Genomic DNA, 115,343 nt, shown 5'->3' on the forward strand with positions numbered 1-115,343 from the left:
CCAAATGACAACTGGCACACTCACCACAGAAGAGATTGAAAACCGTAGTGATGTGAAAGTCAGCTCGCTCTCAGTGAGTATGAGTTCGGAGATGTCGAAAATAGCCACGTCTGCAATCGGGGCCACATTAAGTGCGTTGGGGAATATGCGTGAAAGCGAACGCAGCCAAACCAAGGCAGCGATAAGCGATAACATCAATCTCACGATTACCGACAGCGAAGCCCAAAAACAGAAAACAGGCAAAACCGCAGAAGAGACACTCCAAAGCCTAAATCGAGACACCACAAACGCCAATCAAGCGGTCAAAAAAGTGGATTTAGTTGCAATTCAGGAGAAACAGGAAACGGTACAAGTTATCGGAGAACTCTCTCAATCTTGGACAAACCGCTTAGTGCAACCGCATTTGGAGGAAGCGAATAAAAAACGGCAAGAGGCAGAGCAACTTGAAAAATCCAATCCCGAAAAATCCGCTCAACTTAAAGCAGAAGCCCAAGCGATTGAAACAAAATACGGATTAGGTAGTTATTTACAAATGGGCATTCGTGCAGCAACCGCAGCATTGCAAGGCTTGGCAACAGGCAATACAAATCAAGCCGCTGTCGGACTGCTCTCCCCTTATGCGAATAAGCTGATAAAAGAGCAAACTACGAACGCAGACGGCTCAATCAACAAAGAAGCTAACCTAATGGCACACGCTGTTTTAGGTGCTGTGGAATCCCACATCACCGGCAACAATGTCGCAGCTGGTGCGTTAGGGGCGTTTACGGCGGAGGCTGCAGCTCCTTACTTGATGCAAGCGATGTACGGCACAGATAAACCTACTGAACTTACGGAGAGCCAAAAACAAAACATTGCTAATCTAAGTCAAATTGCGGCTGGGTTGGCTAGTGGCGTGACTGGGGACAGCACGGCAGACTTTATCTCAGGGGCGGAGATTGGGAAACGGGCGGTGGAGAATAACTATCTTACCAAGCAAGAGGCAGAAAGGAAACGTGTTTTAGATGAGAAAGCAAAAGCAGGCACTATCACTACTGAAGAAGAGTTAGAACGTAACGCAATTGCCAAAAAAGACATAGAAACGGATTTAGCTCTTATTTCAGTTTGTGAGGAAAATCGGCTTTCAACTCAATGTCAGTCTGAAAGACAAAAATTGGAACAAGCTAAATTTAGCTATTCAGGTGCGGAATATACTCCGACAGGCTATAACTACCCGACTTATACTCGTTATTCGGATATGTATTCGGATGATTATGGAAAAGTCGCAACTTTTTCAGATAGATATGATGTATTGAAAAATGCAAAAGCGAAAGCTGATAGTGATTTTCACAATGCAACAGGGATTGATCCAAGTTGGTTTGGTCGGGTTGATGTGGCGAATAATGTTGTTGCAAGTATTGCAGGAACAAGGCTTTCGACAACAGAGCCAAGTAAGGCGACTCAGATTGTGCCTAAGTCGGCTAGTGCAAATGAGAAGTTGCCTGTTGTAGGTAAATCCATAGGATATGAAAATCAAACTGTTTACCTAACTGGTGGAGAATATAGATCTAATTTATATTCTAAAAATTGGGAAACTGCGGATTTGTCTAAGGCGATAGACAAATTTGCAGGAAATAATCCTCGTATAACAGTTACAGAAAAAGGAAAACGGATATATGAAAATCCTATAACAAAAGTGCAAGTAGTTGAGGATCTGAACGGAAAATATTTTAGAATATTTAACCCCAATATACAGGGACGAAGAGCTTACCTAGATTTAAATGGTAATATCCCATCTAATAAAGTGTCAGATAATGGCAAGAGCATGGGAAGAACTCAAGGTGAATATAATCAGGTAACTCATTTTAATATAGGAGAATAGTATGAAATTGATATGTTCTCCTATTTCCAAGAGTGCTATGGATAGATTGAACTATGGAGCAGAAACTAAACATGATTTACTAGAAGTGGTGGTTGATATTGAGTTATACGACAAGATGTGGAGGTTAGGTTTTTTTAATGAAGTTAATAAAACCTTAAATAAGCATATTGATGACTATGAAGATGAGAATATTACAAGCTTTTTAGATTTAATAAGATTAAAAAGTATAAATGCTAAATATAAAGAATATGACGGTATTTTTTTTGAATTAGAAAAATTAATATTTAATGCCATAAAAAATAATACTGGAGTGTTTTTTTTCTTTTAGATTTTATTGAGGTGTATTAAATCTGAATGGTATGAGATTAAACTTCAATGCTGTTATGAAGAATTAATTTGATGAATACAGAAATTGTAAGATTAAGAATTTCTGCTCAGAATGCTTTAATAGGGAGAATAACAAGTAATGTAAGAGGAATTTACATTAGAATGGATGTAAGAAATATACATTTATGTGTTGTTGATGGTGAAGATAATTATTGGGATGAGGTAATATATGAAGTTGGTACAGAGATTATCGCTGATTTTGATGATAGATATGATATTAAAGAGGAAATAATAAGAATTACATATAAAAGGTTATATAATGGAAATCCAAGTGATAATGCACTATTTAACAGAAAAAAGCTCGTGGGTTGGGTTGAGCTTGCGAAAACCCAACGTAATGAATAAATACTTGTTGGGTTACGCTTTGCTAACCCCCCGATAGTGCTAGAATCCACACTAGTACCATTTAATATAAATTACAAGCGGTGAATTATGTCAAGTATTTTGCAAATTTTAGCGGCAAATCAACCGCTTGTTTGGTACGAGCGAGGATGCTCGCACCATCGGAGCAGTGGTGCTTTCGGCAGCTCGAAGAAAACCTCGCTAGACACAGACCAACAAACCTTAAAAGTGGGGACTAAATTAGGGGGCGGAGAAATTATTCTTTCCGCAGGTAATAATGTAGAAGCCCACAATCTACAAGCAATAGCCGATAACGACCTGATTATTCAAGGCGGCAATAATGTGACGATAGGTAGTGACATCAATCGCTTTAAAACAACACATTTTGAAGAAAAATCAAAATCGGGCGTATTCTCCAGCAGCGGCATTGGTATTACTTTTGGCAAGAAATCAGAAACACATGAGCAGGAAACGGAAGGCTGGCAAGGCAGTGCAGCCCGTAGCACCTTGGGGAGTTTAAATGGCAATATTACGGTATCTGCCGGTAATCACGCACAGCTTGCTGGTGTAGATGCGATTGTTTCTAAAGAGCTAGGCAAACAGATTTTAGTGGAAGGCAAATCGACCTATATTGGTGCGAGCAAAGATACGCTTTCTTCAAAAGAACGCCACGAACAGAAACAATCGGGCTTAAGCATTACCTTTAGTTCAGCCGTAACCGATGGCGTGATGGCTGTAAGACAAGCACTTAACCGTGCTGAAAAAGTACAAGATGAACGTTTAAGTAACGTGTTAAAAGTAAAAGCCGCGAATGAAGCCTATGAGACGTTACAGCACGCGACAAAAGTAATTGACGCACTGAAATCAAATGGTGATAGCGTAGAAAAACAGGCAAATAGCGAGGCTAAAATCTCAGTCAGCATTGGCTCAAATCAATCGGTTTCCACCAGCCACACACAACAAACCACGCACAAAGGCAGTGAGTTGAATGCAGGAAAAGCCATTGTGCGAACAACAGAGGGCGATAACATCATTGTAGGTTCAATAATCAATGCCACTCGTACCGAGCTGGAGGGCAACAATGTCAATCTGCTTGGCACAACAAACAGCCAAACCAACCGAAGCGATAACAAAAGCAACCGTTGGAATGTTGGGTTTTTTGTGGGTAAATCGCAAGGCGCCACTGGCTTTGGTGTGGAAGGTGCGGTGAATGTGGGCAAAGGGCATTCCAACAGTGATTCCACCGTTCAAAACTTGACGGAGATTAACAGCGACAGCCTAAAAATCAAAGCTAAAGAGACGACTACGCTTAAAGGGGCGGTCGCAAATGTTAAGCATTTATCACTTGATACGAAAAATCTGCATATTGAAAGTGTGCAAGACACAGAAAAATATGACAGCAAACAGACCCAAGGGGGCGTAAGTGGCTCGGTGGCCATTTATGGCAGTGGATGGGGGCTATCTTCACAGGCAAGCCAAAACAAAGCCAAGGTCAACTATGCCCAAGTCAATCAACAATCTGGCTTTAACATTCAAGAAAACGCCAACATTAATGTGCAAGAAAACACGCATATCAAAGGTGGAATGATTAATGCTCAAGGCGACAAAGCAAACCACCAAATGACAACTGGCACACTCACCACGGAAGAGATTGAGAACCGCAGTGATGTGAAAGTCAGCTCGGTCTCAGTGAGTATGAGTTCGGATATGTCGAAAATAGCCACTTCTGCAATGGGGGCCGCATTAAGTGCATTGGGGAATATGCGTGAAAGCGAACGCAGCCAAACCAAGGCAGCGATAAGCAGTAATATCCATCTCAGTATTACCGATAGCGAAGCCCAAAAACAGAAAACAGGCAAAACCGCAGAAGAAACACTGTCAAGCCTAAACCGAGACACCGAAAACGCCAATCAAGCGGTCAAAAAAGCGGATTTAGTTGCAATTCAGGAGAAACAGGAAACGGTACAAGTTATTGGAGAGCTCTCTCAATCTTGGACAAACCGCTTGGTGCAACCGCATTTAGAAGAAGCGAATAAAAAATGGCAAGAGGCAGAAAAGATTGAAAAATCCGACCCACTGAAATCGGCCCAACTGAAAGCAGAAGCCCAAGCGATTGAGGCGGAATACGGCTTAGGCAGCAATCTACAAATGGGCATTCGTGCAGCGACAGCAGCACTGCAACGCTTAGCAACAGGCAATGCCAACCAAGCGGCAGTTGGGTTACTTTCACCTTATGCGAATAAGTTGATTAAAGAACAAACCACCAACGCAGACGGCTCAATCAACAAAGAAGCTAACCTAATGGCACACGCTGTTTTAGGAGCATTGGAAGCCCATATCACGGGCAACAATGCCGCAGCAGGTGCAATAGGTGCATTTACGGCGGAAGCAGCTGCACCTTACTTAATGCAAGCCCTTTATAATACGGACAACGCTGAAAATCTGACGGACGGCCAAAAACAAAACATCGCAAACCTAAGTCAGATTTCGGCTGGGTTGGCAGGTGGCTTGGTTGGCGACAGTACAGATAGTTTTGTCGCGGGAGCAGAGATTGGGAAACGGGCGGTGGAGAATAATGGTCTATTGGATTCTCAAGTATCGGATCTATTTAGAAAATTAGAAAACGCCGAAAAAGAAGGGAAATCTCTAGAAGAGATTTTTACTGAATATAAACAACTCAGTGATAATCAGTTTAAAGATATTCAAGAAAATTGCGACTCCGTAGTATGTCGATATGGCGTTGAGAAACTTAATGAGGAAGCAAACAAAAAAGCATTAGAGTTAGTAGGATTCTTTAACTCTCGTTTATCTACACTATCAGGCACTACTCAGGAAAGATTTATTGAATTTGTCATTGAAGAAAATGCTAAAGAGATAGATTTTATCAATGGGGCAAGAACACCGATGGAAAAAGCGATTGTTTCATTGGTAGATACTTTTGTTGAAGGGCGGGAAAATCAGGGAGTTAAAGTTTCTCCTAAGATTGCTTCTTTTGCTAAAAAGAATAAATATACTTTAGATGAAAAACCTAAAAATTTATCTCCAGAAGGGGCAAAAAGGCAAGGGGCCTTTAATGAGGCTAAACGTCAATCAGGAATACCAACAAGCCAGCAGCCTAGTAAAGTTTATCCTAATATAGACAGGAGAGGCACTCAGCAGCCTGGTAAAGTGTATGAATTTGAACTCCCTAAAGAAGGAGGCGGAGTCCGAAAAGTTATAATTAGAGATGATACTAAAGGTCATTTTTTTGGCGACAGTGATCCTCAAAATAGAGGTCCTCACTTTAATGATCCCAAGGGAGGACACTATGATTACTAAAAAATTGATTATTCGAAAGGCTAGTGATATTTCATCTAATAATGAGATAGCCGATTTCAGTTCTATATACTTTTCTCCTTCTAATGGAGTGTCTGCCATTAGTGTTGAAAATGATGAATATACGAAATTATCAGAAGATAGATATGAATTATTATCTTATTTGTGTCATAAAATAAATAATCAGGCAATCTCTATAAGGGTTATGATGTATTTATGTGATCAGCCCAATACTAGAGTTATCAAATATAAAGGAGGGTGGGGGCTATTAAAGCATCATATTGATATCAATAAAATAAATGATAAAAAAGAAATTATGTTTGAAAAAAAAGAAAAGCTGGATTTTTTTTTAGAAGGAAGAATTAGCATTCAGGACTATTATATTATAAAAAAAATACTAGATACCATAGACGTTGTTTATTTTTCTATAGGAGGGGGAGATAATTACAAGATAGAAACATATGATGATTGGATTAATTATATATTGGATAGTGGGGGAGTGGTTTTATTTTTTTTAGGATTAGGAATTGAACCCGCTTGTGAACTAGTGATTATGAAAAAATCAGAAGATATTTTGCAAATTTTAGAGGATTAAAGGGAATGGTAACATGCTACTTTCAGCTAAAAATTTTTGCCCCCCAGATGGCGCTCGTCTCTGACGAGTGTCAATGCTTATCTGCTTCAAGTGGTTAATTACATTGAGTATTTTGCAAATTTCAGTGATAAATCAACCGCTTGTTTGGTACGAGCGAGGACGCTCGCACCATCGGGGATAAAAAATGATAAAGTTATTTTTTATTGTGTTTTTTCGTTGTTATATAATTTTCTTACTATTTATGTTTTTTGGGGTTTTTCTTATAAGAAATATTCTAAATGTTATATATGCAGGCGAATTAATTATATTTAAAAAACTTTCAATTATTGAAGTGGCATTAATAACTTTGCCTACACTTTTTGGAAGTATTGTCTTAGCTATATCAGCAGTGGTAAGTTATAGGAATAGTTTATCAAGAGGAAAAATAATAGAGTGTTATGAGAACACACCCAAAAACAGAAAGTCATCTTTAAAAGAATGGTTAGTCATTATAGTAGGGCTAACATTATATTATGTTTATCATAAATAATGGGACTGTAGTAGATTAGCCCTCGATAGTACTAGCGTTCACGCTAGTGATATTTAATATAAGTTACAAGCGGTTAATTATGCTAAATATTTTGCAAATTTTAGAAACGTAAATATGAATAACATCCATCAAGTTATTTTTAGCAAATCCACACAACAGTTTGTTGTGGTATCTGAACTTGCCAAATCAGCCGGAAAGCCCAAAGCTGTTTCAGCCAGTTCAGAGGATATTATTTCTATTTTGCAAAATTTTTCTGAAAAACGACCGCTTGGTACAACAGATACCCAAACCAACCGAAGCGATAACAAAAGCAACCGTTGGAATGTTGGGGTTTTTGTGGGTAAATCACAAGGCGCCACTGGCTTTGGTGTGGAGGGTGCAGTGAATGTCGGCAAAGGGCATTCCAACAGTGATTCCACCGTTCAAAACTTGACGGAGATTAACAGCGACAGCCTAAAAATCAAAGCTAAAGAGACGACTACGCTTAAAGGGGCGGTCGCAAATGTTAAGCATTTATCACTTGATACGAAAAATCTGCATATTGAAAGTGTGCAAGACACAGAAAAATATGACAGCAAACAGACCCAAGGGGGCGTAAGTGGCTCGGTGGCCATTTATGGCAGTGGATGGGGGCTATCTTCACAGGCAAGCCAAAACAAAGCCAAGGTCAACTATGCCCAAGTCAATCAACAATCTGGCTTTAACATTCAAGAAAACGCCAACATTAATGTGCAAGAAAACACGCATATCAAAGGTGGAATGATTAATGCTCAAGGCGACAAAGCAAACCACCAAATGACAACTGGCACACTCACCACGGAAGAGATTGAGAACCGCAGTGATGTGAAAGTCAGCTCGGTCTCAGTGAGTATGAGTTCGGATATGTCGAAAATAGCCACTTCTGCAATGGGGGCCGCATTAAGTGCATTGGGGAATATGCGTGAAAGCGAACGCAGCCAAACCAAGGCAGCGATAAGCAGTAATATCCATCTCAGTATTACCGATAGCGAAGCCCAAAAACAGAAAACAGGCAAAACCGCAGAAGAGACACTCCAAAGCCTCAACCGAGACACCGCAAACGCCAATCAAGCGGTCAAAAAAGCGGATTTAGTTGCAATTCAGGAGAAACAGGAAACGGTACAAGTTATTGGAGAGCTCTCTCAATCTTGGACAAACCGCTTAGTGCAACCGCATTTAGAAGAAGCGAATAAAAAACGCCAACAGGCAGAGCAACTTGAAAAATCCAATCCCGAAAAATCCGCTCAACTTAAAGCAGAAGCCCAAGCAATTGAGGCGGAATACGGCTTAGGCAGCAATCTACAAATGGGCATTCGTGCAGCGACAGCAGCACTGCAACGCTTAGCAACAGGCAATGCCAACCAAGCGGCAGTTGGGTTACTTTCACCTTATGCGAATAAGCTGATAAAAGAGCAAACAGGTGATAACACCGAAGCCAATTTAATAGCCCACACCGTATTAGGTGCAGTGGAAGCCCATATCACGGGCAACAATGCAACAGCTGGTGCGTTGGGTGCATTTACGGCAGAGGCAGCTGCCCCTTACTTAATGCAAGCGCTCTACAATACGGACAACGCTGAAAATCTGACGGATAGCCAAAAACAAAACATTGCAAATCTAAGCCAAATTGCGGCGGGGTTAGCTAGTGGCGTGACTGGGGACAGCACGGCAGACTTTATCTCAGGGGCGGAGATTGGGAAACGGGCAGTGGAGAATAACTATTTATCTCATCGTGATGTTTATGCTTATCAACGCGCACTCAAAAAAGCGATTGAGAAAGGTGAAAGCGTTGAAGAGGTGCATAAGTATTTTAAAGAGTTAAGCGAAAAACAACGTGCGGAATTATTGGCTGATTGTGAGATAGATTGTCGAGTTACCGTGCCACAAACCTTATTAGGTGCAGTAAGTCTTGCCGATGATTTATCAGGCGCATTGAATAGCTGGGTTCAAGGTTTGCCGTTTGAAGAACAAGGCAAATTCTATCAATTGGTTGAAGCAGAAAATCTGAAAACTATTGAAGCGATAAAAGAAAAACAGACTGGGATAGAGAAAGGTATTGAATTGGCGATGGATACTTCTCGATTGTTTACCAAAGAGAATAATCTTAGTAACTCTAATATCCACAGTAATTTTGCGAAGAAAAATACTAAGCCAGATAGAAAGGCTGTTGATATAACGGAGAGAATTAGCGCTCATAAAACCAATAATTTCGTTTTTGATAAAGCTCCTTATCATTCAAAGGTTGGAAATTCTATCAAATCAGCTAATCCAACTTTTGGACAGGAGGTTTTAAATGAATCAATTCAGGTGAAAGCTACTTCAACTAGAAGAGTTGGAGTTGATAAATTAACGGGAGAATATGTAGTTTTTGATCAAACAGAGAAAAATATTTATCACGGTCATGTAAGAAATTGGAATGAATTAACAACAGAGATGAAGAATGCATTGAAAGAAGCAGGTTTAGTTAATGATAAAGGAAAAATAAAATGAGTAAATTAATATATAAAAATTTAGATAAGATTAGTTTTAAAGATGGAATGGTAATATTAACTTCTCCTGAAGTTGAGAATTATATAAAGCATAAAGTAATCTTGTCGTTAGGTATGTACACCGATGAACCTTCTAAAACAAAAGATATATTGTTTTCTTTTTTATCATCTGGAGATGTTGAACTTGAACGCATCTCTCTGTTATCTATATCTCATATGGCTAGAGTTTTTCGTAATATTGATAAAGGAGAACTAATTGAAAAAATCAAAAATATGAAACATAAAGATATTCTTAATGGAACTATAGAAGACGTTTTAGATGATATTTCTATTTTTAATCCTGAAAAATAGAAATTTTGCTATATAAACAGTTTTTGCTACGATTCTTTTCCTGATGGCACTCGTCTCCTGACGGAGTGTTAATTCTTATTGGTTACAAGCAGTTAATATGTTGAGAATTTTGTGAGTTTTAGCTGTAAGTCCACCGCTTGTTTTGGCGAAGACAAGGGAAAAATTAGAGAAGGAATTCGGTAAGGAAAATGTAAAATCTACAACAATTGCTCCAACTGGAACAAGAAATTTAGATTTAGCAAATAAGAGACACCCTAAGACAGGTGTGCCATTTGATAGTAAAGGTTATCCGATTTTTGATGATATAGCTAAATACGATACAAGATTGGAAATTAAATCTTTTAGAGAAGCAAGCTATGTAGAGCAGATGAGAATAGCAACTAAACAATTATACAAGGATTTAGGAGAACAAGGACTGGAAAAGCATTTTAATAAAGAACAGATTAATGCTATTAAAAGTGGTAATAGCAAAATTCCTGGATTTACATAGCATCATCATCAAGATACGGGGCGAATGCAGTTAGTTCCTGAATGGCAACATTCTAAAACAGGCCATATCGGCGGAGATTATATTCAGAAAGGAAAATAATATGTGGAGTATTTATAAAGATGATCACTCAGATCTCAATTTTGCTATTGGATGTTTATTTTGTGATGCGATAAATATAGATGAATTTAAATATTGGATAGAGCTAGTTATATCTAGCTCAAAATTAGAAGATATACCAGCGTATATATATGACATGCTTGATTTTGATGGAGATTTGTATCATATATCAAAGGTCATTGGTTTTGATATTATTAATGATTTATCTAAATCGGAAGAATATAGTATATATGGGATTGCATATTTAAGAAACAATCCTATTTATGAATGCCCAATTGGCAAAGATAGGGCTGTTATTTTACTAAATTCAAATAGATATATTTTAGAAAGATTTGAAAGGTTTTTTCCATTTATAAAAATATAATCTATTTCTGTATTTCTGTATTTCTGGAATTATTAACAATACCCCAGCTAGCACTAGCTTCCACTCTAGTGCCATCTAACACAAATTACAAGCGGTTAATTATATTAGGTATTTTACAAATTTTAGAAACGTAGGTATGAACAACATCCATCAAGTTATTTTCAACAAATCCACTCAACAATTTGTTGTAGTTTCGGAACTAGCTAAATCAGCTGGAAAGCCAAAAGCGGTTTCTGCCGGTTCGGTAGATATTGTTTCCATTTTGCAAAATTTTTCTGAAAAAAGACCGCTTGTTGATTTTTCACTTTCAACAATCGATCAAAAATACCGCCACTTAATTGATGCAGGCGTTACTTTCGCCCAAAAATTCAACTTACGCCCAGGCATTACCCTTTCGCCAAGCCAAGTTGCAAAACTCACCACCGATATTGTCTGGTTTGAAAATCAGTCTGTTCGACTACCAAACGGTAAGGTTGAAACAGTGCTTGTACCGAAAGTGTATGCTATGGCGAAAAAAGGCGATATTACTGGTAATGCTACTCTACTTGTAATAGTTCAATTCCTTGCAACATTCCAAAGACACAACCACATTTAAATCCTTAAACAATCCATTTCAAACTGCATTGGGGAGCGATTTCCTAATGCAGAATGCAGTCGTCTCGGATTGTAAAAATCTTCAATGTATTCCGCCACACAAAGCAATGCTTGCTCGCGTGTCTTAAATCGGTAGCGGTTGAGTTTCTCCACCTTTAAACTGCGGAAAAAACGCTCTGTTACCGCATTGTCCGTACATTTCCCCGCCCTACTTTGGCTATACACCATTTTCGCTTCTGTTAGCACATTCCGAAAGGCTTGGCTGGCTGTATTGGGAGCCGCGGTCTGAGTGGAAAATAACGTCCGCAGGGGGCTTGCGGCGGTGAATGGCAAGTCGCAAGGCTTGAACGCATAAGCGGCTATCTGGCGTATCCGATACCGACCAGCCGACAATTAACCGTGAAAACCAATCAATGACAATCGCCAAGTAGAGCCAGCCCTCATCAGTGGGAATGTAGGTAATGTCGCCTGCCCAAATGGTGTCGGGCATCATTGCACACTGCCCATTTGCACTATTTTCCGCAAAATCGACCGCTTGTTTTCGCCAAACTTTAGCTTTCGGGCACTTGGCTTTTATCTCAAGCTCCCGCATTAAACGGCGAGCTTTAAACCGCCCGATTTTTATCCCTAAATCCGTCACCGCCTGTGATAAACGCCTTGAGCCATAGGTTTCACCGCTTGCCTCAAGGACAGATAACAACGTTTCCTGGCAAGCTCATCAACGTTTGATTAGGTGACGATTTTTCCCAACGATGGCTGGTGGAGCGATTCAACGAAAAACAACGGGACAGTTGTGCGGGGGAAATGCCTTCTCTCCGTAAATCCACCACACAGGATTTCAAGACTTCTCGAGCAAGAAGGCGGACACCTTTTTTAGTAAGGCATTGTCGCTACGCAACGGCTCATTCTCCGCCCGTAAACGCTGAATTTCCCGCTGCTCGGCGAGAAATTGCCGCTTCCAACGATTCAAGGCAGATTGGCTGACTCGCATCATTTTGTACACTTGACTGACGCTATGTTTGCCGTCTAACACCATTTCAACACATTGCTTTTTATACTCAGGGGTAAAAAGTTTAACCATTTTGCTGTTCTCCATTTTGAGAGAATTTATCAAAAATAGTCTTTGGTTTGTTGCAGTGGGTTAGACCATTACAATCTGAGAAAAATCCAGAAAACACAAATTTTTCCTTTCAATCTTGTACCTTTAGCTATATTATAATCAATTGATTTTTTGGGGGCAGAATGCCTGATTTTTTAGTCCTTTTCTTTTTAATTTAAGGGAAAATAATAGTAGATGGAAAAATTAGAAAAAAAAGCTATCATTGAGCTTAAAAATGTAACAAAAAGCTACGGTAGTAAAACGATTCTTAAAAATTTAAATTTAACTATTAATGATGGTGAATTCTTAACAATTTTAGGTCCATCAGGTTGTGGAAAAACAACTGCGTTACGTTTAATTGCTGGATTTGAAGATTTAACAGAGGGTTCAATTATTCTTGATGGGCAAGATGTCTCTAACCTTCCAGCAGAACAACGTCCTGTGAATACAGTATTCCAAAGCTATGCTCTTTTCCCACATATGACTATTTTCGAAAACGTGGCGTTCGGCTTGCGTATGCAGAAAGTATCAAATTCAGAGATTGAGCCTCGTGTAATGGAAGCATTACGTATGGTTCGCTTAGATGATAGAGCACAACAAAAGCCAGCACAGCTTTCTGGTGGTCAGCAACAACGTATTGCCATTGCACGTGCAGTGGTTAATAAACCTAAAGTGTTGTTATTAGACGAATCACTTTCTGCATTAGACTATAAATTACGTAAAGAGATGCAAAATGAGTTAAAAGCATTGCAACGCCAATTAGGCATTACCTTTATTTTCGTTACCCATGATCAAGAAGAAGCATTAACAATGTCTGATCGTATTATCGTAATGAATGCGGGTAAGATAGCACAAGACGGCACACCTCGTGAAATTTATGAGGAACCAAGCAACTTATTCGTCGCTCGCTTCATCGGTGAAATTAACGTATTTGATGCAACAGTAATTGAACGAGTTGATGCAAAAAATGTAAAAGCAAATGTAGAAGGTAGAATTTGCAACATTAAAGTTGAAGATTTGGAAGTTCATCCGAACCAAAAATTAAAAGTATTATTACGCCCTGAAGATATCTTAATTGAAGAGTTAGATGAAAACGAAAGCTCTAAAGCGATTATCGGCCATATTATCGATCGTAACTATAAAGGTATGACGTTAGAGTCTAGCGTGAGGTTAGATCATAACGGTATGAATGTATTAGTCAGTGAGTTCTTCAATGAAGATGACCCCAATATTGACCACGAGGTTGGTCAAAAAGTGGCTCTAACTTGGTATGAAGGCTGGGAGGTTGTGTTAAACGATGAAGGCGAATAACAAATTCCAAAATGGTGCGGTCGCAACTATTTTCGGTTGGTTATTACTTTTCGTATTAGTACCGAACGTACTCGTTTTAATTATCAGTTTCTTAACAGAAAATCGTCAAAGCCAATACTTTGTTGATTTTGCGTTTAGTTTAGATGCGTATAAATCATTATTTAATGATACTTACGCAACCGTATTGTGGAACTCGCTTTATATGGCAGGTACTGCAACGTTTTTCTGTTTAATTATTGGTTATCCTTTTGCGTTGATCATCGCAAAAATGCCTGCAAAATTGCGTCCGTTTTTACTTTTCTTAGTAGTGTTACCTTTCTGGACTAACTCACTCATTCGTATTTACGGTATTAAAATTTTCTTAGGTGTGAAAGGGGTTTTAAATGAAACCTTGCTAGCAATTGGGCTAATCAATGAACCTCTGCGTTTATTAAACTCAGAAATTGCCATTATTATTGGTTTAGTTTATATCCTATTACCATTTATGATTTTGCCACTTTATTCATCAATTGAGAAAATTGATCATCGCTTATTAGAAGCTGCAAAAGACTTAGGAGCAAATGCATTCCAACGTTTTGTTCGAATTACTATTCCACTTACAATGCCAGGAATTGTAGCTGGTTGCTTATTAGTCTTACTCCCGGCAATGGGAATGTTCTACGTAGCAGACTTATTAGGCGGTGGTAAAACTCCATTGGTAGGGAATATTATTAAGAGCTTGTTCTTAAATACTAATCAGTTTGCTTTAGGCTCTGCAGTCAGTATTGCCTTAACTCTTTTAATGGCATTAATGCTTTATGTTTACTACCGTGCGAATAAATTGTTAAATAAAAAGGTGGAGCTTGAATAATGAAAAAGATGTTTAAAAACCTTTTTATGTTAGCGGTGTTTGCGTATCTATATATTCCAATTATTATTTTAGTGCTAAATTCCTTTAATGCAGACCGCTTTGGTTTGAACTGGAAAGGCTTTACTTGGAATTGGTATGAGCGTTTATTCAACAACGACACCCTGGTACAAGCGACAATGAACTCATTAACGATTGCGTTCTTTGCCGCAACACTCTCTACAATTTTAGGTGCACTAACCTCAATTGCACTTTATCGTTACCGTTTCCGTGGTAAAAAATTAGTAGGCGGTATGTTGTTTGTGGTAATGATGTCGCCTGATATCGTAATGGCAGTAGCTATGCTTGTATTATTTATGATCTTAGGTATTAAACTAGGTTTTATTTCGCTCTTAATTGCTCATATTACGTTCTGTTTACCTTATGTCGTAATTGCAATTTCATCACGTTTAAGCGACTTTGATGGAAAAATGTTAGAAGCAGCGAAAGATTTAGGTGCAAGCGAAGTAACGATTTTACGCAAAATTATTTTACCACTGGCATTACCTTCAATTATTTCAGGCTGGTTACTGAGTTTTACGATTTCATTAGATGACGTTATCGTATCCTCATTTGTAACAAGCCCAAGTTACGAAGTCTTACCATTGAAGATTTTCTCATTGGTTAAAACAGGAGTAACCCCAGAGGTAAATGCATTAGCAACAATTATGATTATATTCTCATTAACGCTTGTATTATTAAGCCAGTTAGTAGTAAGAAAAAAAGCATAAACTCATTTGACTAAAATAAAAACCTGACTAGCTATCTTAGCAAATCAGGTTTTTTTATTATTTGTCTTTACATAATTTGCAAATTAATTAGAAAATATGACCGCTTTAGCCATTCACATTTTATACTTAAATTCACGGTTCATTACTATTCATTAATATATAATAAACACTCACAAATCTTTGTGCCTTGCCCTAAAAGAGGGGTTCCACTAATAACGGTTAATTTATGACAACCTACAGGTAAACAGTTAAATTGAATACGATTACGCTTTACCTTACCTGCATCACGCTCACCATTTTCAAGTTCTAACTCCCAAACCGATTGCACTTTTATGGTTTTATCTGAGAAAAAAAGAGGAATATAGACTGGCGAATTTTTAGAAAAAGTTACTTGTTCTGGAACAATTTTACGAGGTGTATTTTGTATTTTGATTGACATAATCTATCTCCTTTAAAGAGAATATCATTATATTGTAATGGCTAGAAATAAAAAAGTGTTGGCATAATATTTAAAACCAACACTTTATAACCTAAATCAAATTTTATTTTATCTCTCTTAGGCATTCTCATTTTTATCATTATAAAATGCACAATAAACTTCTCGCAATACTCACGCACTTATACTTCCATCGCCGAATTACAGGCAGAAATTGAAGAATATGTGGTTTAACAAGCAAAAACGCATTAAATGCGATTTAAAAGGATTGAGCCCAGTACAATACCGAGCTCAATATTTAGTTAATAAACTGTCTAACTTTGTGGTAAATCATACGCAAGCGGTATGAATTTGTTCATTTTTTACCAATTATAATACGTTCACACAGTTTAAGTCTTCAAAAGATTGCTCTAAGCGTTTAGACATAGATTCTTCCATTTTGCGTAACCAAACACGTGGATCGTAGTATTTTTTGTTTGGTGCATCTGGGCCTGATGGATTTCCTAATTGACCTTGTAAGTATGCTTCATTTGCTTTGTAAAATTGAAGAATACCGTCCCAAGCTGCCCATTGGGTGTCTGTGTCAATATTCATTTTGATTGCACCGTAGCTGATTGCTTCACGTATTTCTTCACGGCTTGAACCTGAGCCACCGTGGAACACGAAGTCCAATGATTTCGCTGGAAGATTACGCTCAGCAGATACAAACTCTTGTGATGCGCCTAAAATTGATGGCTTTAATTTTACATTACCTGGTTTATAAACACCGTGTACGTTACCAAATGCTGCTGCAATCGTGAAACGATTACTGATTGGGCTTAATTGGTCGTAAACATATAATACTTCAGACGGTTGGGTATAAAGTTTGGATTCATCTACATCTGAGTTATCAACGCCATCTTCTTCACCACCAGTTACACCGATTTCAATTTCAAGGGTCATACCGATTTTATCCATACGCGCTAAGTATTCACGGCAGATTTCCATATTTTCTTCGATTGGTTCTTCTGATAAATCGATCATATGCGATGAAAATAACGGACGGCCCGTTTCCGCAAAGTGTTTTTCGCCCGCTTCGAGTAAGCCATCAATCCACGGAAGTAAATTTTTTGCTGCGTGGTCAGTATGAAGGATAACAGGCACACCGTATTCTTCAGCTAATTGATGAACGTGTTTTGCACCTGCAATTGCCCCTAATACGTCAGGTCGAGCACCTGAAGTGGGTTTAATGCCTTTACCTGCATAAAATTGTGCACCACCATTTGAGAATTGGACAATCACTGGCGATTTCACTCGAGCGGCTGTTTCTAATACAGCATTTACCGAGTCTGAACCTACGCAGTTTACCGCAGGGATTGCGAAATTGTGCTCTTTAGCATAAGCGAAAACTTTTTGTACATCGTCGCCTGTAACAACACCTGGTTTTACGATATTTAATAATGACATTTTTTGCTTCCTTATATAAAGTGTGAAACACACTGTTAAAATAAATAATAAATAGCGGTCAAATTTGCAAAATTTTTTGCAATTTCAACCGCTTGTAACTCATTAGCCGTTTGCGCGTTTCTCTAAAATTTCGACCGCTGGTAATACCTTACCTTCAACGAATTCTAGGAATGCTCCACCGCCAGTTGAAATATAAGAAATTTTATCTTTAATGCCGAATAAATCAATTGCTGCTAAGGTATCGCCACCGCCTGCAATAGAGAATGCACCGTTTGCGGTTGCTTCAGCAATCGCATTTGAAATCACTTCAGTTCCTTTACGGAAGTTAGGGAATTCAAACACGCCTACCGGGCCATTCCAAAGAATTGTTTTTGAATTGCGGATAATGTCTGCTAATTGTTCTGCCGATTTTTCACCAATATCGAAAATAGATTCTTCTGCTTGCACTTCACTTACCACTTTTTCTGTTGCTGGTGCAGTTTCAGAGAATTCGGTACCGACACGCACATCAACTGGAACAGGAATATTAGTTGCTTGTGCTAAACGTTTTGCTTCAGGGATTAAATCTTCTTCGTATAATGATTTACCAACCGCGTGCCCTTCTGCTGCGATAAAGGTATTTGCAATGCCGCCACCAACGATTAATTGGTCGGCAATTTTTGAGAGAGAGTCAAGAACAGTTAATTTAGTGGATACTTTTGAACCACCTACAATTGCTAACATTGGGCGTTGTGGCTCTTTTAATGCTTTACCTAAAGCCTCTAATTCAGCGGCTAATAATGGACCTGCACAGGCAACAGGGGCATACTCTGCCACACCGTAAGTTGAGCCTTCTGCACGGTGAGCGGTACCAAATGCATCCATTACGAATACATCGCATAATGCTGCGTATTTTTTCGCAAGTTCAGGATCATTTTTCTTCTCACCTTTATTGATACGCACATTTTCAAGTACAACAACTTCATTTTCGTTTACCTCAACGCCGTCTAAATAATCACGGACTAAACGCACAGGAACACCTAAATCTGATGCGTTCAAATAATCTACTACAGGTTGTAATGAGTTAGACTCCTCGAAAACGCCCTCTGTCGGACGACCTAAGTGTGAAGTCACCATTACTTTTGCTCCTTTTTGAAGCGCTAATTTTAACGTTGGAATGGTTGCTACAATGCGAGCATCGGATGTTACTTTGCCATCTTTTACGGGTACATTAAGATCAGCTCTAATAAATAAGCGTTTACCTGCTAAATCAAGATCAGTCATTTTAATAACAGACATAGTTTGTTCCTCTTTTGATTAGAATTTAAAACGTGATAACGCTTGGATTATATCAGCTTCTAATCATTTTGGTCTAACCTAGATCAAATAAATTGATTATTTTTATTCTAAGGAAAATAGCCGCTAGAGAACACGACGCCTTTCTAGGTTATGTCTCAATTTGAAAAATTAGGTACCTAGGTTTTGGGGCAGATCATACAAGCGGTCTTTTTTTATTTATTTTTTACGGTACACTATGACTTTATTTCTCTCTATTAAATATTATGGCATTACTTGAAGTTCAGAATCTGAGCAAGCGTTTTGTTGAACGAACCAGCCTGTTTCATAAACAAGATTTCTATGCGGTAAAAAAAGTTTACTTTACCCTCAACCAGAAAGAAACATTAGCCATTATCGGCGAAAATGGGGCAGGTAAATCCACGCTGGCAAAAATGATTGCGGGTATGGTTGAACCAACTTCAGGAGAAATGATTTTTAGAGGCACTCCACTCCGCTTTGGCGATTACAAATATCGGGCGAAGCATATCCGAATGATGTTTCAAGACCCAAATGATGCCTTTGATCCAAGCTATAATATTGGACAAATTTTAGATGCCCCGTTGCGATTAGCCACGGATTTAAACGAGCAGGAAAGAAATGAGCGTATTTTTAATACGCTAAAATTGGTTGGGATGTACCCCGAGCACGCACTTATTCCAATTTCTGACACCTCGAGCGGGCAAAAACAGCGTATTGCATTTGCCAGAGCGTTAATTTTAGAACCAGAAATTATTATTGCTGATGATACAATTAACTCATTCGATTTCTCAGTAAAAACTCAGCTGCTTAATTTAATGCTCAATGTACAGCAAAAGCAACGAGTCGCTTACATCTATGTTGGGCAAAATATTGGGCTGATTAAGCATATTGCAGATAAAATTATGGTTATGCAAAATGGAGAAGTAGTAGAATATGGTAAAACAAAAGAGGTGCTACTCAATCCTGAGCATCAAATTACAAAAAGGCTGATTGAAAGCCACTTTGGTAAACCACTCACCCAATCGGCGTGGCTTGGTTAAACGTTAAATTAAAAGAGAAGCGTTAAATAACGCTCTCTGATAAAAATAATACCGCTTGTAATTTGTCTACAAGCGGTCAAAAAAGTGATTTATTTTGCAAATTAGTTGATTTCTACCTGCTCTTTTTCTGCACCTAATTCTTCAATTTTGCCAATAATCCAAGCATTCTCGCCAGCCTCTCCGAGAATCTTTAAGGCTTTTTCTGCATCAGTATCAGATAAGGCAATCACCATTCCAACACCACAGTTAAAGGTACGATACATTTCATAACGGCTGATATTACCTTTTTCTTGTAACCATTTAAACACCGCAGGCCATTGCCAACTTGATTCATCAATGACTGCTTTGGCCGATTCTGGCAATACGCGTGGAATATTTTCCCAAAAACCACCACCAGTTAAGTGAGCAATAGCGTGGACATCCACTTCTTCTACTAATTTTAAAACCGATTTTACATAGATTTTGGTTGGTGCAAGTAAATGTTCGCTAAGTCGTTTACCGTCTAATAATTCAGTTGCGGCATCGGTTTTGCTTACTTCTAGCACTTTACGAATCAATGAATATCCATTTGAGTGTGGGCCGCTTGAAGCTAATGCGATTAACACATCACCTGCTTTTACTGCAGAACCATCAATAATATCTGATTTTTCAACTACGCCAACGCAAAAACCCGCTAAATCGTAATCGCCTTCGTGATACATTCCTGGCATTTCTGCAGTTTCGCCACCCACTAATGCACAACCTGATATTTCACAACCATCAGCAATGCCTTTTACAACGCTTGCAGCAACATCAACATCTAACTTGCCTGTTGCGTAATAGTCTAGAAAGAAAAGGGGTTCGGCACCTTGTACTACTAAATCATTTACACACATAGCAACTAAATCTTGACCGATAGTATTATGTTTGTTCAAATCAATCGCTAAACGCAGTTTTGTGCCAACACCATCTGTGCCTGAAACTAAAATTGGCTCTTTGTATTTGGTTGGTAAAGCACATAATGCACCAAACCCACCTAATCCTCCCATTACTTCAGGGCGACGAGTTCGTTTAACATCAGCTTTAATTCGCTCTACTAATTCGTTTCCTGCGTGGATATCAACGCCGGCATCTTTGTAACTAAGTTGTGTGTTGTTCACTTTAACCTCAACAGTAAATGAATAAAAAACGAGTGTATTATAGCATAAGCAAACGTTTGCGAAACGCGGATTTTAAAAGAAATGTCATTATTGATAATATGAATTTAGGGGCAAATTATCATTTACCCCGTCTGATAAAGGATTTTAAACTAATTTCTTCGCAAGCATTGTTGTGAAACGAAGCTGAATACGATTGCCGTGCTCATCAGTTTTGTGCAAATGTCCTAAATCTTCATTGTATTTTACCAATTCCCAACCTTTGTAATAATTTGCTAACTCGCCTTCGGCAAGAGTAAAAGAGAACGGCAATGGACAAGGATAATCCTCAGTGCTCATCGCACAAACAATGAGATTATAACCACCTACTTTAGTATTTTTCTGCATATTTTCGATAATCGCGGGAATACGATCACGATTTAAAAACATCATTACCACAGTTGAAATAACAAGATCATATTCGCCATTTTGATTGCCAATCGTCGCCTCATTAATATCATAAATATCTGCCGTAATGTGCTGAGCGTGCTCTTTTTCTATCATATAATTGAGAAAATCAATGCTTTCCTGATTTTGATCAACTGCCCTAACATCAAAGCCTAATAAATTTAGGTAAAGAGAGTTACGCCCTCGTCCGCAACCTAAATCTAGGGCTTTTCCACCTTTCACATAATTGACGGCATTTAATACTTCAGAGTGGGTGGCGGTGAGATTGTATTTTTTGGCAAAATAATCTTCAGGCTTACAATAAAAAGCGAGCTGGCATTCTAGATCATCAGATAGAGCTTCCACTTTATGCCATAATTGTGGCTCAACCATTGGACGTTGGTGATTGACATCAAAAATATCTTCTTTAATTACCTCACCCTCTTCAGTTAATTCATAGTATTTAAGTGAGCCTTTTAAAATGGTAAGCTTTGCCCAAGTACCTACTTTAGTGTTGTGTTTTTCTTGAAACATTTGTGGTAAGGTCTCTTTTGTCCACACTGGCATTTGTTTATAGCAAATTAAGTTTTCCATTGCGTTTTCCTTTCTCGTTAAAATATAAACGGTCGAAATTTTACCACTTTTAAATAACAGACAATAAAAAATCCGACTAAAAAAGTCGGATTTGATCAAATTTATATGAAATATATTTTATTAATCAATATTCACACATCTAAACTGACGAGCGAAATAAATGAGACTATGGTTTGGTTTTACATCAATATGGCTTATCTCAACGACAAAAATAGTGTGCGTTCCAACTGCATGAGCATCAATAATATTACCTTGCAAAGCAGAAATCGCACTGCGTAAAACAGGCTGATCATCAGAGCCATTATCCCAAATATCCCAGCTAAAACGTTCTTCCATCGTGCTTTCAAGAATTGACGCAAAATGCTTAGCAATATCGGCTTGTTCGTGGCTTAATACATTAATGCAAACCTTCCCATTTTGTTTGATAATATCGTGTACGTGGCTATTTTTATTAATGCAAAACAAAATTGTTGGCGGAGCATCCGTTACTGAGCTAACAGACGACACCGTAAGCCCTGCTTTGCCTGCCACGCCATTAGTCGTCACAATACTGACCGCTGATGATAAATGAGCCATTGCTTCACGAAATTGTAATGAAGCTTCTATTGGTTGAGAAATATCAATGTTCGACATATTTTTCCTTATTATTTATTCTTTCCAAACAACGTGATATTCACGATTTTCTTCATCGTGAGAAATTAAAAAACGGGCAAACACATCGTCCATTTCATCTTGCTCATTAACTAAACCAACCCAGACTTCAGCAAAAGCATCTGGGTCAATTAATGTACCGATTTCCTGATCCCAATCTTCCGAGGTTTCGACCATTTCAACTGCACCTCTCTCTTCAAACTGGAGGTTGAACAGCAAAATATCAGCAGGATCTAAATTTTCGCCCGCCATTTCTAAGAAGATATCGTAAGCAATATCAATTGCTTCATCAGGTGTTAATTTTTTCATATTAATTCTTTGTATTGTTACAAAAATGTTATATAGACAGCCTTTATTCTATATCTTTTAGTTATAAAAAACAAAAAGATTATGTTTGAATTAGGCGACTTACGACCATTCCAGATACTTTCTCTTTTAAAATCTGCCAATCTTCAGGCAAATCTAACGGGCTATGGTTTTTCTCGGTTTCCACATACAAAATCGCATTTTCTGCCAACCAATTGTTTTCTTTTAATAAATTTAATACTTGTGGCACTAAATTTTGATGAAAAGGCGGATCGATAAATACAATATCAAACAACTTGCCACTATTTTTATTTGCGAGATATTGCAAGGTATCGGTCTGAATAACTGTGCTGTTTTCTGTTTTTAGCGTTTGCAGATTTTTTTTTAATTGATTAGCCGCATTTGCAAATTTTTCCAAAAAAATAACCGCTTGTGCTTGACGAGAGAGTGCCTCAAAACCTAGAGAGCCGCTACCTGCAAAACAATCCAAACAGCGAGAATAGGGAATGTCGTGCATTAACCAGTTAAATAGGGTTTCTTTCACACGATCTGTCGTTGGACGCAGCCCCTGTGCATTTAATACAGGCAATTTTCTACCCCGCCACAGACCCGCAATAATACGCACCTCACCCATTTGATGCACCGATTGCGGAGAATTTCGATTTTTTTTCATACTCACTAAAGGAAAATAAAGGATTTTTTTGATAGACTATATAAGTTTAGTCTATTTTCATTATAAATGAGAGAAAAATATGTCAGAGAATAAAAAAGGGTTTTGGTCTTGGCTTGGATTCGGTAAGAAAGAAGAAGCAAAACAGGAAGAGGTTCCACATACACAAGAAATTATTCAACCAGAAGAGCCCGAAGCTGTCGAACGGGAAGCTGAGAAATCATTTTCTGAAAAGTTAGATGATCTTGAACATAACATTGAGCAAAAAGCTGAAGATTTCAAAGAATTTGTTGAAGATAAAGTTGAAGATATAAAATCATTCTTTGATGATGTGGAAGACAAAATTGAACAAACATTTGAAGAAGATAAAGCTGAACAAGCGGTCGAAAATCTACAAAATATTGCCACTGAGCAATTAGATCTCAACGAACAAGAACAAGTCATCTACCAAGTAGAAGAAGTTGCTATTGAGGAAATGCCTACCGATGTGCAAATTCAACAAATGCCAACCATTCAAACCAAATACCAAGAAAAACCAAGTCAGGGCGGTTTTTTTAGCCGTTTAATTCAAGGCTTAATTAAAACCAAGCAAAATATTGGTTCAGGTTTTCGTCATTTCTTTAGCGGAAAAAAAATTGATGATGCGTTGTTTGAAGAGCTAGAGGAGCAGTTGCTGGTGGCAGATTTAGGTATGCCAACAACGCAAAAAATCATCCATAATTTAACCCAACACGCCACGAAAAAGCAGTTAAACGATGCTGATTTGCTCTATCAACAGTTAAAAGTGGAGTTAAGTGACGTTTTAAAACCCGTGGCTCAGCCTTTAGTACTTGAAGAGAAAAAACCGTATGTGATTTTAATGGTTGGGGTAAATGGTGTAGGCAAAACGACAACAATTGGTAAGCTCGCCCGCAAATTCCAAGATGAAGGTAAGTCAGTTATGTTAGCTGCTGGCGATACTTTCCGTGCTGCTGCTGTGGAGCAATTACAAGTATGGGGCGAGAGAAATAATATTCCAGTGGTAGCACAAAATACAGGTTCAGATTCAGCCTCTGTGATTTTTGATGCGATGCAATCTGCAGCAGCAAAAGGGATTGAGATATTAATTGCGGATACGGCAGGTAGGTTACAAAACAAAAATAACTTAATGGATGAATTAAAGAAAATCGTGCGTGTGATGAAAAAATATGATGAAACCGCACCGCACGAAATTATGCTTACCCTTGATGCAGGCACAGGTCAAAATGCCATTAGCCAAGCAAAATTATTTAACGAAGCAGTCGGTTTAACTGGTATTACTTTAACTAAATTAGATGGTACTGCCAAAGGAGGAGTCATTTTTGCTATTGCGGATCAGTTCAATATTCCTATCCGCTTTATTGGCGTAGGCGAGAAAATCGAAGATTTACGTCCATTCAATGCCGAAGAATTTATCGAAGCCTTATTTAGTCACGAGGACGAATACAATGATTAAATTCACCAACGTGAACAAGGTTTACAAAGGTGGTAAACCGGCTTTACAGGGCATTGATTTCCACCTACCCGCTGGAAAAATGGCTTATATTACAGGGCACTCTGGTGCGGGTAAAAGTACGCTACTGAAATTAATTATGGGCATTGAGCGAGCTAATGGCGGACAAATTCTGTTTAACGGTTATGATATTACACGGCTTTCTCATCACGAATTGCCGTTTTTACGCCGTCAAATCGGTATGGTGCATCAAGATTATCGCCTATTAACAGATAGAACTATTTTAGATAACGTTGCACTACCCTTGATTATTTTAGGTATGAATAAAGCAATTGTAGAACGTGAAGCTCGAATCGCACTAGAGCGTGTAGGCTTGGCAGATAAAGCAAATTATCGTCCATTACATCTCTCTGGTGGCGAACAGCAACGTGTAGATATTGCCAGAGCAATTGTACATCGTCCAACGCTTTTACTAGCAGATGAACCAACAGGGAATTTAGACGAAAAGCTCTCGTTTGAAATTTTTCGTTTATTCGAGGAGTTTAATCAAACAGGCACAACAATACTGATTGCGACTCACGATACGAATATTATCTCAAAACGCCCACAGCCCTGTTTAGTGTTGGAACAAGGACATCTTAAATTTTAAGGAAAGATTATGATTCGTTCATTTACTAAATTAAGTGCTCAAACTAGCTACTCGTTAAGAGCAGCTTGGCAAGATTTAATGAAACGTAAGCTAGGTACTTTTTTGACGGTATTAGTGATTGCCGTCTCTCTTACCATTCCAACGATAAGCTATTTACTCTGGAAAAACACTCACATTGCTGCAACGCAATTTTATCCTGAACCACAATTAACGGTTTATTTACATAAAAACTTGACAGAGCATAGTGTAAATACGGTTGTCGATCGAATTCGTGCTTATGAATCAGATAAAATTGCTTCGTTTCATTATATTTCTCGCCAACAAAGCTTAGAAGAATTTCGTTCTTGGTCGGGTTTTCAAGAAGCGTTAGATATTTTAGATGAAAATCCACTGCCTGCAGTAGTAACGCTAAAACCGAAAGCGAATTTTAATCATAATGAGGCGATGATTGAATTACGCAACGGTTTACAACAGATCAAAGGTGTTCAGGAAGTCCGTTTAGATAACAGCTGGTTAGAGAAATTAACAGCCTTAACCTGGCTAATCGCAAGAGTGGCCATTGTTTGTGGATTATTAATGCTGTTAGCTGTCTTTTTAGTGATTGGCAATAGTGTAAGAACCGATGTCGCAACCAGCAAAGCAATGATTGAAGTTCAACAAATTCTAGGAGCAACTGATCACTTTATTGCCCGACCATTTCTTTATACAGGAATGATTTACGGGTTCTTCGGCAGTCTATTAGCAGTATTATTTAGTGCCGTAACGATTAGCTATTTTACAGGTGTGGTTAAATATGTTACGGATATCTTTGTAGTTCAATTTGAATTGAGTAATTTAAATTTTAGCGAAGCGTTTTTCTTAATCGTACTTTGCATATTTATTGGTTGGTTATCTGCCAAAATTGCAACTATGCGAAATATTTTAAGAATCGGTAGTCGATAATCTTTTTAAAATCAAAGCGGCCTATTTTCTCAAATAGCAAAATAATAGATAAAATAGACCGCTTGTTATTTATTCCAATACCATTAAGCCTGGCAGAGTCGCGAAACTTTGCGTTTTTATGGTTTCATTAAAATCATCTAGATAAGCAAGAGCGGCATCTGTTTCACGAATTGCACCATAGAGTTTGCTATATAAACCCTTTTGAGTAATCTTTCTTGCCACTACATAACCTCTATCCAAATAAGGTTTCACTGCCCAATAAGGCAAAGCAGCAATGCCACGACGGCTTGCTACAAGCTGAATAATCGCAATCGTTAATTCACTATTACGGCGAGTAACTTTAATTCCAGCAGGATTTAACACTTTACGCAATAAATCCAGCATATCATCAGGTACAGGGTAAGTAATGAGAGTTTCGTCTTTAAAATCTTCTGCTTCCCAAACTTCTTTTGCTGCAAGTCGATGATCTTTCGAACAAATCGCCACCATTTCATAAGAGAACAGCGGTTTATAGATAATGCCTGCATTATCTTCTTCTTCCGCTACAATTGCGAGATCAGCCCGATGGCTCATCAATAACCCCACTGTATCGGTATGAAAGCCCGATACAATATCCAACTCTACCAAAGGCCAGTGCTGGCGGAAAGTGTCCATTGCAGGCATTAACCAGTCAAAACAGGTATGGCATTCCACTGCAACACGCACTTCCCCAACCTCACCTTGTTTCACACGAGCCAGATCTAAATCCGCCTCAATAACCTGTGGCAAAATATCATAGGCAAGTTTAATTAAGCGTTCTCCCGCTTGAGTGAAACGAATAGGTGAGCTTTTACGTTCAAACAAGGTAAGATCGTACTGATCTTCTAATAATTTAATTTGATGTGAAAGTGCCGATTGGGTTAAATGCACACGCTTTGCCGCAAGGGATACGCTACCGCTTTCTTTTAAAGCAACTAATGTTCGTAAATGGCGGATTTCGAGGAAAATGGGTTTCATAATTTATTCATCTAAAAGTCAAATAAGATGAAAATAATTATAACAAACAAGCGGTCAAATTCTGCAAAAAAATGACAAAATCAGACCGCTTGTATAAATTCTTAAAATAAACTATTGAGTTAATTGCACTAAAATACGGCGTACAGGCTCAGCGGCCCCCCATAATAATTGGTCACCTACTGTGAATGCCGCCAAGTACTCATCTCCCATCGCTAATTTGCGTAAACGCCCTACTGGCACATTTAATGTCCCCGTTACTTTAGCTGGTGTTAATTCACGTAATGTAGCTTCTTTATCGTTTGAAATAACTTTAACCCACTCATTATGCGCAGCAATAATTTGCTCAATTTCCGCTAGTGGCAGATTTTTTTTCAGCTTAATCGTGAAGGCTTGACTGTGGCAACGCAATGCACCAATACGCACGCACAAACCATCAACTGGAATAGGGTTATCGCTTAAACCTAAAATTTTGTTGGTTTCGGCATAGCCTTTCCATTCTTCTTTTGTTTGCCCTGTTTCAGGTAATAATTTGTCAATCCAAGGAATTAAGCTACCGCCTAATGCTGCACCAAAATTTTCTGTTGGGAAATCGCAAGAGCGCATTTTTTCCGTGACTTTACGTTCAATCTCCAAAATTGAAGAAGCAGGATTTGCTAATTCAGTCTCAACAGAATCACGCAATTCACCCATTTGTGAAAGTAATTCACGCATATTTTTCGCACCAGCACCAGAAGCAGCTTGATAGGTTGCAACAGAAACCCACTCCACTAGATCTTTTTCAAATAAGCCACCAATTGCCATAAGCATTAAACTGACAGTACAGTTACCCCCTACAAACGTTTTAATTCCGTTTTTTAAGCCTTCAGCGATAACGTGCTGGTTTACCGGATCTAATACGATAATTGCATCATCTTTCATTCGTAAAGTGGAGGCTGCATCAATCCAATATCCATTCCAGCCACTTTCTTTTAACTTTGGATACACTTCGGTTGTATAATCACCACCTTGGCAGGTTACAATGATGTCTAATTTTTTGAGTTCTTCAATATCAAAGGCGTTTTTTAATTCACCTGCCTCTTTACCACCAAATACAGGGGCTTTTTGACCTGCTTGCGATGTTGTAAAAAAAATTGGATTGATATTGGCAAAATTATTTTCTTCTACCATACGATCCATTAATACTGAACCGACCATTCCACGCCAGCCGATAAAACCTACGTTTTGCATTGTGTTTGCTCCTAAAAAGTTATTGTTATTAAAACTCGAATAGATACAGGATTTTAACTTAAAAATCAATATTTTTATTGACCACGTTTTATATCGCTGTACAAGCGGTCATATTTTTAAAAAAATTTGCAATCACTTAATTAAACAACGCAAATAATTCACCGACTTTAATCCTAGAATCTACTTTCTGCCCAATTGAGCGTTGAACTTGTACTTCCGTAATTTTCGCCGATTGATAGAGCAAGCGAGTAAAATCAGTATCGTGATTTGAAATCAATACAGGAATTCCCTGATCTTTCATTTCTTGAGCTAAATTTGCCAAACGAGTTTGCTGTAATAAGCTAAATCCCCCGCCTGCATATTGGGTAAAATTGCTCTCTTGCAATAAAGGAGCATAAGGAGGATCACAATAGATAGCACAATCTATTAAGCTATTTTTTACCATCTCAAAAACCTGTTCAAAATCTGCACAAATAAAAGTTGCTTTCTGTGCTTTTTCTGCAAAAAAATGTAATTCTTTTTCTGGGAAATAATGTGTTTTATAACGCCCGAATGGCACATTATACCTTTTCTTTTGGTTATAACGACAAAGCCCATTATAACCAAAACGATTTAAGTAGAGAAAAATCACCGAGCGGCGAAAAATATCTTTAGAACGATTAAACTCGGCACGACGTGCTTTATAAAAGGCTTCTGTATTTGCTTGAGGGTGTAGAAAAAGTAATTTTGCTTGAGCGATATAATGCTCAATATCTGCTTTTACTACATTGAATAGATTGATTAAGTCAGGATTAATATCAGCTAAAATATAGTGTTCAAAGTCAGTATTAAGAAACACCGAGCCAGCACCAACAAAGGGCTCTACCAAGTAAGCCTTTTGGGGCAAATGTGTCTGAATATCTGGAATTAGGCGATATTTACCGCCAGCCCATTTTAAAAAGGCTCGGTGTTTAGAATGGCTCATTTAATTTCGCTGAGTAAAACGCTCAATAGCTGCTAATACTTGCTCTTCCGTTGCTTTTGCAAAAACATACGCTTGCCCTAGCGATTTCAGTAAAACTAAACGCAATTGACCACATTGCACTTTCTTATCCCGCCACATATAAGGCAAGTACTCCATAGGCTCCATACCATCTGGCGAAATGGTGGGTAAATTTGATCTCGCCAGTAATTTTTCTAAACGAGCGACATCTACCTCTGTTAAATCACCAAGAATATGCGATAAAGCAGCAGCTTCAAGCATTCCAACAGCGACGGCCTCACCATGTAGCCATACACCATAGCCCATTCGAGCTTCAATAGCATGACCGAAAGTATGCCCAAGATTAAGTAAAGCACGCTCACCTTTTTCTGTTTCATCACGAGCAACAACATCTGCTTTTAATTGACAACAACGTTGAATACAATATTCAAGCTCATCTTGTTTTAATCTAACTAAACCATCAATATGGCTTTCTAGCCATTCAAAAAAAGCAATATCAAAAATGGCACCATATTTAATAACTTCTGCTAAACCTGCACTCACTTCTCTTTTTGGTAAGGTGTGAAGTGTGTTGGTATCAATAATCACCGAAACAGGCTGATAGAAAGCACCAATCATATTTTTGCCAAGAGGATGATTAACGGCTGTTTTACCGCCAACCGAGGAATCAACTTGTGCTAATAAAGTAGTAGGGATTTGAATAAAACGAATGCCACGCTGATAAGAAGCCGCCGCATAGCCCGCCACATCGCCAATGACTCCGCCACCTAAAGCAATTAAAGTGCTATCACGGTTGTGATTTTTTTCTAACAATGCAGTAAAAATTAGGTTCAATGAATCAAGCGTTTTATGTTCTTCACCATCCGGAATTAATACAGAATCTACTTTGCAGCCTAATTTAGTTAAAGCTTCAGTAACAAGACTAAGATAATACTCAGCAACCGTTGGATTGGAGACAATCATCACTTTATCGCCTGCTTTTAAAGGGCTATAGCTATTAGGATTCTTGAGTAACCCTTCACCAATAGTAATTGGATAACCTCGTTCTTTCAGTTCAACATTAACTTGTAACATAACTTAGCTCCTGCTTTTCAAGCCTTATTTACTGTAAATTATCCATCATATCAATAATTTGGTTTGCGACTACTTTTGCACTTTGTTCATCCGTGTGGATAGTAATATCTGCAATTTCTTCATAAAGAGGGTTACGAATCGCTGCCAGATCTTCAAGGGTTTTACGTGGATCTTCGGTTTGCAATAACGGGCGTTTTTTATCACGCTGAGTACGCTCGAATTGTTTATCTACTGTTGTTTCTAGATAGATTACAATCCCACGAGCTGATAACACATTGCGGTTATCTTTTGATAAAATAGAACCACCGCCCGTTGAAAGCACAATACCATAATTTTGCGTTAATTCATTTAGAATACGCTCTTCACGTTTTCGAAAACCAGCTTCTCCCTCAACATCAAAAATCCAATCAATATCTGCACCAGCTCTTTCTTCGATAATACTGTCAGAATCTAAAAATTCCATACCCAATGTTTGAGCAAGCTGACGACCAATTGTGCTTTTTCCAGCACCCATCGGCCCAATTAAAAAAATATTACGTTTTTCAGCCATTATTTCTTCTTCTATTATTAAAATTTATAAACATCTGATTTGTGAAATTAAAAGAAAAAATGACCGCTTGTTATACAAGCGGTCTGATTTCTTATAAAAATTGCAATAAAATTGATTTATTGACTAAAGAATATACAAATAAACTCACAAATCGCCCAAAGTAAAATTGGTCGTTATTATCGCAAAAAACACCCCTATTTTTCAACTTTTAAGAGCATATTCCTTGTAATTTTTAGAATAACTCACCACTTTGTGCTCCACCCGACGGCGGAAGCCCTAATTGATCTGGAGAAGTTTGCATTGGAGGTTTTTCCGTATAACCTCTTTCAATCACATAGCGTTTTGTGGGCTCAGTTCCTTTAATAAAGAACTCTTTACGACCATCGCCTAAAAAACCACTGCTAGGATCAATTTTCACCTCAACAATATTTTTTGGCACAATCTCTTTTTCAACCTTTTTATCCGCTAATGCAACTTTCATATAGTTCGTCCAAGCTGGCAATGCTGTGGCTGAGCCTGAAGCGCCTTTACCTAAACGTTTATTATTATCAAAGCCAACATAAACTACGGTTGAAATATCTGCACCAAAGCCAGCATACCAGGTTGCTTTTGCATTATTAGTTGTACCTGTTTTACCACCTACATCAGCACGCTTAATTGTGTTTAACATTTTATAACTCGTCCCTCTCCAACCATATTCAGGCTCGCCAGTAACAGCGGTAGCTAAAGCACTACGCATTAAAAATGCTAATTCATTACTAATAACATGCGGTGCATAGCGTAATCCTTTAATGTGGTGAGAAGACTCTGCCATTAAACTAGGTGCACTTTTTTCAGCGTTATCGGCTTGTAATTCAGGTTCTATATCAGTGATATCTTCAACAACCTCTTCATTGTTATTAGATGTTGTTGTAGGCATAGTGCCAACCTGTGTTTCATCGTGAATTTTTACGGAATCGAAATATTGCGGTTCAGAATAAATAACAGGATGATTACAAAGTAAACAAGCGACAACAGGATTCGCTTGATAAAGCTCATAGCCTTGAGCATCAATAATGCGATCAATAATATATGGTTCAATTAAATAACCACCATTATTAAATACGGCATAAGCTCGGGCCATTTCTAATGGCGTGAAAGAAGCGGCACCTAATGCCAGAGATTCTGTCGCTACATATTGATTAGGGTTAAAGCCAAAACGTTGTAAATAGTCGGCGACATAATCAATTCCAGCCATTTGTAACACGCGAATTGCCACCATATTTCTAGACTTACCTAACGCAACTCTTACCCTTACTGGTCCACCATAAACTCCATCGGCATTTTTAGGTCTCCATTCTTTCTGTCCTTTCTTTTTAATGACAATCTGACCATCGCTGATTGTAGTAGAAAGACTTAAACCTTTATTCATTGCTGCTGTATAAATAAATGGCTTAATCGCAGATCCCACTTGCACTACAGATTGAGTTGCACGATTAAAACGGCTCTGCTCAAAACTAAAACCACCAACAATAGCTTCAATGGCTCCATTTTCACTATTAATTGAAACTAAAGCAGAGTTTACTTCTGGAATTTGACCTAAAGCCCACTCTTTGTTTTTATTTTGTCTCACCCAAATTTGTTCACCCACTTTTAGCCCTTTAGGAGCAAAAGAAGCATTAGTACGTTTTAAAGTGGACGTATCTCCATTTGCTAATAAAATAGCATACTTCGATTTATCTGCTTGCATTACTACCGCTGGCGTAAAAGGCTCTGATTTTGGCAATTTACTTAAATACTCGATAATTTTCTCATCATCCCAAGCTTCACTTCCTGTCCATAATTTTTCAGCACCACGCCAGCCATGTTTACGATCATAATCAATCAAGTTATCACGTAATGCATCTTGTGCCGCTTTTTGATCAGCTGAAAGCACCGTTGCATAAACTTTTAAGCCTTTATTGTAAGCAATATTTTCACCATAACGTTTTACAATTTCTTGACGAACCATCTCTGTAACATAATCAGCACGAAACTCTAACGCTGCACCATAATAATTAGCAACAATCGGCTCTGCTTTCGCTTTTTCGTATTCATCTCTGGTAATATCTCTGGTTTCAAGCATTCGTCCTAAAACGATATTACGACGCTCTTCAGCACGTTTTACGGAATAAAGCGGGTTCATCGTTGATGGTGCTTTTGGCAAACCTGCAATAATTGCAATTTCAGAAAGTGTTAAATCTTTCAACGCTTTATTGAAATAGGTTTTTGCTGCTGCAACAACACCATATGAGCGATATCCCAAATAAATCTTATTTAAGTAAAGCTCTAAAATTTCGTCTTTCGTTAGCACTTGCTCAATTTCTAATGCAAGAATAGCCTCTTTCACTTTACGCTCAAGGCTACGCTCAGGTGTTAAGAAAAAGTTTTTCGCTAACTGCTGAGTAATAGTACTCGCACCTTGTCTGTCACCCTGACTGATACGCCAAACTGCACGCATAATACCTTTAGGATCTATCCCTTTATGTTCATAAAAACGCGCATCCTCTGTAGCTAAAATCGCTTTTATCAGCATTGGAGGCACCTCTTCAAGATTGACAGGAATACGGCGTTCTTCCCCTACTTCACCAATTAATTTACCATCTAAGGTAAAAATCTGCATTGGTTGCTGCAACTGAACATTCTTAAGTGTTGCCACATCAGGCAAATCAGACTTGATGTGCATATAAAGTAAACCGCCAATTACCCCACCTAAAATTAGCAGTGAAAGTAAAGCACTAAATATTATTTTTGCGATCCGCATCGAAAAAATCTCTTTTGGTTAATGACTAAATATAAATTTAAAGCGAATATTAAGTTACTAAGTATAAGCGAAAACGCTGATTTAGCCTAACTAAATTACCATAAATTTTACTTAACTGTAGCGATTATGAAATTACTTAAATCATCAAAAAAGCCTTTACAGCCTACTATTATTGGCTTAAGCGAAAATGAACAATATTATTGTTTAGTCAAAAATGAGGAAAATACATTCAATGTATTTTGGCAGAAAAAGAGAGAAGGACTTGAATCTGCTATTCAAACAATAATGCAAAAAGATATGGCAAAATCCGGTAAAAATTTTAGCCTCGTACGTGCTATTCCCTACCAATACATTTGGAGAAAAACTGTTTTTATGTCGAAAAATCTTGATGAGATCCAATTACACCGACAAATTATTCTGATTTTAAAAAATGAACAGCCGCTTGCTATTGAATTACTTAATTTTGATTATCAGCGATTTCCGAGTAGTAATAACAATCTTGATAGAATTATCATCTATGCAATAAATAAAAAGTATGCCGAAAGTTTAAACCAATTTAGCAGTATATTAGATTGCGAGCTTCATTGTTATATGAGAGGTCTTTTTTATTTAATGAGTGAATATGATACTAAAAAATCTTTTAGTTTCTCTTTTAAGGAAAAAATATGCCAATTTACTGAAACAGAGCTCTATTTTTATGAAATAGCACCTGAAGATTGTATTCATTTATCTAACATTTCCATTACTGATATTGATATACAATCTGATGATGATAAACAACTTTATTGTCTCGCACTTGGAGCAAGTTTATGGAATGGCAAGGTATTGATTTAAGCGATAATAAAAAACGCAAATGGATACACATTGCTTATAGCAGTATCAAAAATATCACTTACATTGTGTTATTCACGGGCATTATCAGCTTATACCTTATATTTTATGGTTCAAACCAAAATACAAATATAAATATTCTCACACAACAGTTAGAGCAGAAAAAGAATGAGGCATTAGAATTTAAAAATAAAATCTTACTTCTGCAAAGTGGAGAAAATAATATTTTATCTTTTGCTGAAAATAATCAACTAGCAAAATTACTAACACTTATTAATAAATTACCATTAAAAAGAGGGGGGATAGAAGTAATACAAATCCATCAAGAAAACGAGCTACATTTAAAAATAAGTGGCAATTTAAGTGAGGAAGATGATTTTAAAAAGTTAGAACAATATCTATATAACCAAGATTTTGTTGAAACAAAAACAGAATCAGTGAGTGTAAATCATAAAAATGAAATCACCTTTGTTTTTAATATAAAGTATAAAGCGAGCTAATATGATCTTAATTAAAAATAAAATTAACGATATTTACTCCAACCCAAGCAGTAATCTTTTTAAAGCTATATATCTCATTAAGAAATATCAGAAAATCATACAATTATCTATATTTATTACATTTATAGTACTACCAATCACTTACATAATAAAAAATCACTTAGAAATTAATAATTTATTAGAAAAAATAGAAATCCAAAATAAAGAACTTGAGTATCAGAAGACCTCATACAAGAGTTTATTTAATAAAGGCAAAAGTGAAAAAACAGACTATAACTTAACCACCATTAATAATACAATAAAGAAAATTGCTCAAAAATATCACCTAAATATTAATAGTCTAAATTGGAATTTAGAACAAGGGAAAAGCATTGAGTTAAAAATAGTTGGCAATAGTCATTTACTGTTTAGCTTTATTAATGAAATAAATAAAACCAACTATTTAAAATATAACTTACTCACTTTAACCAAATCTACTCAAAACAAAAAAATTGAATTAAATGCCATATTAGTGGTTATAACAAATAAGGAATAATATGCGTAACTATTTACTCTCTTTTTTATTTATTAGTTCGAGTGTATTAGCTATAGATCCATTTTTTGGTGAACAATCTCATATAAAAAATGAATCCGATACAATTAACACGACGTTGGAAATTACAAAAAATTTGGAAAAATTAACCGCTTGTCAGCCTATAGAAAGAAAATCTCACTTAAATTTAGAGGCAGATTTTGAGAAGCTGAAACTTATTGGAATAATTAAGATTAATCAAAATTTTAGTGCCTTATTTATTGATGAAAAAGAGCAGTTATTTGAATTTAAAGAAACGGATTTAGTTAATAAAGAAATTGAAATAAAAAACATTAATCTTAAATCAATAACTTATATTAATTGGAAATTAACTCAAGATTGTAATATGCCTTACGAAATCACCTTAAAATTATAGAGGTTAGTATGTTTAGAATTTTTCTTTTTTTATTTATTAGCTCCTCATTAGCATTTGCTAACACAATTTCTCTTGCTGTGAAAAATGCACCCACTGCAACCATTTTGACTTATTTATCCGAAGAAATAGGAAAAAATATTGTTTTAGATGATAATATTCAAACAAAATCAACATTAAGATTAGAAAATAAATCCATTGACGATATATTCAAAGTAATAAGCACAATGAATAAATTATCGCTACATCAAGAAGGTGATGTTATTTATATCAGTAAAAAAGAAGAAAAATTGACCGATTTAAAAACAATTCCAATCGCTCATTTGCAAAATAATATAGAAAATACACCGCTTGTTACCACACCCAAACTCATTACTAAAACAATAAAACTACATTATGCTAAAGCCTCAGAAGTGATTGAATCTTTAACAAAAGGCAGCGGTACTTTTTTATCTGAAAATGGCTATATCCATTTTGATGAGCGAAGTAATAGTTTAATTATCAAAGACAGTACAAAATCACTTCAACACATAGAAAAGTTAGTTAAACAGCTTGACCAACCAACTGAGCAAATTGCAATTGAAGCACGCATTGTCACAATCAGCAGTGAACATTTACAAGAATTGGGGGTGCGTTGGGGAATGTTCTCAAAAGGGGCTGATCACTATAAATTTGGTGGGCGACTTGAAAGTAACGGATTAAGCAATGTTGCTAATAATCTCAATGTGAGTTTTCCTGTTACGAATGGTGCTTCAGCAGTTTTACAAGTCGCTTCTATTAATAGCCGAGTACTGGATCTGGAATTGAGTGCCTTAGAGCAAGAAAATAGTGTAGAAATTATCGCCAGCCCTCGCCTTTTGACTACGAATAAAAAACCAGCGAGTATCAAACAAGGGACAGAAATTCCTTATGTGATGTACAATAAAAAATCGGAAGCTACTAATGTGGAATTTAAAGAAGCCGTGCTGGGCTTAGAAGTTATTCCTCATCTTTCGACTGAAAATCAAATATTACTCGATCTGATTGTTACTCAAAATTCTCCTAATTCGCAATCAGGCAGTAGTGGCTTAGTGACTATTGATAAACAAGAATTGAATACACAAGTTTTTGCGAAACACGGCGAAACGATCGTTTTAGGCGGAGTTTTCCAACATTTAACGCAAAAAGGAGAAGATAAAGTACCTATTTTAGGTTCAATTCCCTTTATCAAACGCTTATTTAGCCAAACTCGAGATAAAATTAGCAAAAGAGAACTTGTGATTTTTGTTACCCCTTACATTATTCAATCAAATGAAAAATTAGGTGGTGTGAAAAAATCAAAATAGCCAAGATAAACGTGAGCAAAAATAGGGGAACTGTGATAAAATCAGCCGTCATTTTTTGTGTTACAGATTTAGAGGTTTTATGAAAGTTTCCCCACGTCGTCGTGCAAGAGAGTGTGCAATACAAGCCATTTATTCTTGGTATATTTCTAAAAATACAGTTGAAGAAGTGGAATTAGCGTTTATTGCCGATCAGGATATGAAAGGTGTGGATATGCCTTATTTCCGTAAACTTTTTCGTGGTGTTGTAAATAATGTTGAGGCAATTGATGAGGCATTGCGTCCTTTTTTAGATCGTCACGAGAACGACATTGATCCTATCGAGCGTTCCATTCTTCGCCTATCTGGCTATGAACTGAAATTTGAAGAGGATGTGCCTTTCCGTGTGGCAATCAATGAAGGTATTGAGGTGGCAAAAGTATTCGGTTCCGATGACAGCCACAAATATATCAACGGTATTTTAGATAAATTAGCACCCGCACTCGGTAGGAAATAAAATATTCCCCAATTTTTAGCTAAAATTGGGGATTTTGTTGAGCATAAAATTTAAGGATATTTTATGGGTGAATTTGATATTATCGAACGTTATTTCAATGCGTCTCAACGCCCAGCCCGTAGAGATGTGGTGCTGGCTATTGGCGATGACTGTGCTGTTACTTCACTTAAACTAAATCAACAACTTGCAATCACAACAGATACTTTAGTTTGTGGCACTCATTTTCTCCCTACAATTTCAGCAGCCGATCTTGCTTATAAATGTGTAGCGGTAAATTTAAGCGATCTTGCTTCAATGGGTGCAGAACCTGCTTGGATCTCTTTAGCCTTAACCTTACCTGAAATTAATCATAACTGGCTTGCTGAATTTAGTAAACATCTCTTTAATATTTTAGATCATTATAATGTTGACTTGATTGGTGGCGACACCACTAAAGGGCATTTATCCTTAACTCTTACCGCACAAGGGATTGTGCCACAAGATAAAGCGTTATTTCGCCATAATGCCAAAATTGGCGATTGGATCTATGTCTCAGGAACACTTGGTGACAGTGCAGGTGGTTTACAATTATTACTCAATCAAAAAACAGACAACGTAAATTGGAATAAAGATGAAAGCTACCTTATTCAACGTCATTTACGTCCAACACCTAGAGTATTGCTTGGTCTGACTATTGCCTCTATTGCTAATGCAGCAATTGATATTTCAGATGGCTTACTCTCTGATTTAGGCCATATTCTAAAACGCAGTCGCTGTGGTGCCATCATAAACCTCGATGATTTGCCACTTTCTGAATCGCTATTAAATTGCTACTCAAAAGAAAAAGCCGAACAGTTTGCATTAAGTGGTGGAGAAGATTACGAGCTTTGCTTTACTGTTCATAACGATAACAAACAAAAATTAGAAAAAGCCTTAACTAACATCGGTGTAAATTATACTTGCATCGGGCAAATTCGCTCAGCCAAAGAAGGATTAACCTTATTACGTCATAATGAAGCAGTAAGATTGCCCGCTAAAAGTGGATTTGACCATTTCAAAAAATAAATACAATGAAACCAATTGATCTTAAAAATCCCATTCATTTTATTGCCTTTGGATTTGGCTCAGGCTTGCTAACGCCTGCTCCAGGAACTTGGGGAAGCCTTGTCGGCATAATACTTTCCATTATCTTATGGACAATCGCTCAATCTAGCTTATTTTTTATTTTTCTAACGCTGGTTAGTTTTATTGCGGGTTGCTATATTTGTACAACAGCCAGCCAAGACCTCAATATTCACGATGATGGGCGAATTGTTTGGGACGAAATTACGGCTATCTTTCTAATGTTCGCTTATTTACCTGAATATAATCTATTAAGCTATGTACTGGCTTTTATCAGTTTCCGAATATTTGATATTATCAAACCGTTCCCAATCCGCTATTTCGACGAAAAATTAAAAGGCGGCTTAGGCATTATGTTAGATGATATTCTCGCCGCTATTTTCGCACTCGCTTCACTGTATATTTTGTACTATTTTATCTCACTATGCTGACGATTTTATTTATTCACTTAGCAGGGCTAGTAAGCCCTGGCCCTGATTTCTTTTATGTTGTAAGGCAATCTGCAAGCCATTCAATTAAAAAAGGCTTTTTAGCCGCAATCGGCATTTCTCTTGGCATTATTTTCTGGGCAAGTTTCGCCATTTTCGGATTAAGTTGGTTAAGCAAAAATATCGGCGAAATTTTCCAATATAGCATTATGCTGATAGGTGGCTGCTACCTTATTTATATAGGCTCAAAAATGGTAAGAGTAACTGCAAGCATTACTTTTACAGAACATAAAACCACACTCACACCGCTAAAGAACTGTGAAGAAATCCGAAAAGGCTTATTCATCAACATTTTCAATGCTAAAGCAGGAATTTACTTTACCAGCGTTATTTCTGCTTATTTAGGCAATTTTACAAAAACATCACAAATGTTTGAGTTACTCTTTTTATTTGTTATCAGCACATTGGCTTATTTTTGTGTGGTTGCACTGCTCTTTTCTCGCCGCCCAATAAGACAATTCTATGCCAAATATAGCCGCTATATTGATAACATCTCAGGCATAATTTTTATGCTGTTTGGGCTGATGTTGATTTATGAAGGATTTACCCATCTCATTAAATAACAAGCGGTCGTTTTTGACAAAAAATTTGCAAAATCCGCACAGAAAAAACAGTGTTATTTTATACAGTTTCTGCTATGCTACTGCCAACTCTAACTTTCGGATAAAACAATGATAGGACGATTACAGGGCAAAATTATTGAAAAACAGCCACCAGAAATTTTACTCGATGTGCAGGGTGTAGGCTACGAGCTACTGCTCCCAATGACGAGTTTTTACAACCTGCCACAAATAGGTGATGAAACCGCTATTTTTACTCATTTAGTAGTGCGTGAAGATGCTCACTTGCTCTTTGGTTTTTCGCAAAAACAAGATAGATCGTTATTTCGTGAACTGATTAAAACTAATGGAGTCGGTCCAAAACTTGCACTCGCTATTCTTTCAGCAATGTCAGTTTCACAATTTGTGACCGCCATTGAACAGGAAGAGTTAACAAAATTAACTAAAATTCCAGGAATTGGACGAAAAACCGCCGAGCGTTTACTTGTTGAGCTAAAAGGAAAATTTAAAGGCATTGAGCAAACTGACTTCTTTGTTGAAGCTTCAGATCACACTATAGTAAATCATACGCCAGATCCAGCGAATGAAGCCCTTGATGCTCTCATTTCGTTAGGTTATAAACCATCCGATGCAGAAAAAATGATTAAGAAAGTCAATAAATCTAACGCAACAAGTGAACAGCTCATTCGTGAGGCATTAAAAAATTCGTTATAAACATTAAATTATGATTGAAGCAGATAGAATCATCAGTGCCTCACCAAAACGTGAGGAAGAAGTCATCGACCGTGCAATTCGCCCTAAATTGCTCGCTAATTATGTTGGGCAGCCTTCTGTCCGTGATCAGATGGAAATCTTTATTAAAGCCGCTAAATTGCGTGATGAAGCTCTCGATCATTTACTTATTTTCGGGCCACCTGGTTTAGGTAAAACAACCCTTGCCAATATTGTGGCAAATGAAATGGGCGTGAATATCCGAACCACTTCTGGTCCAGTGTTAGAGAAAGCTGGCGACTTAGCTGCAATGCTGACTAATCTTGAGCCCTACGATGTTCTTTTCATTGATGAAATCCACCGCCTCTCGCCCGCTATTGAGGAAGTGCTTTACCCCGCAATGGAAGATTATCAACTTGATATTATGATTGGCGAAGGCCCCGCCGCACGCTCAATTAAGCTCGACTTACCCCCTTTTACCTTAGTGGGGGCAACTACGCGTGCTGGATCACTCACCTCACCATTACGAGATCGTTTTGGTATTGTACAACGATTGGAGTTTTATTCAGTCGACGATCTCACGTTAATTGTTAAACGCAGTGCCGACTGCCTCAATCTAAATTTATCAGCAGATGGCGCTTATGAAGTCGCTCGCCGCTCTCGTGGCACACCTCGTATTGCCAACCGCCTACTCCGCCGTGTACGAGATTATGCCGATGTTCGCAATAACGGTATTATTACGTCTGATATTGCAAAGCAAGCCTTAGCAATGCTTGATGTAGATTCTGAAGGATTTGATTTTATGGACATTAAATTACTACAAGCCATTGTAGAACGCTTTGATGGAGGGCCAGTGGGTTTAGATAACCTTGCGGCGGCTATCGGAGAAGAGCGAGATACAATTGAAGATGTGCTAGAGCCTTATCTCATTCAACAAGGCTTTCTACAACGCACACCAAGAGGCAGAATTGCGACGAATAGAACTTATGCACACCTTGGTATGACTAAAATTGATTAACTCACAAGCGGTTATTTTTGTGTAAAAATTTGCAAAATTTTAGGCAAAAACGACCGCTTGTAAATTGTTCTCTATGTCCAATAATACCTCACAATATGGAAGAACACAGGAGCAGAGAAACAAATTGAATCTACTCTATCTAACATTCCGCCGTGTCCTTTAATCATTCTGCCCCAATCTTTTACGCCATAATCTCGTTTAATTGCAGACATCACCAATCCGCCAAAAAAGCCCATTAAACAAATCACAAAACCAATAACACCTGCTTGTAACGTTGAGAATGGTGTAATAGGAGCAAGCAAGATTGCAATAGCAGTTGCACTTAAAATACCCCCTACTGTGCCGGCAACTGTTTTAGATGGCGATAGACTTGGCATAATTTTACGTTTACCGACTAATTTGCCCCAAATGTACTGCAATACATCACTTAATTGAACAATTGCAATTAAGAAAATCAGCAGTTGGATATTTTGATTTTTATCTAATCCTTGAACATTTAAGGTAAGCAATGCTGGAACGTGCGAAAGACAGAAAATACTAATCATCGCCGCCCATTGAATTTTGGCTGAACGCCCTAAAAAATGCTCGGTTTTGCCTGTTAAGCTCCCTACAATCGGCAATAATAAAAAGCCATAAACAGGAATAAAAATAGAGAACATTCCATACCATTCTGTCCACACAAAATAGTATTGTATCGGTAGTAGTAAATAGAAACAGACTACTAAGGCGTAATAGTCGTGCCTGTCTTGATAGACCAGCGTCATAAACTCTCGCAATGCAGCAAAAGAGATAAGGAAAAAGAGCAAAATTGAGCCGTTTTGCCCGAATGCAAAAGCAAATAACAACACAAAAAGCATTACCCACCAGGCATAGATACGAGCATTTAAATTCTCAATGGTATTCGTATTGCCTTTACGTTTTTTAAGCACAAAGCCAATTGCCGAAGCTAGCACTAAAATCCCGAAAAAAGAGAGAAAAATTGTACTCATTGTCATTATTTACTCCTTATGCGTTGGGGAAAGAGCAAGCAACGCTTGACGTGTGCGTTCGATAAAATCGGCTTTTTCTTCGCCTTCTTGCAATGAAATTGCTTCACCAAAACGAACCTGGCACATTAGCGGAATAGGCAAAATTGTTCCTTTTGGTAAAACTTGTTTCATATTATCAATCCAGACCGGTACAAATTGAATATTAGCTTGTTGTTTGGCGAGATGATAAATCCCACTTTTAAAAGGTTGTAGTACTTCTTCACTTAAATTACGTGTACCTTCCGGGAAAATAATCAGATTTTCGCCTGTTGAAAGCCGGTTAGCCATATTTTCAATCGCAAGTTGCGGATTATCACTGTTACGTTCTACCAACAATACATTAAAAACAGCATTCGCAATAAAACAGCGAATAGCTCCTTTCTGCCAATAATCCGCCCCAGCAACAGGGCGGGTTTTTAGGCGTAAATGTTGCGGTAATGAAATCCAAACTAAGATAAAATCACCGTGGCTATGATGATTTGCGTAATAAACCGTCGGTACGCTATTTTTAGTTAATTGTTGAGGACGAACACCCGTAATAAAAGAGGCAAAAAAGCAAATAATATGGTCAATAAATTTAGCGAGTAACCTTTTCATTCTGTTTCTCCAAAGAATTAAGTTCGGCTGAAATCGCCATTGTACGAACATAGCAAGTATAAGCGGTGCCAAGTGTGATAATAATTAAGGTTGCAGAAAGTGTATAAGCGGTTAAATTAAAATAGATTTCTACCGCAGCAAGCAAACAACCCACCGTGATTGCTGCCATTCTTTGTTGTTTTGCCATCGGACCTTGAAAACGTTGCGGTAATCCTAAACTTCCGCCAAAGATACGAATATAGGCAGTTAAAGCCGCCAACAATGCTGCCAGCCAGCCTAACCAGAAAAATGGTGTAGCATAGCCTAATGCAATTAAGAATAGACTGTCTGCCACCCTGTCTGGAAATTCATTAAAAATTGCTCCATTTGCGGTTTTCTTTCCGCCTTCTACTGCTACCATTCCATCAAACAGGTTACATAGCAGACGCATTTGCACCATCAAAGCACAGAAAATCAGAGCCGAAATAGATTGACTAAAAAATAAAGTTGCTGCACCTAATAAGGCAAACAACATACTTAAACACGAAATTTGATTAGGTGTTGGGAAGCTTTTACGGGCAAGCCAAGCCGCAAACCCTGCAAGCCATTTATTGTTGCGAGAACTTAACGGGCGGCGATTTTCTACCCTATTTTCAAAATACTCTGACATCATTTTTCCTTTTTAACATAAAACGATTTCAAGCTTAACCTCTATTTACAAAGCGGTTGATTTTAACCTCTAATTTGTAAAATATATAACAAGAAACTGCATTTCTAGCCTCTTTTATTCTTGGCTAATGATCGGACAATTACTCCTCGGCATAACCTGTTGAAGAGAGCTCTTTCCCATCTAAATAAGCTTTTCCGTTTTCAGCAAGTAAACGTCCCGAACAAAACCACTCAACTACCAACGGATAATATTGATGCTCCTGCTCAACCACACGAGCTACCACATCTTCAACTTCATCATTAGGGTAAATAGGTACTTTAGCTTGCAACACAATCGCTCCAGCATCAACTTCCTCATTAACAAAATGAATAGTTGTACCGTGTTCAGAATCACCAGCCTCGATCGCTCTTTGATATGTATTTAATCCTGGATATTTTGGCAATAATGAAGGGTGAATATTCAGAATTCTCCCCTCAAAACGCTGGGTAAACTCAGGTGTTAAAATTTTCATATAGCCTGCCAGAACAATTAACTCCGCCCCTAGCTTCTCAATTTGTTCTGCAATAGCGAAATCCATTGCTAAATTACTTTCATAATCTTTACGAGAAAATACAAAGGTTGGAATACCTGCCTTTTTAGCTCGCACTAAACCATACGCATCTGCCTTATTGCAAATTACACCGCAAATTTGACCGCTTGCATTAGCTGATTTCTGACTATCAATAATTGCCTGTAAATTAGAACCATTACCTGAAATTAATACCACAAATTTTTTCATTTTCATTACTTATTCAAAATTAATTATGGCTATATTATGCCTTGAATTAAATTTTCAGTACAGAAATTAAAAATAAAGAAGGAAAATAAGATGGCTGGGGTACTAGGATTCGAACCTAGGGATGCCGAGATCAAAACCCGGTGCCTTACCGCTTGGCGATACCCCAAATGAAAAAAACTAACTTACGTTAGCCTAACTATTAGATTGGAAAAATTGAAATTAGATGGCTGGGGTACTAGGATTCGAACCTAGGGATGCCGAGATCAAAACCCGGTGCCTTACCGCTTGGCGATACCCCAACACTAATTTTTGTTAATCGATAAATGGTGCGGGACGAGGGACTTGAACCCACACACCTCTCGGCGCCAGAACCTAAATCTGGTGCGTCTACCAATTTCGCCAGTCCCGCAATGGTGGCTACAGCGAGATTCGAACTTGCGACCCCAACATTATGAGTGTTGTGCTCTAACCAGCTGAGCTATGTAGCCATTTGCGTTCACCATTCGGTTAACGGAGTGCATTATGCTAATTTTAGTGCTTTCCGTCAAATACTTTTTCTTAAAAAATTTGATTTTTTAGCTCGCTTGTATACATATTCATCATTTTAATTAGAATCAAACAATTTTTGTTTATAAAATAATAGCTTATCTACTATTTAGCAGATTGCATCTCTTGTTTTAATTGCATTAGCACTGGTTCAATATCTGGGAATTCATCTTCCCACAACGCAAACGCAAAAGCCGCCTGCCCAACAAGCATACCTAATCCATCTTGATATTCTGTGGAACCACAATTTCTCGCATAATTGAGAAAAGGGGTTTTCATACCAACAGCATATTGCATATCGTAAATTTTTGCTGACGCCATTAGACTTTTCGGCAACTCTACATATTTACCTTGCAAACCTAACGAAGTGGCATTAATAATCAAATCAAACTGCTGCTCTGCTATCTCTTCTAAACAAGCGGTCTGAATTCTGCCAAATTTTGTAAATTTTTCAGCTAAAATCACCGCTTTATCTTCTGTACGATTATAAATACTAATTTCTAATCCAGCTTGAAGGAGTGGAAGAAGCACGCCTTTGGTTGCACCACCAGCTCCTAAAATTAAGGTTTTTTGCCCTACTTTTAACCAACCTAAACGCTTCAAATCAGCAACCAAACCTTTTCCATCCGTATTATCTGCATATAAACGGCCATCTTCCAAGCGTTTAAGTGTATTACACGACTCAGCTAATAAACAGCTATCGCTATATTCATCCGCCATTGCAAATGCTCGCTCCTTAAACGGAGACGTGATATTACAGCCTTTTGCCCCTAATTGAAAAAACTCCGCTAATTGTTTCTCAAAGGTAATTTCGTCTCCCAACTTAGCTACATATTCAATATTGCGTTGCATTTGTAAGCCGAAAAGCTGATGGATTCGAGGCGATTTACTTTGAGCAATTGGGTTACCCCAAACGGCATATTGATTCATCTTAGATTATCCTTGTCTAAAAATCTGTTGGGTGAAAATATCTCTAATTTCAGAGGTATTTTCTCTGCCTAACGTGTCTGCTCTCAATATAGGAAAATCTTCTCCAAACTGCGCTTTCACTTCTTGAACGGTTCGACAAGATGGTTGACCAGTCAAATTAGCACTAGTGGAAGTCAAGGCAAACCCCGTAGCTTCGCACAATTCCATTACTGCGGGTACATAACATAAACGTACTGCAATAGAATCAAATTTACCGGTGAGATAACTCGGCACACTATTTTTCACTGGCACAATCCAAGTAATAGCTTGCTTGCTTATTTGCTTTAGCTGTTGCCAAGAATGTTCTGTCATTCGTGTTTCATCAATATAAGGCAGTAGATATTTTAAATCTGAGGCTAATAAGATTAAGCCTTTTTCTTCGGATCGTTGTTTCAAATCAAGTAATTTTCTCACCGCTTTTTCACTTTGTGGATTACAGCCTAAGCCAAAAACAGCTTCAGTAGGATAAGCAACAACTTCTTCTTGCCTTAATTGATTAACTATCTCTAAAAAATTATTCATCTAAAATTCTGCTTCTTTTTGTGTTCGTGCTTCGCAATTTTTATTAGCACAAATATAATATTGCTTACCTTTAATTTTTTTGATAATTGCTAACTCATAACCGCATTTTTCACATTCATATTTAATCGGCTTTGTATTTAAGGTAAATTTGCAATTTGGAAAACCAGCACAGCCATAAAAAGTTCTACCTGAACGTCCTTTTCTGACCAGTAATTTGTGTTGTTTGCATTCAGGGCAACTAAATTCTTCTGCCACATCTGCTTCTTCCTGAACGATAAAATTACATTCAGGATAATTGCTGCAACCAATAAAAATACCATAGATACCTTGCTTTAATTGGAGATGATGTCCACATTCAGAACAACATTCATCTAGCTCTTTAATAATATGATTAGCTTGGTGTAATGGCTTAATATAATCGCACTCTGGGTAAATAGAACACCCAAGAAACAAGCCCTTCTTACCCTGCTTAAGTTGTAGAGGAGAATTACACTGTGGACATAGCTCAACTTGCTTGGTGGATTTAAAAAGTGTCATAGTTTTAAGCTAAATCAATTCAAAGTGGATCACAAAAAATGCATTATCATTCGGGTAAATCTCTCGAATAACCGTTTTCAACTCCGCTAAGCTCATATTCTCTTGCTGAGCATACTGTTCGTTTAACTCATCATATTGAATAGGTGTCACAGAAAGTATCTTGATATTAGCAAAAAATCTATCCGTTTCGTTAGTAAAGACCGCTAATTCTTGATTCGAACGAAAGTAGGATTCCGATTTATCTCGAATTGTAATGTTTTTTTTACCGCTTAAAATATCCGCTTCAAATCGACTAAAAAAGGTAATTTTATCTCTACTCATATTCACTATTCTCATAGTCCAAATGCATCAAATGGCTGAAATGGTCATTATAAAAACCACGACTTAACATAAAACGCCACATTTTCTGTTTTGCTTTCAAATTCCATACTAGCGGTCGTTTTTTCTCAAAAATTTGCTCAGCTAACTCAAACCAATCTACTTCTGCCTTTTCAAGTTCTTGGCTAATTAACCAATCTTTAACGCCTTTGAGCTTTAATTCTTGTTTCAACCGACGGGGACCAATCCCTTGCATTGAGCGGTATCGAATAAAAGCCGCACAAAAACGTTCATCACTTTGCCAATTATTAGCTTGTGCTTTTTTAATCGCATTCTCAACCTCATCAAGATCATACTCTTTTTGCTTAAGTTTTTGGCGAAGCTCTTGCTCACTATAATCACGTTTTGACAGTAAATATAATAAATAGTTAGCCGCTGTGTATTTATTTGTTTTAGTTGTAGAAATTGTTTCCATAAATTGAAATAAAAATGCGATTTTCTCTGAATGTGAAAACCGCATAAATCTGATTAATTATAGTTCTTCTTCGTTAAATTCTTCACTATCATCTGAGTTTTCAGATTCTTGAGTAGAAACCAAATTTGGATTAGCAATCAATAAATCTCTAACATCTTTTTCTATTTTTTCTGCTATTTCAGGGTGTTCTTTCAACCATTTGATTGCATTGTTTTTACCCTGACCAATTTTCTCGCCCTCATAAGAGAACCAAGCGCCAGCTTTTTTGATAAAGCCATTTGCTTCTGCAAGAATCAATAATTCATTGGTTCGTGCAATCCCTTCACCATACATAATATCAAAATGAACCTCACGGAATGGTGGTGCAACTTTGTTTTTCACTACTTTCACTTTGGTTTCACTACCAATAACTTCATCGCCATCTTTTACTGCACCAGAGCGGCGAATATCTAAACGTACAGAAGCATAGAATTTTAACGCGTTACCACCTGTTGTGGTTTCTGGGTTACCAAACATCACACCAATTTTCATACGAATTTGGTTAATAAAGATAACTAAACAATTTGTAGCCTTAATATTTGCCGTTAATTTACGTAATGCTTGTGACATTAAACGTGCTTGCAATCCCATATGTGAATCGCCCATATCACCTTCAATTTCTGCTTTAGGCGTAAGGGCTGCAACAGAATCGACAATAATTACATCCACCGCACCAGACCTAACTAATGCATCACAGATTTCTAATGCTTGCTCACCGTTATCTGGTTGTGAAATTAATAACCCATCTGTATCTACTCCTAATTTACGAGCATAAACAGGATCAAGTGCGTGTTCCGCATCAATAAAAGCACAAGTTTTACCATTTTTCTGTGCTTGAGCCACAACAGATAAAGTCAAAGTTGTTTTACCTGAAGATTCTGGACCGTAAATCTCAACAATACGCCCCATTGGCAAACCACCGATACCTAATGCGGAGTCTAAACCTAAAGAACCTGTTGAAACAGCCTCAATATCTAATGTTTGAGTATCACCTAGCTTCATAATTGAGCCTTTGCCGAACTGTTTCTCAATTTGAGCTAATGCAGCAGCAAGTGCCTTTTCTTTTTGTTCTGGTTCAACCTGTTTTACAGGTGTACTTTTTTGACTTTTCTTCTCTGCCATATTTTGTCCTTTGAAATGATAAACGTTTATGCGTAAAACAACTGTATATTATTATAGTATATGCTTATCCAGTTGCAAGTCTTTTTTTAAGATTTTCGATCGAGATCACAAAAATAAATTTGTGAACAGAGTAATGCTCTTGATTCATCAAATGGATTAAGAGCATTGATGAGCATAATTTTTTCATATTCTCCCAAATCAGCTTTGATTATTTTAATTAAATGCACCTTTTGTTGCTCTAGCAATCGGGTTAATTGAGTGCCTTTTAACAGATAATCTTGTGAACTATACCAAATACCTGCTTTCAGAAAGAGCAAATTACCCATTGAGCAATCACTTACATTGCCGTTATTGATAATAATCACTTCCTCATTTTGCAAAATATTGAGAAAATCAAACTGCTTACGATCACTAAATTTTAAGTGATAATCCCAATTTTCTACCTCTACACAGCGAAAACGCTGTACCTGTTTTGGTGAATAATCAAAAAATTTTATCTCAAATTCTGTGGCATTATAATCAATTCGACACCGCACTTTACCTTTCTGATAAGTGTTTGGTACAAGCAAAATCTGTAAAAGGGTAAATGTAGGCTCGCAACCAAAGTACTCTCGAACAGCCTGTTGAAAACGTTGTTGGTGATAAGGCAGATTCTGTATTTGCCCATCAATAATCGAAACGGTTTCAAAAAGTGGAAATTGGCACATACACTTTCTCTAAAATCTCATTATATTCCTCTTCTAGCACGCTTTGTGAGGTAATGCCGCCACCACTATGGAATACCAGTCCGTTTGGCGTTTTGGCTATGTAGCGAATTGCTACCGCACTTTCTAAACTTTCGCCATCGAAATAGCCAAAAATGCCCGTGTAATAACCACGTTTGCCTCGTTCTGCCAGCTGAATAATAGAAACGGTTTTCTCTTTTGGCGCGCCACTAATTGAGCCTGCAGGTAGTAACATAGCTAAAATAGATCCGATATTTTCTTGCCAATTTTCGGCAAGTTCGCCACAGATTTCTGAACTTGTCTGCAAAATGGCGCCACGATGAGTTTGAATTTTCTCTACATAACGATATTTCGTTACTTCAATGTTTTTTGCAACTAAGGCCAGATCGTTTCGGATCAAATCCACAATGGTGTTATGTTCCGTAAACTCTTTTTCTGATGCCATTAATTTCTGTTCCGCATTTTCTTCATCTGCATTCATTGTGCCTTTCATTGGGTAAGAAAAAATGCGGTTCTGTTCAATCCGTACAAAGCATTCTGGCGAAAAACAAACAAACTCATTTTGCAAATAACATTTATATTTTGCCTGGCTATTCGCAAAAATCTCAGACAACGAATAATTAGTTTCAATCGCTGTTGGATAGCTTAAATTCAGCAAATAGCTATTGCCAGCCTGAATCTCCTTTTTGACTCGCTCAAATCCTTTTTGGTATTCGCTAAAAGTAATTGGATTTGTTGAGAATTCGAAAAGTTGAGAGGCTTTTTCAAAACGCTTTTGTATATTAGATTTACAAAAAAAGTCAAAAAAAAGACCGCTTGCCTGTGCTTCTTCAAGCGGAAAAAGGAGAGGCTTTTCCTGCTCAAAATCAATAACGAAGAAAAAGGGGCGTTTAACTTTGCCATATTGATTAGCTTTGTTTATAAAATCTTGCATAAGGTGAAATGCTTAATATGTAAAAGCTCTGTTATAATGCAAAGCAATCATTTTGAAAAGCATTTTTTAAAAAAGGTTTTACCTATGAATACACCAATTAATTTTCAAGACATTTGGAGCTATATTGCCCTCGCTATCTGTATGCTGATTAGCATTTATCTTTTTTTCTTAAAATCTCGTTATCAGCGAGATGCTTATGAGTTAAACCAAGATCTTAACAGAACCAACACAGATTTCACTCAAATTCAACAAAAATATGAGGTTTTAGTTCAAGAGAAAAATCAGCTTGAGCAATGGGCAGTACAGCAACAAACAAAATATGAAGCTATAAGCGAAAATTTAAGTGAACGAAATGAACAATTACAACGTTTTCAACAAAAAATTGAGATCGCCGAACAGCAACACAGTGAGTTGGAACGCTATATCAATGAACTCAAAGAACGTATGGGGTCTTCACAAACTAAAGTAGAAAATTTGGAAGAACAGCTACAATTTAGTCAGAGTTCACTTTCTCAAAAAGAGAAGGAAAATCAATCAATTTCTAGTCGTTTAAATGAAATGCAAAACGAGCTGACCGCAGTACGTACTATGCTTTCGGAAAAGCAAGCAAATTTTGAACAGCAACAACGTAATTTTATTGAAGTAAAACAACAACTTAATGTGGAGTTTCAACATCTGGCACAGCAAATTCTAGATGAAAAAAGCAAGCGATTTAGCGAAACGAATCAAAGTTCGCTTGAAGCTTTGCTCAAACCATTCAAAGAGCAAATTGAGGGGTTTCAAAAACGTGTGAATGAAGTGCATAGTGAATCGCTCAAAGGCTCAGCAAATTTGGAGGCGGAAATTAAGCGAGTGTTACAAATTGGGGTGTCGATGTCAGAAGAGGCACAAAACCTCACAAATGCCCTGAAAGGGAATAACAAAGTTGCAGGCAACTGGGGCGAAGTACAGCTTGAAACGGCGTTACAATCAGCAGGTTTGCTAGCGGGTGAACACTACCAATCTCAAGAAAGTTTTCGTGATGAAGAAGGCAGACGCTTTGCGCCTGATTTCGTGGTACATCTGCCCGATCAAAAACATCTGATTCTTGACAGTAAAGTGTCGCTATTGGCGTACGATCAAGCGGTCAGATCTAAGGAAAATTTTGCAATTTCACAAGCATTGGACGAGCATTGCCGCTCTTTGAGAAATCATATTGAGGGCTTATCAAAGAAAAATTACAGTGCCTTGCTTGGCATTAAAAGCCCCGATTTTGTGCTGATGTTTGTCTCAATTGAGGCTGCGTATATTGAAGCGATGAAGCACGATCCGCAACTATTTAACTTCGGTTATGAACGCAACGTGATTTTAGTTTCTCACACGACGTTAATGCCGATTTTACGTACAGTGGCAAACTTATGGCGTATTGAACGAGGTAATAATGAAGCCCGAGAAATCAGCGAAAAAGCGGGTGAAATTTATAATCAAGTGTGTGTTATAGCGGATCGTTTAGCCAAATTAGGGAACACGCTAAACACAGCAAATAATCAATATAATCAAGCCGTTACATCGCTTGTTGGGCGAAGGGGATTACTTGGCAAAGTGGAGCGTTTTCAGCATCTTTCCAGTAAAGCAAGCCAACTTGTCCCACAGGTAGAATTGATTGAAAACGAAGTAGATACTATCAAACTGGAAATGGTATCAAAGGAATTATTGGAAGAATAGATCAAATCTCCCCTTCTTTAAAAAAGAAGGGGAGATTTGAAATAACAAAGAACTAACCAAATGCAAAAAAAACTATTAATCATCGATAACCACGACTCTTTTACCTTCAATTTGGTAGATTTACTTCGCAAAATCAATATATCTGCGAAAGTGGTTTTAGTCGAAGAACTAAACTTAGATGAAGTAGAAAGCTTCAGCCATATTCTGATTTCTCCTGGCCCTGATGTGCCTAAGGCTTATCCGCAGACTTTTGTGATGCTCGAACGCTATCATCAAACTAAATCAATTTTGGGCGTTTGCCTTGGGCATCAAACCCTTTGCGAATTTTTCGGTGGTACGCTATACAATTTGGAGAATGTCCGCCACGGGCAACAACGCACACTTACCCAAATTGAGCCCAACCCGATGTTTAACGGCTTGCCGAAGCAGTTTCAAATCGGGCTATATCACTCTTGGGGCATTTTGCAAAATTCTCTCGAAAATACACCGCTTGTGGCAACAGCAATCTGCGAACAAAATGTGCTAGTGGCTTTTAAGCACAAGGATTTACCGATTTTCGGCGTGCAATTCCACCCCGAATCCTTTATCACCGAATATGGAAAAGAAATGCTAGAAAATTGGCTTGCGATTGAACAAGATTTTTAACGAAAAATCCGCTATAATTCGCCAGTTATTCCCTATTCAAACCTTTGTTTTTTTAAATTTATAGAAGCGAAATATTTTCGCTAGTAAAGAGATATTTTCAATGAAAGATTCTATTATCAATAAATTAGAAAGTTTAAGCGAACGTCACGAAGAGTTACAGGCACTTTTAGGTGATGCCTCGGTGATTTCCGATCAAGAAAAATTCCGTGCTTATTCCAAAGAATATTCCCAATTAGAAGAAGTAGTTGGCACTTTTAACCATTGGAAAAAGCTAAACAATGATATTGAAGACGCTCAATTATTGTTAGACGACCCCGATATGAAAGAGATGGCAGCAGAAGAAATTGCCGAAAACAAAGCAGAAATTGAAAACCTTGAGCAACATTTACAAATTCTATTATTGCCTAAAGATCCGAATGATGAATACAACGCTTTCCTTGAAATTCGTGCTGGTACAGGTGGCGATGAAGCAGGGATTTTCGCAGGCGATTTATATCGTATGTACAGTCGCTATTGTGAGAACAAACGTTGGAGAATTGAAGAAATGTCTGCCAACGAAAGCGAGCAAGGTGGATACAAAGAGATCATCGTTAAAATTAGTGGCGAAGGCGTATATGGACAGCTTAAATTTGAGTCGGGCGGACACCGCGTTCAACGTGTGCCAAAAACCGAATCGCAAGGGCGTATTCACACCTCCGCTTGTACTGTCGCAGTAATGCCAGAATTACCCGAAAGCGAAATGCCAGAAATTAATCCATCTGACTTACGCATTGACACTTACCGTTCATCGGGTGCAGGTGGCCAGCACGTTAATACTACCGACTCTGCGGTGCGTATCACCCACATTCCAACCGGCATTGTGGTGGAGTGCCAAGACGAACGTTCACAACACAAAAACAAAGCGAAAGCCTTAGCCGTGCTTGCTTCTCGCATTGTACAAGTGGAACAAGAACGCCAAGCGGCAGAACAGGCAGACACTCGCCGCAACTTACTTGGCTCGGGCGACCGTTCGGACAAAATCCGTACTTACAACTACCCACAAGGGCGTGTCACCGACCACCGCATCAACTTAACTGTTTACCGTTTAGATGAAGTAATGAACGGAAAAATTGATGAATTGATTCAGCCAATTATTACGGAATATCAAGCGGATCAGCTAGCGGCGTTGTCGGAAAACGCGTGATGTTGAAAATGAGCAAATGAACTACCAACAATGGCTTTCTTTCGCCGAACAGCAACTTCTTAAAAATGCAGAAAGCGATCCGTTTTTAAATGCGAAATTTGATGCAAACTTACTGCTGCAAGCGGTCACAAAACGCTCGAAATCTGCGATTTTCGCCTTTTCGGAAACAATGCTTTCAGAAAGTGAATTAGTGGAATTAGCGGAGAAATTGGCTCGCCGAGTGAAAGGCGAGCCAATGGCGTATATTTTAGGGCAGCGAGAATTTTGGTCTTTACCGTTAAAGGTTTCAACCTCAACGCTCATCCCCCGTCCTGATACAGAACGTCTGGTTGAGCTGGCTTTAGATTTTGCCTACAAGCGGTTAGAAAATCAGAAAAATTTGCAAATTTTAGATTTAGGCACGGGAACGGGGGCGATTGCCTTGGCGTTAGCGAGTGAACTGGGTGAAAAAGCCCAGATTATCGGGGTGGATTTTCAAGCTGAAGCGGTGAAATTGGCGGAAGAAAATCGTGAAAATTTAGGCTTTAGCAATGTGCAGTTTTTGCAAAGCGATTGGTTCTCTGCCCTTGCCAATCAACGGTTTGATTTGATTGTCTCTAACCCACCATACATTGATGCGGAAGATGAAAATTTAACGGTGGGCGATGTGCGTTTTGAACCTTTAACCGCATTAGTTGCCGATAATAATGGTTTGAGCGATTTGCAAAACATTATTAAAAATGCACCGCTTTACTTAAAACCACAAGGGGCATTAATGCTTGAACACGGTTGGCAGCAGGGCGAGCAAGTAAGAAATTTATTTGATTTGAATGTGTGGGAAGCGATTGAAACCGCTCAAGATTACGGCGGTAATGATAGAGTAACCCAAGCAATCCTAAAATAAAGGCAGTAAATGGACGATATTATTGAAGAATTATTGAAAGAGTTGGCAGAGCCCAAAATCACGATAAGCGATATAGAATTACAAAAATATCTCTATCGTGAAATCTTACGGCTAACGAAGCTTATTGATGATAATGTAAACGAGCAGCGAATATTTGGACAGATGTCCGCATTAACGAAAAAAGCGCGCTACAACGTAAATGGCGAAGGGGACGAAGAGCGGATTAATCAGCTGCTCAATTTGGTCTATAAAGAGTGGGGCTTTCATTGCTACTATGAGGATTATTTCCACACAGAAAATTTATTGCTCAATCAGGTGCTCAAAAAGCGTCGTGGAATGCCAGTTTCATTAGGGGCGGTGGTACTTTATTTAGCGTCTGTATTAGATTTACCGCTTTATCCAGTAAATTTTCCAACTCAATTAGTGATAAGAGCAGAAATTAAACAACCAAACCGAGCAACTAAAGTGCGTTTTATTAATCCGTGGAATGGTGAGTTTATCAGCATTGAAATGCTTAACAAATGGCTTGAAGGCGAAATGGGCTTTGGCGTAGAAGTAACCCCAGATCTATTAAGACGAGCAGAAGCACAAGAATTGCTTGAGCGGGTTGAAACGGTGTTTAAAATGGCACTCACTCGTGAGGGAAAATATGAAGAAACCTTGCGATTAATTGAATACCGCCTTGCCTGTAGTCCTGAAGATCCATATGAAATTCGCGATCGTGGAATGGTATTAGCCAGTATGGATTGCTACCAAGCCGCATTAGAAGATATTAATTATTTCATTGACCAATGCCCAGAAGATCCTTCTACCGAAATTTTAAAAATGGAAGTAAAAGGCTTAGAGCAAAAAAGCCAAGAGAGTGTGGTGCATTGATATGAAATGAGTTTTGATGAGTTGAAGCGGAGCATATATGAAATATGCGGAATTCGACCGTTACACTGATAAAAACGGTGTTTTGCGTAATAAACTTGGGGCAACATCTGATGACAAATTAGATGATTTTGAACATTATGATAAAGCAACTTTTGCAAAGACATTGGCTTATTATCTCGGTGAAATCAATATTTTTCATGCTTTCAGAGAGGGCAATGGGCGAACTCAACGAGAGTTTATTATTCAATTCGCATTAAAATTTAACTATCGCTTACATTTTCAAAATGTAACTCAGCAAGAGATGATTAGAGCATCGGAGCGTTCTTCACTTTATGTGGATAACACATTGTTTGAAAAAATCATTTTTGACAGATTAGAATTTATCAAATAAGGAAAAATCTATGACAGATAAAATCGTAAAAATTGGTAATATTGAAGTGGCAAATAACAAGCCATTTACGCTATTTGGTGGTATGAACGTACTAGAAAATCGTGATATGGCACTTAGAGTATGTGAACAATATGTTGAAGTAACGAATAAGCTCAACGTGCCTTATGTATTTAAAGCATCATTCGATAAAGCGAATCGTTCTTCCATCCACTCTTATCGTGGGCCAGGAATGGAAGAAGGCTTAAAGATCTTCCAAGAGCTAAAGCAGACTTTTGGTGTGAATATTATTACTGATGTACACGAAATTTACCAATGTAAACCTGTCTCGGAAGTGGTTGATGTGATTCAGCTACCTGCATTTTTAGCTCGCCAAACAGATTTAGTAGAGGCAATGGCTCGCACAGGGGCCGTGATTAATGTAAAAAAACCTCAATTTTTAAGTCCAGGTCAAATGGGCAATATTGTGGAGAAAATTGCTGAATGTGGCAACGATCAAGTCATTCTTTGTGATCGTGGTACAAATTTTGGCTACGACAACTTAGTTGTTGATATGCTAGGTTTCGGGATTATGAAAAAAGCCTCCAAAGGTTGCCCTGTCATTTTTGATGTTACCCACTCTTTACAATGCCGAGATCCATTCGGGGCTGCTTCAGGCGGTCGTAGAGACCAAGTAACTGAACTTGCTCGCTCGGGTATGGCTGTTGGCTTAGCAGGGCTTTTCCTAGAAGCTCACCCAGATCCAAATTCAGCAAAATGCGATGGCCCGTCAGCATTACCGCTTTCAACATTAGAAGCATTTGTTTCTCAAATGAAAGCGATTGATGATTTGGTTAAGGGATTTGAAGAAATCGATACTTCAAAATAACTCTCTGCGTATTAAATACCGTGCTACGTTTCTTAACCTAATTTGAATGAGCGATGCTCTAACGGTGCTAATCAATCAGATTACACAAAATATGGAGAGGTTTCGCTAGCTAAGGTAAATAATACAAATAGGATAACAAGCGGTCATTTTTTATCAGAGATTTGCAAATTTTTCTCAAAAAAAGACCGCTTGTATCACATATATTTTTAGAAGAAACAGATGAATTTAACTCCTCTTTTTATTGCTTTCCGTTACTTTAGATCGAAAAGTGCAGATCGTTTTGGGCGATTAGTGACTCATCTCGCGAGTCTTGGCATAGTACTTGGCGTAATGGCACTGGTTATTGTATTATCCATTATGAATGGGCTGGAAAATATGCAGAAAAACAACCTGCTTTCCGCCTTACCCCACGCCATTATTACCCCTCAGGAAGGACATTTTTCCAAAGCAGAAAAACTGACATTACCTGAATTTGTTACTCAGAGCGTACTAATCAACAGTACAAATGTGGTCATTCAAAGTACTGGGGGAATTAATACGGGACAACTCATTGGTGTTGAACATACTACCGATAATCCTTTATTGGCAGACAAAAATATTTCTCAGCTTTTGCCTGCTGGCAAATTTAAAGTATTAGTGGGTTCTCGACTAGCTGATAAACTGAACGTAAACGAAGGCGATAAATTGCGTTTAATGATCACAGAAAATAGCCAATATACGCCAATGGGGCGTGTGCCTGTGCAGCGTTTATTTGAGATTTCAGGCATTTATCATTCTAATCAAGAAGCCAGTGAATTTACCCTATTTGCAAATTTAGCCGATGTTGGGCGTTTACTGAGGATGACAGAAGATCAGGTACAAGGCGTACGTTTATATCTGCAAGATCCTTTCCAAGTCACTGAACTTAGTCGCTATTTCGATGAAAGACGCTACCAGATCAGTGATTGGCGTGAGCAAAAAGGTGAATTTTTCCAAGCGGTAAAAATGGAAAAAAATATGATGAGCTTATTGATTAGCCTGATTATTGTGGTGGCTATTTCAAATATTGTCACTTCCTTAAGCTTAATGGTGGTGGACAAACAAGGCGAAATTGCCATTTTACAAACCCAAGGTTTAACTAAAAAACAAGTTATGCAGATTTTTATGTTTCAAGGGGTAATTATTGGGGTTATTGGTTCGATTATGGGTGGTTTATTGGGCGTATCAGTAGTTTCTAACTTAGATCAGATTATTTTTCTATTCAACCCTGAAATCCATTTACCAACCCTGATTTCAAGCACACAAATTGCGATGATTGTAGGCGTTTCAATTTTACTTTCATTGCTTTGTACAATTTACCCCGCGTATAGTGCTTCAAAAATTGAGCCTGCACAAGCATTAAGATACGAATAAATAAACGGAAATAAAATGACAGAATTACTTCGCTGTGAAAATATCAGCAAATTTTATGATGAAGGCGAACAGAAAGTTCAAGTGCTAAATAATGTTTCATTTTCAATGAACGAAGGTGAATTAATAGCCATTATTGGTAGCTCAGGTTCTGGCAAAAGTACCTTATTACACACACTTGGCGGGCTAGATCAGCCAAGCAGTGGCGAAGTTTGGATACGAGGGCAATCATTACAGCAGTTGAGCACTGATAAATTAGCCTTACTTCGTAACCAAAACCTAGGCTTTATTTATCAATTTCATCACTTAATGGCAGATTTTTCCGCTCTCGAAAATGTAATGATGCCGATGTTAATCGGTAAACAAAACAGAACGGAGGCGGCACATCGAGCTGAAAAAATGTTACAAGCGGTCGGATTAGCTCATCGAATCGCACATCGCCCTTCTGCATTGTCAGGGGGGGAACGACAACGAGTGGCAATAGCTCGTGCGTTAGTCAATAATCCCGCCTTAGTACTTGCTGATGAGCCTACAGGCAATTTAGATCAAAAAACCACAGAAAGTATTTTTGAGCTGATTCAACAACTTAACCAAGAGCAAAATATTGCATTTTTATTGGTTACACACGATTTGAACCTTGCAAATAAACTCTCACGCAATCTTGTGATGCGAGATGGGGTGTTAAGCGAGGAAAGCCTATGAATACGCCCTTTTTTATTAGCTGGCGTTATCAACGGGGAAAGCAAAAAAATAGACTGGTTTCATTGATTTCGCTGTTTTCAAGCATTGGCATTGCACTGGGAGTGACGGTGTTAATTATTGGTCTAAGTGCAATGAACGGTTTTGAGCGAGAACTAAACAACCGAGTACTTTCAGTTGTACCTCACGCAGAATTGATTTCGTTTCGGGACAATCAAGTTCAGCCAATTGCCGATAGCCAAAAACTAGAGGCATTGGTAAAAAAATCGGAAAATGTGACCGCTAGCTCCCCTTTTGTCAGCTTTACCGCCTTAATTGAAAACGGCTCACAGCTAAAAATCGCACAAGTGCGTGGGGTTGATCCATATAAGCAAGATAGGGTCAGTAAACTCAGCCAATTTATTCCATTAGAACAATGGCGAGCTTTCAGAGAACAATTTAAAGCGAATGACGATGGGTTAATTCTAGGGGCAGGTATTGCAAAAGCTTTAGGCGTCACCGTAGGCGATGAGGTTAGCCTGCTTATTCCCCAATCAACAAAAGATGGGAAACTAAATCAGCCATTGCGTTTTAATATGCCTATAACAGGTATGCTACGCTTAGATGGGCAATTAGATCATAGTTATGCCTTAATTCCTTTAAATAAAGCCCAAGAGTTGATGGGGTACCCACCGAATCAAATTTCAGGTATCGAAATAAATTTGAGCAATCCATTTGCTGTGCAAAGCCTTGTTATGCCACAGCTTAATGGCTATCCGCAACCACTTTATCTGAATACTTGGATAGAAAAATTCGGCTATATGTATAACGATATTCAACTAGTTCGTACTGTAATGTATATCGCAATGGTACTTGTCATTAGCGTAGCTTGTTTTAATATTATTTCCACATTGATTATGGCGGTAAAAGATAAACAAAGCGATATCGCTATTTTACGAACATTAGGGGCAAACAATCGCTTTATTCGCCGTATATTCTTATGGTATGGTTTGCTTTCAGGTATGAAAGGAGCATTATTTGGAATTGCTTTAGGCGTCATTTTATCACTAAATTTGACCGCTATTATTAAAGTTATTGAAGGCTTTCTGGGAATAAAACTACTTTCAGACGGAGTTTATTTTGTTGATTTCTTACCAAGCGAGTTACATTGGCAAGATGTGGGCTATGTATTAGTCGCCACTATTATCTTAAGTCTTTTGGCTAGTCTTTATCCCGCTCAGCGAGCCACGAAATTAGAACCAGCGAAGGTATTAAGTGGCCATTAATCTCATTGAAATAATAAATCGGCTAATTTTTTGGGGAAATCATTGATTAGCCGATTTATTTTTACTTAGGGGTTAAATGGGAAGAAGACTGGGATGAAAATAATCCCTAAAATCCAGAATATAATATTTAACGGTAATCCAATCTTAATGAAATCCGTAAATTTATAGCCCCCTGCACCATAAACCATTGTATTGGTTTGATAGCCTACAGGGGTCATAAAGCTAGTTGCTGCTGCGAACATTACAGCAATAATAAATGGCGATGCATCAACACCTAACATTTGAGCCGTTGAGATAGCAATCGGAGTCAGTAATACAGCGGTTCCAGCGTTGCTCATAAATTCTGTTAATATAGACGTCATTAAGTAAAGTACGGCAAGCACCGCTAATGGACCAAAATGCCCTACTTTGCCAAGTGTATTATCTACAATAAATTGTGCCGCACCACTATTTGCCATTGCCTCACCTAAAGGCAGTAAACCAGCAATCACTAAAATAATTTTCCAATCAATTGATTGGTAAGCTTCATCTGCCGTTAAACAGCCAGATAAACACATTATAACTGCACCAACTAAAGCACTTATAGCAATAGGAACAATACCTAATGCAGCTGTAGCAACGACACCCATCATCACCCACAAGGCAAATTTAGCACGCAAAGATTCTTCAGCTTTAAACTCACCAGAAGAGAGTACAATAAAATCTTTATCTTTACGTAAATCCTCCATATCTTCTTTAGGTAAGGTTAATAACAAAATATCACCCATTTTAAGACTAATGCCACGTAAACGCTCTCTAACAACTCGGCTGCGACGCTGTAAACCTAATACAGTAGCATCTTTATTCCAACGTTGCTGTAAAATTGGAATTGTTCCACCTGCCCAACGTGAAGTTGGCGAAATCATCACTTCTACCATCATTAAATCATCAAACTCTTCTTCAGGAATATCACGGCGACCATAAACAACATGATGTAAGCTATATTTTTCACGCACTCTCGCTAAATCATCGGACTCTCCACGCAGCAATAAGATATCATGTTTTTGTAGCACTTGATGGCTCGGAGTAGAGAGGCGTGTACCATTACGCAACAATCCAACAGCAAATAAGCTAAATTCTTCTGTTAAGCCTAATTCTGCTAAACTTTTACCAATTAATGGTGAATTTTTATTGACCCTTAATTCAGATACATATTTGCCAAATCCTACACCTTCTTCAAGCTGTAAATGAGATTCAGGTAGTAAGAAACGGCTCGTAAATAGTAAATAAACGACACCCACTAGGAAGAAAATAATACCTAAAGGAGCAAACTCAAACATACCGAAGCCAGAATGCCCTTGACTCTGTGCAATAGAGTTTACTAATAAGTTAGTTGATGTTCCAATAAGAGTACAAACACCTGCCATTTGAGAGGCAAACGATAAAGGGATTAATGCTTTGGAAGGGGCTAAATTAATATTTTGAGTCGCAGCAATCACAATCGGAATTAATACTGCAACTACCGCGGTATTATTTACAAAAGGAGAAATAGCTGCATTCACCCCGCATAAAACTAAAATAAAGACCCAAGGCGTTTTAACCTTTGACAGAAAACTACCTATGCTATCTAGTGCTCCGCTGTTTTGTAAGCCAGCCGCCAACACAAACATTGCAGTAACAGTCACTGTTGCGGAATTTGAAAATCCACTTAACGCTGATTTCGCATCAACTTGTCCTAATAGAACCAAAGAAGATAATACTAAAATGGCAACTGCATCCATACGAATTTTTTCGGTTGCAAATAAAAACACCGCAATAAATGTTACTGCGAGTGTTGCCAGTATATCCAAAGACATTTTTTACTCCAATTTTAACTATAATTCGGGTAGCAATAATAAATTAAGGCTCTGTGTTTGTCTCTAAATTTAACTTAAAAATACAAAAAGAGCTGATTACACAACTATAATCAGCTCTCTATTTTCTCATCAATTAACTACGATATTTCTGATGTTGCTTAACAGCCTTACGAATTTGCCTAATATTAGTACGACGGCGATTTGCAGTGACATCAACTTTCGTTTCCGTTTCAGCAGGCAATCCGACTAATTCACGCAAATAGTTCACTTGCTCAAGCCCCATTTCTTCCCAACCACCACGTGGTAAACCTTTATCTAATTTGATATTACCGTAGCGAATACGTATTAGGCGACTTACTTCCACACCTTGTGATTCCCATAAACGGCGAACCTCTCGATTACGCCCTTCGGTTAACGTCACATCAAACCATTGGTTTAACCCTGTACCACCAACGGTTTTTATTTGTTTAAAGTTTGCTGGACCATCTTCTAACTGAACACCTTTGCGTAACCGTTGTAACATTGCATCATCAATATTGCCAAATACACGCACAGAATATTCACGCTCCACCTCACGGCTTGGGTGCATTAAACGGTTTGCTAACTCACCATCTGTCGTAAAAAGTAATAAGCCTGAGGTGTTAATATCTAAACGCCCTACCGCAATCCAACGTGCACCGGTTAAGCGAGGTAAGCGGTCGAATACCGTTGCTCGACCTTCTGGATCTGAGCGTGTACATAACTCACCCTCTGGTTTGTAATACATCAACACTCGGCAAATTTCTTTTTGAGCTGGCTGCAAGTTAATTAAATGCCCATCAATACGAATTTTAGTAGATGAATTTACCTGCACACGATCGCCTAATGTTGCCATTTTTCCGTCTACACTCACACGTCCATTTGCAATGATTTCTTCCAATTCACGGCGAGACCCTTGACCTGCTCGTGCTAATACTTTTTGCAGTTTTTCACCCACCACTTTCGCTTTTTTCTCTTGAAGGCTAGCATCGCTAGCGGTCGTTTTTACGACTTTTTTTGCAACTCTAGAGTTTAAGAGATGAGCGTTTGAGCGTTGCGGCTTTCCTTGTAGCTGATCTGTTTTTTTTCCAAATTTACGTTCAGCGTTATTATTTGATTTTGGTTCACCTTTTTTAAAAAAAGAGCGAGTATCCGCATTTTTCTCTGTGCGGAATGTGTTGGTTGGTTTCTTTTGAAAAGTTGTCATAAAGTTCCTTTTGTCGCTTTCACAAGCGTCTGAATTTTTATTGCTCTCCCTTTTTAGAGGGGGCGAAATGATTAATTAAAAGGCGTCGGATCGCCCGAGCCTTCTCGAATTACTGCGGGTGAATTGTCTGTTAAGTCAATCACGGTTGTAGGTTGCTGCCCTAAGTAGCCACCGTGAATAATTAAATCAACACGATGTTCTAATTGTTCACGAATATCATCAGGGTCAGACTCGGTTATTTCAGTATCAGGTAACATTAATGAGCAAGAAAGAATCGGCTCGCCTAATGTTGCAATTAAGGCTAATGCAATCGCATTATTTGGCACACGAATCCCCACTGTTTTACGTTTTGTGAGCAGTCGGCGTGGCAGCTCTTTGGTTGCTGGCAAAATAAATGTGTAGGGATTTGGTGTATTATTTTTAATGAGACGATAGGCTTGGTTATTCACTAACGCATAGATAGAAAGCTCAGATAAATCACTACAAACTAAAGTAAAATTATGATTTTCTGGCAATTTACGAATAGCTACAATTCTATCCATCGCGTGCTTATCCCCGATTGCACAACCTAAGGCGTAACCTGAATCAGTTGGGTAAACAATTACACCACCATTTTTAATAATATCCACCGCTTGATTAATTAAGCGTTGCTGCGGATTATCAGGGTGAATATAAAAAAATTGCGTCATAGTCTCCAAGTCTTTGCTTTACAAAAAGCTTTATAAAAAATTGGGCTAATTATACACCAATATGCTTGAAGCTCTATAAATATCTATAATAATTGCTTGACTTATCTTTTTTGTACTAGTTTAATAGTGCAAATAGATTTTCTATAGGAATTATCAATGTCTTACTTAACTATTACTCAAAAAGAGCTCCCTTATTTTTCAGATACAACCTGCATTTATTATGCCTTATGTGAAGATCGCCCACATACATTATTACTAGACTCCGCTGAAATTCAGAGTAAAAACAGTTTAAAAAGCCTGTTGTTTGCTAAATCCGCTGTGCATATTTTTTGTGAAGATCAATATGTTACCTTTCAGGCATTAACCAAAAACGGTGAGTCGGTATTACCATTGATTGAAAAAGCATTAAACCAACTCTCGCCAGCGCCCACTTGTAAAATGTTAGAAAAAAATAACCGCTTGCAAGCAGTCTTTCCCACTATCAGTAACCATTTAGACGAAGACAGTAAACTCAAAACCACCACCGTTTTCGATGGCTTACGTACCGTAAGCCGACTGTTTGCAAACGCCCCATCGCCAATCTATTTAGGAGGGTTATTTAGTTACGATTTAGTGGCAAATTTTATCCCGATGGATAATATCCACTTACAAGATGATGGGCTAAGCTGCCCTGACTACAGTTTCTATTTAGCCGAACAGCTCGTCACAATCGATCACCAAACGCAAAAAGCTGTATTAAATACCTTCTGTTTTGAACCGAACGAACAAGCTAATCTCCATCAACAAGCGGTCGAATTTTCCCAAAAACTTGCAACTATTTCAGAAGCTGAACTTTCATTAGACATCGAAGAAGCAAGCGATGCGTCTACCACTCATATTGAAGATGAGGAATTTAAAGCGATTATCCGCAAGCTCAAGCATCATATTAACATCGGTGATGTATTTCAAATTGTGCCATCTCGTCGCTTTAGTTTGCCTTGCCCAAACACACTTGCTAGCTATAAACAGCTTAAAATAAATAATCCAAGCCCTTATATGTTCTATATGCAAGGGGAAAATTTCACTCTGTTTGGTGCTTCGCCAGAAAGTGCGTTGAAATATTCGCAAAACAACCGCCAATTAGAGATCTACCCCATCGCTGGCTCTCGCCCTCGTGGTTTTGATGAACAAGGCAATATCGATCCTGAATTAGATTCTCGCTTAGAACTTGAACTTCGCTTAGACCAAAAAGAGCTCGCCGAGCATTTAATGTTAGTCGATCTTGCTCGAAATGATGTAGCGCGAGTCAGTGAATCGGGCAGTCGCCGAGTGGTCGATTTAATGCAAATTGACCGCTATTCGCAAATTATGCACCTGGTTTCACGTGTAATCGGTACCCTTCGTCACGATTTAGACGCACTTCACGCTTATCAAGCCTGTATGAATATGGGTACTTTAACTGGTGCACCTAAAATTAAAGCGATGCAGCTAATTTATCAAGTAGAGCAGCAAAAACGTCATAGCTACGGCGGTGCAGTAGGTTATTTAACCTCAGAGGGCAATTTAGACACCTGTATTGTGATCCGCTCTGCTTTTGTTCAAAATCGTATTGCTTATGTACAAGCTGGCTGTGGCGAAGTATTAGATTCCGACCCACAAGCAGAAGCAGACGAAACACGCCATAAAGCACGAGCAGTGTTAAAAGCGATTGGGCAAGTAAATACAAAAACGAATACAAAAGCGTAAGGATAAACTATGGCAAATATTCTTTTTATTGATAATTTCGACTCTTTTACTTATAACTTGGTCGATCAATTCCGTGAGTTGGGTCATCAAGTAACTATTTTCCGTAACAACTATCCACTTGAGGATTTCTTAGCCAAAGCACAAAATACCCCAAACTGTTTGGTGGCACTTTCTCCTGGTCCAGGTACCCCTGCTGAAGCAGGGAATATGCTAGAAATTATTCGCCATCTGAAAGACAAAGTACCGATGATTGGTATCTGTTTAGGGCATCAAGCATTGATCGAAGCCTTTGGCGGAAAAGTAATACATACAGGAACGGTTCTACACGGCAAAGTATCTCGCATTGAACACGATAATCAAGCGATGTTTGCAGGCATCCACACCCCAATGTCCGTAGCACGTTACCACTCATTAATGGGCGATGAATTACCTGATGAGTTTGTCGTTAATGCGAAATTTGAACATATTGTTATGGCAATTCGTCATAAAACATTACCAATTTGTGGCTTTCAGTTCCACCCTGAATCTATTTTAACCGTACAAGGCACAAAATTATTAAAACAATCCGTTGAATGGCTATTAAAAAATAACCCGAAAACTGCTGAGTCTTACTTAGACTAAGACAAGCCGCCCTGGAATATCAAGCACATTGCCAGAAAATAAACAAGTTAAAAAGGAATACCGTATGCAAGCACTTTTAGATAAATTATTCTCCAACCAAGCCTTAACTGAAACGGAATCTAATACTTTTTTTAATCAAGTGATTAAAGGTAATGTGTCTAACGAACAACTTGCTGGTGCGTTAATTGCCTTAAAATTACGCGGTGAGACAGTTGCAGAAATTGTAGGGGCAGCCAAAGCAGCCCTTAAAAATGCGGCCCCTTTCCCAACGCCCAATTATCCATTTGCAGATATTGTCGGCACAGGTGGCGATGGACATAACACTATCAATATTTCAACCACAAGTGCGATTGTTGCCGCCACAATGGGCTATAAAATGGCTAAACACGGCAACCGTAGCGTATCCAGTAAAACGGGCTCCAGCGATGTATTAAGCCATTTAGGTATTCATATTGGCATTTCACCAGAAACTGCTCGCCTTGCCCTTGATGAAACCAATATCTGTTTTTTATTCGCCCCTACCTACCACGGCGGTTTTAAATATGCTGCTCCAGTTCGCCAAGCGTTAAAAACGCGTACCCTATTCAATATTCTCGGGCCTTTAGTAAACCCGGCTTATGCAAAACGCCAACTACTTGGGGTTTATTCTCCCGAGTTAATCGAAATCTATGCTGAAGCGGCCAAAGCCTTAAACTACACTCATACTATTGTAGTACACGGAGCAGGCTTGGATGAAGTTGCAGTTCACGGCAACACGCAGGTTGCTGAAATCCAAAATGGGCAGATTGAATACTACACATTAACCCCCGAAGATTTTGGTATTAAACGCCACGCTTTAGACGCACTGAAAGGGGGTGAACCTGCAGAAAATGCGAAAAAAGTGACCGCTATCTTACAAGGCAAAGGCGAACCAGCCCAAATTGATGCGGTAGCCGTAAATGTTGCTTTACTTATGAAGACATTCGGCGAAAACGATTTAAAAGCCAACGTACAAAAAGTAAAAGAAACACTCGCTAGCGAAAAAGCGTTTGAAACGTTGGTGAAATTGTCTCAATATAACGCTTAGTCACCATTAAGGAAACCTATGCTACAACTCTACTTTAATCCGCCGAAATCGTCGTGGTCGCTCAGAGTTTGGATTTTGCTCAAAACACTGAATATTCCGTTTGAGCCAAAAATCGTCCGCTACCAATCTAATTTAAACGCACAACGTCAACAATTTCAGCAGTTTTCTCCCACCGCAAAAATCCCTGTTTTGGTGGATAACGACCATACCATTTGGGACAGTTTAGCCATTACCGAATATGTGGCAGAAAGCTACCCACAAGTTTGGGCAGAAGATAAGACTGCACGAGCGTGGAGCCGAAGTGCGTGTGCGGAAATGCACTCTGGCTTTCACGTATTACGAGAAATTTGTGATTTTCGACCGCTTGATCGCATCACGTTAGCTGATATTCCTGACGAATTAGTCCACGAACTTGCTCGTCTTGATGCCTTATGGCAAGAGGGATTGAACCGTTTTGCAGGCAACTTTTTAGCAGGCGAGCAGTTCACCGCTGTTGATGCCTTTTTTGTGCCTATCGCATTACGCATTGAAACCTACAGCTTGCATCGCTATTTCAGCGAAAAATCTCTGGCTTACCAACGCCGTTTATTAACGTTACCCGAGTTAAAAATATGGTTGCAAAGTTAGGAATACTAATAAAAAAAAGCATTTACGACACCCCGATTTTTTTCGAGCGATACCAACAACTCCGCCAAAATCCAATTAGCATAAATGAAGTAGTGGAAAAGCCTATTATGTTTTCACTCTTACCTGATTTAACAGGCAAAAAAGTGCTGGATCTCGGCTGCGGCACTGGCGTGCATTTGACTCGCTATTTAGAACTAGGGGCGAAAAAAGTGGTCGGGTTGGATCTTTCAGCATTAATGCTGCAACAAGCAGAAACGGATCTTTCCGCTCGTTGGAAAAAAGGGCAAGATTTTTCGCTCTACTGCTTGCCGATGGAGCGTTTAAATGAGATCGCAGAAAGCGATTTTGATGTCATAACAAGCTCCTTTGCGTTCCACTATATTGAGAACTTTCCCGACTTACTTGCAAAAATTTCGGCAAAAATGACCGCTTGTAGCACACTGGTTTTCTCACAAGAACATCCGATTGTGACTTGCTACAAAGAGGGCTACCGTTGGGAGAAAAATGAAGCAAAACAACAAGTTGCATATCGGTTAAATTATTATCGAGACGAAGGTGAGCGAGATCGCAGCTGGTTTCAACAATCATTTAAAACCTACCACCGTACAATGGCAACCATTTTGAATGGTCTGATTCAAGGTGGATTTCGTATTGAGCAAATTGAAGAGCCAATGCTTACAGAAAAACCTGAATGGCACAATGAATTTAAAGATTTGCAGCACCGCCCTCCCCTGCTTTTTGTAAAAGCAACCAACGCTTAAGTGTTTATTTTGCAATCATTTGATTATTTTTTGCCAAAAAATATTTGCTTAATTTAAGCGAAAGCACTATCATTCACGCACCAGTACGGAGCGGTAGTTCAGCTGGTTAGAATACCTGCCTGTCACGCAGGGGGTCGCGGGTTCGAGTCCCGTCCGTTCCGCCACTAAATTTAAACCTCTGAGAAATCAGAGGTTTTTTTTCTTGTCTATCACGCCGTGATTAATGTTTGCAATCTACCCAAACCATTCAATCTCGTACTGGTCAAATTAGGGGAAATTTTCAATTCATCGAACATCGCTTTTAAATCGAAACTTTTCAATTCATCCATCGACTTTTCCATTAACGCAGTTTGCACAATCATCAAAATCCCCTGCATTAGTCTGGCATCGCTGTAGGCGATCACCTTTCTTGGTTCAAGCTGAAATTCAAACCATAATCGGCTTTCACAGCCTTCAATTTCGGGCAACGCAGCGAGCTCTGCTTCGCTTGGTTTGGGAAGCTCACGGCTGAGTTGAATTAACAAGCGGTATCTTTCTTCCCACGATTTGCAATGTTCAAATTTTTGATAAATGTCTGATAATGTCATAGTATCCTCAATAAATTTGCAAAAGATTTTAACAATCTGACCGCTTGTTGTTAATGATTTTCTGAAAATTTGTTAGAATAGGGTGTTTTTCGTATTACGATAGAGGAAATAATAATGGCATTAGTCCCAATGGTGGTAGAACAAACCTCAAAAGGTGAACGTTCTTACGACATTTATTCACGTTTATTGAAAGAGCGTATTATTTTTTTAAACGGTCAAGTTGAAGACCAGATGGCGAATTTAATTGTGGCTCAGTTGCTCTTTTTAGAAGCAGAAGATCCAGAAAAAGATATTTATTTATATATTAACTCACCAGGTGGTGTGGTAACAGCAGGGCTTGCGATTTACGACACAATGAACTTTATCAAGCCCGATGTAGCAACGCTTTGTACAGGACAGGCTGCCTCAATGGGAGCGTTTTTACTCTCTGCTGGAACAAAAGGTAAACGTTTTGCTCTTCCACACGCTCGTATAATGATTCATCAACCTTTAGGCGGTGCTAGAGGGCAAGCAACCGATATTCAAATCCAAGCAGAAGAAATTTTACGCTTAAAAGCAACGCTTACCCGCCGTATGGCAGAACACAGCGGGCAAGATTATGAAAAAGTGTTAGCGGATACTGAACGTGATAATTTTATGTCTGCTGAAGAAGCCGCTGAATATGGCTTAATCGACAAAGTATTAACCTCTCGCAGCGAGGTGGCATAATGGCATTTGAAAAAGAACCCCATTGCAGTTTTTGCGGTAAAAAACGCACGGAAGTCGATCAGTTAGTTGAAGGCACAGAAAGCCATATTTGTAATGAATGTGTTGAGGCGTCTTACGCATTATTGCGTGGTGAAGAAGCATCTTTAATTGAGGAAAACCAAGAAGATGATGCGAACTTTTTTACCAATGTACCAACGCCACACGAATTACATCAACATTTAGATGATTATGTCATTGGGCAAGAACACGCTAAAAAAGTGCTTTCTGTAGCGGTTTACAATCATTACAAACGCTTAAGAAGTGCCTTATCAAACCATGAAATCACAAATGGCGTAGAGTTAGGTAAAAGTAACATTTTACTCATCGGACCAACAGGAAGCGGTAAAACCCTGCTCGCAGAAACGCTTGCTCGCCGTTTAAATGTGCCATTTGCGGTGGCTGATGCAACCACACTCACCCAAGCTGGTTATGTAGGCGAAGATGTAGAAAACGTTATCCAAAAACTGTTAATGAAATGCGATTTTGAAGCAGAACAAGCTGAGCGAGGCATCGTTTTTATTGATGAAATAGACAAAATCACCCGCAAATCGGAAAGTGCTTCAATTACCCGAGATGTTTCAGGCGAAGGCGTTCAACAAGCCTTATTAAAACTTCTTGAAGGCACGGTGGCAAACATCAACCCACAAGGCGGACGCAAACACCCCAAAGGCGAAACTATTCCAGTTGATACGTCAAAAATCTTATTTATTTGTGGCGGTGCCTTTGCAGGCTTAGATAAAATTGTGGAATCTCGCACCAATACCCAAGGCGGAATTGGCTTCGGTGCGGCATTGAAAAAAGATAAAGAACGCCAAGATTTAACGGAATTATTCAAACAAGTTGAACCAGAAGATTTGGTGAAATTCGGCTTAATTCCTGAATTGATCGGTCGTTTACCTGTAGTGACGCCACTACAAGAGTTGGACGAAGAAGCTCTGATCCAAATCTTAACCGAGCCGAAAAATGCGATCATCAAGCAATATCAAGCCTTATTCCAAATGGAGGGCGTTGAATTGCACTTTACTAAAGAAGCATTAATCGCCATTGCAGGCAAAGCCATTGCCCGTAAAACGGGTGCACGTGGTTTACGCTCCATTGTGGAAAACTTACTGCTCGAGACAATGTACGATCTCCCAACCTTAAATGCGAAAAAAGTCACTATCGGCAAAGGTTGTGTGGAAAATGGCGACAAGCCAAAGGTAGAGTAAACTCAACAAGCGGTTAGATTTTTTAGGATTTTTGCAAAATGGCTTATAAACCCCTTTTTACGGTAACCACAAAAATGCTCAATCTCGTTGTAGAAATTTCCCATAAACTGGGAAGGCTACATTTTGAGCGTAACTTGCACCTGAGAAAGAATAACCGCTTGAGATCCATTCAAGCCTCATTAGCGATTGAAGCCAATTCATTAACACTTGAGCAGGTTACTGATATTATTGAGGGAAAACGAGTACTCGGACACCCCAAAGATATTAGGGAAGTTCAAAATTCCTATGATGCCTACGATGAAATGATGAATTACGATCCTTATTCGATCAAAGATTTTCTCAAGGCTCATCAATTTTTAACAGCAAATTTAGTTAATGAAGCAGGTGAATTTCGCTCAAAAGATGTAGGAATCTATAATTCAAATGGGCAGCTAATCCATATAGGCGCTCGCCCACAATTTGTAGAGAATTTAGTGCGTGAGCTTTTTATTTGGGCAAAACAAGATGATACGCCAGCTCTTATCAAAAGCTCGATTATTCACTATGAAATTGAAATGATCCATCCGTTTAGCGATGGAAACGGTAGAATTGGCAGACTTTGGCAAAATGTTGTTTTAACCAAATGGAATCCGATTTTTGCGTGGTTGCCGATTGAAACAATGGTTTACGAAAATCAACAACGTTATTATCAAATGCTTTCACTCGCAGACAGCCAAAATGATTCTACCGGCTTTATTGAGTTTATGTTGGAGATGATTTTGGAAACTTTAAGTGGGCTTAAGTAAAAATCCACCTTCATAGAAGGTGGCTTTGTTTCAGCCCCCAAGAAGGGGCAATTAAAATTCGAATTATTAGAAACCGAATTTTTACATATCCGATAACCTTGATTGTTTATCTTCTAATTCAATTTCACATATTTTCTCTGCATTGACACCTACGGTGTCCTCGCAGTAACCTCTCGACCAAAAATGATTGTCCCAGAGTTTATGCTTTCTCAAATATGGAAACTTATTAAATAGAAGTAAGTAAAAATCTTATCATGATAATTCCTTAGGATTTGGACCAAATCTATTTTCACCAACTTTACTATCTAAACAAGCAAAGACTAATAAAACAATTGCACCTATAAGAGGAATAATGCCTATTAATACCCACCATCCGCTACGATCTGTATCGTGCAACCGTCTAACCAATACGGCAAGGCTTGGTAAAAATGTAGCTAAGATATAAAGTGAGCCAAGAATACCTAGACCTGTTTCATAACTAATAAAACCAAGAAGTCCATCTAGAAAGCCGCATACGGATGCGAAAATAACATTAAATAATGAGAACATCCAATATTCTTTTCGTCTTGCTCTGCCGGAGAATGTTGCATATTTTTTAAGTACATCAAGATACCAATTCATAATCGTTTCCTTAAGTTAAAAAATTAAATTAATGGTTAAAAACCGTTGAAGATTCTAATTTAGGCTAAGAAATGTTACAATCCACAGCATTTACCCCTTACCACCCGACATAATACCCATAACCCCCACACTTTATAGGCACCATATGAAAGTACACGAAAAAATCAAATTATTGCGAGAAAATAATCATTGGACACAAGAAGAAATGGCTCAAAAATTAAGTATGACAACCAAAGGATATGCAAAAATTGAACGTGGTGAGACTATTTCTAATCTACCAAGAATAGAGCAAATTGCAGAAGTCTTTAATATGGATATTTGTGAATTGTTAGCTTATGGGGAAGAAGGTAAAATTTATATCAATCACTCAGCTAATAATCTCACTCATTCTTTTGTTTCATTGGGAAATGGAAATGAATATACTGAAAATTTAAAATTAATTATTTCTCACAAAGATGAATTATTAGCCCACAAAGAAGAAATCATTGAAAACCAAAAACGTGAATTAGCCTTATTGCGAGATTTAGTTGAAACACTAAAAAAATAAATAATATGAAAATCTGGCAAACAAAATCCCTTATTACTTGGCTGCTTTCGCCATTTTCGCTGATCTTTTGGTTGATTAGCCACGTTCGCAAGCGGTTATATTCTTGGAATATTTTGCAATCGTACCACTCACCTGTGCCTGTGTTGGTGGTGGGAAATATTTCTGTGGGCGGAAACGGTAAAACCCCTGTGGTAATTTGGTTAGTGCAGCAATTACAAGCTCGTGGCGTGAACGTTGGTGTGATTTCTCGCGGCTATGGCGGTAAAGTGAAAAAATTTCCGCAATTAGTTACTCACCAAAGCTCAGCTGAAATGGTAGGTGATGAGCCTGTATTAATTGTGCAACGTACAAATGTACCATTGGCCATTTCGCCAAATCGTCAACAAAGCATTGAATTGCTGTTAAATCAGTTTGAACTAGACATCATTATTACCGATGATGGTTTACAGCATTATGCACTGCGGCGTGATATGGAATGGGTGGTAGTTGATGGAGTAAGGCGTTTTGGCAACAATTTCGTGTTACCTGCAGGTGGTTTGCGTGAGCTGCCGCATCGTTTAAAATCAGTTGATGCAATAATCTGTAATGGTGGGCAAGCCAAACCAAATGAGCATTTAATGACACTTGAACCCTCTGATGCCATTAATCTGCTTACCAATGAACACAAACCTTTAAACGAATTTAAACAGCATTGTGTTGCGATTGCGGGTATCGGGCACCCTCCTCGCTTTTTTACAATGTTGGAAAAATTAGGTATTGAGCTTGCTAAAACACACGCTTTTGCCGATCATCAAACCTTTGATAAAGCTCAACTTCTAGAATTAGCCGATAACCGAACGCCATTATTTATGACCGAAAAAGATGCCGTAAAATGTAAAGCGTTTGCGCAAGAAAATTGGTGGTATGTGCCTGTTTCTGCAACATTTTCGGAAAATTCGACCGCTTGTTTATTAGCTCCCATTCTACAAAAACTAGGAAAATAAAATGAATGAAAACCTACTCCGTAGCCTTGTCTGCCCTATCTCTAATGAAAAATTAGAATGGGACAAAGAGAGCAACCAATTAATCAACCGTAAGCTCAATATTGCTTACCCGATTAAAAATGGCATTCCTGAATTACTCCCTGAGGCAGGAAAATCTTTACAAAAATAGGGCTGATGTTATATCAGCCCTGTTTTTCAACATTTACAAAAAAACGTAAAAATTAAGCCGCTTGCTATCATATTAAGAAGCAAAAATGGCTCGCACTTTTTCCAAATCGTCTGGCGTATCTACGCCTACTTGTGGTGCCTCAATGGCTAATTCGAGGTGAATTTTCTCGCCATACCATAACGCACGCAACTGTTCTAACGATTCAAGCTGTTCCAACGCCGTGGGCTGCCAAGAAACATATTGTTTCACAAAACCTGCACGGTAAGCGTAAATACCAATATGGCGTAAGTAGCCATAAGTGACCACAAAAGCATCATCACAATCAGGAAAACTATCTCGGGCAAATGGGATAGCAGCACGAGAAAAATAGAGTGCCATACCATTTTTATCTGATACAGCCTTTACTACATTAGGGTTGAATAATTCCTCGCAGGTTTCTAGCTTCACACCAAGGGTTGCCATATTAACTTGATAAGCATCTAAATTGCGAGCGACTTGCTCAACAATCACGGGGGGAACTAACGGCTCATCGCCTTGAATATTGACGATGATTTCATTATCCGCAATCTGCATTTTTTCAATTACTTCCGCCAAACGCTCTGTGCCTGAATGATGTTTGTCTGAAGTCATACAAACTTCAGCCCCAAAGGCTTTTGCAGTAGCTTCAATTTCGGGATGATCTGTGGCAATAATTACACGACTTGCTCCTGCTTGTTGAGCCTTTTCCCACACGCGTTGAATCATTGGCTTGCCAGCAATATCCAATAATGGTTTGCCAGGTAAGCGGCTAGAGGCGTAACGGGCTGGAATAATTACGGTAAATTTCATAATTCTGCCTTATGCTTCTTGAGTGTCTAAGAAACGTTCTGCATCAAGGGCTGCCATACACCCTGTGCCAGCTGATGTAATTGCTTGACGGTAGTTGTGATCCATCACATCACCCGCTGCAAATACGCCTTCAACAGAAGTTGCTGTGGCATTGCCTTCTAAGCCTGATTTTACTTTGATATAACCATTTTCAAGCTCTAATTGACCATCAAACATCGCAGTATTTGGTGCGTGCCCAATCGCCACAAAGAAACCATCTACCCTAATTTCTTCCATAAGTTCTGCTTTAGTCGATTTTAAACGTAAGCCTGTTACGCCCATATTATCGCCTAGCACTTCTTCTACCGTGCGGTCAGTGTGTAAAATGATTTTGCCTTCTTCGATACGTTTTTGTAGGCGGCCAAGTAAAATTTTCTCCGCACGGAAACTATCACGACGATGCACTAAATGCACTTCACTGGCTAAATTCGCTAAATAAAGTGCCTCTTCCACCGCGGTATTGCCTCCACCGACTACCGCAACGGGCTTGTTGCGATAGAAGAAACCATCACAAGTAGCACAAGCAGACACGCCTCTACCTTTAAATTGCTCTTCAGATGGCAAGCCTAAATATTTTGCAGAGGCTCCTGTCGCAATAATCAACGCATCACAAGTAAAGGTATTTAGATCCCCTTTTAACGTGAATGGGCGTTTAGAGAGATCAACGCTATGGATATGATCGAACACAATTTCAGTATCAAATTTTTCTGCGTGTTTAAGCATTTTATTCATTAATTCTGTGCCCGTAATTTGTTCAAATTCACCTGGCCAGTTCTCAATTTCATCCGTTGTGGTTAATTGCCCACCTTGTTGCATACCTGTTACTAATACTGGTTTTAAATTAGCACGAGCCGCATAAACTGCCGCCGTATAGCCTGCTGGGCCTGAGCCTAAAATTAATAATTTTGCATATTTAGTTGTCATAATAAATCCTTATTTTTACCGCTTTAGCTTTACAACAAGCGGTTATTTTTTGCCAAAATTTTGCAAATTAATATAAAAGTGAATAAAGCTGTCTTCTAAATTTCGGTACAATAGGATCTGTACCAAGTGCAGATAATATCGCTAAAAATTGCGTTTTTACCTCGCCATTCGCCACATTTAAGTCTGATTTTAACCAATCCAATAAGAGCGTGAGTGCTTCTTCATTTTTATGAGATTGATGTAATTGGTTCGCTAATTTTATCGCAATTTCAGGGGTTTTGTGTTGAGTATAATCTGCTTGAAGTTGTTGTAATTCGGGTGAATCATTTGCTTGCTCTAACAACTCAATCTGAGCTTGTAAACCATACCAACGGCTATCTCTATCTTGAATTGGAATTGCGTTTAGAATGTCACGTGCAGGTTCAATGCTTTTCATTGCAATATAGGTTTCAGCATAAAGCAAGCCAAAATCACTGTTTTTCTTATCTGTCATTTCCCAAGCAGATTTCAAAAGAGGTAACGCTTCTTTATAACGCTCATCTTGCAGTAGCTCCAAAGCTTGATTAAATTTAAGATCTTCCTGTTTCGGCAAAATATTAGCAAGACGAATACGCAATTCTTGCTCGCTTATTACGCCTTGAATCGCATCAATCGGCTGACCATCCGAGAATAAATAAAGCGTTGGAATTTGTTGAATACGAAACTGTGCTGCTAACGCCTGTTGTTCATCACTGTTGATGGTTGCTAACAAAAATTGCTGAGGATTTTCATCAGCAATACGTCGAAGTGTAGCCGCCATTTCCAGTGAGGCAATCTCACGAGGCGAAATAAAAAGAAATACGGTCGGCATTTGCCCAGCCATACTCCAAACTTCACTAAAATTCTGTTCATTTACATTGACAAAATAATCCATACAAAACCTTCTTGAGCTAAAAAATGACGCTTTATCTATTAATAAGAAGTTTCAATAGGCAGTCCGTTTCGTTCCCACGCTTCAAAACCACCTTTTACGCTATAAACATTTTCAAAGCCCTGTTCAATCAAAAATTGAGCGGTACTCTGGCTACTCACACCGTGATAGCAAATGACTAAAACAGGCTCATCGTAATCAACTTCATCTAAAAACTTGCCGTAACTTTGGTTTGTTAAATGAAACGCATCTTTTGGGTGGCTGTAAACATAACGACGTGCATCACGAACATCAGCAAGCACAGCTCCTTCGGTTTCCATTAATTCCCACGCTTGTTGCGGGGTAATTTCTTTAAACGTAACTTCTGGCATAAGTTATCCTCAATCTCACTAAAATGGTGACTATATCATAAAATCCCAAAAGGAATGGCTATTATTTCAAGTTGAAAATTCAATGTTTTCTATATATAATTAAGAACTATTTTCAAATGCACAGCGTATTAAAATTACCTTTTGAGGCTTACAAAATGAATCAATTATTTCAATTTTTAGAAAACTATACCGATCTTGTTATCTTAGGATTATTGGGCTTACTCAGTATTATTTGTGTGTGGAAAGCAATTGAACGTATTATGTTTTATTCCAAAGTTGATATCACTCAATACACTACATTAGAAGAGTTAGAAATTGATTTAACCCATAATCTCACCACTATTTCAACTATAGGCTCAAATGCCCCTTATATTGGTTTATTAGGAACAGTAATTGGTATTCTTTTAACATTCTACCATTTAGGGCAATCTGGTGGCGATATTGATGCAGCCTCAATTATGGTAAATCTTTCTTTGGCTTTAAAAGCAACGGCTGTAGGTATTTTAGTCGCAATTATTGCAATGGTTTTCTACAACGGTTTTGGTCGTAAAGTAGAAGAAAAAAAATTGAAATGGTTAGCACAACAAGCTAAAAAAGCTTAGTTTATTTTTATAACGAATAAGGCGTAACCAATGAAGAAATTTGATGAAATCAATATTATCCCTTTTATTGACATTATGTTGGTGCTACTGGCAATTGTTTTAGTCACCGCTTCTTTTATCTCTCAAGGTAAAATTCAAGTAAATGTGCCTAAAGCAACCTCTACTAAGCCAATGAAAGCGGATGATTTAGCAAAACTCTTAACTATTACAGCAGATAATCAATTTTTCTTTAATGATCAACCTATCACTAAAGAGCAACTCACTACAGAGGTTTCCACTTGGGATAAAACCCAAAAAGTTTCATTAAAAGTAGATGGTGCAGTAGCATTTGAGAAATTTGTTGAATTAACTGATTTATTATCTACGCATGAAATTAAAAATGTGGCAATTGTCACCCAAAAAGAGAGTTCTCCCAAAACTACACCTGCTCAAGCAGAACCAGAAAAGATACCTTAAATAGGACACAAGAATGAGAAAAAAACATTCCCATATTGGTCTTATCGTTTCTTTAGCTCTTCACGCCATATTGCTTGGTGGCGGCTTTTTTTGGTTGAAAGAACATCAACAAGAAAAAATGGCAGAACAAAATGTGTTATCTATGGAAATGGTCGCAGCTCTTTTAGAACAACCACAGGTAGCCACTGCACCAGAAACGCTCGAAGAGGTAAAGGAAGAGGTGAAAGAGGCTGAGGAAGAAAAAATCGCTCCTGAGCCAGAGCCCGAAGCTATTCCAGATCCAACCTTAAAACCTAAAGAAGAACCAAAGAAAGAAAAGCCCAAAAAACAAGAAAAACGTAAAGAAGCACCTAAAAAGAAACCTAAACCAATTAAAGCATTAGAACGAGCTCCCGAGGCACAAAAAGGTATTGTAGCTAAAGCAATTCCTAGTGAAGTTCAAGGTGAAAAAGAGGTTAACGGTGCTGTTGGTGGGCAAAAAAATGGCTCTCTCAACTCAACTTCCACCACTGCAAATAATAGAGCAAATGGAGGAAATGCGAGTGAGATTTCTGCTTATAAAGTCTTATTACAGCGAGCATTACAGCGTAGAGCAAACAACTCTTACCCGCAACGCGAAAAGATGATGCGTAGAACAGGAACAGTCACGATCAAATTTAATATTTCGCCCTCTGGTTCAGTTTCAAATGTCTCTGTTGTTAATTCATCAGGCAATAGTAATTTAGATGCAGCGGCCGTTAAAAGTGCAGAAGGTTTAAGTGTATCCGCACCACCAGCTGGCTTCCCATCAAACATTACTGTACCCATTAAGTTTGAAATTCAATAATAATTACCCTCTAAAACAAATGCCCTCAAATAATTTTGAGGGCATTTTTATTCACGTTTAAAAGACTAGCTTTCGCCTAATAATTTAAGCTCACGCAATTTGACTTGGTTCTTTAGAATTTCAACTAATTCAGCTACCGCATAAACGCCTAAATCAGTTCCTGTACGAGTACGCACAGAAACTTTTCCCTCTGCGATCTCTTTATCTCCACAAACCAACATATAAGGTACACGACGTAGAGTGTGTTCACGCACTTTAAAGCCAACTTTCTCATTACGAAGGTCTGCTTTTACACGAATACCTGCATCCGAAAGTTGTTTTACCACTTGTTGTACATAATCTGCTTGGCTATCGGTAATATTCATCACTACCGCTTGAGTTGGAGCAAGCCACGTTGGGAAGAAACCCGCGTACTCTTCGGTGATGATACCAATAAAACGCTCAATTGAGCCAAGAATTGCACGATGGATCATTACTGGTGTACGACGAGCATTATCTTCCGCCACATAAGAAGCCTCTAAACGACCAGGTAAGGCAAAGTCTAGCTGTACCGTACCACATTGCCACTCACGACCTAAACAATCGCGTAATGCAAACTCAATTTTCGGACCGTAGAACGCCCCCTCACCTTCTTGAATTTGGTATTCTAAACCGTTGTTGCGAAGTGCATTCGCTAACCCTTCTTCCGCCCTATCCCACATTGCATCATCACCAATACGATTTTCTGGACGAGTTGAAAGTTTCACAGCAATGTTAGTAAAGCCAAAGGTACTGTAAATGTCATACACCATTTTAATGCACAAAGTTACTTCAGATTCAATTTGATCTTCCGTACAGAAAATGTGGGCATCATCTTGCGTAAATCCACGCACACGCATTAAACCGTGTAAAGAGCCTGAAGGCTCGTTACGATGACAAGAACCGAATTCCGCCATACGAATCGGTAAATCACGGTAAGATTTCAAACCTTGATTAAAAATTTGAACGTGACCTGGGCAATTCATCGGCTTAATCGCATACTCACGGTTTTCAGATTGAGTAGTGAACATTAAATCTGCATAGTTTTGCCAGTGGCCTGTTTTTTCCCAAAGTACTCTATCCATCATAAATGGACCCTTTACTTCTTGGTAATCGTACTCTTTTAATTTGGTGCGTACGAAAGTTTCTAATTCACGGAAAATTGTCCAACCATCATTATGCCAAAACACCATACCAGGTGCTTCTTCTTGCATATGGTACAAATCTAATGCCTTACCGATACGACGATGGTCACGTTTTGCCGCCTCTTCTAAACGCGTTAAGTATTCGCTCAACTGTTTTTTATCCGCCCAAGCTGTGCCGTAAATACGTTGAAGCATTTTGTTTTTACTATCGCCACGCCAGTAAGCCCCTGCTACTTTTTGTAGTTTGAAATGTTGGCAGAAACGCATATTTGGCACGTGAGGACCACGACACATATCAACATATTCTTCGTGATGATATAACGCTGGCGTCTCTGTGTGATCGATATTTTCATCTAAAATAGCCATTTTATATGGCTCGCCACGGCTTTCAAATGTATCACGAGCTTCTTGCCAACTTACTGGACGTTTAACAACATCATAGTTAGTTTTCGCCAGATCTAACATACGTTTTTCAAGCGCAGTAATATCTTCTTGGGTTAAAGAACGGTCTAGATCAACATCATAGTAGAAACCGTTCTCGATAGTCGGGCCAATAGCCATTTTGACATCGGGAAATAATTGTTTGATAGCGTGGCCTAATAAGTGAGCAGTTGAATGACGAATGATCTCTAAACCATCTTCATCTTTTGCTGTGATGATTTCAAGAGTGCTGTCTTCACTGATAATATCGCACGCATCACGACGCTCACCGTTTACACGCCCTGCAATCGTTGCTTTCGCAAGACCTGCACCTATAGATTGAGCAACTTCCATTACGGAAACCGAGTTCTCAAATGAACGTTGTGAACCATCTGGTAGAGTAATAATTGGCATAATAAATCCTTACAGTGGTAACCCATACGAGAGATTACTTGTTGAGTTTGATAATGAAAAAACCGCTTGCAAGCGGTTTGATTTTTGTGAACTTTTGCAGTGCTTATTATTTCCCTTACAAGTGGGGAATAAAAGCACTGGCATTCTAGCATAAAACAAATCAAAATTAAATTTTGCTATTTTCAGATTTTTCTTGCTCTGTTTCTTGCTCTTCTTCAAGTGTCTCCAACTGAGCTTGGTATTCCTGCACCACTTCTTCATCAAATGGAATAAGCTCTTCTTCAACTGTTTCAATCTCTTCCAACGGGCTTGCTGTTGCAATTGGGGTGGCATATTGCATCTCTGCACGTTCCGCTTTTGGAATGGATTTAGTTAAGAAAGCACAGATTAATAACATCAACGAACACAGTCCAAAGAGTGAATAAAAACCATATTCAGCAGAAAGTGCCATTGCAAAACCGATAAGTGGTGGTGCGGCTAATGCTCCCATACCATAACAAAATAACAAGCCTCTGCTTACCTCAACTGTGTTCATATTATTGGGTAACTCATCGTTGGCACGAGCAATACTTAACGCATATAAACTAAATAAACTACAGCCAAATAAAAAGGCGATGATGTATTGTACCCAAGCGGTCATATTTTCTTGAAAAATTGCAAATAGCCCTGCGAGTGAGGTTATAGTTGCAATTATTGCACAAGATAAAATGATATTACGTCTGCCAATACGGTTTGATAACATTGCCATTGGAATCTGGCTGATAAAACCACCGATCATTGATATCATTAAATAGAGTGAAATTTCACTTAACGAAAAGCTAAATTTCAGCAAAAATACTGACACCATCGTAAAAAAACCATTTACCAACATTCCGCTAATAAAACTCGTAGCTAGGGCTAACGGCGAAATGGCAAACAATTTAGGAATGCTGATGCGTTCACGAGCTGGAATATCGGGCTGAACCATTTTAGTCAGTGCGATTGGAATCATCGAGATCACAACTAAAATGGTCGATAAGGTAAAAATATTTTGGCTGCTAAGTTCCAAACTTAATAAACTTACCCCTAAAATAAAGGCAAAATAGAAGATGATATTATAGGTAGCAAGCACTCTACCTCTGGTATCCAGATTGGTTTTTTCGCTCAGCCAGCTTTCAACCAATAACAATAAACTATAATGACAAAATCCTAAAATGATGCGTAATACACCCCAGCTCCATAAATTATCTACCATCATATGGCTTAATGCAGCAATAGCAAAAATAGCACAAAACACGCTAAATGAGCGTATATGCCCAACACTTGACACAATACGGTGAGCAAAAATCGTACTTAAAGCTGCCCCAATAAAGAAAGCAGCATTGAGTAAACCGATAACAATATCCGTCACCCCCATTTCGGCAAGTTTGATCCCCGCTGAGTTTAGAAATAAACCATAACCGAAAAATAGAAAAAAGATACCTGAATAAAGGGAGTAAAATTTAGTGCTATTCAATGAATTCTCCTTAAAAGCAATTTGCTATTGTGCAGCCCATTATTGTACTGAGTTAGCAGATTTTAAGCAAAAAAGTGATAATATAGAAAGAGAAAATAACTTTTTGCTATTTTGCTAAGATGCTTAAATTCAGATTTTTGAAAAATAATGAAGAAATGTGAATATCAAAAATAGGACAATCAAAATTTATCAGAAAAGGCTTTGCCACAAGCAAAGCCTTTATAACGATTAGAGTTTAGAGAAAAATTTATAGCTTGGGCTGACTAAAACACTTGCCAGCAAAGCCTTAATCACACCGCCTAAAATAAATGGATATAAGCCAGCTTGTAACACCGTACCTTCTGGTACAAAGAAAGAAAGCTGAGCTAAGCCAAAAGCAAAGGTAATTACACTAGCAATTAACGCCACAAATAAGCTTTTCCAGAACGAGTTTAATACACCTTTATCACTATAATAACCTAAAAAATATGCAGTTGGGATATAGCCTAATAAATAACCGCCAGTTGGGCCAAAGAAGTGATGGAAACCTGATGCACCGCCTGCAAAAACAGGTAAGCCAATAGCACCTTCAAAGAGATAAAGTAGAACCGCTGCGGTTGCGGCTTTACGCCCCATAGCAAAACCAACAACCGTTAACGCAAGTGTTTGACCGGTAATTGGCACAGGGTACATCGGCACAGAAATTTGAGCAAAAATGGCAAGCAAGGTTGCACCAATAAAGGTTTTCAACCAAAATGCCGTTGTACTATTAGCTTCTAGCCAACGTTTGGTTTGAGTTAATTGAGTGGCGAACATAATGTCTCCTTAAATGAAATATGATGGAATGTTCGCAAGGGATTATATAGGAAGATATATTTTGAGCAAATGTAAATTTGAAATGGTAAAACCAGTTTATATTTATTCTGATGATGGCGTTAGCGAAATGGGTGTTCAATCATTGCTATTAGCGGTAGAACAGCATTTACAACGCCCAACTCGTCTTATCAACGCTGAGCAAATTATTCAAGGCAAATTAGCCAATAGCTGTTTATTGATTATGCCCGGCGGCGCCGATTTACCTTACTGCCAAAAATTAAACGGAGAAGGCAATCGCTATATTCGCCATTTTATTGAGCAAGGTGGAGCTTATCTCGGCATCTGTGCTGGAGCCTATTATGGCTGTGCTGAATTAGATTTCAAAGGGCTTAACTATAGCGTAAAAGGCAGCCGAGAGCTTGCTTTATTTGACGGTATGGCAAAAGGCAGTCTACCCCAATTTACCCACGGGCAGCTGTATGATGAAGGAATTCAAAGCAAGTCGATGGTTGAAATAACACTTGCAGAAGGTGGAAAAACCCCTTTTTATTATCATGGTGGTTGCTGCTTCAAACCAAACCCAACAGCCGCTTACCGCCCATTAGCTTACTATCCTGATGGTTCATTAGCAATAATAGAGGGCCAACTAGGAAAAGGCTATTACTTATTATCGGGGGTGCATTTTGAGTTACAAGCGGTCATTTATCAGCAAAAAATGGTAAATTGTTGTGAAAATCTTGAAATAAAAGCACAAGAAGAAGCAATTTATGCTTATTTTAATACCAATTACGGAGAGCAAATTTGGCAATATCTACACAACAAGCTCAATTAAGATTAAGAAAATAAACCTTCGCTATTTTGCCAAATGGTTTCTGCAATAACAGTTGGCGACTCGTGTCTTAATTGGCATAAGCTAGAAAAAATTTCGATAAGTCGCTCAGGTCGATTAGGCTGACCTTGAAAACCAAAGACAGGCATATCAGGAGAATCGGTTTCAAGCAGCAAGCTGTTTAACGGTAATTTTCGGATTGCTTCACGTGTTTTGTTTGCTCGTTGATAAGTTATTGTTCCCCCAACTCCTATTTTATAGCCAAGATCCACAAAGCGTTTTGCCTGCTCATAGCTACCAGCAAAACCGTGAACCACTCCATTTTTTGAGAGCTGAGCTTTTTTCAAAAATACAAATAATTGGTCGTGGCTTTTTCGTGAATGGAGGTTCACAGGTAACTTGAATTTTTGAGCAAATGAGAGCTGTGCCTCTAAAAATGAGCACTGTTTTTTCCATAATTCAGGGGAAGAAACTTCTGCCACGGCTTTTTCTAAGCCAATTTCGCCAATCGCAGTACATTGCGGCTCTTTTAGACTCAACGCATTTTCCAATAAATCTAAATCTGAAAGGCAATGTTCTTGAATATAGAGCGGATGCAAACCTAAACCATAAACAATATTTTCTGGCTTTTCATTAGCACAAGCGGTTACTTTTTCAAAATTTTTTGCAAACACAGAAACTACTAATATTTTTTCCACTTGATATTTTTGAGCATTTTCTACCAACGTAGAAATACTTAAATTAAGGCTTTCTGCAAGATAATCCAAGTGAGTGTGAGTATCAAAAAATCGCATAATCAAAGTCGTATAACCAAAAAAGTGGGGACTTATTGTCCCCACTTTTGCATTTTTAATCAAGTTTAACTGGTTGCTAACTCATCTTTATCACTTACATTATATGGTTTAAGTAACGTGAAGAAGCAGATGATACACACCACCGTAATCACTAAGCCAATGTACACCGATAATTGGTAATCTAAACCGAAGCCGATTTTGTTATAGGCTAGGTAAGTTGCACAGACGGCTGTGATAAACCACGCAGGAATCGAACATACCCAGTGGAATTTGTTATAACGATATAAGTAACCTGCGGCTGTCCATAACATTACCATTGCTGTCATTTGGTTTGCCCAAGTGAAGTAACGCCATAACACGCTAAAATCCAATTTTGATACAATAAAGCCAAGCACAAATAATGGAATAGCAATGTATAAACGTTTTGCAAACGTACGTTGCTCTAAGTTAAAGATTTCTGCTAATTGTAAACGTGCTGCACGGAATGCGGTATCGCCTGAAGTAATTGGTAATACAACCACACCTAATACTGCGAAGATACCACCGATAAAGCCTAAGAAGTGTAATGAACTGTCATATACCACTTTAGAAGGAGAACCTGCAGAAATTGCATCTTGTAATGCTTGCGGATTTTCATAGAATGAAAGACCTACTGCACACCATACTAATGCAATTACACCTTCAGTAATCATTGCACCATAGAAAATAAAGCGACCTTCTTTTTCATTTTGTGCACAACGTGCCATTAATGGAGTTTGTGTTGCGTGAAAACCTGATAACGCACCACAAGAAATCGTTAAGAATAATAAAGGCCAAATTGGTACATCACCTTTTACTTGGAAATTTTGCGTGAATTTTTCCCACGTTAAGCCTTGACCATCAGCATTTACAGTACGGAAGAAGTCAATTGGATCTGCTACACTTAAATGGGCACTGACTAAACCATACACCATCCCAACAGACATAAAGAGTAATAACGCGCCAAAGATTGGGTAGATACGACCAATAATTTTATCCACAGGTAATAATGTTGCTAAGATGTAGTAAGCAAAAATAATGATGGTCCAAACAGAGATTACCGCTGCTTTATCCATTCCCCAAACTGTTACACCACCTGACGCAACAGCTTCTTGCATAGCCTCAACATTGCCTAATTCCATTGCACCTTGAGTTGCACCCGCAATATCCATTGTAATCGTTGATAATAATTGGGCTGGGCTTGCAACAAATACTACCCCTACTAATAAAAGTAAAACTAATGCCATCACGTTAATGAAGAATTTTACTGGACGGCCTAAGAATTGACCAGCAAGATTTGGCATAGTTGCACCACCATTGCGGATACTTAACATACCACAGAAATAATCGTGCACGGCACCTGCAAAAATACAGCCAAGCACAATCCAAAGCATTGCGACTGGTCCGTATAACGCACCTAAAATCGGACCAAAAATCGGGCCTGTACCTGCAATATTTAATAATTGAATGAGCCAAATTTTCGTTTTAGACATTGGCATATAGTCCACACCATCTCTCATTGAGTTAGCAGGTGTTACCTTACTTGGATTAATCACGAAGATTTTTTCAATGATTTTTCCGTAAGTAAAATAGCCAAGTACAAGTACGGCTACACAGAAAAAGAACCATAACATAATAGAAATCCTATAACCTATAAATGAATGAAGAAAGATTTTTAGTATAAATACTAAAAAGTCGTGCCATTTTAAGTAGGAGTATGATTAAAGTAAAATAAATTGTGAGATTTGTGTGAAATATTTTGTCAGAAATGTGAACTATGTCAAAAATTCCCTGCATACTTTGACATTAATACGACACTTTGAACCACTTACCGTGTAAAAGAAAATCTTTTCCTCTGGTTTGAAAGGTTATAAATAGTCTTTCTCATCACATTGTTTTCTAAGAGAAATTTGATTTGATTATTAAAGTCGTCCCATCTTTGTATATAATTAACACATAGAATAACAAATATGGTAAACTATCTGCCTATATTCCAACTTGATACAACTATTCTCTTCTATTTAAAGTAGATTTTTTTAATGATATAGTACATCCAATTATTACGATGATTGCTCCAAATACTTGTAATAGGGTTATTGTTTCTCCTAATGTGATATATCCTATAAATGCGGTAGATAATGGTATCAGTAATTGTATTATATTAAATGTCACAACCCCTTCTTTTTGGACAATATAAAAAGCCATTAACATTCCTGTTAACATACCATATATTCCAGCAAGGCTTAAGCCAATCAGAAGGCTAGAGGGAACACTATTAAGTTCCAGTATAGTGTTAGTTTCAATAGATATTATAAGGTAAATAAGCCCTGACAAAGTGGCAGTAGAAGCACTTATCATAATTGCGTGCAGGTTTTTTGATACTTTTTTTACAATAAGATTTTGGACAGATTGTATAAGTATAGCTATGCTCAGAAATAGACTACCTTTGATAAAATCATTTCCATCCAAAGAGCTTCCATTATTAAAAACAAAGATCAATGAACCTAAAATTGAAAGTATCGCACCTAATACAAACCACCAACTTTTTACTTTTTCACGCTCATCCTTGTAGAAAATTGCAGCCATACTTACGGCAAGAGGCATAGCAATTATTCCAAAAATACTTCCAGCTAATGCTGAAGTATATTTTATTCCATTAATAAAAAAGAACATATTTAAAGTCATAAAAAAACCAAGAATAATTAGCCAAGATATTATTTTGGGATTTATTATGATTTTTCTTATCTCATTCCTAAATCTTAATATACATATGAAAACGAACACTAATCCACCAGATAAAAATCTAACTGCATTATTATTAATTGTTTCAAAATGTATACTCATATATCTCATTATAGGAAAACCTAATCCCATCAATAATATATATGTTATAGCCAATATAATTCTTGCATTCATATTCTATCCCTAGAGATTAAAGGTTATTTGGAATTAATTTGCCTCATACATCAGGAGATTGAGTTGAACTTCTATATAAGAAATCTCACTCAGCTACGATTACTTTCAAATTAAAAGTATAAATCAAATCAATTTTAATTTTTCGAAAGAGAGATGATGATCACAAAATTTTTACTTTTCCAAGTAAATCAGAATAAAGAAGCGAAAAGCAAGAAAATTATCGCCTCTACTATTCATAAGCAGCAGAGGCAATAAATATAGATAAAGATTACAAGAAAGAGAAATTCTACTTTACAGTTTTGATGAAGACATAAATTGTAGGATCTTCGTTTCAATACCTTTTGCATATAAACCGAGATCGGCATAAGCCTCTGCTTGCGTCGATTGTGGTACGAAGAAATCAGGAATACCAAGCATGACAAGCGGTCGAATTTTGCCAATATTTTGCAAATATTCATTCACAGAACTGCCTGCCCCACCCTGAATGGCATTTTCTTCAAGCGTAACGAGAAGCTCATATGAGTCTGCCATTTTTTGGAGTAACTCTTCATCAAGTGGCTTAACAAAACGCATATCTACAAGGGTATAGTTGTGTTTTTCTGCCACGATTTTTGCTTCGTCTAATAATGATCCAAAGTTTAGAATGGCGACTTTTTCTCCTTCATAGATTACTCTGCCTTTACCCACTTCCAATTTTTGCATTGAGTGCAATTCTACCCCTTTTGCATTACCACGAGGATAGCGAATAGCGGTTGGTGTATTCATTGTGTAGGCAGTATAAAGCATTTGACGCATTTCATTTTCATCGCTCGGTGCCATAATCGTCATATTCGGAATACAACGCATAAAGCTCAAATCGAACGCCCCCTGGTGGGTTTGCCCATCTGCCCCCACAATACCGGCTCGGTCGATGGCAAAAATCACTGGCAAGTTTTGAATTGCCACATCATGAATAAGTTGATCGTAAGCCCGTTGCAAAAAACTGGAATAAATTGCGACAACGGGCTTATAGCCTGCAATCGCCAAACCTGCCGCAAAGGTAACGGCGTGTTGTTCAGCAATTGCTACATCAAAATATTGTTCTGGAAAACGTCTAGAAAACTCCACCATACCAGAGCCTTCACGCATTGCTGGAGTAATGCCGATCACCTTTTCATCACGTTCTGCCATTTCGCATAACCAATTACCAAAAATATTAGAATATGTTGGTAATGCTTTCAATTTTGGTAGTTCATCAATAGTTGGATCGAACTTTGGCACACCGTGGTAGCCAATTGGATCATTTTCCGCAGGACTATAACCTTTACCTTTTTTCGTACGAATATGCAAAAATTGTGGCCCTTTCAACTCACGCATATTGCTTAGCGTTTTCACTAATTCTTCAATATTATGACCATCAATAGGCCCAATATAGTTAAAGCCCAATTCTTCAAATAACGTGCTTTCTGGTGAGAAGATAACACCTTTCATATGCTCTTCACTTTTTTTCATAAAATTTTTGATAGTGGGTACTTTATCAAGAATTTTTTTACTGCCATCACGTACAGAGGTATAAAGTGAGCTAGAGAAAATGCGAGCAAGATGATTATTTAATGCCCCAACATTCTCTGAAATTGACATTTCATTATCATTTAAGATAACTAACATATCAGTATGCAATGAACCTGCGTGATTTAACGCTTCAAATGCCATACCAGCAGTAATAGCACCATCACCAATTACACAAACCGTTTTTCGTCCTGCATTTTCCTTTTCAGCCACAACTGCGATACCCAAGCCAGCACTAATGGAAGTAGAAGAATGCCCCACACTTAGCACATCATACGGACTTTCTTCTCGCCAAGGGAAAGGGTGAATACCATTTTTTTGGCGAATAGTATGCATTTGCTCACGGCGACCCGTTAAGATTTTGTGAGGATAAGCCTGATGACCCACGTCCCAAATTAGTTGGTCAAACGGGGTCTGATAAACATAATGTAAAGCAACTGTAAGCTCGACCACGCCTAAACCAGAGGCTAAATGACCGCTTGTTCGGCTCACAGACTCCAGCAAATAGGCACGCAGTTCATCAACCACCTCTTGCAGTTTGTCTGTCGGGAGCAAACGTAAGTCTTCAGGGGAGTTGATTTCATTTAACAGAGGATACTTCTTTTCCATCATATTTATTCCCACAATGCTATTTACAATAACTCAATGATATTGTTATAAATTAAGCTTTTAGCTCTTCAGTTAAAGTTGGCTGAATACTGTTTAAAATTTCTTTTACCACACGGCCATTACCAACCACTAAGTTGCCTGATTTTAAATAATCCGTTCCGCCAACAAAGTTAGTCACAATTGCACCAGACTCACGTGCAATTAGCTCACCTGCAGCACAATCCCAAGGTTTTAAACCAATTTCAAAAAAACCATCTACTCTGCCTGCAGCAACATACGCTATATCTAGTGCAGCCGAGCCAGTACGGCGAAAATCAGCAACACCATTGTTCATTAACGCTTCAAGCATATTTAAATGAGCCGCACGGTGTCTTAACACTTTAAAAGGAAAGCCTGTGGCTAATACCGCACCTTTTAAATCACGGCGTTCTGCATCAATACGTAAACGGAACTCGTTTAATTTTGCCCCTTCGCCACGCACGGCAGTGAAAAGTTCATTACGGATAGGATCGTAAACCACCCCTACGGTTGTACGGCCATTTTCACGAATGGCAATAGAAACCGAGAAATGCGGTAAGCGTTTTACGAAGTTGGTTGTACCATCTAATGGATCAATTACCCATTGCACGTTTTCATTGCTACCGTTTAGCACGCCAGACTCTTCTGTTACGATTGAGTGATCAGGGTAAGATTTGCGGATCACATCAATAATTGCAGCTTCTGCGACTTTATCAATTTCTGTGACATAATCATTTGTATTTTTTTGTGACACTTGCGTATCTTGAGGCGATTGCTCATAGCCTTTGGCAATAATATTGCCTGCTTTTCGTGCAGCACGAATAGCAATATTTAACATTGGGTTCATATTTCCACCAGATTTTAAAGAACAATTAAGAACTCAGGATTATAAAGAAAGTAGCTTCATAAAGAAATAACAAGCGGTCGTTTCTGAGAAAAAATTTGCAAAAAACTCGCATTTTCTAACCGCTTGCAATTCGGATTCGCTATAATAAGCTCAATTTTAACCACTGTTTAGGCATAAAAATGAAATTTAAAGAAAATAATGCACCTCGCTTTAAAACTAGAGAGGAGAAGAGAACAAATGAACGCACCCCTCGCTTTTCAGAAAAAGGAAAAGCGCGAGGCTTTGAACATAAGAACGAACGAAATGATAACCGCAAAGCTCACTTTCAACGTGAACGCCCTGAGCAGACCTATCCAACCGAAGGCAGAAAACCCTATGGCGAAGGCAGTGTAAAAATTTGGGTAAAAGGTGGCAATAATTCAAGCAAAGAGAAAAAAACAGGTCCACTTTCTCCACGTGCTCCAGAAAAAATTAAGAAAAACCGCTTAGAAGAGATGAAAGTTTATGGCGAAAATGCTTGCCTTACCTTGTTCCAGCAGCGTCCTGACGCGATTGTGCGTTTATGGGCAACGGTGGAAGGGGCGAAAAAGCTTGGCGAAATGATGAGCTATTTGGCGGAAAACAAAAAAGCCTACCACGTTATCGATCGTGAAGAAATGGAGCGAGTCACCAGCACAGAACACCACGGCGATATGTGTTTGTTAGTGAAAAAATCGCCCTCATTCGTGTTAGAGGGGTATTTACAAGTACCGAAAAAACAAGATTGTTTGGTATTGTTAGATGGTGTAAATAATGCACAAAATGTTGGGGGAATTATTCGTACCTGTACGTTTTATGGTGTGAAAGGAATCATCACAGAAAATGTAGATAGCCTGAATTCAAGTGCTACCGCTCGTGTAGCAGAGGGCGGTTTAGAGTTTGTGCGAGCGTTAGAAACTAAAAACAAGCAGATTGCTTTGGTGCAACTTCGCCAAGCAGGTTATCAAATTGTGCATTTAACTCGTCATAAGCAAGCTCCCTCTTTAACTAAAACGAAATTGGCAGAGAAAGTGGTATTTGTATTAAGCGAAACAACAGCGAGTGAAATTGCTTATGCAGACGATACCACTATTCAGCTTTCCTTTAGTAATCCGTTAAATAGCGGCTTGAATGTCGCTGTCAATACTGGTATTTTGCTTAACCAATGGTATCAAACCCATATTCTCTAAGCTGATAATAGGAATAGAAAATGAACCAACAAAAACCATTTGAAGTAATTGCCATTGTTGGTACTCCTCGCCACGATAGTGCTTTTGAAACCCATTTGGCCGTTTATAATTGGCTAAAAGATCGTGAGTATAAGATCTTGGTTGAAAAGAATGTAGCAAAACAGATAGCTCTCGAAGAGAGCTACACTTTAGATGAAATCGGGCAACGTGCCGAATTAGTGATTGTGATTGGGGGAGATGGCAATATGCTTGGTATTGCACGTGCTTTGGCGAAATATCAAGTGCCGCTCATTGGCATTAATCGTGGCAATTTAGGTTTTTTAACCGATATTGCCCCTCAAACGGCTTTTGAGCAACTTTATAGTTGCTTGGTTAAAAATGAATATGTGATTGAAGAACGCTTCTTGTTAGAGGCTTATATTGAGCGTAATGGTAAGATTATTTCGTTAAATAATGCATTAAATGAAATTGTCGTTCACCCAACACAAGTTGCTCGCATTATTGAATTTGAAGTTTATATTGATGGTAAATTTGCTTTTTCACAACGAGCAGATGGGTTAATTGTTGCAACACCAACTGGCTCAACCGCTTACTCGCTTTCTGCAGGAGGCCCAATTCTTACCCCAAATATGAACGCAATCGCACTTGTCCCAATGCACCCCCATACGCTGTCGGCTCGTCCTTTAGTGATAGATGGTGACAGCCAAATTTCACTCCGTTTTGCTAAATATAATACCCCTGATTTAGAAGTGATTTGTGATGGGCAAGTAAAGATGAGTTTTACCCCCGAAGATCGGGTATTGGTAAGAAAAAGTGCAGACAAGTTACAATTATTACATTTGAAAGATTATAATTACTTTACTGTGTTAAGCTCTAAATTAGGCTGGGCGAGCAAATTGTTTTGAAGCCCCAAATAATATTCTATTACGTTGTGGGTTTATTGATACAAATTGGTACAAGCGGTTCTTTTTGCGGGAAAATTTGCAAATCAATATGAATTTTATTCATAATCTTCTCAAAAACATATCATTTTTCTTCAAGAAAAATTTATGGTTCAATAAGCTCATCTCAAAACAATAATAACACAAGGAAAATGTAAGATGACTACAGATTTTAAATGCCAAGTTCACACAATCGAATTCGATGAAAACTATGAGCCAGCTCACAGCACTCGTTTAACAACCAACTTTGCTAACCTTGCACGTGGTAAAAACCGCAAACAAAATTTGCAAAATGCTATTGCAATGATCAACAATCGTTTTAATGATTTGGCGAACTGGGACAACCCAAATGCTGATCGCTATTCAGTAAAATTAGATATTGTATCAATGGATATTGATGTTGAAGGCAAGGGGCAATTTTTCCCTGCTATTGAATGGTTAAAAACTTATGTGATCGATCATAAAACAGGAAAGAAAATTGATGGCATCGTGGGTAATAACTTCTCTTCCCATGTACGTGATTACGATTTCAGCGTTTTACTCAACGATTACAATAAAGATAAACCAAGTTTCAGCGTGCCAGAAGGCTATGGTGAATTACATGGCAAATTGTATAAGCATTTGCTTAATTCACCAGAGTACAAAGCCAAATTCCAGAAACCACCAGTAATCTGTTTAAGCGTGGCAACCACTCGCACTTACCACAAAACCACGAATATTCATCCAATTTTAGGCGTAGAATATGTGCAAAATGACTATTCATTAACTGATGACTACTTTGCTAAAATGGGCTTATCGGTGCGCTACTTTATGCCACCAAAATCAGTTGCTCCGTATGCTTTCTATTTTGATAGTAATGCCGATCTGTTAAATGATTACACTAATCTGGAATTGATAAGCACAATAGCAACAATGGAAGCATTTCAAAAAATTTATCGTCCAGAAGTATATAATGCAAACTCAGTTGCAGGACAAGTTTACAAAGCAAGCTTAACTTATAATGATTACTCAGTCACAAAAGTAGAGTATGATCGTGAAGAGCGTACTCAATTAGCAATTAAGCAAGGTAAATATACCGAAGAGCATTTCATCAAACCATATAAAACAATTTTAGATGCTTGGATGAACGAAAAATAGTACGATTAGCCATCGTATGTGGGCGGGTACAGGACCCGCCCATACGCATTTTTATATAGGAAGAACATATGAGCAAAATTTTATTACCCACTTCTACTGCAGGCAGCTTACCAAAACCAGCTTGGCTTGCTGAGCCTGAAAAACTCTGGTCTGAATGGAAATTCAGCGGCAGTGAATTACGACAAGCAAAAAGAGATGCACTTTTAGTTTCACTTGCTGAGCAAACGGCAGCAGGTATTGATATTGTAAGTGATGGCGAACAAACTCGTCAGCATTTTGTAACCACCTTCATTGAACATTTAGACGGCGTAGATTTTAACAAACGTGAAACCGTCCGTATTCGCAACCGTTACGATGCCAGTGTACCCACTGTAGTTGGTGCAGTTTCTCGCCCTAAATCAGTATTTGTTGAAGATGCAAAATTCCTGCGTGCACATACCAATAAGCCAATTAAATGGGCACTACCAGGACCAATGACAATGATTGACACCTTATATGATGCACATTATAAAAGCCGTGAAAAATTAGCTTGGGAATTTGCCAAAATTCTCAATGAAGAAGCTAAAGAGCTAGAAGCAGCAGGGGTAGATATTATTCAATTTGACGAGCCTGCATTTAACGTATTTTTTGAAGAATTAAACGATTGGGGCGTTCGCACACTGGAACGAGCTATTGAGGGCTTAAAATGCGAAACTGCTGTACATATCTGCTATGGTTACGGTATTAAAGCGAACACTGATTGGAAACAAACGCTTGGTTCAGAGTGGCGTCAATACGAGGAGAGCTTTCCAAAACTGCAACAATCAAAAATCGATATTATCTCACTTGAATGTCAAAACTCACGTGTGCCAATGGATTTAATTGAGTTAGTACGTGGTAAAAAAGTGATGTTAGGTGCAATTGATGTCGCCACCAATGTTATCGAAACGCCAGAGCAAGTGGCAGACACATTGCGTAAAGCATTGCAATTTGTTGATGCAGATAAACTATACCCTTGTACTAACTGCGGTATGGCACCACTTTCTCGTGAAGTCGCTCGTGGCAAGCTCAATGCACTTAGTCAAGGTGCAGCGATAATTAGAGCAGAATTGGTGGGCTAGAAAAGCAAAACTTACTATCTTACAAGCGGTCATATTTTCTTATAAAGTTGCAATTTCTAGGCTGACTTTAGTAAATAAAATTAAAGGAGCATTCTCAACAAATGGAGGATACTCCTTAATTTTTACTTAGTCTAAAATACTAATAGCAATTACCAATGCAAGCCTACACTACCACCCAAGGTCACATCACTCGCAGTATTAATACCGGCACCTAATTTAATATGAACTTGGTTATTATCAGAAGAGCGAGCATAACCTACTGCAACTGCTGATTGCCCTTTATAGTTGGCTAATGAAGCTGATAACGCACTTTTCCCAGCACCACTTGAGACTTGTAACATCCCTAGTGCCGATGCACCCGCAATACCTGCTCTTAACTCTTGATTCATTTGGTTTAATTGACCTTTAACATTGCGAATTTCTTGAGCAGTTTCTTCAACATAATTTTTAACCCGCTTGAGCTGACGAACATTCACTACATCGGTATCATTAATACCATCAACAACTTGAGCAATCCTTTGGCTACCTGCATTAATGCCAGCCTGATTAATCTCTAAATCATTCACTTTTACACTGTTGAATGAAACATTATCAGCCGTTGAAATGGTAAAAGAACGATATCCATTTGGGTGATTTTCTTCTTTCACACTAATATTCTTTCCTGCTTTTACATCTACTAAAGCAGGATCACCTTTATCACCTTTCAAACCTTGTAAACCTTGCTCTCCTCGCTCCCCCTTATCACCTTTCAAACCCTGTAAACCTTGCTCTCCTCGCTCCCCCTTATCACCTTTCAAACCCTGTAAACCTTGCTCTCCTCGCTCCCCCTTATCACCTTTCAAACCCTGTAAACCTTGCTCTCCTCGCTCTCCCTTATCACCTTTCAAACCTTGTAAACCTTGCTCTCCTCGCTCTCCCTTATCACCTTTCAAACCTTGTAAACCTTGCTCTCCTCGCTCTCCCTTATCACCTTTCAAACCTTGTAAACCTTGCTCGCCTTTTTCTCCCCGCCTTCCAGATGAGGCTGTAATCGAAGAGAGACTATCAATTACAGCATAGAGCTGGCTTCCATTTACAGCATCGGTACTGGTGGCAGAAATTCGACCAGCAGCAACGTTAGTAATAGTGCGAGTTTCTTTATTAGCATCATCGTTCGGCAACACATGAACAACTGGTGGTAGTTCACCATCAAAAGAAAGAATCTCTGGCCTATAGGTAGGCACATCTACGGAGCTATCATCAACAACAAAAGGAACAGGGACAGCATCAACGTTATAAATAGTAGAGCTTACAGTCCCAGTAGCATCAGGATAACTTACCGTTGATTTGCCACCAATACTTACAGTACCAGAAGCTACGCCACCAGCAAATTTATAAACCTTTCCGTTAATCTCTATTTCAGATGTACTAACAGCATTTTCAGAAATAGCGTTTTGTCCTAACGCAACAGAGTTTTCCGCACTAGCCCAGGCATTTTCACCAATAGCTATTGAACCTGCTCCATAAATATTATCGACATAGGCATTTCCTCCAATAGCAATACTTCGAACAGCAAGAGCCCCACTACTCTCTTTATTTTTATTATATTTAGAAAAAGAATCTACATTCACATACTCATTAGCATAAGAAGCTGATGACAAAGACAAAATAATACCACTAACCAAAACAGTTAATAGTTTGAGAGAAATTGGTTTATATTGATTGACTGATTGATTGATTGATTGATTGATTGATTGATTGATTGATTGATTGATTGATTGATTGATTGATTGATTATGGTTCACAATTACTCCAGACAAGTCAAAGTTTTTATTGAAATTTAATATTCCAATTATTCATTAATTCTTATTATACTAGTATAAATTAGCGATGGAATAATATAAATAAAAAATAGTTAAATTCTACTTTTAAAAAAAGAGATGACTTAATAGTATCACTCTAACAAGCGGTCATTTTTTCAAAAAATTGGTAAATATGCTACTAACTCCATTAGCTTTATAATTCACCTGACTGCGGAAATAAATACTATCCATTAGCCTTAAAAATGCGTAAAATAATAGCAATTTAACTTACGCAAACGTTTACTTAAGCTTTAAAGGAGTCCAACAATGTTAAAACGTGATATGAATATCGCAGATTATGATGCTGTTTTATGGCAGGCTATTCAAAATGAAGATCGCCGTCAAGAAGAGCATATTGAGTTAATTGCGTCAGAAAACTACGCAAGCCCACGTGTAATGCAAGCTCAAGGCTCACAATTAACCAATAAATATGCAGAAGGTTATCCTAATAAACGTTATTATGGCGGTTGTGAATATGTAGATATTATTGAACAGTTAGCAATTGACCGTGCAAAAGAATTATTTGGTGCAGATTATGCTAACGTACAGCCACATTCTGGCTCACAAGCAAATGCTGCTGTATATATGGCATTATTAAATCCAGGCGATACCATTTTAGGTATGAGTTTAGCTCATGGTGGTCATTTAACCCACGGAGCTTCCGTTAGTTTCTCTGGTAAAGTCTATAAAGCAGAGCAATATGGCATTACTGCTGAAGGTTTCATCGATTACGATGCTTTGCGTAAACAAGCACAAGAAGTTAAACCTAAAATGATTGTGGCAGGTTTCTCTGCGTATTCCCAATTGATTGATTGGGCAAAAATGCGTGAGATTGCTGATGAAGTAGGGGCTTACTTATTTGTGGATATGGCACATGTTGCAGGCTTAATTGCGGCTGGTGTTTATCCAAACCCGCTTCCATATGCACACGTTGTTACCACTACAACGCATAAAACATTAGCTGGTCCTCGTGGTGGTTTAATTTTATCGGCATCTGGCGATGAAGAAATGTATAAAAAATTGCAATCTGCGGTATTCCCCGCAGGTCAAGGCGGTCCATTAATGCACGTTATTGCGGCAAAAGCTGTTTGCTTTAAAGAAGCTTTGGAACCTGAATTTAAAGCTTACCAACAACAAGTTGTAAAAAATGCGAAAGCGATGGTAGAAGTGTTTAAACAACGTGGTTTTGATGTGGTTTCAAACGGGACAGAAAATCATTTATTTCTTGTTAGCTTCGTAAAACAGGGCTTAACAGGTAAAGCTGCTGATGCAGCTTTAGGTGCAGCTAATATTACAGTTAATAAAAACTCTGTGCCAAATGATCCACAAAAACCATTTATTACCTCAGGTATTCGTGTAGGTTCACCATCTGTTACTCGTCGTGGCTTTAAAGAACAAGATGTAGTAGCACTAGCAAGCTGGATGTGTGATGTGTTAGAAAGCATTGGTAAAGATAACCACGAACAAGTAATTGCAGAAACAAAAGCAAAAGTACTAGATATCTGTAAACGTCTACCTGTTTATGCATAAAACAACATTAATAATTTAAAAAGAGCAAATAAAAAGGCGAATTAAATTCGCCTTTTTATTTCTTTATTTATGACTAACCAATAATGCCAAACTGCTGTGCTAAGAATAATAAAGCAAACGCAGTCAAATAAATCAAACCAACTACCGCAAGCCAGAACAATCCTCCAGTTACACGATGCTCACCTTTTAACACTAATGAAAAGTTCAACCAAGCGAAAATTGGCGTTGAAACAAATGATGAAATCATTGCAAACTTTAACATTTTCGCTACATCACTCATAAATACACTAATAATCAAAATACCAATTGCTGATGTTACTGTTAGCCAAATTGCCAGCTCCACTTGAGAGTACTCTTTACGCCCAGTTAAAATACGCAATCCTTCTGCATTCGCACGAGAGTAACCATCAACAACCGTAATCGTTGTACCGAACATACACATAAAGGCAATAAATGCAATTAATAATTTAGACCAATCACCAATTGCAAAAGCATACATTTTGATTAGTTGAGCAATATATTTTACGCCAGCTTGCTCAACTTGTTCAGCTGAGCCATATTGAACTAAAGCACCAAGTGCCAAAAATACAATCGCTAGAATTGCTGTGCCGATATAACCTACATTAAAGTCAAAAATACCATCTTGATAGCTAATTTTGCTGAAGCGTTTTTTGGCAATAACCCACATAGAGTTAATCGCTGAAATCTCAATTGGTGCTGGCATCCAGCCCATTAACGCCACAATAAAACCAAGTGAGGCTAAGTTCCAAGGTGATGCCTCAATAAAATCAGGAGCAACTGTAATCCCCCCTTTTAATGCTGCAATAATGACAGCAGTAACGGTAGAAATGGTTAAAGCAATCATAATCCACTTAGAGAGGGAGTCTAAGAAGCGATATTTACCTAAAAGTAACATGCCCCAAGTTACTACAATCACAATTGTGCCTGCTATTGGAATACTTAAATCAAAAGGTAGTCCTAAAGCCGAAAAAAGAAATTTCAAGATTGCTGCACAAACGATTCCCACTGCAGCCGTATTAATCATTGCTGCAATGACATTCAAAATAAAGAAAATGACGAGATAAATATTGCCTTTATCTTTATAACCTTCTAATAAACTTTTACTACTTGATAGCGTGTATTGCACGCCAAAACGAAAAAACGGATACTTAAATAAGTTTGCTAAAACAATGATAATGGCTAATTGCCAGCCATAAATTGCTCCCGCCTGAGTAGAGGCAATAATATGAGAGCCCCCCACAGCAGCTGACGCCATTAAAATACCAGGACCCATTGCGGCAAATTTACTCTGCCACGTTGAACGTTCTACTTGTTCTGTCATATATTCCCCAAGATTATGTATAAGATCTTAAATTCGTCACCATTCTACTCATAAAATAGATAGAAAAATAGATCACTTAATTCAATGTCAAAAAAATGCTAATTTTTTTATTCTACTTAGCAGATTGAAATTTTCATATATAACAAATATACAAATAAAAAATTAGTATTTAACACTATAAAAATAGCAATTTTCAGATAAAAATAAATTTTTTATTTTTTATGAACATTCAAGAATTAGGAGAGCCTGCGGTTAAATTTGCAAATTTTCAGCCAAATTCGACCGCTTGTAGACAATAAAAAAGTGCGTTTCCGCACTTTTTACATTACATAAGATTATTTTGAATAGCGTTGGAAAACTAAGCAAGCATTCGTACCACCAAAACCAAAGCTGTTAGACATTACGGTAGTCAAGGCTTTGTCTTGACGCTCTGTGACTATATTCATGCCCTCTGCTTGTTCATCAAGAGTCTCAATATTAATACTTGGAGCGATAAAGTTGTTATCTAACATCAATAGTGAATAAATAGCTTCATGTGCACCTGCTGCACCAAGTGAATGTCCAGTCATTGATTTAGTTGAAGAAATTGCAGGTTTTTTATCACCAAACACATTACGGATCGCACCTAACTCCTTCACATCGCCTACTGGGGTTGATGTGCCGTGCACATTGATGTATTCGATATCACTCTTTACCGTTGCCATTGCTTGTTTCATACAACGTTCTGCACCCTCACCGCTTGGTGCAACCATATCGTAACCATCAGATGTTGCACCATAACCAACGATTTCAGCATATATTTTCGCACCACGAGCAAGAGCATGCTCTAACTCTTCAATCACTAAAACTGCACCACCGCCAGAGATCACAAAGCCATCGCGGTTTGCATCATAAGCACGACTAGCTTTAGTTGGAGTATCATTATATTTAGAAGAAACTGCTCCCATTGCATCAAATTGAGTTGCTCCTTCCCAGCAAAGTTCTTCTGCTCCACCAGCAAAAATCACATCTTGCTTACCTAATTGGATTAACTCCATTGCATTACCGATTGCATGAGCTGACGTTGCACAAGCTGAACTAATACTATAGTTCACACCTTTAATTTTAAATGGTGTTGCTAAACAAGCTGACACACTTGATGCCATTGTTTTAGTTACCGCATAAGGACCAACCCCTTTCACACCTCGAGGACCACGCACTGCATCTGTTGCTGCTACTTGACCACGAGCTGAACCAATACCAGACCCCATAACCAAACCAGTACGCTCATTAGAAATATGCTCTTCGGTTAGGCCAGAATCTTCAATAGCTTCTCTCATACAAATGTAGGCATAAGCTGCTGCATCGCCCATAAAGCGATAAACTTTGCGGTCAATTAACTCTGCAGGGTTTAATTTAATTGTACCCGCAACTTGGCTACGCATCCCTACTTCAGCAAAATCAGGAACAAATTCTATGCCTGATTTACCTTCTTTTAATGAGGCTAACACTTCATCTTTATTGTTACCAATACTTGAAATAACGCCTAAACCTGTAATAACAACTCTTTTCATTTTGTTTCCTTCATCATTTTGTTCTGAAAAAAATAGTTGGTTGAGCTTACACTTGTTCGCTCAAATAAGCTACTAAAACTTGATTATTTTACAAAAAATCCTGACTGGTCTGAACTCTTTTAATACAAGATTGTATTTCTACTTTTTTAGGCTATTGCCTTACACAATAGTTACTTTTAAGCTAGAATGCTAAATAGCTCACATTTTTAAAGGAAATTGACGTGAAATCACTAACCCTTAAAGCTAATACAGCAACAATAGTGGAAGAAAAAGCTACTAAGGTAAACGAGGGAAGTTTTTACCAAAAATTAGAATTCACTAAAAAAAGAATAGATAAACTCAATACCTATCGGATTGAGCGAGCTATTAATGCAAATAACCAAAGCTTTGTACACGTATTTTCATTACTTCCTTTACTCATTCATCTTAATTATCCAAGCCTGCCTGCTTATGTAGAAAATGCACCGCGAGGAATTTGGAATTTTAAGCTATCTGACTACCAAAAGCATTCGTTGATGTCTTATAGCTTCCAAGAAGCAATTTCCGATCATCATATAAAAAACCAAACTCATTTTGATGCCCTCTACTGTATGGGCAGCACTGGCTCGATTACCCAAACTAGCCTATCAGATTTAGATCTATGGTTATGCTATTCAAACACACTCACCATTGAACAATATAAATTAATGGAGCTTAAAATCACCAAGCTACAAGAATGGGCAAAAACCTTTGACGTTGATATTAATATTTTTTTAATGAATCCAGAGCAGTTTAAAACCCAAACCTATAGTAGCGGTGTAACGGATGAACACAGTGGCTCTGCCCAACATTTTTTCCTGCTTGACGAATTTTATCGTTCCGCAATATTACTTGCGGGTAAACGCTTATTATGGCTACATCTGCATAAAAACGAATATCAAAATGCTCATAACAACCCTGAAATTGATTTAAATGAATGGATAGATTTTGGCGACTTCTCTAGCCTTTCAACCAGCGAATTTTTTGGTGCTAGCCTGTGGCAACTTTATAAAGGTATTAATAATCCTTACAAATCCGCAATTAAGATTTTTCTATTAGAATGCTACGCCCACACTTACCCGAAAACAAAGCTCATTTCGAAAGAGTTTAAGAAAAGAATACTTAGCGATGAGGCGATCGAATATCACTTTGACCCTTATCAAGCAATGCTTGAACTGGTTACCGAACATCTCATTATTCGCAAAGAATGGATAAAATTAGACCGCTTGCGTATCTGTTTTTATGCCAAAGCAATTGAAGGGGAAATCAGAAAAAACTGGCGTACAGAAGCCTTGCAATTATTGGTAGAAGAATGGTGTTGGAGCGAAGCTCAAACAACTTTGTTGCAAAACCGCCAGCATTGGAAAATTAAACAAGTGATGAATCACGAAAATATGCTGATTGATCACCTACTGCAAAGTTATCGAAACTTAATTCACTTTGCCCGAAAATACCACCTTAATCCAAGTATTATGACCAATGACACCGATATTTTAATGCGAAGACTGTATTCTGTATTTGAAGTTCTACCAGGTAAAGTGTCACTGATTAACCCCAAAATATCTTCTAATTTAGCTGAAAGTGCCGTAACCTTTATTGAAGTAAAAGCGGGTAGCTTAATGCAAGCAGGTTGGTATTTAGTCAACCAAGCTCCTAAAAGTCAATATGATTCAAATCTTCGCTATGTTCAGTACAATAAAAGCCCAATCAAACTGATTGCTTGGGGATACTTTAACGGCATTATTAATGTCAACACCCATTTACATACCGTAAGCGATAACTTAAATACGCAGAAACTACGCCAATTTATTACCGATTTACGCTTAACTTTTCCAATTCACGCATCAGAAATGACACAGGAGGATATGCACCACCCAAATAAAATCCGCAATTTAGCTATTGCGATTAATTTAGTGCAAGATCCAACAGAAACCATTACCGAATTGCCTAAAAAAGTTTATCCAAGCGATCTATTCAACTTCGGCAATGCCCAAAAAACATTAGTTGGTAGTGTAAGTATTATTTATCGCAATGTTTGGAATGAAATTCGCACCCAACATTTTGACGGCGAAGATGCGATTTTAAAAGCCCTTAAATTGGTTTCTAACCGTATTTATCAAGGTGCAGCATCACCCAATTCTGTCAATATTTTTTGTTATAGCAAATATTTACGCAGTGATTTGCGTGAGTTTGTCGCCGACTTAGTCCATAAATGTATTACGATCCAAACAGGCTGTTTATTGCACGCTGATGAGCTACGCCACTTAAAAATTGCAGGAAAAACGTGGCAGGTTATATTCCGTAAACAGACTGTTGGTATTAAGCAGATTGAAGAACAAGCGGTCGAAAATCGTGAAAATATTGCAAATCCAGCCTTGAATATAACAAAAGAAAAAAAAGCATTTCCTCAAAAAATCAGCGAATTTGCCAGCGAGGGCTTCTTGCAATTTTTCTTTGAAGATAACCAAGACAACAGTTTTAATGTGTATGTTGTTGATGAGAAAAATAGTGTGGAAAGTTACTATAACTGCTCTGGCAATAAAGAAGAAAAAATCAGAAAAATCAATAAATTACAACATAATAAGCGACTAAAAACAGAAACTGAAGTTGCATTTGGTAGTTTTAACCACCCACAATTTTATCAGCTGATTTCTCCTAATGGCGAATTGTCTATTGTGCCATTTCAAAGCCGTCAACATTTAGACTACCTAGCAACACAAGAAAGCAAACAAACACAAAGTTGCTAAAAACATAAAGGGCTGCCCTCACTGAAAGCAACCCTTAATTTCTATATTAAAGCTTTACCGGTTCAATAATTTCACTTGGGTAACAGCCTAATACTTTAAGATAACTTGTTACTTGCTCTAATTGTGCTAAAGCATTCTGTGTATTTTCTGAGTGAATATTCGCCTCAAGTTCTACATAAAACATTTCTTCCCAAGGCTTACCATAAATAGGGCGAGATTCCAATTTTAACATTCGGATATGATGATTTTTAAACACGATCAACGCATCAACCAACGCACCCGCTTGTTGAGTCGTGGTCATTAGCAGTAAAGTTTTAGTTTGCACTTGCGGCGAAACTTGAACTGCGTTTTTCGACAACACAATAAAACGGGTAATATTATTCGGCTGATTAGCAATATCGGTTTTAATATTAGTTAAACCGTATAATTTACCGCCATCCTCATTGCCTAACGCAACAATGTTCGGTTTATTTAAACGAGCCACCATTTGCATTGCGTGTGAGCTGCTCTCACAATATTTGATGTGCACCTTATCTAGTGTTGCCAAGAACTGGCTGCATTGTTGAGCTGGCTGTGGGTGGGTGTAAACGGTGTCCACCTCCGCTAAATCCACATTGCCGTTGGCTAACACACAATGTTTAATTGGATACGCCAACTCACCCACTAATGTGAGATCCGTGTGTTGCAATAAATCATACACTTCATTGATCGAACCTGAAGTGGTATTTTCAAGCGGTAACACACCAAAATCCGCTTCACCAAGGCTAACTTTTGAAAAAACTTCATCAAAAGATCCGCAGCTTAATTCCACTATCGAACCTTGATATTTTTTCGCAAATTGGCGAGAGGCCATATTGGAATAAGAACCACGCATTCCCAAGAATGCGATAGAAACCTGCTGCTCTTTCTGTTCATTCAGTTTATTTTGTAAATAATTTTGCTGAGTGAGCACCGAATCTTCAATAATACGTTGGAAAATTTGAGTCACATATTGCGGGTCAAGCTGATAATTTTCCGCCTCAGCAAAATTAACCAACTCTTGAAGTAATACTTTTTCACGCTCTAAATCTCGCAATGGTTTTTGGGTAATCTCTTTGCTTCGCACCACATCAAACGCTAAGCGATGACGCTCAGCAAGTAGTTTTAATAAATTGCGATCAAGGTTGGTGATTTGTGTTCGAATATCGGATAAATCTAAAGACATTGTACATTCTCTCAATAATAGCTTGCCTGAAATTATAACCTGTTCAAAAATAAAGGAAAGACAAGCGGTTGATTTTGCAATAAAATTTGCAAAAAATTCGGATTTTTCTACCGCTTGCTATAGTATAGAAAAGCATTTCTTTCACCGATTTTTTGTTAGAATAGCCTCGAACTCGACACTCGCCGAGTAATGGCTAACCAAATGGAGTTTTTATGAAAAAATTACTAGCACTTTGCAGTAAAAAGCAAAAAAGACCGTGCTAAATTTGAAGCCTGCTTAAAAGAAAAAGGCTTTGAAAAACCAACAAACCACCCGAAAGTGAAAGCTCATCACTAATTTATATAAAACATAATCTTTGGTTATTTTGCAAACGATGAAATGCTAGGTAAGTTATAGCTAAATATTAACTGAAGGAGTTTTTATGCGTCTTTCCAACTTAGCTTTAAGCCTTACTTTATTTTCTACCGCTGTCGCCTATGCGGCTCCAGCTAATACGCTGATTAACTGTGTTGCCACACCCCCAGGAAAATTAAGCCCTGCGATTACCAATGATGCAAACGATTTCAATGCTAGCTCCCAGCAAGTTTATAATCGATTATTAGATTTTAAATCAGGGGAGTTGAACATTGAGCCGAGTTTGGCGGAAAAATGGGAAGTTTCAGAAGATGGTTTGACCTATACTTTTCATTTAAGAAAAGATGTGAAATTCCATAGCAATAAAAACTTTACTCCAAGTCGTGGGCTAAATGCAGATGATGTGATTTTTTCATTCCAACGCCAAATGGATTCAAAACATTCCTACCATAAAGTTTCGGGTGGAACTTATTTCTACTACCAGTGGATGAATTTACCGAAAATCGTTAAATCTATCGAAAAAGCGGATGATTACACGGTAAAAATTACTTTACAACAACCAAATACCCCATTTTTAACAACGGTAGCAATGGATTTTTTATCCATTTATTCTAAAGAATATGCAGATAAATTGTTGGCAGAGGGTAAGCCAGAAGTATTAGATCAAGAGCCTATCGGCACTGGGCCATTTATTTTTCAAATCTATCAGACCGACCACGCAGTTCGTTACATTGCTAACCCTGATTACTTTCAAGGAAAGGCAAAATTTGAACGGCTCATTTTTAGCATTACACCAGATGCAGGAACTCGCTATGCCAAATTAAGGGCGGGCGAATGTGATGTGATTGATTTCCCGAATATTTCCGATATTGCACAAATGAAACAAGATCCGAAGGTAAATCTATTACAACGAGATGGACTGAATTTAGCTTATATCGGACTAAACAGCACGAAACCAGCGTTAAATAATGCCAAAGTACGCCAAGCTTTACACTATGCTACAGATAAGAAAAGCATTGTAGAGGCTGTTTACCAAGGCAGTGGTTCGGTTGCGACTAATCCTTTCCCAAATGCAGTTTTAGGCTATAACGATAACCTACCGCAGTATGAGTTTAACTTAGAAAAAGCAAAAGCATTGCTGGTTGAAGCTGGTTTTGCAGATGGTTTTGAAACGGAAATTTGGGTACAACCAGTGGTTCGTCCTTCCAACCCAAACCCACGTCGCACTGCGGAAATTATTCAGGCAGATTGGGCAAAAATCGGTGTAAAAGCGAAACTGGTGACCCATGAATGGGCTGATTTTAATAAACGCACCCGTGAAGGTGAATTTTCTGCTGGTACTTATGGTTGGACAAGTCGTAACGGTGATCCTGATAATTTCTTGTTCCCATTACTGAGTAAAGCCAATATTCCTGGGACAAACTATGGACGTTGGACGGATGAAAATTTTGAGGCTTTACTTGCCAAAGCTGTGCAAACTCAAAATCGTGAAGAGCGAGCAAAACTTTATCAAGAGGCGGTGCATATTGTGAATGAGCAAACTCCATTTATTCCGCTTGCCCATTCAATTAACTATGTTCCACTCAGCCGACGAGTGCAAGGTTTTGTACCAAATCCATTCGGTTATACTTCGTTTTATCGAGTTTCTTTAGCTAAGTAAGCCAATAACGCAACCTTGATTCTTCCCCAAAACCTGGATACCTAATTTGAGGGGCAGATCACAAAGCGGTCAAATCTGCAAAAAATTTTGCAAATTTGACCGCTTGTCTTAGCACGTTAAACTACCTGCCTTTAATTCCCCGAAATTCCTTTATGGCGTAGTAACGCATCAAGGGTTGGTTTTCTGCCACGGAAGCGTTCAAATAGCACCATCGGCTCTTCTGAACCGCCACGGGTTAAGATGTTATCTAAGAAAGATTGCCCAGTTTCGGCGTTGAATATGCCCTCTTCTTCAAAGCGTGAGTAAGCATCGGCTGAAAGCACTTCTGCCCATAAGTAGCTGTAGTAGCCTGCCGCATAGCCGCCAGCGAAAATATGCGAGAAGCTATGTGGCGTTCTTGCCCATTCCACACCTTTTGCCACCGCAACTTGATCTTTTACTTCTTTAAGCAACGCCAACACTTGCCCTTGTTTGTTCGGGTCATATTCGGTGTGCAGGCGGAAGTCAAACAAGCCAAACTCCAACTGACGAAGCACAAACATTGCCGCTTGGAAATTTTTCGCCGCTAAGAGCTGATCTAACTTCGCTTTCGGCAACGGTTCGCCCGTTTCATAATGCCCTGAAATAAAGGCGAGAGCCTCCTCTTCCCAGCACCAGTTCTCTAAGAATTGGCTTGGCAACTCAACAGCATCCCACGGCACGCCGTTAATACCCGCAACATCACCCACATCAATTTCCGTGAGCATATGGTGGATGCCGTGCCCAAATTCGTGGAATAGGGTGGTGACTTCATCGTGAGTGAATAACGCGGGTTTGTCACCAATCGGCTTGTTGAAGTTACAGGTTAAATATGCTACTGGTTTTTGCAAGGTGCCATCTGCTAGGCGTTTTTGGTTGATGCAGTCGTCCATCCAAGCTCCGCCACGTTTGTTTTCTCGAGCATATAAGTCAAGGTAGAACGATCCACGTAAGCGGTCGTTTTTGTCAAAAATATTGAAAAAACGCACGTCTTTGTACCAAACGTCCACACCTTTTTGCTCTTCCACACGCATTGCAAAAATGCGTTTCATCACCTCAAATAAGCCTGAAAGCACACGATTTTCTGGAAAATAAGGGCGAAGTTCTTCATCATTGACTGAATATAACGCTTGTTTCTGTTTTTCGCTGTAGAATGTAATATCCCATAAATCAAGATGTTCCACACCAAAATGTTCTTTGGCAAACTTCTTCAACTCACATAATTCATTTTTACCTTGAGCTTTTGAGCGTTCGGCTAAATCATTTAAAAAACCTAGCACTTGCTGCGGATTTTCTGCCATTTTTGTCGCTAATGAATAATCAGAATAGGTGTTAAAACCGAGCAGTTGCGATCTTTCGTGGCGAAGTTTTAAGATCTCCTCAATAATGAGGCTATTATCCCATTTGCCTGCATTCGGGCCTTGATCAGAAGCACGCGTTACAAATGCTCTATACATTTCCTCACGCAATGCCTTGTTTTCACAATACGTTAGCACAGGCAAATAGCTTGGGATTTCAAGGGTGAAACGGTAGCCCTTTTTGCCTTTGCTTTCTGCGGATAATTTTGCGGCTTCAAGTGCAGATTCTGGCAAGCCTTTTAATTGTGCCTCGTCAGTAATTACGATGTCCCAGCCCATTGTGGCATCTAGCACGTTATTGCTAAATTGTGAGCTAAGTTCAGATAAGCGGGCGGAAATTTCTCCATAACGTTTTTGTTTATCAGCGGGTAAAGAGATGCCAGATAATTCAAAATCTTGTAGGCTGTTTTCAATCGCTTTTTTCTGTGCAGGTGAATAGTTAGCAAATTCAGGGCTGTTTTTTAATTTTAAGTAGCCTTGATAAAGCCCCTGATGTTGCCCTGCCCAAGTACTGTATTCCGATAATAACGGCAAGCAGGCTTGGTATTCTTCACGCAATTCAGGGGAATTTTTTACCGCATTCAAATGACTCACTGGCGACCAGGCACGAGAGAATTGATCACCTGCGATTACTTGTGGCAAATAGAAATTTTCCCAAGTTGGATGCTCAATTTTGGCAACCATCTCAACCGTTTCACGACATTTTTTAATTACCGTTTCAACTGCAGGCTTGATATGTTCAGGTTTAATTTGCGAAAAGGCTGGCAAGCCCGTGTAATTTAAAAGAGGGTTAGACATTATTTTTCCTTACATTTTAGGCGTATAAATACACCTTTATGATTAAATTTTTAAGGGCGTAAAGCCCAGTTAGAATTTCACCGTATGCCCATAACTTTCAATAATTTTTTGGATACGTTCTAAATCTTCTTTTGGCGGTGGAAGTATGCCATCAAGCTCATATTTATAGCCCAAAGTTTCCCATTTGTGAGCCCCAAGACGGTGGTATGGCAGAAGCTCGACTTTTTCGATGTTGTCCATTCCTTGAATAAACTGCCCTAAACGGTGGGCAGAATCGTCATCGTCCGTGTAGCCTGGAACTACCACATAACGAACCCAAGTTGGCTTATTCATTTTGTGTAAATAACGAGCAAAATCTAACGTTCGCTTATTAGATACGCCGATCAAATCTTGGTGGACTTCATCGTTCAGTTGTTTTAAATCAAGCAAAACAAGATCGGTCACCTCTAGCATTTCATCCACTACAGGGCTGTAGTTACGCACAAAGCCATTGGTGTCTAAACAGGTGTTGATGCCCTCTGCTTTACAGGCCCGAAACCAATCTCGTACAAATTCCATTTGCAGCACCGCCTCACCACCTGAAGCCGTCACACCACCGCCTGTTGCTTTCATAAAATGCTTATAAGTGGTGACTTCTTTCATCAATTCTTCCACGCTGATCTTTTTACCACCATCGAGATCCCAAGTATCACGATTATGGCAGTACTTACAACGCATTAAACAACCTTGTAAAAAAAGAATAAAACGAATCCCCGGACCATCTACCGTGCCACAGGATTCATAAGAATGGATACATCCAACAACAGACATTTGCTTACTTCGAACCTCAAAAAATTTTGACAAATTGTAGCAAATTTTTAGATTGTTCGCAGAAATAAATCAAGCCATTAAACTTTACTCGGCGAGAAATCCCAACTATTTTTTGATCTCTTTCAGAAAATCAACGAATAGCGATTTTTGCGTTTGGGTTAATTCCTGCCAATATCGGTCGGCTTCATCTCTATTCCAATCAAACCCTTCCATACAATCGGAAAAAAAGTAGCTAATCGGTGTTTTCAAAAAAGTGGCAATCGCCACCAAATGTGCCACGTTGATCTTATTCGCTCCTCGTTCATAGCGTGAAAGCTGTGGTTGGGAAATATCTACATACTCCGACAACCTCTCCGCCGAATATCCCATTTCTCTGCGTTTTTGTTGAATGCGTTGACCGACAAGACGGTCGATGTCTGTTGAAATCAGCTGTGCCATAGTTATCTCATAAAATTATGCGTTTATGGCATAATTTTTTGTGATTTTGTGCATTGACTGAATACCAGTAGAGGAATACCAGTAGAGGAATACAATTAGCAAAAATTATTCACCTACTAACTAAAATTTCTTTATAGGAGATAAAAAATGAATAGCTTAAAAAATTTTTTCGGTTTTTTCTTTGGATTTAAAGGACGAATAGGGAGACTTCACTATGCTTTATTCTTGCTAGTCTTGGCTGTAAGTTATCTATTTGCTAGTATGATTTTAGAACTCATGAATATAGGGCGAGTTCTCTATAATAATCCCACAACGAGATATACCGAGTATCTTGTATATTTATCTGCAATTTTTGCATTACTTATTGTGCTCAAATATTCCCTTATTATTAGACGTATACACGATTTCAATGAAAAAGCGACAGGCAATAAGTTATTCCAAGCTATTTTATGGGCAGATATTCTTTCACTGTTTAACTTATCTATTACTTATGAAATGAAACATTTTGTTAATTTGGCAATGACAGTGATTTCTATTAGTTGCCTTATTATTCTTGCATTTAAAAAAGGTGATATAAAAGAAAATGATTTTGGCAAACCACAAATTCCGTTTTGGAAGAAAACAAATTCTTAATTAACCTTAATAGGAGAACATTATGAGTAGTTTAAAAAAAGTAGCTGTTTTAGTTGCAGGTTTAGGAACGTCGTAAGTGCTTTTGCTGACTGGATTACAATGTATAGTATAGATGGTATTTCAAGTGGAAATCTTGATGCTTCATTTCGTACCTGTAGATATAGTACATCTCCTTTTGGTGGAGGAGAGACTATATCCATTAGAGTAAGTGGCTCTTACTGCCCTAACTCTATTGAATATAGTCCTGAAACAAATACTTGGAGAGAATAGTGATGAATATTAATATTCATATCATTAGTAATTATCCGGAACAACATTCAGGAATCATTAGTAAACTTGAAGAAATAGGTTACTTATTCTTGGACAAAACATATAAGGAACTCCCCAATGGAGAGAGACATATTCTCATCTTTTCCCGAAAAATATCTGAGAAAAATTTAGACACGTTAAAAGAAAACGTTAAAAATGAATTAAATCAGGCTATCCCTAATTTATATTCAGATATTCAAATTAGAATTTTCTACTAAATTCTATATTTAATTACAGAAACCTAATGCCACTTTTTTAAGTGGCATTTGTATATAAAACACCCCAAAAAATTGAGGCAACAAAATGAAAAGACACCTACTTACTCTACTCATTTTAACCATTTCCTTACCAACCCTTGCCTGCGATGAAGACTACGGTCAAGGACAACGCTATTCCACAGGTTATTATCTTAAAAACGGAAAGCTCACAAAAAGCAAAGTCGAAAACTGCTCAAACGGAATGCAAGAACAAAGCCATACTTTTAATAATGGTACTGTGGTAAGTTTTATCAATATCAATTTAGCAATGACAACGGGCGGAAACGGCTATCAAACTGATGCTTATATCAATGGGAAAGAGGCGAAAGAAGTGAAACGATTAAAAGGTATTCCTGCTCACTTTAGAGGTCAGTGCTACCAACCTAAATCGAGAGGTTCAAAACAAATTTATTGTATTTAGCATACTCAATGTATTGAAAAACAGCCCAATTCAGGGCTGTTTTATTTTAAGGGGCTGTAGTAGATTAGCCCTAAATCTCACACCATTTTCGCAACGTTTTGGGCTGTTCTTTTGGTGTACCAAAGTTAAACCGAAATTCACATTCCTTCAAGAATAAAGGGAAATTTTTTCGGTTAATTCCGTTATATTTTCGGAGTACTCGCTTCGCTTGATTCCAAAAATTTTCAATGCCATTGATATGGTTTTGTTTCTCCGCAAACAGTTCGGAATGGTTGATTCGCTCGTGATGAAATTCGCTCACATCAAGGGCATCATAGCTACGATAGGTATCCATATAAACCCAGCTGTCAGGCTTGATTTTCCTTGTAATAACCGGCATTAGCGTTTCTGATTTGGTATTTTCTACCACTACGGTAAACACCTTTCCTTGACGCTTCAACAAACCGAATACAGCGACTTTCCCAGTCGCACCTCGCCCTCGTTTTCCTTTGCGATGACCACCAAAATAGCTTTCATCTACCTCAATTTTTCCCTCAAAAATTTCATGAGCTTCAAGGGCTAAATGGTGTTCAATGACCAGCCTAATTTTGTGGTAAAACAGGGCTGCCGTATTGGGTTGAATACCTAATAAATCAGCAGCGGTTCTAGCGGTCACTTCAGCAACAAAAAATTCAAGAAGCTTTTTCTGCAAATGCAAAGATTTCTTTAATTTACAATGGGTTATCTTCATTTTTGTAGTATAGCAGTGATGCTAATCTACTACAACCCCTTAAATTTTTTGCATTTTTTAAACCTATTTTCACCGCTTGTAAGCGGTCAGTTTTCCGTAAAATTTGCAAACCTAACCTGCGTGGTATTTAGCTGCCATCTCTTTTACCAGTAAGTCAAAATCACTTTCATAACTCAAATCTTGTTTCACTCGGTATTTTTCAAATTCGCTTAAGGCAAACGATTTAGCGATTTCAGCAGTAACTTTGCCGGCATCTTGTAAAATTTCTCGGTCGGTAGCGGCAAGAAAGCGATTGAGACGGGTTTCCCAATCTGCCATTGTCATAGGAATTTGGCGTTCTGCCATATCTTCTGCCATATCTAAATAAGCCGATACCAGCCGTTGTAATTGTGCCAGCTCATTGTCAGACAGGTAATTTTTGGCAACGACTACATCAAAGAGATAAATTTTACCCTGCGGAGCGTCTTTCCAATTCGTTAGCCCCATATTCGGTTTTTCGGCATTGGCTCTTGCCATAATCAGCTCAGCAGCAGTATGTCCGTGAATTGCCCAGTGCAATTTATTTTGTACTGTAGCAAAAAAGCGTTTGGTGGCAGTTGCGGTGCGGTCGTAATCCACTGCGGTTGCATAAATGTCGGTGATTTTTTGGTAGAACTTG

General features: G+C 38.3%; 119 protein-coding genes, 5 tRNA genes and 6 pseudogenes (2 of these 130 only partly in view). 68 read left to right on the forward strand and 62 right to left on the reverse strand.

Features of this window, described 5'->3' with window-relative positions; all coding sequences use genetic code 11:
• The 13 genes and pseudogenes from GM698_RS01760 to GM698_RS10745 all read left to right on the forward strand — a co-directional run.
• Positions 1-1,858: the 3' portion of a VENN motif pre-toxin domain-containing protein gene (locus tag GM698_RS01760; RefSeq protein ID WP_209289569.1), read on the forward strand. It extends 677 nt beyond the left edge of the window; only the last 1,858 of its 2,535 coding nucleotides appear in the window; its start codon lies beyond the left edge, outside the window; the stop codon is at positions 1,856-1,858.
• 1 nt (position 1,859) lies between these two features.
• Positions 1,860-2,186 (forward strand): hypothetical protein, encoded by a 327-nt coding sequence (locus GM698_RS01765; protein ID WP_209289570.1) that lies wholly within the window; start codon positions 1,860-1,862, stop codon positions 2,184-2,186.
• A gap of 71 nt (positions 2,187-2,257) precedes the next feature.
• Positions 2,258-2,590 carry a hypothetical protein gene (locus tag GM698_RS01770; RefSeq protein WP_209289571.1) on the forward strand — a complete coding sequence of 111 codons (333 nt, stop codon included), beginning with the start codon at positions 2,258-2,260 and terminating at the stop codon, positions 2,588-2,590.
• Positions 2,591-2,677: 87 nt separating this feature from the next.
• Entirely contained in the window at positions 2,678-5,905 is a 3,228-nt protein-coding gene (locus GM698_RS01775) for a hemagglutinin repeat-containing protein (protein WP_209289572.1), read from the forward strand.
• A complete protein-coding gene (locus GM698_RS01780; protein WP_176812359.1) occupies positions 5,895-6,497 on the forward strand; it encodes a hypothetical protein in 603 nt (200 codons plus the stop codon). The genes GM698_RS01775 and GM698_RS01780 overlap by 11 nt, the downstream gene beginning before the upstream one ends.
• 184 nt (positions 6,498-6,681) lie before the next feature.
• Positions 6,682-7,026, forward strand: coding sequence for a hypothetical protein (locus tag GM698_RS01785; protein WP_176812358.1), 345 nt, complete (start codon positions 6,682-6,684; stop codon positions 7,024-7,026).
• Between the two features lie 114 nt (positions 7,027-7,140).
• Positions 7,141-9,534: a VENN motif pre-toxin domain-containing protein gene (locus tag GM698_RS01790; protein WP_209289573.1), complete on the forward strand. Its 2,394-nt coding sequence runs from the start codon at positions 7,141-7,143 to the stop codon at positions 9,532-9,534.
• A complete protein-coding gene (locus GM698_RS01795; protein WP_176812352.1) occupies positions 9,531-9,884 on the forward strand; it encodes a hypothetical protein in 354 nt (117 codons plus the stop codon). Before GM698_RS01790 ends, GM698_RS01795 begins: the two co-directional genes overlap by 4 nt.
• A 142-nt stretch (positions 9,885-10,026) precedes the next feature.
• A complete protein-coding gene (locus tag GM698_RS10730) occupies positions 10,027-10,374 on the forward strand; it encodes an HNH endonuclease (RefSeq protein WP_202880332.1) in 348 nt (115 codons plus the stop codon).
• 9 nt (positions 10,375-10,383) lie between these two features.
• Positions 10,384-10,473 (forward strand): annotated as a pseudogene (locus GM698_RS10735) (HNH endonuclease); the annotation flags it as partial.
• Position 10,474: 1 nt separating this feature from the next.
• Entirely contained in the window at positions 10,475-10,855 is a 381-nt protein-coding gene (locus tag GM698_RS01810; RefSeq protein ID WP_176812351.1) for a hypothetical protein, read from the forward strand.
• Between the two features lie 136 nt (positions 10,856-10,991).
• Positions 10,992-11,102: pseudogene (locus tag GM698_RS10740) on the forward strand (ESPR domain-containing protein); the annotation flags it as partial.
• 84 nt (positions 11,103-11,186) lie between these two features.
• Positions 11,187-11,402: pseudogene (locus GM698_RS10745) on the forward strand (hypothetical protein); the annotation flags it as partial.
• Positions 11,403-11,446: 44 nt separating this feature from the next.
• Here GM698_RS10745 and GM698_RS01820 read toward each other — a convergent pair.
• From GM698_RS01820 to GM698_RS01830, 3 genes are all read right to left on the reverse strand, one after another.
• Positions 11,447-11,677 (reverse strand): IS3 family transposase, encoded by a 231-nt coding sequence (locus tag GM698_RS01820; RefSeq protein WP_176812349.1) that lies wholly within the window; start codon positions 11,675-11,677, stop codon positions 11,447-11,449.
• The gene (locus GM698_RS01825; protein ID WP_209289574.1) at positions 11,667-12,149 is read right to left on the reverse strand and encodes a DDE-type integrase/transposase/recombinase; all 483 of its coding nucleotides are present in this window, start codon (positions 12,147-12,149) and stop codon (positions 11,667-11,669) included. Before GM698_RS01825 ends, GM698_RS01820 begins: the two co-directional genes overlap by 11 nt.
• A 138-nt stretch (positions 12,150-12,287) precedes the next feature.
• The gene (locus GM698_RS01830; RefSeq protein ID WP_176812855.1) at positions 12,288-12,530 is read right to left on the reverse strand and encodes a transposase; all 243 of its coding nucleotides are present in this window, start codon (positions 12,528-12,530) and stop codon (positions 12,288-12,290) included.
• Between the two features lie 213 nt (positions 12,531-12,743).
• Here GM698_RS01830 and potA point away from each other — a divergent pair, with 213 nt between their 5' ends.
• From potA to potC, 3 genes are read left to right on the forward strand one after another with little or no spacing between them, the layout of a single operon-like run.
• A complete protein-coding gene (potA, locus tag GM698_RS01835) occupies positions 12,744-13,859 on the forward strand; it encodes a spermidine/putrescine ABC transporter ATP-binding protein PotA (protein WP_176812347.1) in 1,116 nt (371 codons plus the stop codon).
• Positions 13,846-14,709: a spermidine/putrescine ABC transporter permease PotB gene (potB, locus tag GM698_RS01840; protein ID WP_176809742.1), complete on the forward strand. Its 864-nt coding sequence runs from the start codon at positions 13,846-13,848 to the stop codon at positions 14,707-14,709. The genes potA and potB overlap by 14 nt, the downstream gene beginning before the upstream one ends.
• Positions 14,709-15,476, forward strand: a complete 768-nt coding sequence (gene potC, locus GM698_RS01845) for a spermidine/putrescine ABC transporter permease PotC (RefSeq protein ID WP_176809741.1) — start codon at positions 14,709-14,711, stop codon at positions 15,474-15,476. The genes potB and potC overlap by 1 nt, the downstream gene beginning before the upstream one ends.
• Before the next feature lie 145 nt (positions 15,477-15,621).
• Here the strand turns inward: potC and GM698_RS01850 are convergent, their stop codons facing one another.
• Positions 15,622-15,915 carry a hypothetical protein gene (locus GM698_RS01850; RefSeq protein ID WP_176812346.1) on the reverse strand — a complete coding sequence of 98 codons (294 nt, stop codon included), beginning with the start codon at positions 15,913-15,915 and terminating at the stop codon, positions 15,622-15,624.
• Between the two features lie 220 nt (positions 15,916-16,135).
• Between GM698_RS01850 and GM698_RS10750 the strand changes: the two genes are divergently transcribed.
• On the forward strand, positions 16,136-16,261 hold the full coding sequence (locus GM698_RS10750; protein ID WP_159629305.1) for an IS3 family transposase: 126 nt from the start codon (positions 16,136-16,138) through the stop codon (positions 16,259-16,261).
• Between the two features lie 20 nt (positions 16,262-16,281).
• Here GM698_RS10750 and fbaA read toward each other — a convergent pair whose 3' ends face one another.
• Positions 16,282-17,358, reverse strand: a complete 1,077-nt coding sequence (gene fbaA, locus GM698_RS01860; protein WP_159629304.1) for a class II fructose-bisphosphate aldolase — start codon at positions 17,356-17,358, stop codon at positions 16,282-16,284.
• Positions 17,359-17,460: 102 nt separating this feature from the next.
• Positions 17,461-18,636 (reverse strand): phosphoglycerate kinase, encoded by a 1,176-nt coding sequence (locus GM698_RS01865; protein ID WP_176812344.1) that lies wholly within the window; start codon positions 18,634-18,636, stop codon positions 17,461-17,463.
• A 263-nt stretch (positions 18,637-18,899) separates the two neighbouring features.
• On the opposite strand from GM698_RS01865, the gene GM698_RS01870 reads away from it, so the two are divergent.
• Positions 18,900-19,694 (forward strand): ATP-binding cassette domain-containing protein, encoded by a 795-nt coding sequence (locus GM698_RS01870; protein WP_176808065.1) that lies wholly within the window; start codon positions 18,900-18,902, stop codon positions 19,692-19,694.
• A 101-nt stretch (positions 19,695-19,795) separates the two neighbouring features.
• Here the strand turns inward: GM698_RS01870 and purM are convergent, their stop codons facing one another.
• From purM to rsmD, 5 genes are all read right to left on the reverse strand, one after another.
• Positions 19,796-20,833 carry a phosphoribosylformylglycinamidine cyclo-ligase gene (gene purM, locus GM698_RS01875; RefSeq protein WP_209289575.1) on the reverse strand — a complete coding sequence of 346 codons (1,038 nt, stop codon included), beginning with the start codon at positions 20,831-20,833 and terminating at the stop codon, positions 19,796-19,798.
• 144 nt (positions 20,834-20,977) lie between these two features.
• On the reverse strand, positions 20,978-21,850 hold the full coding sequence (tehB, locus tag GM698_RS01880) for an SAM-dependent methyltransferase TehB (RefSeq protein WP_176808064.1): 873 nt from the start codon (positions 21,848-21,850) through the stop codon (positions 20,978-20,980).
• A 120-nt stretch (positions 21,851-21,970) separates the two neighbouring features.
• Entirely contained in the window at positions 21,971-22,483 is a 513-nt protein-coding gene (gene hpaC, locus GM698_RS01885) for a 4-hydroxyphenylacetate 3-monooxygenase, reductase component (RefSeq protein WP_176808063.1), read from the reverse strand.
• Positions 22,484-22,498: 15 nt separating this feature from the next.
• Positions 22,499-22,810: an HI1450 family dsDNA-mimic protein gene (locus GM698_RS01890; RefSeq protein WP_006252147.1), complete on the reverse strand. Its 312-nt coding sequence runs from the start codon at positions 22,808-22,810 to the stop codon at positions 22,499-22,501.
• Between the two features lie 79 nt (positions 22,811-22,889).
• The gene (rsmD, locus tag GM698_RS01895; protein WP_159629298.1) at positions 22,890-23,480 is read right to left on the reverse strand and encodes a 16S rRNA (guanine(966)-N(2))-methyltransferase RsmD; all 591 of its coding nucleotides are present in this window, start codon (positions 23,478-23,480) and stop codon (positions 22,890-22,892) included.
• A gap of 79 nt (positions 23,481-23,559) precedes the next feature.
• Between rsmD and ftsY the strand changes: the two genes are divergently transcribed.
• The 3 genes from ftsY to ftsX are packed head-to-tail and all read left to right on the forward strand — an operon-like array spanning position 23,560 to position 26,539.
• Entirely contained in the window at positions 23,560-24,951 is a 1,392-nt protein-coding gene (ftsY, locus tag GM698_RS01900) for a signal recognition particle-docking protein FtsY (RefSeq protein ID WP_176809736.1), read from the forward strand.
• Positions 24,944-25,597 carry a cell division ATP-binding protein FtsE gene (gene ftsE, locus GM698_RS01905; RefSeq protein WP_176809735.1) on the forward strand — a complete coding sequence of 218 codons (654 nt, stop codon included), beginning with the start codon at positions 24,944-24,946 and terminating at the stop codon, positions 25,595-25,597. Before ftsY ends, ftsE begins: the two co-directional genes overlap by 8 nt.
• A gap of 9 nt (positions 25,598-25,606) precedes the next feature.
• Positions 25,607-26,539 carry a permease-like cell division protein FtsX gene (gene ftsX / locus GM698_RS01910; RefSeq protein WP_176808060.1) on the forward strand — a complete coding sequence of 311 codons (933 nt, stop codon included), beginning with the start codon at positions 25,607-25,609 and terminating at the stop codon, positions 26,537-26,539.
• Between the two features lie 69 nt (positions 26,540-26,608).
• Here the strand turns inward: ftsX and GM698_RS01915 are convergent, their stop codons facing one another.
• The 6 genes from GM698_RS01915 to GM698_RS01940 all read right to left on the reverse strand — a co-directional run bounded on the left by GM698_RS01915 (position 26,609) and on the right by GM698_RS01940 (position 34,150).
• Positions 26,609-27,535: a LysR family transcriptional regulator gene (locus GM698_RS01915; protein ID WP_176809733.1), complete on the reverse strand. Its 927-nt coding sequence runs from the start codon at positions 27,533-27,535 to the stop codon at positions 26,609-26,611.
• 111 nt (positions 27,536-27,646) lie between these two features.
• Positions 27,647-28,762 (reverse strand): aspartate-semialdehyde dehydrogenase, encoded by a 1,116-nt coding sequence (gene asd / locus GM698_RS01920; protein WP_176812339.1) that lies wholly within the window; start codon positions 28,760-28,762, stop codon positions 27,647-27,649.
• Positions 28,763-28,898: 136 nt separating this feature from the next.
• The gene (locus tag GM698_RS01925) at positions 28,899-29,726 is read right to left on the reverse strand and encodes a Dam family site-specific DNA-(adenine-N6)-methyltransferase (protein ID WP_209289576.1); all 828 of its coding nucleotides are present in this window, start codon (positions 29,724-29,726) and stop codon (positions 28,899-28,901) included.
• Positions 29,727-30,818, reverse strand: coding sequence for a 3-dehydroquinate synthase (aroB, locus tag GM698_RS01930; RefSeq protein WP_209289577.1), 1,092 nt, complete (start codon positions 30,816-30,818; stop codon positions 29,727-29,729).
• 28 nt (positions 30,819-30,846) lie between these two features.
• Complete coding sequence (gene aroK, locus GM698_RS01935) at positions 30,847-31,368, reverse strand: shikimate kinase AroK (RefSeq protein WP_159629290.1); 522 nt, start codon at positions 31,366-31,368, stop codon at positions 30,847-30,849.
• 232 nt (positions 31,369-31,600) lie between these two features.
• Positions 31,601-34,150, reverse strand: a complete 2,550-nt coding sequence (locus GM698_RS01940; protein ID WP_176812337.1) for a penicillin-binding protein 1A — start codon at positions 34,148-34,150, stop codon at positions 31,601-31,603.
• A gap of 126 nt (positions 34,151-34,276) precedes the next feature.
• On the opposite strand from GM698_RS01940, the gene GM698_RS01945 reads away from it, so the two are divergent.
• The 11 genes from GM698_RS01945 (at position 34,277) to ruvB (ending at position 42,121) form a co-directional block, all read left to right on the forward strand.
• On the forward strand, positions 34,277-34,984 hold the full coding sequence (locus GM698_RS01945; RefSeq protein ID WP_209289578.1) for a competence protein ComA: 708 nt from the start codon (positions 34,277-34,279) through the stop codon (positions 34,982-34,984).
• Positions 34,960-35,481 (forward strand): hypothetical protein, encoded by a 522-nt coding sequence (locus GM698_RS01950; RefSeq protein ID WP_176808053.1) that lies wholly within the window; start codon positions 34,960-34,962, stop codon positions 35,479-35,481. The genes GM698_RS01945 and GM698_RS01950 overlap by 25 nt, the downstream gene beginning before the upstream one ends.
• Before the next feature lies 1 nt (position 35,482).
• Positions 35,483-36,016, forward strand: coding sequence for a hypothetical protein (locus tag GM698_RS01955; protein WP_176808052.1), 534 nt, complete (start codon positions 35,483-35,485; stop codon positions 36,014-36,016).
• A gap of 1 nt (position 36,017) precedes the next feature.
• A complete protein-coding gene (locus tag GM698_RS01960; protein WP_176808051.1) occupies positions 36,018-36,428 on the forward strand; it encodes a hypothetical protein in 411 nt (136 codons plus the stop codon).
• A gap of 8 nt (positions 36,429-36,436) precedes the next feature.
• Positions 36,437-37,750, forward strand: a complete 1,314-nt coding sequence (gene pilQ / locus GM698_RS01965; RefSeq protein WP_176812332.1) for a type IV pilus secretin PilQ — start codon at positions 36,437-36,439, stop codon at positions 37,748-37,750.
• Positions 37,751-37,829: 79 nt separating this feature from the next.
• Positions 37,830-38,243, forward strand: coding sequence for a transcription antitermination factor NusB (gene nusB, locus GM698_RS01970; protein ID WP_176812331.1), 414 nt, complete (start codon positions 37,830-37,832; stop codon positions 38,241-38,243).
• A 63-nt stretch (positions 38,244-38,306) separates the two neighbouring features.
• Positions 38,307-39,287 carry a thiamine-phosphate kinase gene (thiL, locus tag GM698_RS01975; protein WP_176812330.1) on the forward strand — a complete coding sequence of 327 codons (981 nt, stop codon included), beginning with the start codon at positions 38,307-38,309 and terminating at the stop codon, positions 39,285-39,287.
• Positions 39,288-39,292: 5 nt separating this feature from the next.
• A complete protein-coding gene (locus tag GM698_RS01980; RefSeq protein ID WP_176808048.1) occupies positions 39,293-39,775 on the forward strand; it encodes a phosphatidylglycerophosphatase A in 483 nt (160 codons plus the stop codon).
• On the forward strand, positions 39,769-40,395 hold the full coding sequence (locus GM698_RS01985; RefSeq protein WP_159629280.1) for a LysE family transporter: 627 nt from the start codon (positions 39,769-39,771) through the stop codon (positions 40,393-40,395). The genes GM698_RS01980 and GM698_RS01985 overlap by 7 nt, the downstream gene beginning before the upstream one ends.
• A 108-nt stretch (positions 40,396-40,503) precedes the next feature.
• Positions 40,504-41,106, forward strand: a complete 603-nt coding sequence (ruvA, locus tag GM698_RS01990; protein WP_209289579.1) for a Holliday junction branch migration protein RuvA — start codon at positions 40,504-40,506, stop codon at positions 41,104-41,106.
• Between the two features lie 10 nt (positions 41,107-41,116).
• Positions 41,117-42,121 carry a Holliday junction branch migration DNA helicase RuvB gene (ruvB, locus tag GM698_RS01995; protein WP_176808046.1) on the forward strand — a complete coding sequence of 335 codons (1,005 nt, stop codon included), beginning with the start codon at positions 41,117-41,119 and terminating at the stop codon, positions 42,119-42,121.
• A 71-nt stretch (positions 42,122-42,192) separates the two neighbouring features.
• On the opposite strand, the gene GM698_RS02000 is transcribed toward ruvB, so the two are convergent.
• The 16 genes from GM698_RS02000 to GM698_RS02075 all read right to left on the reverse strand — a co-directional run bounded on the left by GM698_RS02000 (position 42,193) and on the right by GM698_RS02075 (position 51,360).
• Positions 42,193-43,116 (reverse strand): phosphatidate cytidylyltransferase, encoded by a 924-nt coding sequence (locus GM698_RS02000; protein WP_209289580.1) that lies wholly within the window; start codon positions 43,114-43,116, stop codon positions 42,193-42,195.
• A 3-nt stretch (positions 43,117-43,119) separates the two neighbouring features.
• The gene (locus GM698_RS02005; protein ID WP_209289581.1) at positions 43,120-43,746 is read right to left on the reverse strand and encodes a 1-acyl-sn-glycerol-3-phosphate acyltransferase; all 627 of its coding nucleotides are present in this window, start codon (positions 43,744-43,746) and stop codon (positions 43,120-43,122) included.
• Positions 43,727-44,395: a CDP-alcohol phosphatidyltransferase family protein gene (locus GM698_RS02010; protein ID WP_245189278.1), complete on the reverse strand. Its 669-nt coding sequence runs from the start codon at positions 44,393-44,395 to the stop codon at positions 43,727-43,729. The genes GM698_RS02005 and GM698_RS02010 overlap by 20 nt, the downstream gene beginning before the upstream one ends.
• Before the next feature lie 139 nt (positions 44,396-44,534).
• Entirely contained in the window at positions 44,535-45,173 is a 639-nt protein-coding gene (gene purN, locus GM698_RS02015) for a phosphoribosylglycinamide formyltransferase (RefSeq protein WP_176809720.1), read from the reverse strand.
• Between the two features lie 91 nt (positions 45,174-45,264).
• Positions 45,265-45,339: transfer RNA gene (locus tag GM698_RS02020), tRNA-Gln, on the reverse strand.
• 58 nt (positions 45,340-45,397) lie between these two features.
• Positions 45,398-45,472 (reverse strand) — tRNA-Gln (locus tag GM698_RS02025).
• Positions 45,473-45,497: 25 nt separating this feature from the next.
• Positions 45,498-45,582, reverse strand: a tRNA-Leu gene (locus GM698_RS02030).
• A 2-nt stretch (positions 45,583-45,584) separates the two neighbouring features.
• Positions 45,585-45,661: transfer RNA gene (locus tag GM698_RS02035), tRNA-Met, on the reverse strand.
• A gap of 163 nt (positions 45,662-45,824) precedes the next feature.
• The gene (gene aroE, locus GM698_RS02040; RefSeq protein WP_209289583.1) at positions 45,825-46,649 is read right to left on the reverse strand and encodes a shikimate dehydrogenase; all 825 of its coding nucleotides are present in this window, start codon (positions 46,647-46,649) and stop codon (positions 45,825-45,827) included.
• Positions 46,650-46,655: 6 nt separating this feature from the next.
• On the reverse strand, positions 46,656-47,210 hold the full coding sequence (locus GM698_RS02045; RefSeq protein ID WP_209289584.1) for a Sua5/YciO/YrdC/YwlC family protein: 555 nt from the start codon (positions 47,208-47,210) through the stop codon (positions 46,656-46,658).
• Complete coding sequence (locus tag GM698_RS02050) at positions 47,211-47,747, reverse strand: type I DNA topoisomerase (RefSeq protein WP_209289585.1); 537 nt, start codon at positions 47,745-47,747, stop codon at positions 47,211-47,213. It lies immediately after the preceding gene.
• A 9-nt stretch (positions 47,748-47,756) separates the two neighbouring features.
• The gene (gene yqfB / locus GM698_RS02055) at positions 47,757-48,068 is read right to left on the reverse strand and encodes a N(4)-acetylcytidine aminohydrolase (RefSeq protein ID WP_209289586.1); all 312 of its coding nucleotides are present in this window, start codon (positions 48,066-48,068) and stop codon (positions 47,757-47,759) included.
• Positions 48,061-48,540, reverse strand: coding sequence for a recombination regulator RecX (gene recX, locus GM698_RS02060; RefSeq protein WP_176809716.1), 480 nt, complete (start codon positions 48,538-48,540; stop codon positions 48,061-48,063). Before recX ends, yqfB begins: the two co-directional genes overlap by 8 nt.
• Before the next feature lie 57 nt (positions 48,541-48,597).
• Complete coding sequence (recA, locus tag GM698_RS02065) at positions 48,598-49,701, reverse strand: recombinase RecA (RefSeq protein ID WP_159629272.1); 1,104 nt, start codon at positions 49,699-49,701, stop codon at positions 48,598-48,600.
• Between the two features lie 86 nt (positions 49,702-49,787).
• A complete protein-coding gene (locus GM698_RS02070) occupies positions 49,788-50,408 on the reverse strand; it encodes an aminotransferase class IV family protein (protein WP_176808037.1) in 621 nt (206 codons plus the stop codon).
• On the reverse strand, positions 50,386-51,360 hold the full coding sequence (locus GM698_RS02075; RefSeq protein ID WP_159629270.1) for an aminodeoxychorismate synthase component I: 975 nt from the start codon (positions 51,358-51,360) through the stop codon (positions 50,386-50,388). Before GM698_RS02075 ends, GM698_RS02070 begins: the two co-directional genes overlap by 23 nt.
• Positions 51,361-51,444: 84 nt before the next feature.
• On the opposite strand from GM698_RS02075, the gene rmuC reads away from it, so the two are divergent.
• From rmuC to lolE, 10 genes are all read left to right on the forward strand, one after another.
• Positions 51,445-53,064 (forward strand): DNA recombination protein RmuC, encoded by a 1,620-nt coding sequence (gene rmuC, locus GM698_RS02080; RefSeq protein WP_245189279.1) that lies wholly within the window; start codon positions 51,445-51,447, stop codon positions 53,062-53,064.
• A 60-nt stretch (positions 53,065-53,124) separates the two neighbouring features.
• The gene (locus GM698_RS02085) at positions 53,125-53,709 is read left to right on the forward strand and encodes an anthranilate synthase component II (RefSeq protein WP_176808035.1); all 585 of its coding nucleotides are present in this window, start codon (positions 53,125-53,127) and stop codon (positions 53,707-53,709) included.
• 100 nt (positions 53,710-53,809) lie between these two features.
• Positions 53,810-54,892 (forward strand): peptide chain release factor 1, encoded by a 1,083-nt coding sequence (gene prfA, locus GM698_RS02090; RefSeq protein ID WP_176808034.1) that lies wholly within the window; start codon positions 53,810-53,812, stop codon positions 54,890-54,892.
• 16 nt (positions 54,893-54,908) lie between these two features.
• Positions 54,909-55,775, forward strand: coding sequence for a peptide chain release factor N(5)-glutamine methyltransferase (gene prmC / locus GM698_RS02095; RefSeq protein ID WP_209289587.1), 867 nt, complete (start codon positions 54,909-54,911; stop codon positions 55,773-55,775).
• A gap of 9 nt (positions 55,776-55,784) precedes the next feature.
• Entirely contained in the window at positions 55,785-56,651 is an 867-nt protein-coding gene (locus GM698_RS02100; RefSeq protein ID WP_176808032.1) for a SirB1 family protein, read from the forward strand.
• Positions 56,652-56,688: 37 nt separating this feature from the next.
• The gene (locus GM698_RS02105) at positions 56,689-57,042 is read left to right on the forward strand and encodes a Fic family protein (protein WP_209289588.1); all 354 of its coding nucleotides are present in this window, start codon (positions 56,689-56,691) and stop codon (positions 57,040-57,042) included.
• Between the two features lie 10 nt (positions 57,043-57,052).
• Complete coding sequence (kdsA, locus tag GM698_RS02110; RefSeq protein WP_176809712.1) at positions 57,053-57,907, forward strand: 3-deoxy-8-phosphooctulonate synthase; 855 nt, start codon at positions 57,053-57,055, stop codon at positions 57,905-57,907.
• A 219-nt stretch (positions 57,908-58,126) separates the two neighbouring features.
• Positions 58,127-59,299, forward strand: coding sequence for a lipoprotein-releasing ABC transporter permease subunit (locus tag GM698_RS02115; RefSeq protein WP_209289589.1), 1,173 nt, complete (start codon positions 58,127-58,129; stop codon positions 59,297-59,299).
• A gap of 15 nt (positions 59,300-59,314) precedes the next feature.
• On the forward strand, positions 59,315-59,998 hold the full coding sequence (gene lolD, locus GM698_RS02120; protein WP_176808028.1) for a lipoprotein-releasing ABC transporter ATP-binding protein LolD: 684 nt from the start codon (positions 59,315-59,317) through the stop codon (positions 59,996-59,998).
• Positions 59,995-61,260, forward strand: coding sequence for a lipoprotein-releasing ABC transporter permease subunit LolE (gene lolE, locus GM698_RS02125; protein WP_176808027.1), 1,266 nt, complete (start codon positions 59,995-59,997; stop codon positions 61,258-61,260). Before lolD ends, lolE begins: the two co-directional genes overlap by 4 nt.
• Before the next feature lie 65 nt (positions 61,261-61,325).
• Here the strand turns inward: lolE and GM698_RS02130 are convergent, their stop codons facing one another.
• The 3 genes from GM698_RS02130 to GM698_RS02140 all read right to left on the reverse strand — a co-directional run bounded on the left by GM698_RS02130 (position 61,326) and on the right by GM698_RS02140 (position 65,009).
• A complete protein-coding gene (locus GM698_RS02130; RefSeq protein WP_176809710.1) occupies positions 61,326-63,095 on the reverse strand; it encodes an SLC13 family permease in 1,770 nt (589 codons plus the stop codon).
• 133 nt (positions 63,096-63,228) lie between these two features.
• Entirely contained in the window at positions 63,229-64,320 is a 1,092-nt protein-coding gene (gene rluB / locus GM698_RS02135) for a 23S rRNA pseudouridine(2605) synthase RluB (protein WP_176808025.1), read from the reverse strand.
• Between the two features lie 71 nt (positions 64,321-64,391).
• Positions 64,392-65,009: an L-threonylcarbamoyladenylate synthase gene (locus GM698_RS02140; protein ID WP_159629260.1), complete on the reverse strand. Its 618-nt coding sequence runs from the start codon at positions 65,007-65,009 to the stop codon at positions 64,392-64,394.
• Positions 65,010-65,165: 156 nt separating this feature from the next.
• On the opposite strand from GM698_RS02140, the gene trpE reads away from it, so the two are divergent.
• The 6 genes from trpE (at position 65,166) to GM698_RS02170 (ending at position 69,973) form a co-directional block, all read left to right on the forward strand.
• Positions 65,166-66,734, forward strand: coding sequence for an anthranilate synthase component I (trpE, locus tag GM698_RS02145; RefSeq protein WP_209289590.1), 1,569 nt, complete (start codon positions 65,166-65,168; stop codon positions 66,732-66,734).
• A gap of 9 nt (positions 66,735-66,743) precedes the next feature.
• Positions 66,744-67,355 carry an aminodeoxychorismate/anthranilate synthase component II gene (locus GM698_RS02150; RefSeq protein WP_159629258.1) on the forward strand — a complete coding sequence of 204 codons (612 nt, stop codon included), beginning with the start codon at positions 66,744-66,746 and terminating at the stop codon, positions 67,353-67,355.
• A gap of 64 nt (positions 67,356-67,419) precedes the next feature.
• The gene (gene trpD / locus GM698_RS02155) at positions 67,420-68,421 is read left to right on the forward strand and encodes an anthranilate phosphoribosyltransferase (RefSeq protein WP_176809707.1); all 1,002 of its coding nucleotides are present in this window, start codon (positions 67,420-67,422) and stop codon (positions 68,419-68,421) included.
• An 18-nt stretch (positions 68,422-68,439) separates the two neighbouring features.
• Positions 68,440-69,048 (forward strand): glutathione S-transferase, encoded by a 609-nt coding sequence (locus tag GM698_RS02160; RefSeq protein ID WP_176808022.1) that lies wholly within the window; start codon positions 68,440-68,442, stop codon positions 69,046-69,048.
• Between the two features lie 8 nt (positions 69,049-69,056).
• Positions 69,057-69,809: a class I SAM-dependent methyltransferase gene (locus GM698_RS02165; RefSeq protein WP_209289770.1), complete on the forward strand. Its 753-nt coding sequence runs from the start codon at positions 69,057-69,059 to the stop codon at positions 69,807-69,809.
• Positions 69,810-69,896: 87 nt separating this feature from the next.
• Positions 69,897-69,973, forward strand: a tRNA-Asp gene (locus GM698_RS02170).
• 45 nt (positions 69,974-70,018) lie between these two features.
• On the opposite strand, the gene GM698_RS02175 is transcribed toward GM698_RS02170, so the two are convergent.
• Positions 70,019-70,396 (reverse strand): SufE family protein, encoded by a 378-nt coding sequence (locus GM698_RS02175; RefSeq protein WP_176808021.1) that lies wholly within the window; start codon positions 70,394-70,396, stop codon positions 70,019-70,021.
• Positions 70,397-70,510: 114 nt separating this feature from the next.
• Here GM698_RS02175 and clpP point away from each other — a divergent pair, with 114 nt between their 5' ends.
• From clpP to GM698_RS02190, 3 genes are read left to right on the forward strand one after another with little or no spacing between them, the layout of a single operon-like run.
• On the forward strand, positions 70,511-71,104 hold the full coding sequence (gene clpP, locus GM698_RS02180) for an ATP-dependent Clp endopeptidase proteolytic subunit ClpP (RefSeq protein ID WP_159629253.1): 594 nt from the start codon (positions 70,511-70,513) through the stop codon (positions 71,102-71,104).
• Positions 71,104-72,351 (forward strand): ATP-dependent protease ATP-binding subunit ClpX, encoded by a 1,248-nt coding sequence (gene clpX, locus GM698_RS02185; RefSeq protein WP_176808020.1) that lies wholly within the window; start codon positions 71,104-71,106, stop codon positions 72,349-72,351. Before clpP ends, clpX begins: the two co-directional genes overlap by 1 nt.
• Before the next feature lie 38 nt (positions 72,352-72,389).
• The gene (locus tag GM698_RS02190) at positions 72,390-73,136 is read left to right on the forward strand and encodes a Fic family protein (protein ID WP_176809703.1); all 747 of its coding nucleotides are present in this window, start codon (positions 72,390-72,392) and stop codon (positions 73,134-73,136) included.
• A gap of 81 nt (positions 73,137-73,217) precedes the next feature.
• On the opposite strand, the pseudogene GM698_RS02195 reads toward GM698_RS02190, so the two are convergent.
• Positions 73,218-73,358: pseudogene (locus GM698_RS02195) on the reverse strand (hypothetical protein); the annotation flags it as partial.
• Positions 73,359-73,388: 30 nt separating this feature from the next.
• Complete coding sequence (locus tag GM698_RS02200; RefSeq protein ID WP_176808018.1) at positions 73,389-73,757, reverse strand: DUF805 domain-containing protein; 369 nt, start codon at positions 73,755-73,757, stop codon at positions 73,389-73,391.
• Positions 73,758-73,902: 145 nt separating this feature from the next.
• On the opposite strand from GM698_RS02200, the gene GM698_RS02205 reads away from it, so the two are divergent.
• From GM698_RS02205 to GM698_RS02215, 3 genes are read left to right on the forward strand one after another with little or no spacing between them, the layout of a single operon-like run.
• Positions 73,903-74,304, forward strand: a complete 402-nt coding sequence (locus tag GM698_RS02205; protein ID WP_176808017.1) for a helix-turn-helix domain-containing protein — start codon at positions 73,903-73,905, stop codon at positions 74,302-74,304.
• Positions 74,305-74,309: 5 nt separating this feature from the next.
• Positions 74,310-75,287, forward strand: coding sequence for a tetraacyldisaccharide 4'-kinase (lpxK, locus tag GM698_RS02210; RefSeq protein ID WP_209289591.1), 978 nt, complete (start codon positions 74,310-74,312; stop codon positions 75,285-75,287).
• 1 nt (position 75,288) lies between these two features.
• On the forward strand, positions 75,289-75,456 hold the full coding sequence (locus GM698_RS02215; RefSeq protein WP_209289592.1) for a Trm112 family protein: 168 nt from the start codon (positions 75,289-75,291) through the stop codon (positions 75,454-75,456).
• 72 nt (positions 75,457-75,528) lie between these two features.
• Here GM698_RS02215 and kdsB read toward each other — a convergent pair whose 3' ends face one another.
• The 4 genes from kdsB to glpE form a co-directional block, all read right to left on the reverse strand.
• The gene (gene kdsB / locus GM698_RS02220; RefSeq protein ID WP_176812311.1) at positions 75,529-76,284 is read right to left on the reverse strand and encodes a 3-deoxy-manno-octulosonate cytidylyltransferase; all 756 of its coding nucleotides are present in this window, start codon (positions 76,282-76,284) and stop codon (positions 75,529-75,531) included.
• A gap of 9 nt (positions 76,285-76,293) precedes the next feature.
• Positions 76,294-77,247, reverse strand: coding sequence for a thioredoxin-disulfide reductase (gene trxB / locus GM698_RS02225; RefSeq protein WP_176808013.1), 954 nt, complete (start codon positions 77,245-77,247; stop codon positions 76,294-76,296).
• 67 nt (positions 77,248-77,314) lie between these two features.
• The gene (locus GM698_RS02230) at positions 77,315-78,160 is read right to left on the reverse strand and encodes a co-chaperone YbbN (RefSeq protein WP_176808012.1); all 846 of its coding nucleotides are present in this window, start codon (positions 78,158-78,160) and stop codon (positions 77,315-77,317) included.
• A gap of 38 nt (positions 78,161-78,198) precedes the next feature.
• On the reverse strand, positions 78,199-78,528 hold the full coding sequence (gene glpE, locus GM698_RS02235; RefSeq protein ID WP_176808011.1) for a thiosulfate sulfurtransferase GlpE: 330 nt from the start codon (positions 78,526-78,528) through the stop codon (positions 78,199-78,201).
• 155 nt (positions 78,529-78,683) lie between these two features.
• Between glpE and exbB the strand changes: the two genes are divergently transcribed.
• The 3 genes from exbB to GM698_RS02250 are packed head-to-tail and all read left to right on the forward strand — an operon-like array spanning position 78,684 to position 80,412.
• Positions 78,684-79,130, forward strand: a complete 447-nt coding sequence (gene exbB, locus GM698_RS02240; RefSeq protein WP_176808010.1) for a TonB-system energizer ExbB — start codon at positions 78,684-78,686, stop codon at positions 79,128-79,130.
• 30 nt (positions 79,131-79,160) lie between these two features.
• Entirely contained in the window at positions 79,161-79,586 is a 426-nt protein-coding gene (gene exbD / locus GM698_RS02245) for a TonB system transport protein ExbD (RefSeq protein ID WP_176808009.1), read from the forward strand.
• 13 nt (positions 79,587-79,599) lie between these two features.
• Positions 79,600-80,412, forward strand: a complete 813-nt coding sequence (locus GM698_RS02250; RefSeq protein WP_209289593.1) for a TonB family protein — start codon at positions 79,600-79,602, stop codon at positions 80,410-80,412.
• A 65-nt stretch (positions 80,413-80,477) separates the two neighbouring features.
• Here the strand turns inward: GM698_RS02250 and thrS are convergent, their stop codons facing one another.
• The 3 genes from thrS to GM698_RS02265 form a co-directional block, all read right to left on the reverse strand.
• Positions 80,478-82,409 carry a threonine--tRNA ligase gene (gene thrS, locus GM698_RS02255; protein WP_209289594.1) on the reverse strand — a complete coding sequence of 644 codons (1,932 nt, stop codon included), beginning with the start codon at positions 82,407-82,409 and terminating at the stop codon, positions 80,478-80,480.
• Positions 82,410-82,575: 166 nt separating this feature from the next.
• Positions 82,576-83,904 carry an MFS transporter gene (locus tag GM698_RS02260; protein ID WP_209289595.1) on the reverse strand — a complete coding sequence of 443 codons (1,329 nt, stop codon included), beginning with the start codon at positions 83,902-83,904 and terminating at the stop codon, positions 82,576-82,578.
• A 228-nt stretch (positions 83,905-84,132) separates the two neighbouring features.
• Positions 84,133-84,699: a biotin transporter BioY gene (locus GM698_RS02265; RefSeq protein WP_176808005.1), complete on the reverse strand. Its 567-nt coding sequence runs from the start codon at positions 84,697-84,699 to the stop codon at positions 84,133-84,135.
• Positions 84,700-84,760: 61 nt separating this feature from the next.
• Between GM698_RS02265 and GM698_RS02270 the strand changes: the two genes are divergently transcribed.
• Positions 84,761-85,531: a BPL-N domain-containing protein gene (locus GM698_RS02270; RefSeq protein ID WP_238336873.1), complete on the forward strand. Its 771-nt coding sequence runs from the start codon at positions 84,761-84,763 to the stop codon at positions 85,529-85,531.
• A 2-nt stretch (positions 85,532-85,533) separates the two neighbouring features.
• On the opposite strand, the gene GM698_RS02275 is transcribed toward GM698_RS02270, so the two are convergent.
• From GM698_RS02275 to suhB, 5 genes are all read right to left on the reverse strand, one after another.
• Positions 85,534-86,322, reverse strand: a complete 789-nt coding sequence (locus GM698_RS02275; RefSeq protein WP_176812308.1) for a TatD family hydrolase — start codon at positions 86,320-86,322, stop codon at positions 85,534-85,536.
• 65 nt (positions 86,323-86,387) lie between these two features.
• Positions 86,388-87,974, reverse strand: coding sequence for a carbon starvation protein A (locus GM698_RS02280; protein WP_176808003.1), 1,587 nt, complete (start codon positions 87,972-87,974; stop codon positions 86,388-86,390).
• 373 nt (positions 87,975-88,347) lie between these two features.
• Positions 88,348-89,256: a DMT family transporter gene (locus GM698_RS02285; protein WP_159629233.1), complete on the reverse strand. Its 909-nt coding sequence runs from the start codon at positions 89,254-89,256 to the stop codon at positions 88,348-88,350.
• 291 nt (positions 89,257-89,547) lie between these two features.
• Positions 89,548-91,413 carry a 1-deoxy-D-xylulose-5-phosphate synthase gene (dxs, locus tag GM698_RS02290; RefSeq protein WP_209289771.1) on the reverse strand — a complete coding sequence of 622 codons (1,866 nt, stop codon included), beginning with the start codon at positions 91,411-91,413 and terminating at the stop codon, positions 89,548-89,550.
• 52 nt (positions 91,414-91,465) lie between these two features.
• Positions 91,466-92,278, reverse strand: coding sequence for an inositol-1-monophosphatase (gene suhB / locus GM698_RS02295; RefSeq protein ID WP_159629232.1), 813 nt, complete (start codon positions 92,276-92,278; stop codon positions 91,466-91,468).
• A gap of 179 nt (positions 92,279-92,457) precedes the next feature.
• On the opposite strand from suhB, the gene GM698_RS02300 reads away from it, so the two are divergent.
• From GM698_RS02300 to GM698_RS02315, 4 genes are all read left to right on the forward strand, one after another.
• Positions 92,458-93,486 (forward strand): TrmH family RNA methyltransferase, encoded by a 1,029-nt coding sequence (locus tag GM698_RS02300; protein ID WP_371739906.1) that lies wholly within the window; start codon positions 92,458-92,460, stop codon positions 93,484-93,486.
• Between the two features lie 20 nt (positions 93,487-93,506).
• Complete coding sequence (locus GM698_RS02305; RefSeq protein ID WP_159629230.1) at positions 93,507-94,391, forward strand: NAD(+) kinase; 885 nt, start codon at positions 93,507-93,509, stop codon at positions 94,389-94,391.
• A 195-nt stretch (positions 94,392-94,586) separates the two neighbouring features.
• Complete coding sequence (locus GM698_RS02310; protein ID WP_176809693.1) at positions 94,587-95,564, forward strand: DUF1852 domain-containing protein; 978 nt, start codon at positions 94,587-94,589, stop codon at positions 95,562-95,564.
• A 68-nt stretch (positions 95,565-95,632) separates the two neighbouring features.
• Positions 95,633-96,664, forward strand: a complete 1,032-nt coding sequence (locus GM698_RS02315; protein WP_176812305.1) for a methionine synthase — start codon at positions 95,633-95,635, stop codon at positions 96,662-96,664.
• Between the two features lie 149 nt (positions 96,665-96,813).
• On the opposite strand, the gene GM698_RS10755 is transcribed toward GM698_RS02315, so the two are convergent.
• From GM698_RS10755 to GM698_RS10765, 3 genes and pseudogenes are all read right to left on the reverse strand, one after another.
• Positions 96,814-97,311, reverse strand: a complete 498-nt coding sequence (locus GM698_RS10755) for a YadA-like family protein (RefSeq protein ID WP_371739918.1) — start codon at positions 97,309-97,311, stop codon at positions 96,814-96,816.
• Positions 97,312-97,698: 387 nt separating this feature from the next.
• Positions 97,699-97,797, reverse strand: a pseudogene (locus GM698_RS10760) (hypothetical protein); the annotation flags it as partial.
• A gap of 303 nt (positions 97,798-98,100) precedes the next feature.
• A pseudogene (locus GM698_RS10765) lies at positions 98,101-98,448 on the reverse strand (left-handed beta-roll domain-containing protein); the annotation flags it as partial.
• A gap of 324 nt (positions 98,449-98,772) precedes the next feature.
• On the opposite strand from GM698_RS10765, the gene glyA reads away from it, so the two are divergent.
• Positions 98,773-100,035: a serine hydroxymethyltransferase gene (gene glyA, locus GM698_RS02340; RefSeq protein ID WP_176807998.1), complete on the forward strand. Its 1,263-nt coding sequence runs from the start codon at positions 98,773-98,775 to the stop codon at positions 100,033-100,035.
• A gap of 73 nt (positions 100,036-100,108) precedes the next feature.
• On the opposite strand, the gene GM698_RS02345 is transcribed toward glyA, so the two are convergent.
• Both GM698_RS02345 and fabB read right to left on the reverse strand, forming a co-directional pair.
• Positions 100,109-101,377, reverse strand: coding sequence for an NRAMP family divalent metal transporter (locus GM698_RS02345; protein ID WP_209289596.1), 1,269 nt, complete (start codon positions 101,375-101,377; stop codon positions 100,109-100,111).
• Between the two features lie 335 nt (positions 101,378-101,712).
• A complete protein-coding gene (fabB, locus tag GM698_RS02350; protein ID WP_209289597.1) occupies positions 101,713-102,930 on the reverse strand; it encodes a beta-ketoacyl-ACP synthase I in 1,218 nt (405 codons plus the stop codon).
• 221 nt (positions 102,931-103,151) lie between these two features.
• Between fabB and GM698_RS02355 the strand changes: the two genes are divergently transcribed.
• Positions 103,152-105,695, forward strand: a complete 2,544-nt coding sequence (locus tag GM698_RS02355; protein ID WP_209289598.1) for a class I adenylate cyclase — start codon at positions 103,152-103,154, stop codon at positions 105,693-105,695.
• 46 nt (positions 105,696-105,741) lie between these two features.
• Here the strand turns inward: GM698_RS02355 and GM698_RS02360 are convergent, their stop codons facing one another.
• Positions 105,742-106,899 (reverse strand): chorismate mutase, encoded by a 1,158-nt coding sequence (locus GM698_RS02360; RefSeq protein WP_176809686.1) that lies wholly within the window; start codon positions 106,897-106,899, stop codon positions 105,742-105,744.
• A 421-nt stretch (positions 106,900-107,320) separates the two neighbouring features.
• On the opposite strand from GM698_RS02360, the gene GM698_RS02365 reads away from it, so the two are divergent.
• A complete protein-coding gene (locus GM698_RS02365) occupies positions 107,321-108,913 on the forward strand; it encodes an ABC transporter substrate-binding protein (RefSeq protein WP_209289599.1) in 1,593 nt (530 codons plus the stop codon).
• Between the two features lie 131 nt (positions 108,914-109,044).
• On the opposite strand, the gene prlC is transcribed toward GM698_RS02365, so the two are convergent.
• From prlC to GM698_RS02380, 3 genes are all read right to left on the reverse strand, one after another.
• The gene (prlC, locus tag GM698_RS02370) at positions 109,045-111,087 is read right to left on the reverse strand and encodes an oligopeptidase A (RefSeq protein WP_209289600.1); all 2,043 of its coding nucleotides are present in this window, start codon (positions 111,085-111,087) and stop codon (positions 109,045-109,047) included.
• A gap of 69 nt (positions 111,088-111,156) precedes the next feature.
• Positions 111,157-111,897 (reverse strand): pyruvate formate lyase 1-activating protein, encoded by a 741-nt coding sequence (pflA, locus tag GM698_RS02375; RefSeq protein ID WP_209289601.1) that lies wholly within the window; start codon positions 111,895-111,897, stop codon positions 111,157-111,159.
• Positions 111,898-112,002: 105 nt separating this feature from the next.
• On the reverse strand, positions 112,003-112,335 hold the full coding sequence (locus tag GM698_RS02380; RefSeq protein ID WP_176807991.1) for a helix-turn-helix domain-containing protein: 333 nt from the start codon (positions 112,333-112,335) through the stop codon (positions 112,003-112,005).
• A gap of 147 nt (positions 112,336-112,482) precedes the next feature.
• Between GM698_RS02380 and GM698_RS02385 the strand changes: the two genes are divergently transcribed.
• The 3 genes from GM698_RS02385 (at position 112,483) to GM698_RS02395 (ending at position 113,955) form a co-directional block, all read left to right on the forward strand.
• The gene (locus GM698_RS02385; protein WP_209289602.1) at positions 112,483-112,968 is read left to right on the forward strand and encodes a DUF805 domain-containing protein; all 486 of its coding nucleotides are present in this window, start codon (positions 112,483-112,485) and stop codon (positions 112,966-112,968) included.
• Between the two features lie 269 nt (positions 112,969-113,237).
• Positions 113,238-113,495, forward strand: a complete 258-nt coding sequence (locus GM698_RS02390) for a hypothetical protein (protein WP_176807989.1) — start codon at positions 113,238-113,240, stop codon at positions 113,493-113,495.
• 85 nt (positions 113,496-113,580) lie between these two features.
• Positions 113,581-113,955: a hypothetical protein gene (locus tag GM698_RS02395; protein ID WP_176807988.1), complete on the forward strand. Its 375-nt coding sequence runs from the start codon at positions 113,581-113,583 to the stop codon at positions 113,953-113,955.
• A gap of 70 nt (positions 113,956-114,025) precedes the next feature.
• Here the strand turns inward: GM698_RS02395 and GM698_RS02400 are convergent, their stop codons facing one another.
• Both GM698_RS02400 and GM698_RS02405 read right to left on the reverse strand, forming a co-directional pair.
• Positions 114,026-114,685 (reverse strand): IS1595 family transposase, encoded by a 660-nt coding sequence (locus tag GM698_RS02400; RefSeq protein WP_176809680.1) that lies wholly within the window; start codon positions 114,683-114,685, stop codon positions 114,026-114,028.
• Positions 114,686-114,796: 111 nt separating this feature from the next.
• Positions 114,797-115,343 carry the 3' portion of a virulence RhuM family protein gene (locus tag GM698_RS02405; protein ID WP_209289603.1) on the reverse strand. 479 nt of this gene lie beyond the right edge of the window, so 547 of the gene's 1,026 nt are visible here — the last part of the coding sequence; its start codon lies beyond the right edge, outside the window; its stop codon occupies positions 114,797-114,799.

Origin of the sequence: Mannheimia sp. ZY171111, from assembly GCF_017750945.1 — a bacterium.
Taxonomy (GTDB): domain Bacteria; phylum Pseudomonadota; class Gammaproteobacteria; order Enterobacterales; family Pasteurellaceae; genus Mannheimia; species Mannheimia pernigra.

Excerpts from the sequence above, each read along its gene's own strand:
- GM698_RS10750 (WP_159629305.1), top strand. The coding sequence starts at position 16,136 with ATGTGGTTTAACAAGCAAAAACGCATTAAATGCGATTTAAAAGGATTG.
- GM698_RS02050 (WP_209289585.1), bottom strand. The coding sequence starts at position 47,747 with ATGACACTTTTTAAATCCACCAAGCAAGTTGAGCTATGTCCACAGTGT.
- GM698_RS02300 (WP_371739906.1), top strand. The coding sequence starts at position 92,458 with ATGAAATTTAAAGAAAATAATGCACCTCGCTTTAAAACTAGAGAGGAG.
- ruvB (WP_176808046.1), top strand. The coding sequence starts at position 41,117 with ATGATTGAAGCAGATAGAATCATCAGTGCCTCACCAAAACGTGAGGAA.
- rluB (WP_176808025.1), bottom strand. The coding sequence starts at position 64,320 with ATGACAACTTTTCAAAAGAAACCAACCAACACATTCCGCACAGAGAAA.
- kdsB (WP_176812311.1), bottom strand. The coding sequence starts at position 76,284 with ATGAAATTTACCGTAATTATTCCAGCCCGTTACGCCTCTAGCCGCTTA.
- GM698_RS02130 (WP_176809710.1), bottom strand. The coding sequence starts at position 63,095 with ATGTCTTTGGATATACTGGCAACACTCGCAGTAACATTTATTGCGGTG.
- GM698_RS02005 (WP_209289581.1), bottom strand. The coding sequence starts at position 43,746 with ATGAAAAGGTTACTCGCTAAATTTATTGACCATATTATTTGCTTTTTT.
- aroE (WP_209289583.1), bottom strand. The coding sequence starts at position 46,649 with ATGAATCAATATGCCGTTTGGGGTAACCCAATTGCTCAAAGTAAATCG.
- GM698_RS02150 (WP_159629258.1), top strand. The coding sequence starts at position 66,744 with ATGGCAAATATTCTTTTTATTGATAATTTCGACTCTTTTACTTATAAC.
- GM698_RS02275 (WP_176812308.1), bottom strand. The coding sequence starts at position 86,322 with ATGCGATTTTTTGATACTCACACTCACTTGGATTATCTTGCAGAAAGC.
- trxB (WP_176808013.1), bottom strand. The coding sequence starts at position 77,247 with ATGACAACTAAATATGCAAAATTATTAATTTTAGGCTCAGGCCCAGCA.
- GM698_RS02230 (WP_176808012.1), bottom strand. The coding sequence starts at position 78,160 with ATGGATTATTTTGTCAATGTAAATGAACAGAATTTTAGTGAAGTTTGG.
- nusB (WP_176812331.1), top strand. The coding sequence starts at position 37,830 with ATGAAAGTTTCCCCACGTCGTCGTGCAAGAGAGTGTGCAATACAAGCC.
- fbaA (WP_159629304.1), bottom strand. The coding sequence starts at position 17,358 with ATGTCATTATTAAATATCGTAAAACCAGGTGTTGTTACAGGCGACGAT.
- GM698_RS01925 (WP_209289576.1), bottom strand. The coding sequence starts at position 29,726 with ATGAGCCATTCTAAACACCGAGCCTTTTTAAAATGGGCTGGCGGTAAA.
- glyA (WP_176807998.1), top strand. The coding sequence starts at position 98,773 with ATGTTAAAACGTGATATGAATATCGCAGATTATGATGCTGTTTTATGG.
- trpD (WP_176809707.1), top strand. The coding sequence starts at position 67,420 with ATGCAAGCACTTTTAGATAAATTATTCTCCAACCAAGCCTTAACTGAA.
- GM698_RS01790 (WP_209289573.1), top strand. The coding sequence starts at position 7,141 with ATGAATAACATCCATCAAGTTATTTTTAGCAAATCCACACAACAGTTT.
- GM698_RS02045 (WP_209289584.1), bottom strand. The coding sequence starts at position 47,210 with ATGAATAATTTTTTAGAGATAGTTAATCAATTAAGGCAAGAAGAAGTT.
- asd (WP_176812339.1), bottom strand. The coding sequence starts at position 28,762 with ATGCAAAACGTAGGTTTTATCGGCTGGCGTGGAATGGTCGGTTCAGTA.
- rsmD (WP_159629298.1), bottom strand. The coding sequence starts at position 23,480 with ATGAAAAAAAATCGAAATTCTCCGCAATCGGTGCATCAAATGGGTGAG.
- GM698_RS02395 (WP_176807988.1), top strand. The coding sequence starts at position 113,581 with ATGAAAAGACACCTACTTACTCTACTCATTTTAACCATTTCCTTACCA.
- trpE (WP_209289590.1), top strand. The coding sequence starts at position 65,166 with ATGTCTTACTTAACTATTACTCAAAAAGAGCTCCCTTATTTTTCAGAT.
- clpX (WP_176808020.1), top strand. The coding sequence starts at position 71,104 with ATGGCATTTGAAAAAGAACCCCATTGCAGTTTTTGCGGTAAAAAACGC.
- GM698_RS01985 (WP_159629280.1), top strand. The coding sequence starts at position 39,769 with ATGCTGACGATTTTATTTATTCACTTAGCAGGGCTAGTAAGCCCTGGC.
- suhB (WP_159629232.1), bottom strand. The coding sequence starts at position 92,278 with ATGAACCCAATGTTAAATATTGCTATTCGTGCTGCACGAAAAGCAGGC.
- exbD (WP_176808009.1), top strand. The coding sequence starts at position 79,161 with ATGAAGAAATTTGATGAAATCAATATTATCCCTTTTATTGACATTATG.
- GM698_RS02265 (WP_176808005.1), bottom strand. The coding sequence starts at position 84,699 with ATGTTCGCCACTCAATTAACTCAAACCAAACGTTGGCTAGAAGCTAAT.
- GM698_RS01775 (WP_209289572.1), top strand. The coding sequence starts at position 2,678 with ATGTCAAGTATTTTGCAAATTTTAGCGGCAAATCAACCGCTTGTTTGG.
- GM698_RS02140 (WP_159629260.1), bottom strand. The coding sequence starts at position 65,009 with ATGACGCAATTTTTTTATATTCACCCTGATAATCCGCAGCAACGCTTA.
- glpE (WP_176808011.1), bottom strand. The coding sequence starts at position 78,528 with ATGCCAGAAGTTACGTTTAAAGAAATTACCCCGCAACAAGCGTGGGAA.
- GM698_RS02315 (WP_176812305.1), top strand. The coding sequence starts at position 95,633 with ATGAGCAAAATTTTATTACCCACTTCTACTGCAGGCAGCTTACCAAAA.
- prmC (WP_209289587.1), top strand. The coding sequence starts at position 54,909 with ATGAACTACCAACAATGGCTTTCTTTCGCCGAACAGCAACTTCTTAAA.
- GM698_RS02105 (WP_209289588.1), top strand. The coding sequence starts at position 56,689 with ATGAAATATGCGGAATTCGACCGTTACACTGATAAAAACGGTGTTTTG.
- ruvA (WP_209289579.1), top strand. The coding sequence starts at position 40,504 with ATGATAGGACGATTACAGGGCAAAATTATTGAAAAACAGCCACCAGAA.
- potA (WP_176812347.1), top strand. The coding sequence starts at position 12,744 with ATGGAAAAATTAGAAAAAAAAGCTATCATTGAGCTTAAAAATGTAACA.
- ftsY (WP_176809736.1), top strand. The coding sequence starts at position 23,560 with ATGTCAGAGAATAAAAAAGGGTTTTGGTCTTGGCTTGGATTCGGTAAG.
- potB (WP_176809742.1), top strand. The coding sequence starts at position 13,846 with ATGAAGGCGAATAACAAATTCCAAAATGGTGCGGTCGCAACTATTTTC.
- GM698_RS01780 (WP_176812359.1), top strand. The coding sequence starts at position 5,895 with ATGATTACTAAAAAATTGATTATTCGAAAGGCTAGTGATATTTCATCT.
- GM698_RS01960 (WP_176808051.1), top strand. The coding sequence starts at position 36,018 with ATGCGTAACTATTTACTCTCTTTTTTATTTATTAGTTCGAGTGTATTA.
- GM698_RS02075 (WP_159629270.1), bottom strand. The coding sequence starts at position 51,360 with ATGCAAGATTTTATAAACAAAGCTAATCAATATGGCAAAGTTAAACGC.
- dxs (WP_209289771.1), bottom strand. The coding sequence starts at position 91,413 with ATGGAAAAGAAGTATCCTCTGTTAAATGAAATCAACTCCCCTGAAGAC.
- thrS (WP_209289594.1), bottom strand. The coding sequence starts at position 82,409 with ATGCCAATTATTACTCTACCAGATGGTTCACAACGTTCATTTGAGAAC.
- GM698_RS01890 (WP_006252147.1), bottom strand. The coding sequence starts at position 22,810 with ATGAAAAAATTAACACCTGATGAAGCAATTGATATTGCTTACGATATC.
- potC (WP_176809741.1), top strand. The coding sequence starts at position 14,709 with ATGAAAAAGATGTTTAAAAACCTTTTTATGTTAGCGGTGTTTGCGTAT.
- GM698_RS01765 (WP_209289570.1), top strand. The coding sequence starts at position 1,860 with ATGAAATTGATATGTTCTCCTATTTCCAAGAGTGCTATGGATAGATTG.
- GM698_RS02070 (WP_176808037.1), bottom strand. The coding sequence starts at position 50,408 with ATGTGCCAATTTCCACTTTTTGAAACCGTTTCGATTATTGATGGGCAA.
- GM698_RS01770 (WP_209289571.1), top strand. The coding sequence starts at position 2,258 with ATGAATACAGAAATTGTAAGATTAAGAATTTCTGCTCAGAATGCTTTA.
- GM698_RS01785 (WP_176812358.1), top strand. The coding sequence starts at position 6,682 with ATGATAAAGTTATTTTTTATTGTGTTTTTTCGTTGTTATATAATTTTC.
- pilQ (WP_176812332.1), top strand. The coding sequence starts at position 36,437 with ATGTTTAGAATTTTTCTTTTTTTATTTATTAGCTCCTCATTAGCATTT.
- GM698_RS02360 (WP_176809686.1), bottom strand. The coding sequence starts at position 106,899 with ATGTCTTTAGATTTATCCGATATTCGAACACAAATCACCAACCTTGAT.
- prlC (WP_209289600.1), bottom strand. The coding sequence starts at position 111,087 with ATGTCTAACCCTCTTTTAAATTACACGGGCTTGCCAGCCTTTTCGCAA.
- aroK (WP_159629290.1), bottom strand. The coding sequence starts at position 31,368 with ATGGCTGAAAAACGTAATATTTTTTTAATTGGGCCGATGGGTGCTGGA.
- GM698_RS02310 (WP_176809693.1), top strand. The coding sequence starts at position 94,587 with ATGACTACAGATTTTAAATGCCAAGTTCACACAATCGAATTCGATGAA.
- GM698_RS02190 (WP_176809703.1), top strand. The coding sequence starts at position 72,390 with ATGGCTTATAAACCCCTTTTTACGGTAACCACAAAAATGCTCAATCTC.
- recX (WP_176809716.1), bottom strand. The coding sequence starts at position 48,540 with ATGGAAACAATTTCTACAACTAAAACAAATAAATACACAGCGGCTAAC.
- GM698_RS02285 (WP_159629233.1), bottom strand. The coding sequence starts at position 89,256 with ATGAATGCAAGAATTATATTGGCTATAACATATATATTATTGATGGGA.
- GM698_RS01830 (WP_176812855.1), bottom strand. The coding sequence starts at position 12,530 with ATGGTTAAACTTTTTACCCCTGAGTATAAAAAGCAATGTGTTGAAATG.
- GM698_RS02175 (WP_176808021.1), bottom strand. The coding sequence starts at position 70,396 with ATGACATTATCAGACATTTATCAAAAATTTGAACATTGCAAATCGTGG.
- kdsA (WP_176809712.1), top strand. The coding sequence starts at position 57,053 with ATGACAGATAAAATCGTAAAAATTGGTAATATTGAAGTGGCAAATAAC.
- GM698_RS02280 (WP_176808003.1), bottom strand. The coding sequence starts at position 87,974 with ATGTTATGGTTCTTTTTCTGTGTAGCCGTACTTGTACTTGGCTATTTT.
- tehB (WP_176808064.1), bottom strand. The coding sequence starts at position 21,850 with ATGGAAAACTTAATTTGCTATAAACAAATGCCAGTGTGGACAAAAGAG.
- ftsE (WP_176809735.1), top strand. The coding sequence starts at position 24,944 with ATGATTAAATTCACCAACGTGAACAAGGTTTACAAAGGTGGTAAACCG.
- GM698_RS01915 (WP_176809733.1), bottom strand. The coding sequence starts at position 27,535 with ATGAAACCCATTTTCCTCGAAATCCGCCATTTACGAACATTAGTTGCT.
- clpP (WP_159629253.1), top strand. The coding sequence starts at position 70,511 with ATGGCATTAGTCCCAATGGTGGTAGAACAAACCTCAAAAGGTGAACGT.
- GM698_RS02205 (WP_176808017.1), top strand. The coding sequence starts at position 73,903 with ATGAAAGTACACGAAAAAATCAAATTATTGCGAGAAAATAATCATTGG.
- GM698_RS02380 (WP_176807991.1), bottom strand. The coding sequence starts at position 112,335 with ATGGCACAGCTGATTTCAACAGACATCGACCGTCTTGTCGGTCAACGC.
- GM698_RS02100 (WP_176808032.1), top strand. The coding sequence starts at position 55,785 with ATGGACGATATTATTGAAGAATTATTGAAAGAGTTGGCAGAGCCCAAA.
- hpaC (WP_176808063.1), bottom strand. The coding sequence starts at position 22,483 with ATGTCGAACATTGATATTTCTCAACCAATAGAAGCTTCATTACAATTT.
- GM698_RS02305 (WP_159629230.1), top strand. The coding sequence starts at position 93,507 with ATGAACCAACAAAAACCATTTGAAGTAATTGCCATTGTTGGTACTCCT.
- GM698_RS01865 (WP_176812344.1), bottom strand. The coding sequence starts at position 18,636 with ATGTCTGTTATTAAAATGACTGATCTTGATTTAGCAGGTAAACGCTTA.
- GM698_RS02365 (WP_209289599.1), top strand. The coding sequence starts at position 107,321 with ATGCGTCTTTCCAACTTAGCTTTAAGCCTTACTTTATTTTCTACCGCT.
- GM698_RS02345 (WP_209289596.1), bottom strand. The coding sequence starts at position 101,377 with ATGACAGAACAAGTAGAACGTTCAACGTGGCAGAGTAAATTTGCCGCA.
- fabB (WP_209289597.1), bottom strand. The coding sequence starts at position 102,930 with ATGAAAAGAGTTGTTATTACAGGTTTAGGCGTTATTTCAAGTATTGGT.
- GM698_RS01850 (WP_176812346.1), bottom strand. The coding sequence starts at position 15,915 with ATGTCAATCAAAATACAAAATACACCTCGTAAAATTGTTCCAGAACAA.
- thiL (WP_176812330.1), top strand. The coding sequence starts at position 38,307 with ATGGGTGAATTTGATATTATCGAACGTTATTTCAATGCGTCTCAACGC.
- GM698_RS01795 (WP_176812352.1), top strand. The coding sequence starts at position 9,531 with ATGAGTAAATTAATATATAAAAATTTAGATAAGATTAGTTTTAAAGAT.
- GM698_RS01955 (WP_176808052.1), top strand. The coding sequence starts at position 35,483 with ATGATCTTAATTAAAAATAAAATTAACGATATTTACTCCAACCCAAGC.
- GM698_RS02215 (WP_209289592.1), top strand. The coding sequence starts at position 75,289 with ATGAATGAAAACCTACTCCGTAGCCTTGTCTGCCCTATCTCTAATGAA.
- rmuC (WP_245189279.1), top strand. The coding sequence starts at position 51,445 with ATGAATACACCAATTAATTTTCAAGACATTTGGAGCTATATTGCCCTC.
- GM698_RS01820 (WP_176812349.1), bottom strand. The coding sequence starts at position 11,677 with ATGGTGTATAGCCAAAGTAGGGCGGGGAAATGTACGGACAATGCGGTA.
- GM698_RS02250 (WP_209289593.1), top strand. The coding sequence starts at position 79,600 with ATGAGAAAAAAACATTCCCATATTGGTCTTATCGTTTCTTTAGCTCTT.
- lolE (WP_176808027.1), top strand. The coding sequence starts at position 59,995 with ATGAATACGCCCTTTTTTATTAGCTGGCGTTATCAACGGGGAAAGCAA.
- ftsX (WP_176808060.1), top strand. The coding sequence starts at position 25,607 with ATGATTCGTTCATTTACTAAATTAAGTGCTCAAACTAGCTACTCGTTA.
- GM698_RS02160 (WP_176808022.1), top strand. The coding sequence starts at position 68,440 with ATGCTACAACTCTACTTTAATCCGCCGAAATCGTCGTGGTCGCTCAGA.
- GM698_RS02000 (WP_209289580.1), bottom strand. The coding sequence starts at position 43,116 with ATGACAATGAGTACAATTTTTCTCTCTTTTTTCGGGATTTTAGTGCTA.
- GM698_RS01945 (WP_209289578.1), top strand. The coding sequence starts at position 34,277 with ATGAAATTACTTAAATCATCAAAAAAGCCTTTACAGCCTACTATTATT.
- exbB (WP_176808010.1), top strand. The coding sequence starts at position 78,684 with ATGAATCAATTATTTCAATTTTTAGAAAACTATACCGATCTTGTTATC.
- GM698_RS01980 (WP_176808048.1), top strand. The coding sequence starts at position 39,293 with ATGAAACCAATTGATCTTAAAAATCCCATTCATTTTATTGCCTTTGGA.
- GM698_RS02085 (WP_176808035.1), top strand. The coding sequence starts at position 53,125 with ATGCAAAAAAAACTATTAATCATCGATAACCACGACTCTTTTACCTTC.
- recA (WP_159629272.1), bottom strand. The coding sequence starts at position 49,701 with ATGGCAGAGAAGAAAAGTCAAAAAAGTACACCTGTAAAACAGGTTGAA.
- GM698_RS02200 (WP_176808018.1), bottom strand. The coding sequence starts at position 73,757 with ATGAATTGGTATCTTGATGTACTTAAAAAATATGCAACATTCTCCGGC.
- GM698_RS01870 (WP_176808065.1), top strand. The coding sequence starts at position 18,900 with ATGGCATTACTTGAAGTTCAGAATCTGAGCAAGCGTTTTGTTGAACGA.
- GM698_RS02385 (WP_209289602.1), top strand. The coding sequence starts at position 112,483 with ATGAATAGCTTAAAAAATTTTTTCGGTTTTTTCTTTGGATTTAAAGGA.
- GM698_RS01950 (WP_176808053.1), top strand. The coding sequence starts at position 34,960 with ATGGAATGGCAAGGTATTGATTTAAGCGATAATAAAAAACGCAAATGG.
- lpxK (WP_209289591.1), top strand. The coding sequence starts at position 74,310 with ATGAAAATCTGGCAAACAAAATCCCTTATTACTTGGCTGCTTTCGCCA.
- pflA (WP_209289601.1), bottom strand. The coding sequence starts at position 111,897 with ATGTCTGTTGTTGGATGTATCCATTCTTATGAATCCTGTGGCACGGTA.
- prfA (WP_176808034.1), top strand. The coding sequence starts at position 53,810 with ATGAAAGATTCTATTATCAATAAATTAGAAAGTTTAAGCGAACGTCAC.
- GM698_RS01810 (WP_176812351.1), top strand. The coding sequence starts at position 10,475 with ATGTGGAGTATTTATAAAGATGATCACTCAGATCTCAATTTTGCTATT.
- GM698_RS02010 (WP_245189278.1), bottom strand. The coding sequence starts at position 44,395 with ATGTCAGAGTATTTTGAAAATAGGGTAGAAAATCGCCGCCCGTTAAGT.
- aroB (WP_209289577.1), bottom strand. The coding sequence starts at position 30,818 with ATGTTACAAGTTAATGTTGAACTGAAAGAACGAGGTTATCCAATTACT.
- yqfB (WP_209289586.1), bottom strand. The coding sequence starts at position 48,068 with ATGAGTAGAGATAAAATTACCTTTTTTAGTCGATTTGAAGCGGATATT.
- purN (WP_176809720.1), bottom strand. The coding sequence starts at position 45,173 with ATGAAAAAATTTGTGGTATTAATTTCAGGTAATGGTTCTAATTTACAG.
- GM698_RS02115 (WP_209289589.1), top strand. The coding sequence starts at position 58,127 with ATGAATTTAACTCCTCTTTTTATTGCTTTCCGTTACTTTAGATCGAAA.
- GM698_RS02400 (WP_176809680.1), bottom strand. The coding sequence starts at position 114,685 with ATGAAGATAACCCATTGTAAATTAAAGAAATCTTTGCATTTGCAGAAA.
- GM698_RS01940 (WP_176812337.1), bottom strand. The coding sequence starts at position 34,150 with ATGCGGATCGCAAAAATAATATTTAGTGCTTTACTTTCACTGCTAATT.
- lolD (WP_176808028.1), top strand. The coding sequence starts at position 59,315 with ATGACAGAATTACTTCGCTGTGAAAATATCAGCAAATTTTATGATGAA.